Origin of the sequence: Pseudoxanthomonas koreensis (assembly GCF_041890415.1) — a bacterium.
Taxonomy (GTDB): Bacteria; Pseudomonadota; Gammaproteobacteria; order Xanthomonadales; family Xanthomonadaceae; genus Pseudoxanthomonas; species Pseudoxanthomonas koreensis_A.
In genome coordinates, this window is the sequence record NZ_CP169056.1 from 2,814,265 (window position 1) to 2,929,607 (window position 115,343).

Annotated in this window: 92 protein-coding genes and 1 tRNA gene (2 of these 93 only partly in view); 52 read left to right on the top strand and 41 right to left on the bottom strand. The window is 70.8% G+C overall.

Annotation, left to right across the window (positions count from 1 at the left end):
• From ACEJ41_RS12725 to ACEJ41_RS12735, 3 genes are all read left to right on the top strand, one after another.
• Positions 1-2,577 carry the 3' portion of a translocation/assembly module TamB domain-containing protein gene (locus tag ACEJ41_RS12725; RefSeq protein WP_374012623.1) on the top strand. 1,239 nt of this gene lie to the left of the window's left edge, so only the last 2,577 of its 3,816 coding nucleotides appear in the window; the start codon falls outside the window, past its left edge; its stop codon occupies positions 2,575-2,577.
• A 139-nt stretch (positions 2,578-2,716) separates the two neighbouring features.
• The gene (locus tag ACEJ41_RS12730; protein ID WP_374012624.1) at positions 2,717-4,873 is read left to right on the top strand and encodes a S46 family peptidase; all 2,157 of its coding nucleotides are present in this window, start codon (positions 2,717-2,719) and stop codon (positions 4,871-4,873) included.
• Between the two features lie 182 nt (positions 4,874-5,055).
• Positions 5,056-7,428 carry a Tex family protein gene (locus ACEJ41_RS12735; RefSeq protein ID WP_374012625.1) on the top strand — a complete coding sequence of 791 codons (2,373 nt, stop codon included), beginning with the start codon at positions 5,056-5,058 and terminating at the stop codon, positions 7,426-7,428.
• Positions 7,429-7,442: 14 nt separating this feature from the next.
• Here the strand turns inward: ACEJ41_RS12735 and mnmG are convergent, their stop codons facing one another.
• The gene (gene mnmG / locus ACEJ41_RS12740; protein WP_374012626.1) at positions 7,443-9,347 is read right to left on the bottom strand and encodes a tRNA uridine-5-carboxymethylaminomethyl(34) synthesis enzyme MnmG; all 1,905 of its coding nucleotides are present in this window, start codon (positions 9,345-9,347) and stop codon (positions 7,443-7,445) included.
• A gap of 1,636 nt (positions 9,348-10,983) precedes the next feature.
• On the opposite strand from mnmG, the gene ACEJ41_RS12745 reads away from it, so the two are divergent.
• Positions 10,984-11,535, top strand: coding sequence for a YdcF family protein (locus tag ACEJ41_RS12745; protein WP_374014151.1), 552 nt, complete (start codon positions 10,984-10,986; stop codon positions 11,533-11,535).
• Between the two features lie 46 nt (positions 11,536-11,581).
• On the opposite strand, the gene bioC is transcribed toward ACEJ41_RS12745, so the two are convergent.
• From bioC to bioB, 4 genes are all read right to left on the bottom strand, one after another.
• Complete coding sequence (bioC, locus tag ACEJ41_RS12750) at positions 11,582-12,466, bottom strand: malonyl-ACP O-methyltransferase BioC (protein WP_374014152.1); 885 nt, start codon at positions 12,464-12,466, stop codon at positions 11,582-11,584.
• 8 nt (positions 12,467-12,474) lie between these two features.
• Positions 12,475-13,239, bottom strand: coding sequence for a pimeloyl-ACP methyl ester esterase BioH (gene bioH, locus ACEJ41_RS12755; protein ID WP_374012627.1), 765 nt, complete (start codon positions 13,237-13,239; stop codon positions 12,475-12,477).
• 101 nt (positions 13,240-13,340) lie between these two features.
• Positions 13,341-14,531: an 8-amino-7-oxononanoate synthase gene (gene bioF / locus ACEJ41_RS12760; protein WP_374012628.1), complete on the bottom strand. Its 1,191-nt coding sequence runs from the start codon at positions 14,529-14,531 to the stop codon at positions 13,341-13,343.
• Between the two features lie 53 nt (positions 14,532-14,584).
• Positions 14,585-15,616 carry a biotin synthase BioB gene (bioB, locus tag ACEJ41_RS12765; protein ID WP_374012629.1) on the bottom strand — a complete coding sequence of 344 codons (1,032 nt, stop codon included), beginning with the start codon at positions 15,614-15,616 and terminating at the stop codon, positions 14,585-14,587.
• Between the two features lie 86 nt (positions 15,617-15,702).
• Here bioB and ACEJ41_RS12770 point away from each other — a divergent pair, with 86 nt between their 5' ends.
• On the top strand, positions 15,703-16,425 hold the full coding sequence (locus ACEJ41_RS12770) for a ComF family protein (RefSeq protein ID WP_374012630.1): 723 nt from the start codon (positions 15,703-15,705) through the stop codon (positions 16,423-16,425).
• Positions 16,426-16,520: 95 nt separating this feature from the next.
• Here the strand turns inward: ACEJ41_RS12770 and ubiA are convergent, their stop codons facing one another.
• Positions 16,521-17,426, bottom strand: a complete 906-nt coding sequence (gene ubiA, locus ACEJ41_RS12775; protein ID WP_374012631.1) for a 4-hydroxybenzoate octaprenyltransferase — start codon at positions 17,424-17,426, stop codon at positions 16,521-16,523.
• A 98-nt stretch (positions 17,427-17,524) separates the two neighbouring features.
• Here ubiA and ACEJ41_RS12780 point away from each other — a divergent pair, with 98 nt between their 5' ends.
• The 4 genes from ACEJ41_RS12780 (at position 17,525) to ACEJ41_RS12795 (ending at position 21,082) form a co-directional block, all read left to right on the top strand.
• Positions 17,525-18,556 carry an NAD(P)-dependent alcohol dehydrogenase gene (locus tag ACEJ41_RS12780; protein WP_374012632.1) on the top strand — a complete coding sequence of 344 codons (1,032 nt, stop codon included), beginning with the start codon at positions 17,525-17,527 and terminating at the stop codon, positions 18,554-18,556.
• Positions 18,557-18,614: 58 nt separating this feature from the next.
• A tRNA-Arg gene (locus tag ACEJ41_RS12785) sits at positions 18,615-18,691 on the top strand.
• 24 nt (positions 18,692-18,715) lie between these two features.
• On the top strand, positions 18,716-19,759 hold the full coding sequence (locus ACEJ41_RS12790) for a LacI family DNA-binding transcriptional regulator (protein WP_374012633.1): 1,044 nt from the start codon (positions 18,716-18,718) through the stop codon (positions 19,757-19,759).
• A 123-nt stretch (positions 19,760-19,882) separates the two neighbouring features.
• Positions 19,883-21,082, top strand: coding sequence for an AGE family epimerase/isomerase (locus ACEJ41_RS12795; protein WP_374012634.1), 1,200 nt, complete (start codon positions 19,883-19,885; stop codon positions 21,080-21,082).
• An 89-nt stretch (positions 21,083-21,171) separates the two neighbouring features.
• On the opposite strand, the gene ACEJ41_RS12800 is transcribed toward ACEJ41_RS12795, so the two are convergent.
• Together ACEJ41_RS12800 and ACEJ41_RS12805 are read right to left on the bottom strand one after the other, a co-directional pair.
• Complete coding sequence (locus tag ACEJ41_RS12800; RefSeq protein ID WP_374012635.1) at positions 21,172-22,086, bottom strand: carbohydrate kinase; 915 nt, start codon at positions 22,084-22,086, stop codon at positions 21,172-21,174.
• Between the two features lie 16 nt (positions 22,087-22,102).
• Positions 22,103-23,401 (bottom strand): sugar MFS transporter, encoded by a 1,299-nt coding sequence (locus ACEJ41_RS12805; RefSeq protein WP_374012636.1) that lies wholly within the window; start codon positions 23,399-23,401, stop codon positions 22,103-22,105.
• 161 nt (positions 23,402-23,562) lie between these two features.
• On the opposite strand from ACEJ41_RS12805, the gene ACEJ41_RS12810 reads away from it, so the two are divergent.
• The 9 genes from ACEJ41_RS12810 (at position 23,563) to ACEJ41_RS12850 (ending at position 34,246) form a co-directional block, all read left to right on the top strand.
• Positions 23,563-23,904 carry a hypothetical protein gene (locus tag ACEJ41_RS12810; protein WP_374012637.1) on the top strand — a complete coding sequence of 114 codons (342 nt, stop codon included), beginning with the start codon at positions 23,563-23,565 and terminating at the stop codon, positions 23,902-23,904.
• Between the two features lie 94 nt (positions 23,905-23,998).
• Complete coding sequence (locus ACEJ41_RS12815; protein ID WP_374012638.1) at positions 23,999-24,382, top strand: I78 family peptidase inhibitor; 384 nt, start codon at positions 23,999-24,001, stop codon at positions 24,380-24,382.
• A gap of 256 nt (positions 24,383-24,638) precedes the next feature.
• Positions 24,639-29,117, top strand: coding sequence for a glutamate synthase large subunit (gene gltB, locus ACEJ41_RS12820; protein WP_374012639.1), 4,479 nt, complete (start codon positions 24,639-24,641; stop codon positions 29,115-29,117).
• Complete coding sequence (locus ACEJ41_RS12825) at positions 29,114-29,248, top strand: hypothetical protein (RefSeq protein ID WP_374012640.1); 135 nt, start codon at positions 29,114-29,116, stop codon at positions 29,246-29,248. Before gltB ends, ACEJ41_RS12825 begins: the two co-directional genes overlap by 4 nt.
• Positions 29,249-29,437: 189 nt before the next feature.
• Positions 29,438-30,919 (top strand): FAD-dependent oxidoreductase, encoded by a 1,482-nt coding sequence (locus ACEJ41_RS12830; protein ID WP_374012641.1) that lies wholly within the window; start codon positions 29,438-29,440, stop codon positions 30,917-30,919.
• Between the two features lie 127 nt (positions 30,920-31,046).
• A complete protein-coding gene (locus ACEJ41_RS12835; protein WP_374012642.1) occupies positions 31,047-31,967 on the top strand; it encodes a polysaccharide deacetylase family protein in 921 nt (306 codons plus the stop codon).
• A gap of 67 nt (positions 31,968-32,034) precedes the next feature.
• Positions 32,035-32,916: a methylglyoxal synthase gene (locus tag ACEJ41_RS12840; RefSeq protein ID WP_374012643.1), complete on the top strand. Its 882-nt coding sequence runs from the start codon at positions 32,035-32,037 to the stop codon at positions 32,914-32,916.
• A 10-nt stretch (positions 32,917-32,926) separates the two neighbouring features.
• Positions 32,927-33,694 carry an NRDE family protein gene (locus ACEJ41_RS12845; RefSeq protein WP_374012644.1) on the top strand — a complete coding sequence of 256 codons (768 nt, stop codon included), beginning with the start codon at positions 32,927-32,929 and terminating at the stop codon, positions 33,692-33,694.
• 114 nt (positions 33,695-33,808) lie between these two features.
• Positions 33,809-34,246 carry a PepSY domain-containing protein gene (locus tag ACEJ41_RS12850; protein ID WP_374012645.1) on the top strand — a complete coding sequence of 146 codons (438 nt, stop codon included), beginning with the start codon at positions 33,809-33,811 and terminating at the stop codon, positions 34,244-34,246.
• 126 nt (positions 34,247-34,372) lie between these two features.
• Here the strand turns inward: ACEJ41_RS12850 and egtD are convergent, their stop codons facing one another.
• The 4 genes from egtD to folE form a co-directional block, all read right to left on the bottom strand.
• A complete protein-coding gene (gene egtD / locus ACEJ41_RS12855; RefSeq protein ID WP_374012646.1) occupies positions 34,373-35,341 on the bottom strand; it encodes an L-histidine N(alpha)-methyltransferase in 969 nt (322 codons plus the stop codon).
• Positions 35,338-36,627, bottom strand: coding sequence for an ergothioneine biosynthesis protein EgtB (gene egtB / locus ACEJ41_RS12860; protein WP_374012647.1), 1,290 nt, complete (start codon positions 36,625-36,627; stop codon positions 35,338-35,340). The genes egtD and egtB overlap by 4 nt, the downstream gene beginning before the upstream one ends.
• A 106-nt stretch (positions 36,628-36,733) precedes the next feature.
• Positions 36,734-37,123 (bottom strand): YchJ family protein, encoded by a 390-nt coding sequence (locus ACEJ41_RS12865; protein ID WP_374012648.1) that lies wholly within the window; start codon positions 37,121-37,123, stop codon positions 36,734-36,736.
• The gene (folE, locus tag ACEJ41_RS12870; RefSeq protein WP_374012649.1) at positions 37,120-37,719 is read right to left on the bottom strand and encodes a GTP cyclohydrolase I FolE; all 600 of its coding nucleotides are present in this window, start codon (positions 37,717-37,719) and stop codon (positions 37,120-37,122) included. Before folE ends, ACEJ41_RS12865 begins: the two co-directional genes overlap by 4 nt.
• A 153-nt stretch (positions 37,720-37,872) precedes the next feature.
• Here folE and ACEJ41_RS12875 point away from each other — a divergent pair, with 153 nt between their 5' ends.
• Together ACEJ41_RS12875 and htpG are read left to right on the top strand one after the other, a co-directional pair.
• On the top strand, positions 37,873-39,726 hold the full coding sequence (locus tag ACEJ41_RS12875; RefSeq protein WP_374012650.1) for a DUF885 family protein: 1,854 nt from the start codon (positions 37,873-37,875) through the stop codon (positions 39,724-39,726).
• A 288-nt stretch (positions 39,727-40,014) separates the two neighbouring features.
• Positions 40,015-41,916 (top strand): molecular chaperone HtpG, encoded by a 1,902-nt coding sequence (htpG, locus tag ACEJ41_RS12880; RefSeq protein WP_374012651.1) that lies wholly within the window; start codon positions 40,015-40,017, stop codon positions 41,914-41,916.
• 15 nt (positions 41,917-41,931) lie between these two features.
• Here htpG and ACEJ41_RS12885 read toward each other — a convergent pair whose 3' ends face one another.
• From ACEJ41_RS12885 to ACEJ41_RS12905, 5 genes are all read right to left on the bottom strand, one after another.
• Positions 41,932-42,672, bottom strand: coding sequence for an OmpH family outer membrane protein (locus ACEJ41_RS12885; RefSeq protein ID WP_374012652.1), 741 nt, complete (start codon positions 42,670-42,672; stop codon positions 41,932-41,934).
• Between the two features lie 182 nt (positions 42,673-42,854).
• Positions 42,855-44,975: a M13 family metallopeptidase gene (locus ACEJ41_RS12890; protein WP_374014153.1), complete on the bottom strand. Its 2,121-nt coding sequence runs from the start codon at positions 44,973-44,975 to the stop codon at positions 42,855-42,857.
• Between the two features lie 153 nt (positions 44,976-45,128).
• Positions 45,129-47,216, bottom strand: a complete 2,088-nt coding sequence (locus ACEJ41_RS12895) for an alpha-L-arabinofuranosidase (protein WP_374012653.1) — start codon at positions 47,214-47,216, stop codon at positions 45,129-45,131.
• A 163-nt stretch (positions 47,217-47,379) separates the two neighbouring features.
• Complete coding sequence (locus ACEJ41_RS12900) at positions 47,380-47,934, bottom strand: YdeI/OmpD-associated family protein (protein WP_374012654.1); 555 nt, start codon at positions 47,932-47,934, stop codon at positions 47,380-47,382.
• A 54-nt stretch (positions 47,935-47,988) separates the two neighbouring features.
• Positions 47,989-48,144 (bottom strand): hypothetical protein, encoded by a 156-nt coding sequence (locus ACEJ41_RS12905; protein WP_374012655.1) that lies wholly within the window; start codon positions 48,142-48,144, stop codon positions 47,989-47,991.
• A gap of 218 nt (positions 48,145-48,362) precedes the next feature.
• Here ACEJ41_RS12905 and ACEJ41_RS12910 point away from each other — a divergent pair, with 218 nt between their 5' ends.
• The gene (locus ACEJ41_RS12910) at positions 48,363-49,310 is read left to right on the top strand and encodes a glutathione S-transferase family protein (RefSeq protein WP_374012656.1); all 948 of its coding nucleotides are present in this window, start codon (positions 48,363-48,365) and stop codon (positions 49,308-49,310) included.
• A gap of 24 nt (positions 49,311-49,334) precedes the next feature.
• Positions 49,335-49,757 carry a GFA family protein gene (locus ACEJ41_RS12915; RefSeq protein WP_374012657.1) on the top strand — a complete coding sequence of 141 codons (423 nt, stop codon included), beginning with the start codon at positions 49,335-49,337 and terminating at the stop codon, positions 49,755-49,757.
• Positions 49,758-49,812: 55 nt separating this feature from the next.
• Here ACEJ41_RS12915 and recD read toward each other — a convergent pair whose 3' ends face one another.
• Genes recD through recC form a run of 3 tightly spaced genes read right to left on the bottom strand, consistent with a single transcriptional unit; the run spans position 49,813 to position 58,768 of the window.
• Complete coding sequence (recD, locus tag ACEJ41_RS12920) at positions 49,813-51,732, bottom strand: exodeoxyribonuclease V subunit alpha (RefSeq protein WP_374012658.1); 1,920 nt, start codon at positions 51,730-51,732, stop codon at positions 49,813-49,815.
• On the bottom strand, positions 51,729-55,385 hold the full coding sequence (locus ACEJ41_RS12925; RefSeq protein WP_374012659.1) for a UvrD-helicase domain-containing protein: 3,657 nt from the start codon (positions 55,383-55,385) through the stop codon (positions 51,729-51,731). The genes recD and ACEJ41_RS12925 overlap by 4 nt, the downstream gene beginning before the upstream one ends.
• The gene (gene recC, locus ACEJ41_RS12930; RefSeq protein WP_374012660.1) at positions 55,382-58,768 is read right to left on the bottom strand and encodes an exodeoxyribonuclease V subunit gamma; all 3,387 of its coding nucleotides are present in this window, start codon (positions 58,766-58,768) and stop codon (positions 55,382-55,384) included. The genes ACEJ41_RS12925 and recC overlap by 4 nt, the downstream gene beginning before the upstream one ends.
• A 159-nt stretch (positions 58,769-58,927) precedes the next feature.
• Here recC and ACEJ41_RS12935 point away from each other — a divergent pair, with 159 nt between their 5' ends.
• The 12 genes from ACEJ41_RS12935 to ACEJ41_RS12990 all read left to right on the top strand — a co-directional run bounded on the left by ACEJ41_RS12935 (position 58,928) and on the right by ACEJ41_RS12990 (position 69,350).
• On the top strand, positions 58,928-60,766 hold the full coding sequence (locus tag ACEJ41_RS12935; RefSeq protein ID WP_374012661.1) for a Na/Pi cotransporter family protein: 1,839 nt from the start codon (positions 58,928-58,930) through the stop codon (positions 60,764-60,766).
• A gap of 197 nt (positions 60,767-60,963) precedes the next feature.
• A complete protein-coding gene (locus tag ACEJ41_RS12940) occupies positions 60,964-61,770 on the top strand; it encodes an ABC transporter ATP-binding protein (protein WP_374012662.1) in 807 nt (268 codons plus the stop codon).
• Positions 61,770-62,519, top strand: coding sequence for an MlaE family lipid ABC transporter permease subunit (locus ACEJ41_RS12945; protein WP_374012663.1), 750 nt, complete (start codon positions 61,770-61,772; stop codon positions 62,517-62,519). The genes ACEJ41_RS12940 and ACEJ41_RS12945 overlap by 1 nt, the downstream gene beginning before the upstream one ends.
• A 10-nt stretch (positions 62,520-62,529) precedes the next feature.
• The gene (gene mlaD, locus ACEJ41_RS12950; protein ID WP_374012664.1) at positions 62,530-63,045 is read left to right on the top strand and encodes an outer membrane lipid asymmetry maintenance protein MlaD; all 516 of its coding nucleotides are present in this window, start codon (positions 62,530-62,532) and stop codon (positions 63,043-63,045) included.
• Positions 63,042-63,686 carry a phospholipid-binding protein MlaC gene (locus ACEJ41_RS12955; protein WP_374012665.1) on the top strand — a complete coding sequence of 215 codons (645 nt, stop codon included), beginning with the start codon at positions 63,042-63,044 and terminating at the stop codon, positions 63,684-63,686. Before mlaD ends, ACEJ41_RS12955 begins: the two co-directional genes overlap by 4 nt.
• A complete protein-coding gene (locus ACEJ41_RS12960; RefSeq protein WP_374012666.1) occupies positions 63,673-63,987 on the top strand; it encodes a lipid asymmetry maintenance protein MlaB in 315 nt (104 codons plus the stop codon). Before ACEJ41_RS12955 ends, ACEJ41_RS12960 begins: the two co-directional genes overlap by 14 nt.
• On the top strand, positions 63,984-65,009 hold the full coding sequence (locus ACEJ41_RS12965; RefSeq protein ID WP_374012667.1) for a VacJ family lipoprotein: 1,026 nt from the start codon (positions 63,984-63,986) through the stop codon (positions 65,007-65,009). The genes ACEJ41_RS12960 and ACEJ41_RS12965 overlap by 4 nt, the downstream gene beginning before the upstream one ends.
• Positions 65,010-65,048: 39 nt before the next feature.
• A complete protein-coding gene (locus tag ACEJ41_RS12970; protein WP_374012668.1) occupies positions 65,049-65,678 on the top strand; it encodes a hypothetical protein in 630 nt (209 codons plus the stop codon).
• A gap of 110 nt (positions 65,679-65,788) precedes the next feature.
• Positions 65,789-66,415, top strand: a complete 627-nt coding sequence (locus ACEJ41_RS12975) for a hypothetical protein (RefSeq protein WP_374012669.1) — start codon at positions 65,789-65,791, stop codon at positions 66,413-66,415.
• Positions 66,416-66,524: 109 nt separating this feature from the next.
• A complete protein-coding gene (locus tag ACEJ41_RS12980; RefSeq protein ID WP_374012670.1) occupies positions 66,525-67,154 on the top strand; it encodes a hypothetical protein in 630 nt (209 codons plus the stop codon).
• A 24-nt stretch (positions 67,155-67,178) separates the two neighbouring features.
• A complete protein-coding gene (locus ACEJ41_RS12985) occupies positions 67,179-68,828 on the top strand; it encodes a hypothetical protein (protein WP_374012671.1) in 1,650 nt (549 codons plus the stop codon).
• 12 nt (positions 68,829-68,840) lie between these two features.
• Positions 68,841-69,350, top strand: a complete 510-nt coding sequence (locus ACEJ41_RS12990) for a hypothetical protein (protein WP_374012672.1) — start codon at positions 68,841-68,843, stop codon at positions 69,348-69,350.
• A 25-nt stretch (positions 69,351-69,375) separates the two neighbouring features.
• Here the strand turns inward: ACEJ41_RS12990 and rmuC are convergent, their stop codons facing one another.
• Positions 69,376-70,860 carry a DNA recombination protein RmuC gene (gene rmuC, locus ACEJ41_RS12995; RefSeq protein ID WP_374012673.1) on the bottom strand — a complete coding sequence of 495 codons (1,485 nt, stop codon included), beginning with the start codon at positions 70,858-70,860 and terminating at the stop codon, positions 69,376-69,378.
• 134 nt (positions 70,861-70,994) lie between these two features.
• On the opposite strand from rmuC, the gene ACEJ41_RS13000 reads away from it, so the two are divergent.
• Positions 70,995-71,366, top strand: coding sequence for a DUF488 domain-containing protein (locus ACEJ41_RS13000; protein ID WP_374012674.1), 372 nt, complete (start codon positions 70,995-70,997; stop codon positions 71,364-71,366).
• Between the two features lie 48 nt (positions 71,367-71,414).
• Here ACEJ41_RS13000 and ACEJ41_RS13005 read toward each other — a convergent pair whose 3' ends face one another.
• Positions 71,415-72,596, bottom strand: coding sequence for a class I SAM-dependent rRNA methyltransferase (locus tag ACEJ41_RS13005; RefSeq protein WP_374012675.1), 1,182 nt, complete (start codon positions 72,594-72,596; stop codon positions 71,415-71,417).
• A gap of 154 nt (positions 72,597-72,750) precedes the next feature.
• Here ACEJ41_RS13005 and ACEJ41_RS13010 point away from each other — a divergent pair, with 154 nt between their 5' ends.
• The 5 genes from ACEJ41_RS13010 (at position 72,751) to ACEJ41_RS13030 (ending at position 77,455) form a co-directional block, all read left to right on the top strand.
• A complete protein-coding gene (locus tag ACEJ41_RS13010) occupies positions 72,751-74,976 on the top strand; it encodes an NADP-dependent isocitrate dehydrogenase (RefSeq protein WP_374012676.1) in 2,226 nt (741 codons plus the stop codon).
• 83 nt (positions 74,977-75,059) lie between these two features.
• Positions 75,060-75,410: a gamma-glutamylcyclotransferase family protein gene (locus ACEJ41_RS13015; protein WP_374012677.1), complete on the top strand. Its 351-nt coding sequence runs from the start codon at positions 75,060-75,062 to the stop codon at positions 75,408-75,410.
• 145 nt (positions 75,411-75,555) lie between these two features.
• On the top strand, positions 75,556-76,422 hold the full coding sequence (locus ACEJ41_RS13020; protein WP_374012678.1) for a class I SAM-dependent methyltransferase: 867 nt from the start codon (positions 75,556-75,558) through the stop codon (positions 76,420-76,422).
• 79 nt (positions 76,423-76,501) lie between these two features.
• Positions 76,502-76,801 carry a putative quinol monooxygenase gene (locus tag ACEJ41_RS13025; protein ID WP_374012679.1) on the top strand — a complete coding sequence of 100 codons (300 nt, stop codon included), beginning with the start codon at positions 76,502-76,504 and terminating at the stop codon, positions 76,799-76,801.
• A gap of 81 nt (positions 76,802-76,882) precedes the next feature.
• Complete coding sequence (locus ACEJ41_RS13030; protein WP_374014154.1) at positions 76,883-77,455, top strand: pseudouridine synthase; 573 nt, start codon at positions 76,883-76,885, stop codon at positions 77,453-77,455.
• 55 nt (positions 77,456-77,510) lie between these two features.
• Here ACEJ41_RS13030 and ACEJ41_RS13035 read toward each other — a convergent pair whose 3' ends face one another.
• The 6 genes from ACEJ41_RS13035 to ACEJ41_RS13060 form a co-directional block, all read right to left on the bottom strand.
• Positions 77,511-77,879 (bottom strand): hypothetical protein, encoded by a 369-nt coding sequence (locus tag ACEJ41_RS13035; RefSeq protein ID WP_374012680.1) that lies wholly within the window; start codon positions 77,877-77,879, stop codon positions 77,511-77,513.
• A 152-nt stretch (positions 77,880-78,031) separates the two neighbouring features.
• The gene (gene hrpB / locus ACEJ41_RS13040; protein WP_374012681.1) at positions 78,032-80,584 is read right to left on the bottom strand and encodes an ATP-dependent helicase HrpB; all 2,553 of its coding nucleotides are present in this window, start codon (positions 80,582-80,584) and stop codon (positions 78,032-78,034) included.
• 107 nt (positions 80,585-80,691) lie between these two features.
• Entirely contained in the window at positions 80,692-81,918 is a 1,227-nt protein-coding gene (locus ACEJ41_RS13045) for a hypothetical protein (RefSeq protein ID WP_374012682.1), read from the bottom strand.
• A 95-nt stretch (positions 81,919-82,013) separates the two neighbouring features.
• A complete protein-coding gene (locus tag ACEJ41_RS13050; protein WP_374012683.1) occupies positions 82,014-84,194 on the bottom strand; it encodes a YadA-like family protein in 2,181 nt (726 codons plus the stop codon).
• Between the two features lie 128 nt (positions 84,195-84,322).
• Positions 84,323-86,980, bottom strand: a complete 2,658-nt coding sequence (locus tag ACEJ41_RS13055) for a protein kinase (protein ID WP_374012684.1) — start codon at positions 86,978-86,980, stop codon at positions 84,323-84,325.
• A 5-nt stretch (positions 86,981-86,985) separates the two neighbouring features.
• Complete coding sequence (locus ACEJ41_RS13060; protein ID WP_374012685.1) at positions 86,986-87,552, bottom strand: ECF-type sigma factor; 567 nt, start codon at positions 87,550-87,552, stop codon at positions 86,986-86,988.
• Positions 87,553-87,658: 106 nt separating this feature from the next.
• Here ACEJ41_RS13060 and ACEJ41_RS13065 point away from each other — a divergent pair, with 106 nt between their 5' ends.
• Positions 87,659-88,471, top strand: a complete 813-nt coding sequence (locus ACEJ41_RS13065) for a TatD family hydrolase (protein WP_374012686.1) — start codon at positions 87,659-87,661, stop codon at positions 88,469-88,471.
• Positions 88,472-88,547: 76 nt separating this feature from the next.
• Here ACEJ41_RS13065 and ACEJ41_RS13070 read toward each other — a convergent pair whose 3' ends face one another.
• From ACEJ41_RS13070 to ACEJ41_RS13085, 4 genes are all read right to left on the bottom strand, one after another.
• On the bottom strand, positions 88,548-89,333 hold the full coding sequence (locus ACEJ41_RS13070) for a hypothetical protein (RefSeq protein ID WP_374012687.1): 786 nt from the start codon (positions 89,331-89,333) through the stop codon (positions 88,548-88,550).
• A 165-nt stretch (positions 89,334-89,498) separates the two neighbouring features.
• Positions 89,499-90,011, bottom strand: coding sequence for a hypothetical protein (locus ACEJ41_RS13075; protein WP_374012688.1), 513 nt, complete (start codon positions 90,009-90,011; stop codon positions 89,499-89,501).
• Between the two features lie 118 nt (positions 90,012-90,129).
• A complete protein-coding gene (locus ACEJ41_RS13080) occupies positions 90,130-92,931 on the bottom strand; it encodes a tetratricopeptide repeat protein (protein WP_374012689.1) in 2,802 nt (933 codons plus the stop codon).
• Between the two features lie 5 nt (positions 92,932-92,936).
• The gene (locus ACEJ41_RS13085; RefSeq protein WP_374012690.1) at positions 92,937-93,476 is read right to left on the bottom strand and encodes an ECF-type sigma factor; all 540 of its coding nucleotides are present in this window, start codon (positions 93,474-93,476) and stop codon (positions 92,937-92,939) included.
• A 237-nt stretch (positions 93,477-93,713) separates the two neighbouring features.
• On the opposite strand from ACEJ41_RS13085, the gene ACEJ41_RS13090 reads away from it, so the two are divergent.
• Positions 93,714-94,712, top strand: a complete 999-nt coding sequence (locus ACEJ41_RS13090) for a hypothetical protein (protein ID WP_374012691.1) — start codon at positions 93,714-93,716, stop codon at positions 94,710-94,712.
• Positions 94,713-94,815: 103 nt separating this feature from the next.
• Here the strand turns inward: ACEJ41_RS13090 and panE are convergent, their stop codons facing one another.
• From panE to ACEJ41_RS13110, 4 genes are all read right to left on the bottom strand, one after another.
• Positions 94,816-95,769: a 2-dehydropantoate 2-reductase gene (gene panE, locus ACEJ41_RS13095; RefSeq protein ID WP_374012693.1), complete on the bottom strand. Its 954-nt coding sequence runs from the start codon at positions 95,767-95,769 to the stop codon at positions 94,816-94,818.
• Positions 95,766-96,584, bottom strand: coding sequence for an ABC transporter permease (locus ACEJ41_RS13100; protein WP_374012694.1), 819 nt, complete (start codon positions 96,582-96,584; stop codon positions 95,766-95,768). Before ACEJ41_RS13100 ends, panE begins: the two co-directional genes overlap by 4 nt.
• A complete protein-coding gene (locus ACEJ41_RS13105) occupies positions 96,581-97,537 on the bottom strand; it encodes an ABC transporter ATP-binding protein (protein ID WP_374012695.1) in 957 nt (318 codons plus the stop codon). The genes ACEJ41_RS13100 and ACEJ41_RS13105 overlap by 4 nt, the downstream gene beginning before the upstream one ends.
• 164 nt (positions 97,538-97,701) lie before the next feature.
• Positions 97,702-98,379, bottom strand: a complete 678-nt coding sequence (locus ACEJ41_RS13110) for a hypothetical protein (RefSeq protein ID WP_374012696.1) — start codon at positions 98,377-98,379, stop codon at positions 97,702-97,704.
• Positions 98,380-98,445: 66 nt separating this feature from the next.
• On the opposite strand from ACEJ41_RS13110, the gene ACEJ41_RS13115 reads away from it, so the two are divergent.
• The 6 genes from ACEJ41_RS13115 to ACEJ41_RS13140 all read left to right on the top strand — a co-directional run bounded on the left by ACEJ41_RS13115 (position 98,446) and on the right by ACEJ41_RS13140 (position 103,827).
• Positions 98,446-99,270 (top strand): FAD-binding oxidoreductase, encoded by an 825-nt coding sequence (locus tag ACEJ41_RS13115; RefSeq protein ID WP_374014156.1) that lies wholly within the window; start codon positions 98,446-98,448, stop codon positions 99,268-99,270.
• Positions 99,271-99,526: 256 nt separating this feature from the next.
• Complete coding sequence (locus tag ACEJ41_RS13120) at positions 99,527-100,108, top strand: hypothetical protein (protein WP_374012697.1); 582 nt, start codon at positions 99,527-99,529, stop codon at positions 100,106-100,108.
• A gap of 9 nt (positions 100,109-100,117) precedes the next feature.
• Positions 100,118-100,315, top strand: a complete 198-nt coding sequence (locus tag ACEJ41_RS13125) for a helix-turn-helix transcriptional regulator (RefSeq protein WP_374012698.1) — start codon at positions 100,118-100,120, stop codon at positions 100,313-100,315.
• A 23-nt stretch (positions 100,316-100,338) separates the two neighbouring features.
• Positions 100,339-101,868 (top strand): alpha/beta hydrolase, encoded by a 1,530-nt coding sequence (locus ACEJ41_RS13130; protein WP_374012699.1) that lies wholly within the window; start codon positions 100,339-100,341, stop codon positions 101,866-101,868.
• A gap of 34 nt (positions 101,869-101,902) precedes the next feature.
• Positions 101,903-102,649, top strand: coding sequence for an ATP-binding cassette domain-containing protein (locus ACEJ41_RS13135; RefSeq protein ID WP_374012700.1), 747 nt, complete (start codon positions 101,903-101,905; stop codon positions 102,647-102,649).
• On the top strand, positions 102,646-103,827 hold the full coding sequence (locus ACEJ41_RS13140; RefSeq protein WP_374012701.1) for an ABC transporter permease: 1,182 nt from the start codon (positions 102,646-102,648) through the stop codon (positions 103,825-103,827). Before ACEJ41_RS13135 ends, ACEJ41_RS13140 begins: the two co-directional genes overlap by 4 nt.
• 229 nt (positions 103,828-104,056) lie before the next feature.
• Here ACEJ41_RS13140 and ACEJ41_RS13145 read toward each other — a convergent pair whose 3' ends face one another.
• The 5 genes from ACEJ41_RS13145 to rpmH all read right to left on the bottom strand — a co-directional run bounded on the left by ACEJ41_RS13145 (position 104,057) and on the right by rpmH (position 109,091).
• The gene (locus tag ACEJ41_RS13145; RefSeq protein ID WP_374012702.1) at positions 104,057-105,058 is read right to left on the bottom strand and encodes an energy transducer TonB; all 1,002 of its coding nucleotides are present in this window, start codon (positions 105,056-105,058) and stop codon (positions 104,057-104,059) included.
• Between the two features lie 131 nt (positions 105,059-105,189).
• Positions 105,190-106,527 (bottom strand): tRNA uridine-5-carboxymethylaminomethyl(34) synthesis GTPase MnmE, encoded by a 1,338-nt coding sequence (gene mnmE, locus ACEJ41_RS13150; protein WP_374012703.1) that lies wholly within the window; start codon positions 106,525-106,527, stop codon positions 105,190-105,192.
• Positions 106,528-106,717: 190 nt separating this feature from the next.
• Complete coding sequence (gene yidC, locus ACEJ41_RS13155; RefSeq protein ID WP_374012704.1) at positions 106,718-108,436, bottom strand: membrane protein insertase YidC; 1,719 nt, start codon at positions 108,434-108,436, stop codon at positions 106,718-106,720.
• On the bottom strand, positions 108,433-108,888 hold the full coding sequence (rnpA, locus tag ACEJ41_RS13160; protein ID WP_374012705.1) for a ribonuclease P protein component: 456 nt from the start codon (positions 108,886-108,888) through the stop codon (positions 108,433-108,435). The genes yidC and rnpA overlap by 4 nt, the downstream gene beginning before the upstream one ends.
• A gap of 62 nt (positions 108,889-108,950) precedes the next feature.
• Positions 108,951-109,091, bottom strand: a complete 141-nt coding sequence (gene rpmH / locus ACEJ41_RS13165) for a 50S ribosomal protein L34 (RefSeq protein ID WP_374012706.1) — start codon at positions 109,089-109,091, stop codon at positions 108,951-108,953.
• Positions 109,092-109,336: 245 nt separating this feature from the next.
• Here rpmH and dnaA point away from each other — a divergent pair, with 245 nt between their 5' ends.
• The 4 genes from dnaA to gyrB form a co-directional block, all read left to right on the top strand.
• Entirely contained in the window at positions 109,337-110,668 is a 1,332-nt protein-coding gene (dnaA, locus tag ACEJ41_RS13170) for a chromosomal replication initiator protein DnaA (RefSeq protein WP_374012707.1), read from the top strand.
• 304 nt (positions 110,669-110,972) lie between these two features.
• On the top strand, positions 110,973-112,073 hold the full coding sequence (gene dnaN, locus ACEJ41_RS13175) for a DNA polymerase III subunit beta (protein ID WP_374012708.1): 1,101 nt from the start codon (positions 110,973-110,975) through the stop codon (positions 112,071-112,073).
• 86 nt (positions 112,074-112,159) lie between these two features.
• Positions 112,160-113,251, top strand: coding sequence for a DNA replication/repair protein RecF (gene recF / locus ACEJ41_RS13180; RefSeq protein WP_374012709.1), 1,092 nt, complete (start codon positions 112,160-112,162; stop codon positions 113,249-113,251).
• Between the two features lie 109 nt (positions 113,252-113,360).
• Positions 113,361-115,343: the 5' portion of a DNA topoisomerase (ATP-hydrolyzing) subunit B gene (gene gyrB / locus ACEJ41_RS13185; protein ID WP_374012710.1), read on the top strand. Its footprint extends 477 nt past the window's final position; 1,983 of the gene's 2,460 nt are visible here — the first part of the coding sequence; it begins with the start codon at positions 113,361-113,363; the stop codon falls past the right edge of the window.

Below are 115,343 nucleotides of genomic sequence, written 5' to 3' on the forward strand. Positions count from 1 at the left end.
GGCGAGGCCACGCTGCGCCGCGGCGATGACGCAGCCACCGTGCACCTGGACGTGCGCGGCGACCGGACCCACGCGCGCATCCACTCACTGCACGCACGCATGCCTGGCGGCGCGCTGGAAGCCAGCGGCCAGGCCGGGTGGTCGCCGCGCCTTGAATGGGACGTGGCGGTGGCCCTGGACGGGTTCGACCCGGGCTATTTCCTTCCTGGCTGGAATGGCCGGGTGAACGGCCGCCTGGCCAGCACCGGCCAGGCGCGCGACGCGGGCGGCTTCGACCTGGACGTGGACCTGCAGGACCTGGGCGGCCAGCTGCGCGGACGCGCGCTGGATGGCCGCGGCCACTTCGCCCTGCGCGGAAGCGACGGCCGCGGCGAGCTGGTCCTGGCGCTGGGGGCCAGCCGGCTGCGCGCACAGGGGCGCATCGCCGGCCAGCGCATCGACGTGGAAGCGCAGGCGGCGCCGGTGCGGCTGGACGATCTGTGGCCCGATGCCGGCGGCGAACTGCAGGGCAGCGTGCAACTGGCCGGCCCGCGCAACGCACCGGACCTGCGCGCCGACCTGCAGGGCCGCGGCCTGCGCTGGGGCGAGTGGACCGCCGCGCAGTTCTCGCTGCACGGCGCACTGCCCTGGCGTGGGCGTGGCGGCGACCTGCAACTGGAAGCGCGCGCGCTGGACGCCGGGGTCGCGGTGCAGCGGCTGGCGGTGCGCGCCCGCGGCGCCGTGGAGGACCTGCAACTTGCACTGGAAGCGGACAGCGAGCAGGCCGCGCGGCTGGCACTGTCGGGCCTGCTGCAACGGCGTGGTGCCGGTTGGCAGGGCACCCTGGAACGGCTGCGGGTCGAACCACTGCGCGGCCAGCCGTGGGTGCTGCAGGCGCCAGCCACGTTTGCCATCGCCGGCGCGCGCGTGCGCCTGGAGCCGGCCTGCCTGGCGGTCACCGGCAAGGACGGCGACGCTTCGCTGTGCGCGCAGGCGGACTGGCCGCGCCAGGGCCTGTCCGTCACCAGCGAGCGCCTGCCGCTGAGCCTGCTGCACCCCTGGCTGCCGCGCAACGAAGGACGCGCCCTGGTGCTGCGCGGCGACCTCAGCCTGGAGGCCGACCTGCGCCCGCAGGCCAACCGCTGGAGCGGCAAGCTGCGCCTGGCGTCGCCGGAAGGCGGCTTGCGCCTGGGCGACCGCTCGCGCCGCGAGATCATCCGCTACGACCAGTTCAGCGTCGACCTGGAATTCGACCCGCGCCGGATCAAGGCGCGCCTCGGCAGCGGCTTCCGCGGCGACGGCTACATCGACGCCACGGTCGAGACCGGCTGGGAGCCGCACTCGCCGCTGGAAGGCAACATCTACACCTACATGTCGCGGCTGTTCTGGCTGGAGCTGCTGTCGCCGGAACTGGTGCGCCCGCGCGGCGTGGTCCGTGGCCACGTCAGCCTGCGCGGCACCCGCGGCCAGCCGGCGCTGGGCGGGCAGCTGCTGCTGGAGGACTTCGAGGGCGAGCTGCCGGTGCTGGGCCTGGCCCTGAGCGAAGGCCGCGGCAGCCTGGACGCACAGCCCGATGGCTCGGCCCGCATCTCCGCCTCGGTGCGTTCCGGCGAAGGCACGCTGGGCATGGACGGCGCGCTGTCCTGGTACGGGCAGGAGACGCCGCTGCAGTTGCACATGCACGGCCGCGACGTGCTCATCTCCGACACCGCGATGTTGCGCGCGGTGGCCGCACCGGACCTGCGCTTCGGCATGCGCGGCCGCACCATGACCCTCACCGGCGAGGTGGTGGTGCCCAGCGCGGAGCTGGACCTGGAATTCCTCGAACAGGGCGTCTCGGCTTCCGAAGACGTGGTGGTGGTCGACCCGGTCGACCCGCAGGAAGGGCCCAGCGCGCCGCTGGAAATGGACCTGGTGCTGGTGCTGGGCGAGCAGGTGCAGCTGAGCGGATACGGCCTGGATGGCCGCTTGCAGGGCCGGCTGGAAGTGCGCGCCAGGCCTGGCCGCGAGATGACCGCGACCGGTGCACTGGACGTATCCGGCCGCTACGAAGCTTACGGCCAGAAGCTGGAGGTCACCCGCGGCCAGATGACCTGGAGCAACAACCTGGTGAGCGACCCGCGGGTGAACCTGCGCGCCGAGCGCCGCGTCAACGATGTCATCGCCGGCATCAGCGTCACCGGCAACGCGCTCGAGCCGCGGGTGGAGGTGTGGTCAAACCCGTCGATGCCGCAGTCCGAGGCGCTGTCCTATCTCATGCTCGGCCGCAGCCTGGAGGGCGCCACCCGCACCCAGGCCAACCAGGTCACCGCGGCGTCGGCGGCGATGTCGGCCGGCACCAGCCTGCTCACCGCCCGCCTGGGCGCGCGCATGGGCTTCGACGATGCCGGCGTCACCCAGTCACGCGCGCTTGGCGGCTCGGTGGTGGGCGTGGGCAAGTACATCTCGCCCAGCCTGTATGTGGGCTACGGCGTGTCGATGGTCGGCAGTGGCCAGGTGCTGATCCTGAAGTACCTGCTGCGCAAGGGATTCGACGTGGAGATCGAGTCCAGCACGGTGGAGACGCGCGGCTCGGTGAACTGGCGGCGCGAGAAGTAGCGTCCCGGCGCCGTCACGGCCGCATGCGCAGGAGCGCTGCACCATCATGTGCACCTGCATCGGCGGACGGGGCACGGCCGGCGGTTGTCCGCACCGGCGCACGTGGCTACCGTCCAGGCCAGCACTTGAGGGAACCACCATGTCCAAGCCACGCCATTGCCTGCTCCATGCCCTGCTGCTTGCCGCCGCGTGCACCACCGCCCACGCCGACGAAGGCATGTGGATGCCCTCGCAGATGCCGCAGTTGGCGCAGGCGCTGCAGAAGGCCGGCTATACCGGCGATCCGTCCACCCTGGCCGACCTGACCGCAGCCCCGCTCAATGCGGTGGTCCGCGCAGGCGGCGGCACCGGCGCATTCGTGTCCGCCGACGGCCTGGTGCTGACCAACCACCACGTCGCCTTCGGCGTGATCCAGTACAACTCCACGCCCGCGCGCAACCTCATCGAACAGGGCTACGTCGCCGCCGGACGCGATGCCGAACTGCCGGCCAACCCCGACTTCCGGGTGCGGGTCACGGTGGGCTTCGACAATGTCACCGAACAGGTGCTGGCCGGCGCCCGCGGTCGCAAGGGACGCGCCTACCAGGACGCGGTGGATGCGGCCGGCAAGCGCATCGTCGCCGAATGCGAGCGCGAGCCGGGCATCCGCTGCAGCATCGCGGCCATGTACAGCGGCAGCGATTTCTACCGCATCCGCCAGCTGGAACTGCGCGACCTGCGCCTGGTCTATGCGCCGCCGCGCGGCATCGGCAACTACGGCGACGAGATCGACAACTTCATGTGGCCGCGCCACGCCGGCGACTTCACCCTGCTGCGCGCCTACGTCGACCGCCAAGGCCGCCCCGCCGCATACGCGCCGGACAACGTGCCCTACCAACCGCCCTCGCACCTGCAGGTGGCCCGCACCGGCCCGGAGGCGGGCGACTTCGCCATGCTGGCCGGTTATCCCGGCACCACGTTCCGGCACCGCACCGCGGCCGAGTTCGCACGCCAGGTGGAATGGACCCTGCCCGCCCGCGTGGACGTGTTCGACGCGCTGATCGGCGTGGTCGAGCAGGCCGGCCGCCACGACCCGGCCACGCGCACCCTGTACGCGGCGCAGTTGCAATCGCTGAAGAACAACCGTAAGCGCGCGGCCGGTGAACTGGAAGGCCTGCGCCGCAGCGACGCGGTGCGCCGGCGCGCGATCGACGAGCGCGCGATGCTGGCTGCCGCCCCGCGCAGCGAAGCACGCGACATCGCCGCGCTGGCCGGCGTGCTGGAGCAGGCCGCGGCGGTGCGCGAACGCACCCTGCTGCTGGGCCTGGTCACCTCGCAATCGCAGTTGCTGCGTTCGGCCCTGCACCTGCAGCGGCTGCGGCACGAGGCCGGCAAGCCGGACCCGGAGCGCGAATCGGGCTACCAGGCGCGCGACCTGGCGCTGATCGAGGGCATGCTGCGCCAGGTCCAACGCCGCTACGACCCGCGCGTGGAAAAGGCCCTGCTGTCCGAGCTGCTTGGCCGCTACCAGCAACTGCCGGACGCGCAACGCCTGCCGGAATTGGACGCTGCCTTCGGGCGCGATGCCGGCGCCCTGGCCGCCACCCTGGACCGCGTGTACGGATCCACCGCGCTGGGCCAGGAGCAGGTCCGGCTGGACGCCTTCGCCGCAGCGCGCGAGGGCAAGCCCCTGCCGGCCGACCCGCTGCTGGAGCTGGCCGCGCAATTGCTGCCGGCGCAGTTGCAGATGGAGAACGCGGCCAAGGCCAGCGAGGGCGAGCAGTTGCGGCTGCGGCCGGCCTACATGCGTGCGCTGGCGGCGTGGCGCAATGCCCAGGGGCAGGCGCTGTACCCCGATGCCAACGGCACCCTGCGCATCAGCTACGGCAGGCTGGAACCGCTGCAGCCGCGCGATGCCGTGCACTACGCCCCGCTCACCAGCGTGGCTGGAATCACCGAGAAGCACACCGGCCAGGTGCCGTTCGATGCGCCGCAACCGCTGCTCGACGCGATCGCCGCCGGTGATTTCGGCCACACCGCCGACCCGGCGCTGGGCACCCAGACGGTCAACTTCTTGACCAACCTGGACACCACCGGCGGCAACTCCGGCTCGCCGGTGCTCAATGCGGCCGGCGAACTGATCGGCCTGAACTTCGACAGCAACTGGGAAGCGGTGAGCGCCAGCTGGTGGTTCGACCCGCGCTACAAGCGCGCCATCCACGTGGACATGCGCTACATGCGCTGGCTGATGGAGAAGGTCTATCCTGCCCCGCACCTGCTCCAGGAAATGGGACTGGACGGGAGCTCGCCCCTGTAGGAGCCGGTCTTGCCGGCGATTGCCATCGCTGGCAGTCCCGGGTCGATGGCTCCGGCATGGCCGTCGCTGCAATGCCGGCCCCTGCCGACGTGCGGGTCGCGATGCGGCTTGTCAACGGGTTACATCGACGCGCAGCGGTTGCCACAATCGGCGTCCGCTTTCCGCAGCCGATCCCCCACTCCATGACCGAAATTTCCGCCGCGCTCGCGCGCAAGATCGCCCAGACCATCGCCACGGAGATCGGCGCGCAACCGGCGCAGGTGGTGGCCGCGGTCGGCCTGCTGGACGAGGGCGCGACCGTGCCGTTCATCGCGCGCTACCGCAAGGAAGTCACCGGCGGCCTGGACGACACCCAGTTGCGCAACCTGGAAGTGCGCCTGGGCTACCTGCGCGAGATGGAAGACCGCCGCGCCGCGATCCTGTCCAGCATCGCCGAGCAGGGCAAGCTGACCGACGAGCTGCGCGGCGACATCGAGGCGGCCGACAGCAAGTCGCGCCTGGAAGACCTGTACCTGCCCTACAAGCAGAAGCGCCGCACCCGCGCCCAGATCGCGCGCGAGGCCGGGCTGGAGCCGCTGGCCGATGGCCTGCTCGAAGACCCGACGCGGGTGCCGGAAGAATTCGCCGCCACGTTCGTCGATGCCGACAAGGGCGTGGCCGATGCGAAGGCCGCGCTGGAAGGCGCGCGCGCGATCCTGATCGAACGCTGGGGCGAGGACGCCGCGCTGGTCGGCGAGCTGCGCACCTGGTTGCAGGAGGTCGGTGTGATCCGCGCAAAGGTCGCCGAGGGCAAGGAGACGGCCGGCGAGAAGTTCCGCGACTACTTCGACCACGCCGAGCCGCTGGCGAAGATCCCCTCGCACCGCATGCTGGCGCTGCTGCGCGGACGCCGCGAGGAGTTCCTCGGCCTGGACCTCGACCCGGGCAGCGATGCCGACGCCGGCCATCTGTACGCCGAAGGCCGCGTCGCCCTGCACGCGGGCATCGCCGACCAGGGACGCGCCGCCGATGCCTGGCTGCGCAATGCCTGCCGCCTGGCGTGGAAGGCCAAGCTGCACCTGCACCTGCTGATCGACCTGTTCGCGCAGGCGCGCGAACGGGCCGAGGCCGACGCGATCGCGGTGTTCGGCGACAACCTCAAGGACCTGCTGCTGGCGGCGCCGGCCGGGCCGAAGGCGGTGCTGGGCCTCGATCCCGGCCTGCGCACGGGCGTCAAGGTCGCGGTGGTCGATGCCACCGGCAAGCTGGTGGCTACCGACACCATCTATCCGCACGAGCCGCGCCGGCAGTGGGACCAGTCGCTGGTGTCCCTGCGCAAGCTGTGCCAGGCGCACGGCGTGCAGCTGGTGGCGATCGGCAACGGCACCGCCAGCCGCGAGACCGACAGGCTCGCCGGCGACCTGCTCAAGCTGGCGCCCGAACTGAAGATGCAGAAGATCGTGGTCAGCGAGGCCGGCGCCTCGGTGTATTCGGCCTCGGAGCTGGCAGCGAAGGAGTTCCCGGGCCTGGACGTGTCGCTGCGCGGCGCGGTGTCGATCGCGCGGCGCCTGCAGGATCCGCTGGCCGAGCTGGTCAAGATCGAACCCAAGGCCATTGGTGTGGGCCAGTACCAGCACGACGTCGACCAGTACAAGCTGGCGCGCGCGCTGGATGCACGCGTGGAGGATTGCGTGAACGCGGTCGGCGTGGACCTCAACACCGCCTCGGCACCGCTGCTGGCGCGCGTGTCCGGGCTGTCGTCGACGGTGGCGGGAAATATCGTGACGCACCGCGACGCCAACGGACCGTTCAAGCGCAGGAAGGACCTGCTCAAGGTGCCGCGCCTGGGCGAGAAGACCTTCGAGCAGTGCGCCGGCTTCCTGCGCATCGCCGACGGCGACGAGCCGCTGGACGCCTCGGCCGTGCATCCGGAAGCCTATCCTGTGGTCGAACGCATCGTCGCCGCCACCGGCAAGCCGATCCGCGCGCTGGTCGGCGATGCCGGCTTCGTGCGCACGCTGAAAGCACGCGAGTTCACCGACGAGCGCTTCGGCGAACCGACCGTGCGCGACATCCTGGCCGAGCTCGAGAAGCCCGGCCGCGACCCGCGCCCGGAGTTCAGGGCAGCGGTGTTCGCCGACGGCATCGAGGACATCAAGGACCTGCGCGAGGGCATGATCCTGGAAGGCGTGGTCAGCAACGTTGCCGCGTTCGGCGCCTTCGTCGACATCGGCGTGCACCAGGACGGGCTGGTCCACATCTCCGCGCTGTCGGACAAGTACGTCAAGGATCCGCGCGAGGTGGTCAAGGCCGGCGACATCGTCAAGGTGAAGGTGCTGGAGGTCGATGTCGCGCGCAAGCGGATTGCGCTGACGCGGCGCCTGGACGACGCGCCCGGCCAGGCGACCTCGCGCCCGGGCGAACGCGATGCGCGCCGCGACGGCGGGCGCCCGGCCGGCGGCGCGCGCGAGGGACGCGGCGAGCGTGCGCGTGGAGGCCCGGCGCGGCCACAGCAGCAGGCCGCACCGTTCAACAGCGCTATGGCCGACGCGCTCAAGGGCCTGCGCCGTTCCTGAAGGGCCGGGGCGGCTCAGGCCACGCGGCTGCGGCGTTGGCGCTCCAGGTGGACCAGCAGCAGCGAGATCGCCGCCGGCGTCATCCCGGGAATACGCTGCGCCTGGCCGAGGGTGTGCGGGCGCACCCGCTCCAGCTGCTGCCGCGCCTCGACCGAGAGCCCACGCACGGCCGCGTAGTCGAACCCTTCGGGGATCGTGGCTTCCTCGTGGCGGCGCTGGCGCGCGATTTCCTCGCGCTGGCGGTCCAGGTAGCCGGCGTACTTGGTCTCGACCTCCACCTGCTGGGCCACGTCGGCTGCCACCGCGGCGTCCGGCGCGAATGCCGGCAGTGATACCAGCCCGGCGTAATCCAGTTCCGGCCGCCGCAACAACTCCAGCGCGCTGTTCTCGCGGCTCAGTTCGATGCCCAGCAGCTGGGTCGCCTCGCGACCGGCAGCGTTGTGTGGCGAGGCCCACAGCGCGCCCAGGCGCCGGGTTTCGCGCGCGATCGCCTCGCGTTTGGCTTCGAACCGCGACCAGCGCGCATCGTCCACCAGCCCCAGCTCGCGCCCGACCGGGGTCAGGCGCAGGTCGGCATTGTCCTCGCGCAGCTGCAGCCGGTACTCGGCGCGCGAGGTGAACATGCGGTACGGCTCCGTGGTGCCGTGGGTGATCAGGTCGTCCACCAGCACGCCGATGTAGGCCTGGTCGCGGCCCGGCGACCAGGGCGCGAGTGCGCACACGAAGCGCGCGGCATTCACGCCGGCCAGCAAACCCTGCGCGGCCGCCTCCTCGTAGCCGGTGGTGCCGTTGATCTGGCCGGCGAAGAACAGCCCCGCCACCGCCTTGGTCTCGAGCGAGGTCCTGAGGCCGCGCGGATCGAAGAAGTCGTACTCGATCGCGTAGCCGGGCCGGGTGATGTGTGCGTTCTCGAACCCGACCACGCTGCGCACCAGCTCCAGCTGCACGTCGAACGGCAGCGAGGTGGAGATGCCATTGGGGTAGATCTCGGTGACATCCAGGCCTTCGGGCTCGACGAAGATCTGGTGGCTGGCCTTGTCGGCAAAGCGCACCACCTTGTCCTCGATGCTCGGGCAGTAGCGCGGGCCGATGCCCTCGATCTGGCCCGAGTACAGCGGCGAGCGGTGCAGCGCGCCGCGGATGATGTCGTGGGTGCGCTGCGTGGTCTGGGTGATCCAGCACGGCACCTGGCGCGGGTGGTCGGCATGCGAGCCGAGGAACGAAAACACCGGGCGCGGATCATCGCCCGGCTGCACGGCCATCTTCGTGTAATCGAGCGTGCGCCCGTCGATGCGCGGGGGCGTGCCGGTCTTGAGCCGATCCACGCCGAGGGACCGTTCGCGCAGGCGCGCGGCCAGGGTCATCGCGGGCGGATCGCCCATGCGCCCGGCCGCGTACTGGGTTTCACCGATATGCACCTTGCCGGCCAGGAAGGTGCCCGCGGTCAGCACCACCGCCGGCGCATCGAAGCGCAGGCCGGTGTTGGTGATCGCGCCGCGCACCGCCTCGCCGCCGCTTGCGTCCGATTCGATCACCAGGTCGTCCACCGCCGCCTGGAAGACGGTCAGGCCCGGCTGGTGCTCGACCGCGCGGCGCACGAAGGCGCGGTACAGGCCACGATCGGCCTGGGCGCGGGTGGCGCGCACGGCCGGGCCCTTGGAGGCGTTGAGCCGGCGCCACTGGATGCCGGCGGCGTCGGCGGCCTTGGCCATCACCCCGCCCAGCGCGTCGATCTCGCGCACCAGGTGGCCCTTGCCGATGCCACCGATGGCCGGGTTGCAGCTCATCGCGCCCACGGTCTCGATGTTGTGGGTCAGCAACAGGGTGCGCGCACCGGCCCGGGCCGCGGCCAGCGCAGCCTCGGTGCCGGCGTGGCCGCCGCCGATCACGATCACGTCATAGCGGTGGAAGGCGGTCATGGGCAGGCGGCGGAAGGGGCCGGCGGGGCCGGGCGATGGGCGGGAGACGCGATTCTACTGCCACGGCGGAGGGCACCCGGGAAATCTGGCACGGTTCCTGCTGCAACCTCCCTGCACCCGCAGCGGCAGCGTCAATGGCGCGGCTGGATTGGAACAGGGGCCGGCCACGCGCGCGGCGGGGGAGCACAGGGGTCGGTAGTCGGGGGACTACCGACCCCTTTTTTGTTCGTCATCGACGCTACAGCCGCGCGGGCGCGGGCTGCGGCCCGGCGCGTCCAGCGCCAGGCCCGGCCGTCCGCGACGCCCTGCCGCACAAAAAAGCAGCCCGGCACTGCGGCCGGGCTGGAAGAGGCGTCGACGTCCGGCAGGGCCGGAACAGGGGGGATCCAGATTTTCCTGCCGGACATCGACATGGTCGTGCCATGCGGGTCAGAAGGTGACGCCCATGGTCATGCGCGGGCTAGCTTGGCGTGTGGCGCACGACAACGCAAGAGCGGACTCAGGGTCGTACTGTGCTCCGCTTCACATTCCGGGCCGCAGCCGGGCGCGCGCCACGGGCCGGGGGCCGCGCAGCGGGCGACGGCGTCGCGTCGGTACGCGGCCGCACGGTCCGCGCCGGCAGCTGGCTGGCACGCTCCGCCCGCACCCGCTGGCCGCCAGTGGCCGGTTGCGGAGGCGGCGCAGGGCGCAGGGTCGCAGCACCCTGCCCACCGGGCCTCGGGCCCTGCACTCCGGAACGTGGCTGGCTGGACCGTGGCGGGCCCTGCATCCCGGAACGTGGCTGGCCGGATCGTGGCGGGCCCTGCATCCCGGAACGTGGCTGGCCGGACCGCGGCGGGCCCTGCCGCGCCGGCGGCCGATTGCCGTCACCGGGCCGGGCACGGTCGATGTTGCGCCACGGCGCGCCATCCAGGCGCGGACGTTCGGGACGATGGTTGTCGGCAGGCGGACGCGGACGCGGCGGCGGACGGTCATTGCCGGGGCGTGGACGCGGTGGGCCTTCGTGGCCCGGACGCGGGCGCGGCGGCTGCACATGCGGCGGACGGTAGACCGGCGGGCGCTGCGCCGGCGGGCGCACGTAGTACCCGTGCCGGTACGGGCCTGCATACGGGGACCGATACGGCGAGTAGTAGCGCAGCCCGTAGGACATGCCCGGGCTGTAGTCGTAGTAGGGATAGACGCCGGATCCATAGATGACCGTTGCCGAGCCACGGGTCACCGTCTCGCCGGTGTAGTAGCCGCCGCCCTGGTCCACGTAGCCGTAGGTGCTGCATCCGCCCAGGGCCATTGCCAGCGCGAGGCCGGCCAGTGATCGCATTTTCATGGACATTTCCCCCGTCCGGTGACGATCCCAGCTTGGCATGGCGCATTGAATCGGTGCTTAACCCCGCGTTCCCGGCGCCTGCGCGCTCAGGCGCTGGACAGGATGCGCCACGCCGCAGGACGGCGGATGCATGCGCTACCCTTGGTCCATGAGCCAGGGTCCTGCCAACGCCGCCGCCCGTGCGCGCCATGCCGCGCATGCACGCCGATGGCGAGCGGGCGTCGCGCCCGCCAGCGCAGCGGGCCATGCGGGGCGGAAGCCTTGGCGCGGCTGAAGCGCCGGCCCGCGCGCCGCTGGCTGTGGCGCGTGCCGCTGCTGCTGGTGCTGTGGCTGGCGGGGGTCGCCACATGGATCGTGTGGGTCGGCCAGCGCGACCAGGCTGGGGCGGCCGACGCGATCATCGTGCTGGGCGCGGCCGCTTATGACGCGCGCCCTTCGCCGGTGTTCGAGGAGCGCATCCGCCACGGGCTGGAACTGTACCGGCGCGGGCACGCACCCACGCTCCTGTTCACCGGCGGCTATGGCAACGGCGCACGCTTTGCCGAATCGCAGGTGGCGCGGCGCTACGCGATGCGCCATGGCATTCCGGAATCGGCCATCCTGATCGAGACGGCCTCGCACACCACCCATGAAAACCTGCTGCAGGCGCGCACCCTGATGCAACGCCACGGGCTGCACCGGGCCATCGTGGTCAGCGACCCGCTGCACATGGCGCGTGCGCTGCGCCTGTGCCGGCGCCTGGGCATCGAGGCCACCGGCTCGCCCACTCCCAGCACCCGTTTCCGCAGCTTCCAGACCCAGTGGAAGTTCCTGCTGCAGGAGGTCTATTTCTTCCATCGCGACCTGGTACAGCACGCAGCGTGAGCGGTGCGCGCGGACGCAGGCGGCGACCCTGCAGCGGCATGCACGCTCAGCGCGGGCGGCGGCGGATCGGAATCGCCGACAGCGGCACCGCCGCGATCTCCTGGCCGCCCTCGCGGATGGGCGCGCCCGGCGCAGGCGCCCAGGCCTGCGCATAGATCACCTCCCAGGTACTGGGCAGGCGCCCGTCGCCATCACGCAATGGCTCGTAAGCGGCGGCCGCCGCCGCGAAGCGCGCGCGCCCGGTCAGGCTGCGGCGGCGTGATGCCAGCGCATTGGTGGCACCGATGGCACGCAGTTCGCGCATCAGTGCCGGCAGGTCCGGATAGGTGAGGGTGAACAGGTCGCGGTCCACCACCGGGTCGCGGAAGCCGGCACCCATCAGCGCGTCGCCGAACCCGGCGATGCTGGCAAACGGGCTGACGTGCGCGGCCGGGTCGGCACCGGCGAAGGCCTGGCGCAACTCGGACAGGGTTTCCGGGCCGAAACTCGAACACAGCAGCAGCCCACCCGGGCGCAGCACCCGGCGAAAGCCGGCGAACACGGCCGGCAGATCCTCCACCCATTGCAGGCACAGGTTGCTGAAGATCACATCCACGCTGGCCTCGGCCAACGGCAGCGCGCGCGCATCGGCGCACACCCGGGCCAGCGGCCGGCGCCATCCCGACTGCCGGCGCGCCTGGCGCAGCATCGGCAGGGCCAGGTCGATGGCCAGCACCTGCGCGCCAGGCCAGCGCTTTTTCATTGCCGCGGCCGCGTGGCCGGTGCCGCTGCCCACGTCCAGCACCACGGCCGGCACGGTGTCGTCCAGGTAGGCCAGCGACTCGAGCAGGCGCGTGCGCACCTCGGCCTGCAGCGCGGCGGCGGCGTCATAGCCGTCGGCCGCGCGCGAGAAGGCGCGGCGGATGTGGCGCGCATCGAACAGGCGCTCCATCGGCCGGTTCATGGCGCCAGGCCGTCGGCAAACGCGGCCAGCTCGGCCGCCACCGCATCGGCATGGCCGAGGAACGGCGCGTGGCCGGCCCCGGCCAGCTCGACGAAGCGCGCATCCGGCGCCAGCGCGGCGGCGGCGGCCATGCCGGCCGGGTTCACCAGGCGGTCGCGGCGCCCGGCCAGCCACAGGCTGGGCACGCGCAGTGCGGACAGGGCGCGGCGCTGGTCGCTTCCATCCAGCAGGGCCAGTCCGGCGCGCAGCGCCTCTGGATCGGGCTGGCCGCGTTCGTGCAGCAGGGTGCGCAGCGTCTTGAGTTCGGCACGGCCATGTTCGGAACCGAGCGTATCCAGGGCGATGAAGCGGTCCAGGGTGCCGCTGAAGTCACGTCCCAGTTCGTCGCCGAAGCGTTCGAACACCGAACGCTCCACCGCGTGCGGCCAGTCCGGCCCGCGCACGAAGCGCGGCGTGGCCGCGACCATCGCCAACCCGCGCACTCCCGGCAGGCTGGCTGCCGCACGCAGGGCGAATACGCCGCCCAGCGACCAGCCCAGCCAGATTGCCGGGGGGGTACGCGCGGCAATGGCGCTGACCACCGCGGCCGGGTCCAGGGTCTGGTCCGGATCGCGGCTGAAGCCATGCCCGGGCAGGTCGACCAGGTGCAGGCGGAAATGCGGCGCCAGGCGCCGGGCCAGCGGCGCGAACACGCCGCCGTGCAGCGCCCAGCCATGGATCAGCACCAGGTCCGGGCCGCTGCCGAGGGTTTCGATGTGCATGGTGCGCAATTGTCGCCGATACGGCCGCACGCGCGCGATGCCATGGTGGCGCCGGGTGTGGCCACCGTGGCGCGGCGGCGCGTGCACGCCCAGCCCGGCGGCTAGGCTCCCCGGGCGACCTGTTCGCGCGCGTCGGCGATGGCAACCACCAGCGCCTGCACCTGCTGCGGCGTGTGCAGCGTCGAGAAGGTCACGCGCAACCGCGATTGCCCCTCCGGCACGGTCGGCGGGCGGATCGCGCCGACCAGGAAGCCGGCCTGCTCCAGCGCCGCGGACATGGCGCTGGCCACCGCCTCGCTGCCGCACAGTACCGGCTGGATCGGCGTATTGGACGGCATCAGCTCCAGGCCCAGGCGGCCGGCGCTGGTACGGAACAGGGCCACCAGCTCATACAGGCGCTCGCGCCGCCAGTCGTCGCGCCGGGCCAGCTTCACCGCCGCCAGTGCGGCTGCGGCCTGCGCGGGCGGCAGCGCGGTGGTGTAGATGTAGGGCCGGGCATTGCCGGCCAGGTGTTCGACCAGTTCGGCATCGCCGGCGACCAGCGCGCCGTAGCCCCCCAGGGCCTTGCCCAAGGTGACCAGTTGCAGCGGCACGTCTTCCACGCCCAACCCTGCTTCGGCCACGCTGCCGCGCCCCTGCGCGCCAACCACGCCGATGCCGTGCGCATCGTCCACGTACAGCAGGGCCTGCTCGCTGCGCGCCACCTGCGCCAGCGCGCGCAGCGGGGCGATGTCGCCATCCATCGAGAACACGCCGTCGGTGGCCAGCATCGCCGCGCCGCCCGTGGCACTGCGCAACTGGCGCAGGGCGCCTTCGGCATCCACGTGCGGGTAGCGGCGCAGGCGGCACCCGGCCAGGCGGGTGGCGTCGATCAGGCTGGCATGGTTGAGCCGGTCCTGGACGCAGACGTCCTCCTCTTCGGTCAGCAACGCCTGCTGCACCGCCAGGTTGGCGGCAAACCCGCTGCCGAACAGCAGCGCGCGCGGCACTTCCAGCCATTCGGCCACTTCGCGTTCGAGCTGCTCGTGCAGGGTGTGGTGGCCGCACACCAGGTGCGAGGCGGTGGAGCCGGCGCCCTCGCGCGCCGCCGCGTCCTGGAGCGCGGCGGCAACCTCGAACTGCAAGGCCAGCCCGAGGTAGTCGTTGCTGCAGAAGCCGGCCAGCCAGCGACCATCGACCTCCAGCTGGACGCCGTCACGGCGGGTGACGATGCGGCGCCGGCGCTGGCGCCCCTGGGCGGCGCGTTCTTCGGCGTGCGCCTGGACGCGCTCGTGGATATCGGTGCGGCTCATCGGCATTCCCCCCTGGAATCGGCCGACGGACAACCCGTCGACCCGCGCCCGGATTATGCAGCGCAGCCGCAGGCCGGGGCGGTTATGTCGGCATGCACTGTGGCGGGGCCGTCGTGGCCGTCCGCATCGACCTGCACCGGCATCGGCTCCAGGCCCAGGCGCGTGAACAGGGCCTGGTCGCGCTCCACGTCCGGATTGCCGGTGGTCAGCAGCTTCTCGCCGTAGAAGATGGAGTTGGCCCCGGCCATGAAGCACAGCGCCTGCAGCTCGTCGCTCATCGCCTCGCGGCCGGCCGACAGCCGCACCATCGAGTGCGGCATGGTGATCCGGGCCACGGCGATGGTGCGCACGAACTCGAACGGGTCCAGCTCGCTGGTGCCGGCCAGCGGCGTGCCGGGCACCTGCACCAGGCGGTTGATCGGCACCGAGTCCGGGTGTGCCGGCAGGTTGGCCAGCGCCTGCAGCAGGCCGGCACGCTGGGCCCGGCTCTCGCCCATGCCGACGATGCCGCCGCAGCAGGTCTTCAGCCCGGCGTCGCGCACGTGGCCCAGGGTGTCCAGGCGGTCCTGGTACTGGCGGGTCTGGACGATGTCGCCGTAGAACTCCGGCGCGGTATCCAGGTTGTGGTTGTAGTAATCCAGGCCGGCCTCGCGCAACGCCTGCGCCTGGCCGGGCGAAAGCATGCCCAGGGTGGCGCAGGTCTCCAGGCCCAGCGCCTTCACCCCGGCGATCATCGCCGCCACCTTCGGGATGTCGCGGTCCTTGGGGCTGCGCCAGGCGGCGCCCATGCAGAAGCGCGAGGCGCCGGCGGCCCTGGCCTGGCGGGCCTTTTCCAGTACCTGGTCGGTTTCCATCAGCTTGGTCGGGTCCACGCCGGTGTGGTAGCGCTGCGCCTGCGGGCAATAGGCGCAATCCTCCGGGCAGCCACCGGTCTTGACCGACAGCAGGGTCGAAACCTGGACCTGGGCCGGGTTGAAATGCGCCCGATGGACCGTGGCGGCGCGGAACAGCAGTTCCGGCAGCGGCAGGTCGAACAGCGCGAGCAATTCCTCGCGACGCCAGTCGTGGCGGATTTCCGAAGCCATGGAGCGGGGTTCCCTGACGGCCGCGGCGGCCGGACCCGGGCAGTCTGGAAAGCGTCCCCGCCACTGTCAACCTGGAGACCCCCGCAATGGTTTACGGCCTCCGCCGGCACCTGGCCGTCGCCGCAACCCGGGTCGCCGGCCTGGGCGCTGCCCTGCTGCCGCCGCGCTGCCTGCTGTGCGGCGAGCCGGGCACCGCCAGCCTGGACCTGTGCGCGGCCTGCCACCAGGCACTGCCGCGCAACCAGCCGGCCTGCGTGCGCTGCGCCCTGCCGCTGGCCGCAGCGGGCACCTGCGGCGCATGCCTGCATCGGCCGCCGCTGCTGGCCACGGTGCGCGCGGCCTTCGTCTACACGGCGCCGCTGGACCGGCTGTTGCCACGCTACAAGTTCCGTGGCGACCTGGCCGCCGGCCGGCTGCTCGCCCGGCTGATGCTCGCCGAAGTGGCCGGTTGCGACCCGCCGCAGGCCCTGGTGCCGGTGCCGCTGCACCGGGCGCGCCTGCGCCGCCGCGGCTACGACCAGGCGCTGGAACTGGCCCGGCCGCTGGCCGCGGCGCTGGGCCTGCCTGTGCACGACAGCCTGCTGCGCCGGGTGCGGGCCACCGCGGCCCAATCGGAACTGGACGCCACCGCCCGCCGCCGCAACCTGCATGGTGCCTTCCAGGCCCGCAGCCGCGGCCCGGTCCCCGCGCATGTGGTGCTGGTCGATGACGTCATGACCACCGGCGCGACCCTGCACGCGGCCGCCACCGCACTGCGCCGGGCCGGGGTGGCGCGGGTGGATGCGTGGGTCTGTGCGAGGGCCCCATGACAGGGCTGCACTCCGGAGGCGGCGCACCGCCAGCCGATCCCCGCCGGGCCATGCCGGGGCGACGCGGCCGCCTCGCGGCACCGGGGCGGCGGCGCCTACGCGAGCAGGTAATGCCCGGCGATTCCCGCGAATACCGCAGCGCCGACCCAGTTGTTGTGCAGGAATGCGCGGAAGCACGCGCCCCGTTCGCGACGCCGTGCCATCCAGAACTCCCAGGCCACCAGCAGCACGGCCACGCCCAGCCCGCACCAGTACGCCAGGCCGAGCCCGGCCTGCCGCCCCACCAGCGCCAGTGCCAGCAGCATCAGCACGTACAGCACGCCTTGCGCCACCAGGTCCAGGTCGCCGAACAGGATGGCGGTGGACTTGGCACCTGCGCGGATGTCGTCGTCGCGGTCGACCATCGCGTACCAGGTGTCGTAGGCGGTGGCCCACAGGATGTTGCCGCAGTACAGCAACCAGGCCAGCGCCGGCACCTCGCCGGTGACCGCGGCGAACGCCATCGGGATGCCCCAGCCGAAGGCCATGCCCAGGTACACCTGCGGCAGGTAGGTATGGCGCTTGAGGTAGGGATAGGTCGCGGCCAGGAACAGGCCCACCAGGCTCAGCCAGATGGTCAGCCGGTTGAGCCAGAGCACCAGCACGAATGCCACCAGCATCAGCCCGGCAAACACCGCCAGCGCCTCGCGCGTGGACACCGCGCCGGTGGCCAGCGGGCGATGCCGGGTGCGCGCGACCCGGCCATCCAGCCAGCGGTCGGCGTAGTCGTTGATCACGCAGCCGGCCGAGCGGGTCAGCCAGACCCCGGCGGTGAACACGAACAGGATCCACAGCGGCGGGCGTCCATCAGCAGCCAGCCACAGCGCCCACCAGGTCGGCCACAGCAGCAGCAGCACGCCGATCGGCCGATCGCCCCGGATCAAGGTCCAGTAGAGGCCCAGGCGTGCGCGCCAGGGGGGTGGCGGCGCGGGGATCGGGGCTTCGTAACGTTCGTAGGTCATGGGCGGGAGTCTAGCGTCCGCGAAGGCGGCCCCGGATTCACCGGCCGCTCATCTGTGCCCGCCCACGCTGCAGTTTCGGACCTGCCAGGGAGACAGGCATGAAAGCCGTGCGTTTCGTCCGGACCGGCCAGCCGGCCGAGATCGTGGACATTCCCAAGCCGATGCCGGGGCCGGGCGAGGTGCTGCTGAAGATCGCCGGAGCCGGCGTGTGCCACTCGGACCTGCACATCCTGGACGAGGACCTCGGCCTGAAGGGGCCGTTCGTGCTGGGCCACGAGAACGCAGGCTGGGTCGCGGCCCTGGGCCTGGGCGTGAAGGACTGGAAGGAAGGTGATGCGGTCGCGGTCTACGGCCCCTGGGGATGCGGCCATTGCCACAGCTGCCAGCGCTCGTCCGAGAACTACTGCCACAACCACGCAAGCCTGGGGACCATGGGCGGCGGCCTGGGTTCGGATGGCGGCATGGCCGAGTACATGCTGGTGCCCTCGGCGCGGCAGCTGGTGGCGCTGGACGACCTGGACCCGGTGCTGGCCGCACCGCTGTCCGATGCCGCGCTCACGCCCTACCACGCCATCAAGCAGGCGCTGCCGCTGCTCACGCCCGACGCCACCGTGGTGGTGATCGGCATCGGCGGCCTGGGGCACATGGCGGTGCAACTGCTGCAGGCGCTGACCCCGGCCACCCTGGTGGCGGGCGACATCGACCCGGCCAAGCTCGAGCACGCCCGTGCGCTGGGAGTGAGCCACACCCTGGACACGCGCGATGCCGACGCAGCCGCCGAGGCGATCGCCGCGATCGCAGGTCCGCGCGGCGCAGCCGTGGTGCTGGACTTCGTGGGCGCCCAGGCCACGGTGGACCTGGGCGTCCGGGTGGTGGGCCGCGACAGCCGCCTGAGCGTGGTCGGCCTGGGCGGCGGCGTGGTGCAGTACGCGGCCAACCAGCCACCTTATGGATGCCAGGTCAGCGTGCCCTACTGGGGCTCGCGCACCGAGCTATTGGAAGTGATCGCACTGGCCCGGGCCGGGCGCATCCGCTCCGAAGTAGAGACCTTTCCCCTGGAGCAGGCGCAGGACGTCTACCAGCGCCTGCGCGAGGGCCGGATCCGCGGGCGCGCGGTCCTGGTGCCCTGAGTGCGGGCGGGTCCGGCGGCGTTTCGGGGAAATGTTTTCCGCTACACTAGCCGGCCACGCGCCCGTAGCTCAGCCGGATAGAGTAGTGGCTTCCGAAGCCATTGGTCGGGGGTTCGAATCCCTCCGGGCGCGCCATCCGACCCGTGCTCCGAGAGAGCGATGTCCAAGCGCGAACGCCAGAATCCCGGCGCGGTGACGATCCTGGACGTGGCCCGGCACGCCGGCGTCTCGCCGATGACCGCCTCGCGTGTCATCAACGGCAATCCCCGGGTGGGCCAGGACCTGCGCGACCGGGTGCAGGCGTCGGTCAAGCTGCTCGGCTACCGGCCCAACCTGGCCGGGCGCTCGCTGCGCACCACCAGTTCGGCGCGCATCGGCGTGCTCTACAGCAACCCCTCGGCGGCCTACCTCAACGAGCTGATGCTCGGCGTCCTCGAGCAGAGCAGCCTGAGCGGGGCCCAGGTACTGGTGGAAAAGTGCGGCGGCATCGCCAGCCAGCGCGCGGCCACCCGGCGGCTGCTGGAAGCGGGGGTGGACGGCATCATCCTGCCGCCGCCGCTGTGCGACGCGCCCCAGACCCTGCAGGAGCTGGACGAGCGCGGCATCCCGGTGGTCGCGGTGGCCGGCGCCCAGGTGGCCGGCGTGTCCTCGGTGCGGATCGACGACTACCAGGGCGCGCGCGCCATGACCCGCTACCTGCTGGAGCTGGGCCATACCCGGATCGGCTTCATCCAGGGCGACCCGGACCACACCGCCGCGCAACTGCGGCGCCAGGCCTTCCTCGACACCCTGGCCGAGTCGGGGATCCAGTTGCCCGACGACCACATGGTGGTGGGCATGTTCACCTACCGCTCGGGGCTGGCCGCTGCCCGCCAGTTGCTCGAACTGGACCCGCGCCCGACCGCCATCTTCTGCAGCAACGACGACATGGCCGCCGCGGCCATGGCGGTGGCCCACGGCACCGGCGTGCGCATCCCCGATGAACTCACCGTGGTCGGTTTCGACGACACCCCGGTGGCCACCACGCTGTGGCCGGAGCTGACCACCATCCGCCAGCCGGTGACGGCCATGGGCAAGAGCGCGGTGGCGCTGATGCTGGAGGAAATCCGCGCACGTCGTGCCGGCCGCCACCGCGACGCCACCCACCAGGTGATGAAGCACGCCTTGGTCAAGCGCCAATCCTCCGCAGCCCTGGCCTCGTGACCGGGGGCCCGGCCGGCGCGCACGCATTCACCATGCACCATCGGTGGTAACCTTACCTCGCCCGCTGCCGCGGGTGTTTCCGGGCACACGCCGGGAGCTTCCCCCGTCGCAGGAACCGTGCGCATGAGCCAGGCCCCGGCCACCCCGTCACTCCTCCCCGATTTCCGTTCGCGCCAGTTCCTGCTGGACCATGTGCGCGACACGATGGCCTTCTACCATCCGCGCTGCATCGACCCGGCCGGCGGCTTCTTCCAGTTCTTCCGCGACGACGGCTCGGTCTACGACGCGCACACCCGGCACCTGGTCAGCAGTACCCGCTTCGTCTTCAACTACTCGATGGCCTGGCAGCAGTTCGGCGAGCCGGCATACCAGGCCGCCGTGCAGCACGGCATCGCCTTCCTGCGCCAGCGCCACCGCAACCCGCACACCGGCGGCTATGCATGGGTGCTGCATGATGGCCGCGTCGAGGACGCGACCAACCACTGCTACGGCCTGGCCTTCGTGGTGCTGGCCTACGCCAAGGCGCTGGAAGCCGGGATCGGGCAGGCGCGCGAGTGGATCGCCGAGACCTGGGAGTTGATGGAGCTCCACTTCTGGGAGCCCGAGCACGGCCTGTACGCCGACGAGGCCAGCGCCGACTGGCAGGTCTCGCCCTACCGCGGCCAGAACGCCAACATGCACGCCTGCGAGGCCTGGCTGGCCGCGTTCGAAGCCAGCGGCGAGCAGCGCTACCTGCAGCGCGCCGCCCTGCTGGCCGACACCATGACCCGGCGCCAGGCCGCGCTGGCCGACGGCCTGGTGTGGGAGCACTACCGGCGCGACTGGACCCCGGACTGGAACTACAACCGTGGCGACCGCAGCAACATCTTCCGGCCCTGGGGCTACCAGCCCGGGCACCAGGTGGAGTGGGCCAAGCTGCTGCTGATCCTGGACCGGCACGCCCCTGCCGCATGGCGCCTGCCGCGCGCGCGCGAACTGTTCGACCGCGCCATGGCCATGGCCTGGGATCCGGTCCACGACGGCCTTGTCTACGGCAACGACCGCGAGGGCGGCTTCTACGACGAGGACAAGTACTTCTGGGTGCAGGCCGAAGCGCTGGCCACCGCCGCGCTGCTGGCCGACCGCACCGGCCAGGCCGGGTACTGGGACTGGTACGACCGCCTGTGGGCCTATTGCTGGACCCACTTCGTCGATCACGCCCATGGCGCGTGGTACCGCATCCTCAGCCGCGACAACCGCAAGTACAGCGACGAGAAAAGCCCGGCAGGCAAGACCGACTACCACACCATGGGCGCCTGCTACGAGGTGCTGAAGGTGGCGTGACAACGCACGTGGGTCGCGGGGAATGCGATGCAGCGCCAGCGGAACAAGCGTGACGTGACGGCGCGCGCGGTCGCCGGCAAGGCCGGCTCCTACGGTGCCAGTATCTTTTCGACTTCGTCGTGCGTGGGCGCATGCGCGCCGGGGCGGGTGCAGGCCGCCGCCGCGGTGGCCGCAGCGAAGCGCACGTGGTCGGCCAGGTCGGCGTGCGGACGCAGCAGGCGGCTGGCCAGGAACCCGCCGACGCAGGCATCGCCGGCGCCAACAGTGTCGGCCACTTCCACCCGGAAGGCAGGTTGGCCGATGCACCTGTCGCCGGCAAAGGCGGTCATGCCCTCGCTGCCGCGGGTGTACAACAGCACGGCCTGCGGCGCCAGCGCACGCACGCGTGCCAGTGCGCGCTCCGCGTCCAGCGCCGGGTAGATGTGGCGCAGGTCTTCGTCGGAGATTTTCAGCACGCTGGCCAGGCCAGCCATGCGCTCGAACAGCGGCGGGTAGTCCGCGCCCATCAGGATCCGGCAGTTGGGATCGAAGCTGACCGGCACGCCGGCGGCATGCAGCCGCTGCGCCAGCTGCACCAGGCGCGCACCCAGCGGCTGCCGCACCAGGCTGATGCAGCCGAAATGGGCGAACGTACATGCTGCCTCCCAGCCCTGCGGCAGGCGCGCCTCGTCGAACGCCAGGTCGGCGCTGTCGCTGCCGAGGAAGAAATACCGCGGCGGATCGAGCTGATGCACCATCGCCAGCAACGGCGGGCGCGCCACCACCTGCAAGAAGCGCTCGTCCAGCCCGGCCGCGCGCGACTTGTCGATGATTTCCTGGCCGAACAGGTCCTCGCTGACCGCCCCGCCCCAGCCGGTGGGCAGGCCCAGCACCGCCGCCACCCGGGCCACGTTCCAGCAGGCCCCGCCGGCGACGCTGCGCCAGCTGTCCGGCCCGGTGCGGACGAAGTCGGTGAGGGCTTCGCCGAACACGACCAGGCCCGGCAGTGGCGTGGCTGGGCTCATGCCGGCCCCGGCGTGCTCAGCCGGCAGCCGCAGGCTGTGCCCGGCGCGCGCGGCCGATCAGGCCCCAACGCACCAGCAGCCCGTACGCGGCGATCCAGCCGTAGCAGAGCATCGGCACCAGCAGCGCCAGGCCCAGCCCCGCGCGATCGGCCACCATGCCCATCAGCAGCGGCACCACCGCGCCGCCGACGATGGCCAGGCACAGGATGCCGGAGCCACCGGCGGTGTCCTCGCCCAGGCCGTCGATGGACAGGGTGAAGATGGTCGGGAACATCACCGAGTTGAACAGGCCGATCGACAGGATCGCGACCGCGGCCACGGTGCCTTCCAGCACCGTGCCGGCCAGCAGCGCCAGGCTCGCCGCCGCCACCGCACAGCCGGCCAGGACCACGCCAGGCGCCATGTAGCGCAGCACCCACGCGCCGATGAAGCGGCCGACCATCGCCAGCCCCCAGTACACGGCGATCAGGTTGCCGGCGGCGTGCTCGGAAGTGGTGGCGCCAACCATGATCAGGTAGTTGACCAGAGCGCTGCCGATGGCCACCTCGGCGCCCACGTACAGGAAGATCGACAGCGCGCCCAGGCTCAGCTGCGGCACCCGCAGCAGGCGCAGGTAGTCACCGTGGTTGACCGGCCGCACGGCCGGCACCGGCGAACGGCGCATCCGCCAGCACAGCGCCGCCAGGCCGACCAGGGTCGCGGCGATGATCATGTACGGCAAGCGCACGTGCCCGGCCTGCTCGACCCGGAACGCGGCCAGCGCCGCGTCGGTCATGCCCGGCGTCGGCTCGGTCACGCCGGCGGCCAGGATCAGCGAGGAGCCGAAGATCGGGCCGAGCATGGTGCCGAAGGAGTTGAACGCCTGGGCCAGGGTCAGCCGGCTGTGCGCGCGGCTGGGATCACCCAGTCCGGCGACCAGCGGATTGGCCGCCACCTGGACGATGGTGATGCCACCGGCCAGCACGAACAGCGCGGCCAGGAACGCCGGGTACCAGCCCATCGAGGCGGCCGGCGAGAACATCAGGCAGCCCCCGGCCATGATCAGCAGGCCCAGCACGATGCCGCGCAGGTAGCCGATGCGGCTGATCAGCAGGCCGGCGGGGATGGACACCACGAAGTACGCCAGGAAGAAGCAGAACTGGGTCAGCATCGCCTCGGTGTAGCCGAGCGAGAACGTGGCCTTGAGCTTGGGGATCAGCACGTCCACCAGCACGGTGCAGAAGCCCCAGGCGAAGAACAGGGCGATCACCAGCGGCAGCAGCCGCGACGGCCCCGGCATGGCAGCGGCGGCGGAAGGGGGTGGCGAAGCGTGCATCGGCTACTCCTGGTCGGACGGGGGCACGGCAGGCATTGCCGCTGCAACGAAATCAATCAGGTATCGTTATCCAAGTTGCGGTGCCGGTGCAAGCGGCCTTCATCGTGCAACCACGCTGCAGCAGTCACGCTGGGGTCCCTCCTTCGACCACGGGGTGTCAGATGCAACGGATGCCGTTGGCTGTATGTGCCGTCCTGGCCGCTGGCATGCAGGCCGGCTGTGCCACCCCGCAGATCACGCCGGCCGCGCCGGTCGATGGCGTGGTTTCGGGCCAATGCCATACCGACATGGTCCGCGGCGCGGTCGGCCTGGCCGCCTCGGCCGCCACCATCGAGCGTGCCCGCATCGACAGCGACAGCACCCGGGTGCGCGTGCAGCACGGCACGCCGGACCGCCGCGCCAGCGCCACCCTGCCCGAGCCGCAGCCGGCCTCCAGTGGCGGCGAGCGCCTGATCATCGAGACCGGGGACCACAATGCGATCACCGGCATGCGCTGCGGCTGAGCCTGGCGGGCCTGCTCCACGCCGGCCGGCGCGCTTAACACATTGCGAATCCCGCCTCTTGCACTCTGCACGCGATCGACGCCGGGTATCCCAAATGAGCGCACGCAAGTTGTTTCCCCTGCTGCCCATCGCCCTGTCACTCCTGGTCGCGGCCTGCAGCCCGGCCACGTCCCCGGACGAGGACGCCGCCGAGCAGGAACAGGCCATCGCCGAAGCACAGCGCGCCGCCGAACAGGCCGCGCTGTCGCCATCAGGGGTCGAGGCGCCTCCGGCGCCCACCTGCGATGCCAGCCAGGTCCAGGGCATGGAGGGACAGGCCTTCGACGAAGGCATGGCCGAGCAGGCCCGCAGCGATGCCGGCGCCAGCCGGGTCCGGGTGCTGCGGCCCGGCCAGGCGGTGACCCTGGAATTCGACGGCACGCGCCTGAACATCGAGATCGGCGACGACGGCCGGATCGCCGCACTGCGCTGCGGCTGAGCCCCCCCCGGCCGGGGCCGTCGGCAGGCCCGGCGCAGGCGTCCATCGCGGGCAGGGCGGGCGGAAACCCGGGAAAACCGCAGGGGAGACTGTGGCCGCCGCCAGTTGCGGCAGCGCAGCAAGTTGTGTTCTATTCGGATTTCCGGTGGCATCCAGGTCGCGCAGGTTTCGTCAGAAACCGTGTGCGGTGCCACCCTCGCCCGCGTTCCGGGAATCGCTGAAACCCGGGGCGCATGTTCTTCGAGGCACAGCACACATGGCCCCCCGCAACCGCCACGGGCTCCAGGCACCCATCGGGCTCTACGACCCCGACTCCGAACGCGACGCCTGCGGCTTCGGCATGATCGCCCAGCTGGACGACCAGCCCTCGCGGGCGCTGGTCGACACCGCGATCGCCGCCCTGTCGCGCATGACCCACCGCGGCGGCGTTGCCGCCGACGGCCTGACCGGCGACGGTTGCGGCTTGCTGATCCGCCGCCCTGACGCCTTCCTGCGCGCGCTTGCCGCCGAGGCCGGCATCGCCGTGGATGCGCAGCTGCCGTTCGCCTCCGGCCTGGTGTTCCTGCCGGACGAGGCGCTGCTGGCGCAACGCTGCCGCGCGCTGCTCGAGCACGAGCTGCGACGCGCCGGCCTCAGCATCCTGGGCTGGCGAACTCCGCCCACAGACAGGAGCGTCTGTGGGGAACTGGCAAAGGACACACTGCCCACCATCGAACAGATCTACGTCCAGGCTGGTGCGGGCCAGGACGAGGAAAGCTTCAACCTGGCGCTGTTCACCGCGCGCCGGTGCACCGAGCAACAACTGCGCGACGTCGCCGACTTCTATGTCGTCACCCTCTGCGCCCACGCCATCGGCTACAAGGGCATGGTCCTGCCGGACAAGCTGGCGCAGTTCTACAGCGACCTGCAGCGCAGCGACCTGGCCTCCAGCGCCGTGGTCTTCCACCAGCGCTTCTCCACCAACACGCTGCCGCGCTGGCCGCTGGCCCATCCGTTCCGGATGCTGGCCCACAACGGCGAAATCAACACCATCGAGGGCAACCGGCGCTGGGCGCAGGCGCGCAGCAAGGTCTGGAAGACGCCGCGCTTCGACCTGTCCCGGTTCGACCCCATCGTCTCCATGCACGGCTCCGATTCGCAGAGCCTGGACAACATGCTCGAACTGCTGGTGTCCGGCGGCATGGAGCTGATCCAGGCACTGCGCATCCTGGTGCCGCCGGCGACCCAGTCGCTGGAGTTCAAGGATGCCGACCTGGCAGCCTTCTACGAGTTCTACGCGCTCAACAGCGAACCGTGGGACGGCCCGGCCGGCATCGTCACGATGGACGCGCGCTACGCCGCCTGCACCCTGGACCGCAACGGCCTGCGCCCCTCGCGCTGGCTGCTCACCGCCGACCGCCACTTCATCGTCGCCAGCGAGGCCGGGGTGTGGGAAGTGCCCACCGAGCGCGTCGTGCGCAAGGGCAAGCTGGGGCCGGGCGAGATGATCGCCATCGACCTCAAGCGCGGCGACCTGCTCGACTCCGAAGCGGTGGACCGGATCAACCGTGGCCGCGCGCCGTACAAGCAGTGGCTGCACCAGGGCGCCACCTGGCTGCAGACCGAACTGATCGACCCGTCGCTGGCCGAGGAGCCGTTCGACGAGAAGACCCTGCGCAGCTACCACAAGCTGTTCCAGCTCAGCACCGAGGAAGTGGAGCACGTACTGCGGCCGATGGCCGAGACCCAGCAGGAAGCCACCGGCTCGATGGGCGACGACACGCCCATGGCCCTGCTCAGCCGCCGCAACCGGCCGCTGTACGACTACTTCCGCCAGGCGTTTGCGCAGGTCACCAACCCGCCGATCGACCCGCTGCGCGAAGACTGCGTGATGTCGCTGGTCACCCAGCTGGGCAAGGAGACCAACATCTTCCATGCCGGGCCGGAGACGGTGAACCACGTCATCCTCAACTCGCCGGTGCTGTCCCAGCGCAAGCTGCGCGAACTGCTGAAGATGCCGCAGTACGTGGAGAAGAACCGGCTGGTCGACCTGTCGTACTCGCCCGAGGAAGGGCTGAAGGCCGGCATCGAGCGCATCTGCCGCGAGGTCGAGCAGGCCGCGCGCGACGGCGTGGTGATGCTGCTGCTGTCCGACCGCTACCCGGTGCCGGAGCGGCCGATGGTGCACGCGCTGCTGGCCACCGGCGCGGTCCACCACCACCTGTGCAATACCGGCCTGCGCTGCGAGGTCAACCTGATCATCGAGACCGGCACCGCGCGCGACGCCCACCACGTGGCGTGCCTGCTGGGTTGCGGCGCCACCGCGGTGTATCCGTACCTGTCCTACCAGACCCTGCACGACATGGGCCGGCGCGGGATCCTGCAGCTGAAGAAGGGCGGGGAAACCGCGCAGATCGGCCGCAGCTACCGCAAGGGCCTGTACAAGGGCCTGAGCAAGATCATCTCCAAGATGGGCATCGCCACCATCGCCAGCTACCGCGGCGCGCAGCTGTTCGAGATCGTCGGGCTGGAGAAGGACGTGGTCGACCTGTGCTTCGGCGGCACGCCCTCGCGGGTTGGCGGCGCGGGCTTCGAACGCCTGGACGCGGACGCGCGCGAGCTGCAGGCCGCGGCCTGGAACGAGCTGGCCAAGCCCGACATCGGCGGCATCCTCAAGTACGTGCACGGCGGCGAGTACCACATGTACAACCCGGACGTGGTCATGACCCTGCAGCAGGCCACGCGCTCGGGCGATGCGGCCGACTGGAAGGCGTACACCGATGCGGTGCACGCGCGTCCGCCATCGGCGCTGCGCGACCTGCTGCAGCTCAAGCCAGCCGCCGCGCCCACGCCGCTGGAGCAGGTGGCGCCGGCGTCGGACCTGCTGCGCCGCTTCGACAGCGCGGCCATTTCGCTGGGCGCCCTGTCGCCCGAGGCGCACGAGGCCCTGGCCATCGCCATGAACCGCCTCGGCGGGCGTTCCAACTCCGGCGAGGGCGGCGAAGACCCGGTCCGCTACGGCACCGAGAAGCGCAGCAAGATCAAGCAGGTGGCCTCCGGCCGCTTCGGCGTGACCCCCGAATACCTGGTCAATGCCGAGGTGCTGCAGATCAAGGTCGCCCAGGGCGCCAAGCCCGGCGAGGGCGGCCAGCTGCCCGGGCACAAGGTCAACGAGCTGATCGCGCGGCTGCGTTACGCGCGTCCGGGCATCGGCCTGATCAGCCCGCCGCCGCACCATGACATCTACTCGATCGAAGACCTGGCCCAGCTGATCTACGACCTCAAGCAGGTCAATCCGCAGGCGCTGGTGTCGGTCAAGCTGGTGTCGCACGCCGGCGTGGGCACCATTGCAGCGGGCGTGGTCAAGGCCGGCGCCGACCTGATCACCGTGTCCGGCCATGACGGCGGCACCGGTGCCAGCCCGATCAGCTCGATCCGCTACGCGGGCGGCCCGTGGGAACTGGGCGTGGCCGAAACCCACCAGGCGCTGGTGGCCAACGACCTGCGTGACCGCACCATCCTGCAGACCGATGGCGGGATGAAGACCGGGCTGGACGTGGTCAAGGCGGCGCTGCTGGGCGCCGACAGCTTCGGCTTCGGCACCGCGCCGATGATCGTGCTGGGCTGCAAGTACCTGCGCATCTGCCACCTCAACAACTGCGCCACCGGCCTGGCCACCCAGGACGAGCGCCTGCGCGCCAACCACTTCACCGGCCTGCCGGAGCGCGTGGAGAACTTCTTCCACCTGCTGGCCGCCGAAGTGCGGCAGTGGCTGTCGTACCTGGGCGTGCGTTCGCTGGACGAGATCGTCGGCCGCACCGACCTGCTGCAGCAGATCGACGCCGCACCGCGCCCGGGCGTCAACGTGGACCTGTCGCGGCTGCTGGCACCGGCGCCCTTCGACAACGACCGCTGCGCGGCCGCGCGCCTGTACGAGTCGCCCGACAGCCTGGCCACCCAGCTCGACCTGCAGCTGGCCGACGCCATCGCCCGCAAGGCAGGCGGCGAGCACCGCTATCTCATCCACAACACCGACCGCAGCATCGGCACCCGCCTGTCCGGCACCATTGCCCGCGCGCACGGCAACCACGGCATGGATGACGCGCCGCTGACCCTGCACTTCCGCGGCACCTCGGGGCAGAGTTTCGGCGCGTTCAACGCCGGCGGCCTGCACCTGGAGCTGGAAGGCGAGGCCAACGACTACGTCGGCAAGGGCATGGCCGCCGGCCGCCTGGTGGTGCGTCCGCCGCGCGGCGCGCGCTTCGAGGCACGCAACACGCCGATCATCGGCAACACCTGCCTGTACGGCGCCACCGGCGGCGAGCTGTTTGCCGCGGGCCGCGCCGGCGAGCGCTTCGCCGTGCGCAACTCGGGCGCGGTGGCGGTGGTGGAAGGCGCAGGCGACCACTGCTGCGAGTACATGACCGGTGGCTGCGTGCTGGTGCTGGGCAAGGTGGGCCTGAACTTCGGCGCCGGTTTCACCGGTGGCCTGGCCTACGTGCTGGACCAGGACCGCGACTTCGTCGACCGCTACAACCACGAGCTGATCGACATCCACCGCATCTCGCCGGAAGGCTTCGAGAGCTACCGCCAGCACCTGCACCGCCTGATCAGCCGCCACCGCGAACTGACCGGCAGCATCTGGGCCCAGCAGATCCTGGACGAGTTCCGCGACTACGTGGGCAAGTTCTGGCTGGTCAAGCCCAAGGCCGCCAGCATCGAATCGCTGGCCGATACCCTCAGGCGCGCGGCATGAACGCGCGCCCATCCATCATGGCTTCGGCGCGGCGCGCATGCCGCCGCCATGGCCGGCTGGCCGTGGCCCTGCTGCACGGCAACCGCAAGAAACGCGTGCTGTCCGGCGTGCCGCCCGCACGCCAGGGCTGACCGCCCCGCCGCTGCCGCTCCGGGCGCCGCCTGCGCCGGTCTGCATGACCGGTACGGTGCCCGGCCTCCTCCGACCGAACCGATCCACTGCCGCCCCGTGCGCGGCCGGATCCCGTGTCCCCGCTCCGCCGGGAGGCACCGGTCGCCCGTCTCCCGCCGCCGCGTGAGGCACTGCCGGAAACCCTTTCGATGAGTCGCAAGCACATCTTCCAATTCCTCGAGCTGCCGCGCGAAATGCCGCGGCGGATCCCGATCGAACTGCGCACCGCCGGCGACTGGGGCGAGCTGTACGGCCGCTTCGGCCACGCCGAGGCCGACCACCAGGCCGGCCGCTGCCTGGACTGCGGCAACCCCTACTGCAGTTGGAAGTGCCCGGTGCACAACGCCATCCCGCAGTGGCTGCAACTGGTGCAGGAGAACCGCATCCACGAGGCCGCCGAGCTGTGCCACAGCACCAACCCGCTGCCGGAGGTATGCGGACGGGTGTGCCCACAGGACCGCCTGTGCGAGGGCAGCTGCACGCTCAACGACGGCTTCGGCGCGGTGACCATCGGCGCGGTGGAGAAGTACATCACCGACACCGCCTTCGCCGAAGGCTGGCGCCCGGACCTGTCCGACGTGGTCGCCACCGGGCACCGGGTGGCGGTGGTGGGCGCCGGCCCGGCCGGCATCGCCTGCGCCGACCGCCTGGCGCGCGCCGGCATCCAGGCGGTGGTGTACGACCGCTACGAGCAGATCGGCGGCCTGCTCCAGTTCGGCATTCCCACCTTCAAGCTGGACAAGTCGGTCATCACATTGCGCCGGCAGGTGCTGGAAGGCATGGGCATCCAGTTCCGGCTGGGCGTGGAGGTCGGCCGCGACGTGAGCATGGACCAGCTGCTGGCCGAGTACGACGCGGTGTTCCTGGGCACTGGCGCGTACCGCTACACCGATGGCGGGCTGCCGGGCCAGGATGCGCACGGCGTGCTGCCGGCGCTGCCGTTCCTGGTCCAGAACGGACGCGTGGTCACCGGCCAGGAGCCGGGCGGACGGCCCATCGCCGGCTGGGAGGACCGCATCGCCCTGCCCGACCTGCGCGGCCGCCACGTGGTGGTGCTGGGCGGTGGCGACACCGGCATGGACTGCGTGCGCAGCGCCATCCGCCTGGGCGCGGGCAAGGTGACCTGCGCCTACCGCCGCGACGAGGCGTCCATGCCCGGCTCGGCGCGCGAAGTGGGCAACGCGCGCGAGGAAGGCGTGCGCTTCCTGTTCAACCGCCAGCCGCTGGCGATCGAGGCCGACGCGCAGGACCGGGTGAGTGGCGTGCGCATGGTGGAAACCACGCTGGGCGAGCCGGATGCGCGTGGCCGCCGCAACGCGGTGCCGTTGGAAGGCAGCGAATCGCTGATCGAGGCGGACGTGGTGATCATCGCGTTCGGCTTCTCGCCGGACGTGCCGGAGTGGATGACCGCGCTGGGCATCGAGGGCACGCCGAACGGGCGGATCGTCGCCGGCGGTGGCGGGCGCCTTGCGTACCAGACCACCCATCCGCGCGTGTTCGCCGGCGGCGACGCAGTGCGTGGCGCCGACCTGGTGGTGACCGCGGTGGCCGAAGGCCGCGACGCGGCGCAGTCGATCGCCACCTTGCTGGCCAGCCAGGCCATCGCCCAGGTCGAGCCCGCCGCAGCCTGACCGGGGCACGGGCCGTCTATCATCGCGTGGCCAGCGGATGGCCACGCGATCCGGTGCGCGCCCCAACAGGAGCAGGTGAATGCGTCAATGGCTGCAATGCGGTGTCCTGGTTCTTCTCGCCGCCTGCATGGCCCAGGCCGCCGCCACGGACCGGCGCATCGCCATCACCATCGATGACCTGCCCTGGCATCGGGCCGGTGCGATTCCGGATCCGGTGCTGGCCGCGCGCCATGGGCAATTGATGGCGCAGCTCACCGCGGCCGGCGTGCCGGTGGTCGGCTTCGTCAACGAGGACAAGCTGGAGCGCGACGGGCACGTGTTGCCGGAACGGGTGGCGATGCTGCACGCCTGGCTCGATGGCGGGCACGAACTGGGCAACCACACCTACGCCCATCTCGACCTGCACGCCGTGGGGCTGGCGGCCTATACCGACGACATCCTGCGTGGTGAACGGGTGCTGCGCCCGCTTCTGGCCGAGTACGGCACCGCGCCGCGCTGGTTCCGCCACCCCTACCTGCGTGCCGGGCAGTCGCCCGGTGAGCGTGCCGCGCTGTCGGCCTTCCTGGCCTCGCACGGTTATCGCATCGCGCCGGTCACGGTGGACAACGACGAATGGATCTGGGGCGCCGCCTATGCGCGGGTGCTGGACGGCCAACCCGACCCGGCGCAGCGCGAGGCCCAGCTGGAACGGCTGCGGCGCGGCTACATCCCCTACATGCTCAACATGGTCGATCACTACGAACGCCAGTCGCAGGATCTGCTTGGCTATGCGCTGCCGCAGGTGTGGCTGCTGCACGCCAATGCGCTCAATGCGGCGACCTTCTCCAGCCTGGTGGCGGGCGTGCAGCGCCGCGGCTACCGCGTGGTCACCCTGGCGCAGGCACTGCAGGACCCCGCCTATGCGCGCGGCGAGGATGGCTACGACGGCCCGCGCGGGCCAAGCTGGCTGCATCGCTGGGCAGCCGCCGAGAATCGCCCGGCCGCGTTCCATGCCGGCGAACCGCAGGTGCCGGGCTGGGTGCGCGAGCTTGCCGGGATCGCGCAGTAACGACGGCAACCGGCCCGTAACCGGCCGCGCGTAGACTGGAACGGTCGCTTCCACGGAGCCGCCTTCCATGCGCCTGGGTCTTGCCGCCAACCGCCTGCATCACGCCACCGAGGACGCGGCCCTGTTCCGCTGGCTGCGTGCCAGTGGCCAGGGCATCCGCGAGTTGCAACTGCAGCTGCACACCGTCGGCCGCACCCACGAGGCGATCGTGGCGGCCGGCATGCTCGCCGGCCATGCCGGACTGAAGCGCTACCCCTACGGCCGCGAGGGCGGGCTGATGAAGCTGGTGGCCGAGGTGGTCGGGCTGGAAGGCGATGCGCGCACCCTGGACGGAGCCATCTACCTGATCGACCCGGTGGATCCGTCCTCGATCTTCCCCGAGGCCATCGCGCTCAAGCGCCAGTGCGTGATCCACGGCAAGCCCTTCATCTCCACCGTGGCCAGCGCGCGCGACTGGATCGAGACCGAGCGCATCCACGCCGGCCTGGGGCCGGACCCGGGCGCCGACCACTTCCATGCCTTCGAATCGCAGACCCTGGCGCTGATCGCCCACGACGCGATGAAGCCGCAGATGCTGGCCTTCGCCGCCGAGCACTACGACGTGCTGTCGCGCTTTGCCCGGCGCGTGGCCACCGGCACCACCGGCCAGCGCCTCAACGAGATGGCGTGGAGCCGCGGCTGGCCGCAGGACACGCCGTGGGTGCACCGCTTCCTCAGCGGCCCGATGGGCGGCGACGCGCAGATCGCCGACCTGGTGCTGGAGCGGCGCTGCCAGCGCGCGGTGTTCTTCGAGGACCCGCATGTGGCCCGACAGCACGAGGCCGACATCCAGTTGCTGGAGCGCGCGGTGACCACGGTCACCGACGAGGCGGTGTGCATCACCTCGCCAGCGGTGGCCGCACGCTGGGTGGCGGCGGTACGCCGGCGCCAGGCGCTGCGCGCGGCCTGAGCCGCACCTCATGTGCGTGGTCGCATTCGCCTGGAACGCGCACCCGCGCTGGCGGCTGGTGCTGGCCGGCAACCGCGACGAATTCCATGCGCGCCCGACCGCACCGCTGGCGCGCTGGGACGACGCCCCGCAGGTGCTGGCCGGGCGCGACCTGGAAGCCGGTGGCACCTGGCTGGGGGTGGACGACGCCGGCCGCTGCGCGCTGGTCACCAACGTGCGCGACCTGCAGGCACCGGCGGATGGCGCCTCGCGCGGGCACCTGGCCGGCGACTGGCTGCGCGGCGGCACCGGCGCGGCCGCGCATGCACGCACGCTGCTGGCCACCGCGTCGCACTACCGGCCATTCAACCTGGTGCTGTTCGACCGCGAACACGCCGCGTGGATCGGCAACACGCCCGCGCCGCGCGTGCAGGCGATCGATCATGGGGTACACGTGCTGTCCAACGCCGCGCTGGACACCCCCTGGCCCAAGGCCACCGCGCTCGGTGAACGCCTGCAGGCGTGGCTCGCACACACCGATACGGATGACGTCGAGCCGCTGTTCGAAGCACTGGCCGACGCGCGCACCTGGCCGGACACGCAACTGCCCGACACCGGCATCGGCCTGGAGCGCGAACGCCTGCTCTCGCCGGCCTTCATCCGCGGCCACGCATACGGCACCCGCGCCAGCACCGTGGTTGCGCTCGGACGCGACGGTGGCGGGGTGATCGTCGAGCGTCGCTGGGGCCCGATGGGCGTCGCCCTGGGCCAGACCCGGCTGGCGCTGGCACCCGTCTAGGCGCAGCGCGCACGCCGCTTCACGACGGTGAATGGCAGGCGCGGGCATTCACCTCGCGCTGAGGCGCCGGCGGGCACGGTGGCGCTCCATCACCGCAAAACAGGAGTGCCCCCGATGCGCAAGCACACCGCCCTGATCCTCCCCGCCGCGCTGGCTGCCGCGCTGGCCGCTGCGCCAGCGCTGGCCAACCCCGCCACCACCCTGACCGAACCGCAGGTCCGCGCCGTGCTCGAGCAGCAGGGCTTCACCCGCATCAACGACCTCGAGTTCGAGGACGGCATGTGGGAGGCCGATGCCACCAGCGCCGATGGCAACCGCGTGGATCTGCGCGTGGATCCGTCCAGCGGCAAGGTCTTTGCCGAGGACATGGTTTCCACCCTGAGCGCCGACGACATCAAGGCCCGGCTCACCGCGGCCGGCTACTCAAAGGTGAACGACGTGGACTTCGAAGACGGCATCTGGGAAGCGGAAGCCGAACGCCCCGACGGCGCCGACGTGAAGATCCGGCTCGACCCCACCGACGGCCGCATCCTCGGCGTCGAGAACGACTGACCCCGTGATGGCCCGGACCCGGCGCCGTCCGGGCCCGGGCGCGCACCGCGACCACGCAGCATCCCCGCGGGTACGCGCAGGTGGCGCGGTTGCTGACCGGAACGCCAGGCTTGGCCGGCCGCGGCATCAACCGGCCGGCGCCCTGCGTCGCAACAGGCGCAGGCCGAATCCCTCCGCCGCCCCACCCCATGCGCCTGCCACCTCCAGCCCCGCAGCCGCGGCCAGCGCGGTGAAGCGCGCGTCGCGGTACTTGTGGCTGTACTCGACCAGGATGTCCTGGCCAGCGCTGAACTCGAAGCGCTGGCCGGCCACGCGCACCGCCTGTGGCCGCAGGCTGACCAGGCGGGTTTCGATGCGTTCGCGCGCGGCCACGTAACGGGCCTGGTGGGCAAATCCGGCCAGGTCGAAATCGGCGCCCAGCTCGCGGTTGATCCGGGCCAGCAGGTTCAGGGTGAACGCGGCGGTGACCCCGGCCGCATCGTTGTAGGCGGCCTCGATGATGGCCGGGTCCTTGACCAGGTCGATGCCGACCAGGGCCAGGCCATCGGTTCCCAGCGTGGCGGCCATGGCCCGCAGCAGGGCCAGCGCCTCGGCATCGTCGAAGTTGCCCAGGGTCGAGCCGGGGAAGAACACCAGCCTGCGCGCCGCCGACGACAAGCGCCGCAGGGTCAGCGGGCCGGTGAAGTCGGCCTGCAGCGGCAGCATGTCCAGCCGCGGGAAGCGCAGGCGCAGGCGCGCCACGCAGTCGTCCAGCGCCGCGCCGGAAATCTCCACCGGGGTATAGGCCGCGGGTGCTTCAAGCGCATCGAGCAGGCACTCGGTCTTCACTCCGCTGCCGCTGCCGTACTCCACCACGTGCGCGCGCGGGCCGACCGCCGCGCTGATGGCACCGATGTGGCGCGCCAGCAATTCCCGCTCGACCCGGGTGAGGTAGTACTCCGGCTGCACGGTGATGGCTTCGAACAGCGCCGAGCCGCGCGCATCGTAGAAGTACTTGGAGGGCAGCCGCCGCGGCCGGTGCGCCAGGCCGGCCAGCACATCCGCGCGCAGCGCCGCCCGCGGGTCGGCCACAACGGTGCGCTCGACCACGCTCATGCGCGGTCCCGGGCCAGGCGCAGCCCCGCGAACTGCCAGCGCGCGTGCGGCGGGAAGAAATTGCGGTAGCTGGCGCGCACGTGTCCGCGCGGCGTGGCGCAACTGCCGCCGCGCAGCACCCACTGCCCGCACATGAACTTGCCGTTGTACTCGCCGGTATCGTCCTGCCACGGCTTGAAGCCCGGCCAGGGCAGGTAGGCGCTGGAGGTCCATTCCCACACATCGCCGTACAGCTGCTGCAGCCCCTCGCCACGGGCCGCGCGCGGCTGCAGCAGGCCGTCGTCGGCAAAGTTGCCTTGCACCGGCAGCGGCGTGGCGGCGCGTTCCCATTCCAGTTCCGTGGGCAGGCGCGCGCCGGCCCAGCGGGCGAAGGCGTCGGCTTCGTAATAGCTCAGGTGGCACACCGGCGCGTGCGGCGGCAGCGGCCGCAGCCCGCCCAGGGTGCAGGCGGCGTCCAGCCCGGGCTCCCAGTACAGCGGGCGCTCCCAGGCCTCGGCCTGGACCCTGGCCCAGCCATCGCTGAGCCACAGTGCCGGAGTGCGGTAGCCGCCGTCCTCCACGAACCGGCGGTACTCGGCATTGGTTACCGGGCGGCTGGCCACTGCGTGCGCAGGCACCAGCACCCGATGCGGTGGTGACTCGTTGTCGTAGGCGAAGTCCGGGCCCGGCGGCCAGCGCGGCGCGCCGACCTCGACGATGCGTTCGTCCTGGGCCATCCATTGCAGCGGGGCCGCCGCGGCATCCGGCGGCCGCGGCAGGTCGGCGCGGTAGGCCGGGCGCAGCGGGTGGCACCACAGTGCATGCTGGATGTCGGTGAGCAGCAATTCCTGGTGCTGCTGCTCGTGGTGCAGGCCAAGCTCCAGCCGCTCGCGCGCCGGACCGGGCAGGACGTCGCCATCCAGCGCGGCGAGGACGCGCTCATCGACCTGGCGGCGATATTCCAGCACCTCCTGCAGCGACGGCCGCGACAGCAGGCCCCGTCGTGGCCGCGGATGGCGCGGGCCGGCACTGTCGTAGTAGCTGTTGAACAGGTAGTTCCACTGCGGCCGCAGCGGCGCCTGGCCGGCTGCTTCCAGCACGAAGTGCTCGAAGAACCAGGTGGTGTGCGCCAGGTGCCACTTGGCCGGGCTGGCGTCGTCCATGCTCTGCACCATCGCGTCTTCGGGCGACAGCGGCGCGGCCAGGCGGCAGCTGGCGGCGCGCACATGGCCATAGCGCTCCTGCAGGGCAACAGCGGCCACCTCCTGCGAGGCAGCCGGTGACGCGACGGTGACGACGGGCGGCATGGGCCCACGCTAGCGCCGCGTCCATTAGCGTCGCGTCATGGCGGCGCGCGTGTTGTGTGCGCGGAGCTGGCTCGGTGCGACGCCGTGCGGCCATGCGCCGGCCGGATCAGTGCGCCGTGTCGCCGTCCAGGTAGTACCAGCGCCCGCCTTCGCGGACGAAGCGGCTGCGCTCTTCCATCCGCACCGCGCTCGCGCCGCCGGCGCGGTAGCGGGCGACGAAGTGGACCTGGGCCTCGTCACCGGCGCTGCGGTGCGATTTCACCTCCAGCCCCAGCCAGACCACGCGCAGGCCCTCGGGGTCCTCCAGCTCGAGTGCCTGCGGGCGCGTGCCCGGATGCCAGGTCGCGCGCAGGTAGTCCGGCAAGCCCAGCACGTAGGCGCTGTAGCGCGAGCGCATCAGGGCCAGCGCATCCGGCGCGGCCTCGCCCGCATGCCAGCGCCCGCAGCAGGCCTGGTATCCGGCGCCGGTGCCGCAGGGGCAGGGCGTGTCGGTCAACGGCGCCCGGCCGCGATCAGGCGCAGGAACTCGGCGCGGGTACGCGCATCGGTGCGGAAGCTGCCGCGCATGCTGGAGGTGACCATGCTCACCCCGCGCTTGTGGATGCCGCGGGTGGTCATGCACTCGTGCGCGCCTTCCACCACCACGCCCACGCCCAGCGGATGCAACGCGTCCTGGATGCACTGGGCAACCTGCGCGGTCATCTTCTCCTGCACCTGGAAGCGGCGGGCGTAGGCATCCACCACCCGCGCCAGCTTGCTGATCCCCACCACCTTGCCATCCGGCAGGTAGCCCACGTGGACCCGGCCGATGATCGGCGCCATGTGGTGCTCGCAGTGGCTTTCGTACTCGATGTCGCGCAGCACGATCATCTCGTCGTAGCCGGCGACCTCCTCGAAGGTCCGGCTCAGGTATTCCCGCGGGTTCTCGCGGTAGCCGCTGAACCAGTCACCGTAGGCCTCGGCGACCCGGCGCGGGGTATCGAGCAGGCCTTCGCGCGCGGGATCCTCGCCGGCCCAGCGCAACAGCGTGCGCACGGCGTCTTCGGCCTGGGCCTGGGTGACGGGCGGGACTTCGGGCGGTGATCCGGACATGGCCTGCGGGCAAACACGGAGAGGAGGCCATGGTACCGCGTCGCCGCCAGCGGGCCCCGATGGCCGGGCCGGCATGCATGACGTTCCGCATTGGCCAGGCCCGGCGCGCGGCAACACAATGCGCCCATCGTCGACCCTTCCCGGAGTTCCCGCGTGCGCCGCATTCCCGCCCTCAGCCTGCTCGCCCTGGCCCTGGCCGCCTGTTCGCCCGCGCCATCGGACCCGCCCGCACCCGCCACCTCCGCCGTTGCGGGCGCCGAAGATGCCTCGCAGCGCCTCAATGCCTGGTTCGACACCAAGTACGAGCAATACCTGCAGATGTCGCCCATGCAGCTGACCTTCCTCGGCCGCAAGGACCACAACGACCGCCTGGACGACATGTCCGAGGCCGCGCTGCGCCAGCGCGTGGACTGGCTGCAGGCCTCGGTGCGCGAAATGGAGTCGCAGTTCGACCGCGCGCAGCTGGATCCGGCGGCGCAACTGTCCTGGGACCTGTGGAAGCGCCAGTACGAGGAGGCGCGCGACAGCCTGCCCTGGGCCGCCCACGGCTACCCGTTCAACCAGATGGGCGGTGCGCACGCCACCGTGCCCACCTTCCTCATCAATTTCCACAAGGTGGAGGACGAGCGCGACTACCTGGCCTACGTGTCGCGGCTGGCGGCGGTGCCGGTGATGTTCGACCAGTTGCTCGCGCGCGCCACGGCCTCGGCCGCCACCGGCATCCGCCCGCCGAAGTTCGCGCTGCAGGGGGTGATCGACCAGTCGCGCAAGGTCATCGCCGGCGCGCCCTTCGACGCCGGTGCCGACAGCGCGCTGTGGGCTGATGCCCAGGCCAAGGCCGATGCGCTGGTCAAGGACGGCAAGCTCGACCCCGCCCGCGCCGACGCGCTCAAGGTGCAGGCCCGCGCCGCCCTGCTCGAATCGGTGCAGCCGGCCTACGCGCGGGTGATCGCCTTTGCCGAAGGCCAGCTGCCGCAGGCGCTGGACAACCCCGCCGGCGTGGGCACCACCCACCCGGATGGCGCGGCGTTCTACACCCACCAGTTGCGCGACCACACCTCCACCGCGATGACCGCCGAGCAGATCCACGCGCTGGGCCTGGCCGAGGTGGCGCGCCTGCGCGCCGAGCTTGCCCGGGTGCAGCAGCAGTTGGGCATCGAGGGCAGCCTGGACGACTTCTTCCGCCAGGTGCAGGCCGACCCGAAGCGCCTGTACCCCAACACCGACGCCGGCCGCCAGGCCTACATCGACGACGCCACGGCCAGGATCGACAACATCAAGCAGCACCTGCCGGCCTACTTCGGCCTGCTGCCCAAGGCCGACCTGGTGGTGCGCCGGGTGGAGGCGTTCCGCGAACAGGATGGCGCTGCCCAGCACTACTACCCCGGCACGCCGGATGGCTCGCGCCCGGGCATCTACTACGCGCACCTGTCGGACATGGCGTCGATGCCGAAGACCGAGCTGGAGGTGATCGCCTATCACGAGGGCCTGCCCGGCCATCACATGCAGATCTCCATTGCCCAGGAGTTGACCGGCGTGCCGCAGTTCCGCACCCAGTACCGCACCACCGCGTACAGCGAGGGCTGGGGTCTGTACTCGGAGTGGCTGGCCAAGGAGATGCCGGGCACCTATGAAGATCCGTATTCCGAATACGGGCGGCTGATGTCGGAGATGTGGCGCGCGATCCGGCTGGTGGTGGATACCGGCCTGCATGCCAAGGGCTGGACCGAGCAGCAGGCGGTGGACTACTTCCGGGCCAACAGCTCGGTGCCGGATGCGGCGATCCGCTCGGAGATCCAGCGCTATCTGGTGATGCCGGGCCAGGCCACGGCCTACAAGGTCGGGATGATCCGGATCCAGGAATTGCGCCGCAAGGCCGAGGCGCAGCTGGGCGAGCGCTTCGACATCCGCGGCTTCCACGACGCGGTGCTGGGCGGCGGCGCGCTGCCGCTGGACCTGCTGGAGCAGCGGGTGGACGGCTGGATCGAGACACAGCGCGCCGGCTGAGGGGGCATCTTCCGGGGCCAGATTCCGGCCCCTGGGGCAGGGCGGTGGGTTGGCTGCAGGGTGCGGTGCGATGCCTGCTGCCGCTCATGTCCCCCGGCTCCGGCCTGCGGCCGAAGCCTCCTCCTTGACTTCCCGTCAGCAGGCATCGCACCACACCTCTTCGACATGGTGGGCGCTTCTTTTCTGGGAGCGCCCAGGTCGTGAGGGCCTTGCGAACGTGCAGGCCTTGAAATCGGCGGGCGCGCTCGTATATCGGGGGGCGAACCCGGCCATCCACAGGACCTCCCGATGACCACAGACGCCACCGCATCCGCGCCCGAAACCCGCAAGTTCGAAGCCGAAGTGGCCCAGGTGCTGCACCTGGTGACCCACTCGCTGTACTCGCACAAGGAGATCTTCCTGCGCGAGTTGATCTCCAACGCCTCCGATGCCTGCGACAAGCTGCGCTTCGAGGCCATCGCCAATCCGGGGCTGATGGCCGGCGAGGCGGAGTTGCGGATCGAGGTGAGTGCGGACAAGGCCGCGCGCACCATCACCATCCGCGACACCGGCATCGGCATGTCGCGCGATGAGGTGGTGGCCAACATCGGCAGCATCGCCAGCTCCGGCACGCGCCGCTTCCTGGAGGCGCTGGGCAGCGAGCAGAAGGCCGACGCGCGGCTGATCGGCCAGTTCGGCGTGGGCTTCTATTCGGCCTTCGTGGTGGCAGAGCGGGTGACCGTGCTGACCCGTCGCGCCGGCGACCCGGCGCAGGCCGGCGTGCGCTGGGAAAGCGATGGCCGCGGCGAGTACACGCTCGAGCCGGCCACGCTGGACGCACGCGGCACCACCGTGATCCTGCACCTGAAGGAGAGCGAGGACGAGTTCCTCGACGACTGGAAGCTGCGCGGCCTGGTGCGCAAGTACTCCGACCATGTCGCCTTCCCGATCCGCATGCCGAAGGCCGCGGCGGACACCCAGGATGAGGCCGCCGCCGACGCACCAGAGTGGGAGTCGGCCAACGACGCCTCGGCGCTGTGGACCCGGCCCAAGGGCGAGATCAAGGACGAGGAATACCAGGGCTTCTACAGCTCGCTGGGCCACGACTTCAACCCGCCGGCCGCCTGGACCCACAACCGGGTGGAGGGCAGCCAGAGCTTCACCACCCTGCTGTATCTCCCCGCGCAGCCGCCGTTCGACGTGCTGATGGGCGGGCGCGACGAGCGCAAGGGATTGAAGCTGTACATCAAGCGCGTCTTCATCATGGACGCGGCCGAGGAGCTGCTGCCCAACTACCTGCGCTTCGTGCGCGGCGTGGTCGATGCCGACGACCTGCCGCTCAACGTGAGCCGCGAGATCCTGCAGCACAACCGCCAGCTGGAGCGGATCAAGGGCGCCTGCGTCAAGCGCGTGCTGGACCTGATCGAGAAGCTCTCGCGCGACGAGCCGGAGAAGTTCGCAGCGTTCCTCAAGGCCTTCGGCAACACCTTGAAAGAGGGCATCGTCGAGGACGCCGGCAACCGCGAGCGCATTGCCAGGCTGCTGCGCTTCGCGTCCACCAGGGGCGAGGGCGCGGCGCAGACGGTGTCGCTGGACGACTACGTCGGGCGCATGTCCGCCGGCCAGGATGCCATCTGGTACATCACCGCCGACGGCCACGCCGCGGCGGCCGGCAGCCCGCAGCTGGAGGCCTTCCGCGCGCGCGGCATCGAGGTGCTGCTGATGTCCGACCGCATCGACGAGTGGATGGTCGGCCACCTGCACGAATACGCCGGCAAGCCGCTGCGGCACGTGGCCAAGGGCGAGCTGCCGCTGGACGAGGCGGAGAAGAAGCGGCAGGAGGAGGCGGCCAGCGCCGCCGCGCCGTTGCTGGAGCGGCTGAAGACGCTGCTGGAGGGCAAGGTGGAGGACGTGCGCGTGTCGGCGCGCCTGACCGACTCTCCTGCCTGCCTTGCGTTGGCCGAGCACGAGATGGCGCCGCACCTGGCCCACCTGCTGCGCGAAGCCGGCCAGGCCGTGCCCGAAAGCAGGCCGATCCTGGAGGTCAACCCGCAGCACGCCTTGCTGCACAGGCTCGCGGCCACCACCGACGACGCCCAGGCCGCCGACCTGGCCACCCTGCTGCTGGAACAGGCGCGGTTGACCGCCGGTGCGCCGCTGGCCGACCCGGCGGCGTTCGTGCAGCGGATCAACCGGCTGCTTGCAGGGTGATGCCTGCCGCCCGGGTCAGCCCCGCCCGACACATCCGGTCTTGAACGACGCTGCGCCAGGGCTGCCCTGGCGCAGCGACATCAGCGACACGAAACACTCCGCGCCGCCGGCCCCGACGAACGTCACTGACTCACCGCTGGCAAGATGGCGGCCATTCGCCGCGTTGCGCCCCTCCGATGTCAGGTTCACCCGTACGCCGTCGCGGCCCACGGACTGCAACCCCAGCACCGCACCCGGCGCCAGGTCCATGCTGCTGTTGCTGGCCAGGGTAAAGTCGTAACCGGCGCCAACGCCGCCACGCGATGCGGCGACCGTGCCCATGGTCAGGATTTCCTGCTTGGCCAGTTCAAGCTGCTGCACCAGGCCTGCGCTCTGGCGCTCGACGCTGGCGATCGAACGCTGCAGCGCCTGGAACGCTTCGCGCTCCTCCTCCGGCAGGCTGCCGCGGATCCGGGCCAGGCTCTCGCCCATGGTTTCGAACTCGGCCTTCTGCGCGGCGATGATCTTGTCGATGAACTCGTCGTCGCTGTCCTTCCACGGCTTGTAGTGCTCGTACAGGTCGCCACCGACCGCATTGGCCAGGAATCCGAGCACGAACACCGCGGCCGTCACGAAGAAATTCTTGCGGTTGCGCTGGAAGAAGCCGACCGACCCCTTCAACGGCGCCGGTACCGTGGCCAGGTCGATGTCGCCACTGTCCTTCACCGTGGTGTCTGCAGCGTCGGCCCCCGGGCCGCTGGTTTCGCCGTTCCCCATGTCCCCTCCCCCTGGCCGCGCACGATGCCGACCGTCGCCGGAATCTAGACGCGGCCAGCGCGCACTGCAAGGCGCCGGCCTGGGCGGCAAGTGGATCGGCGAAGCAGCTGCGGGAAGCCAATGGATCAACCCGCAGCCGGTCACCCGGCGGCAATCACCAGGCGGCAATCACCCGGCGTCAATCACCATATCCGCACGCGCTCTTCCGGGGCGATGTACAGCGGGTCGCCCTGCTTGACGCCGAACGCGTCGTACCAGGCATCGATGTTGCGCAGCGGGGCGAAGGCGCGGATGTGGCCGGGCGAGTGGGTGCCGTTGACCAGTTGCTGGCGCAGCGCGTCGTCGCGCCACAGGGTGCGCCACACCTGCGCCCAGCCCAGGAACAGGCGCTGCTCGCCGCTGAAGCCGTCGATCACCGGCGCGGGCTTGCCATCCAGCGAGCGCCGGTAGGCCTCCAGCGCGATGGTCAGGCCGCCCAGGTCGCCGATGTTCTCGCCCATGGCGGTGCGCGCGTTGATGTGCATGCCCGGCAGCTGCGGGAACTCGTACGCCTCGTACTGGGCGCCGAGCCTGGCCGCCTGCACTTCAAACTTGGCCGCGTCCTCGGCGCTCCACCAGTCGCGCAGCACGCCGGCGCCATCGGACTTGCGGCCCTGGTCATCGAAGCCGTGGATGATCTCGTGCCCGATCACCCCGCCGATGCTGCCGTAGTTCACCGCCGGATCGGCCTGCGGGTCGAAGAACGGCGGCTGCAGGATCGCGGCCGGGAACACGATCTCGTTCTTGACCGAGTTGTAGTAGGCGTTGACGGTCTGCGGGGTCATGCCCCACTCGGCCTTGTCCACGTCCTTGCCGATGCGCGCGCGGCGGTAATCCCATTCGAACTGGCGCGAGCGCAGCACGTTGCCGACCACGTCGCCGTTGACGATGCGCAGGCCGCTGTAGTCGCGCCACGTCTCCGGGTGGCCGATCTTCAGGCCGAAGCCCTGCAGCTTGGCGTGGGCCTCGGCCTTGGTCGCCGGGCCCATCCACTCCAGTGCATCCAGGCGCGCACCCATGGCGGCCTTCACGTTGGCCACCAGCGCATCCATCTTGGCCTTGGCGTCGGCCGGGAAGTACAGCTTCACGTACTCGCGGCCCACCGCCTCGCCGAGGCTGTCCTCGACCAGGGCCACGGCGCGCTTCCAGCGCTCGCGCTGCTCGGGCTGGCCGGACAGGAACTTGTTGCGGAAATCGAAGTGGGCGTCGACAAAGCGGCCGGACAGCAGCGGCGCGGCATCGTCGATCGCGTGGAACGCCTGCCACGCCTGCAGGGTGGCGATGTCGGTGTCGGCGAAGATCTTCGCCATCTTCGGCACGGCGCTGCCCTGGCGCACCACGGCCACGTCGCCATGGTCCACGCCGGCCGCCTTGAAGTACTCGGCCCACGGGAAGCCCGGGGCATAGGCGTCGAAGCGCTCGAACGGCACCGGGTTGTAGGTGCGGTCGCGGTCGCGGCTTTCGGCGCGGGTCCAGTGGACTTCGGCGATGCGGGTCTCGAAGGCGAGCACCGCCTCGGCGGCGGCCTGCGGGTTGTCCCAGCCGCCCATCGCCAGCAGTTGGGCGATGTAGGCCACGTAGCGCTCGCGCTGCGGGGCGAAGTTGTCGCGCAGGTACATCTCGCGGTCGCCCAGGCCAAGGCCGGCCTGGCCCATGTACAGGGTGTAGTGGTCCGGATCGCGCTGGTCGTCGGACACGCCCATGCCGAACAGGGTCACGCCGAAGGTGTCGGACGCGCCCATCAGCTGGGCCATGGCCAGGTGGCTGCCGGCCTGGCCGATGCGCTGCAGCACCGGCTGCAACGGGGCATCGTCCAGCGCCTCGATGGCAGCCTCGTCGAGGAAACCGCGGTACACGGCCGCGATCCTGGCCGGGTCGCCGCCGGTGGCAGGGTCGGCCAGCGGGTAGGCCTCCACCAGCGCGCGCACGCGCGCCTCGGACAGGTCGCGCAGCACGCGGAAGGCACCGTAGCTGGACTGGTCGGCGGGGATCGGCGTGTTCTTCGCCCAGGTGCCGTTGGCATAGGCGAAGAAGTCCTCGCCCGGGGAAACACTGGTGTCCATGCCGGCGGTGTCGATGCCCCAAGTGCCGTAACGGATGGCGGTGGCCGCATCATCGCCGCCGGCGTCGCCGGGGTCGTACAGCTGCTGCATGGTGCAAGCAGCGTCCATGCAGGCATGGGCATCGTGGGCGCCGGCGGGGGCGGCCAGGGCAAGGGCGACCAGGGTCGCGGCGGCAAGCAGGGTGGTCTTCAAGGCGGGCACCGTCATCGGAGCGGCCGAACGGCCGGATGCCCCCACGATAGTTGCGCCTGACACTGGCCGCAGGTGCCGAAGGTTGGGGGGCGCCACCCCGTGCGGGTACTGGCGCCCCAGGCGGGGCGTGCCCGGGCAGGCGCCCGGGCACGCCCACCGCGGTCAGGCACGTTCGAAGTGGTAGATCTCCACGCTGGCCGGGGCGATGGCCAGGAAGCCGGCCGATGCGTCGAACGCCGACTCCGTGGCACCGACCCGCGCCGGCTCGCCCAGCGGATTGGTCGCGTCCGGGCCGGGGCCGGTGAACTTCCAGCAGCGCCCCGCCCCCTTGGGCCTGAAGCCCTGCAGCGCAAGCGAGAAGCTGTGCGGCGCCTCGGTGGCGTTGACCACGGCCACGGCCAGGGTCCTGCCGTCGGGCGTCAGCGCCGCGGACACGTCCAGCGGATACGTGGGACCACCGGTATTGACGCTGGGCTGGTCGCCACCGATCGGGTACTTGGGTGCGGGCGTGGGCGAATTGCCGTTGACCGCCACCGGCACGCTGCCGAAATGCTCCTGGTAGAACTGGAACATGCGCCCCTTGAGGCTGATCTGCGAGCGCGTGCGGTCGAAGTTCAACCACCCGGTGGCCATGGTGAAGCCGGCCATCTCGATGAAGTCGGTGTGGCGGAAGAACTCGTGGAACGCGGCGGCGATCGCCAGGGCGCCCTTGAGGTCGTCCTGGAAATGGAAGGCCCATTCGTCGAAGAACACCTTGACGCTGCCCTTCTCCAGTTCCGGGAAGTGCTTCTTGTACTCCTCCCAGGCGTCCACCATGGTGCGGATGCGGTTGGGCATCTGGTGCGCCCACTCGTTCAGGGTCTGGGTCACGTCCACCAGCTTGCCGGTGGCCAGGTCGAAACGCTTGTCCGCCGGCGGATAGGCGTGGGTGCCAAGTGCATCGAACCTGCCCCAGCTGTCCTTGAGCATGCCGTAGGCCCAGTCGCGCTCGGAACCGACGTGCACCTGCGGCTGGCCGGCGATGAAGATGCCCTGCCCGGTGGTCATCTCGTCGACGAAGCCGCCGGGGGCCACGATGTAGATGTCCGGGTCCACCTTGCGCATCGCATCGACGAACATGTTGTGCTTGACGGTGTACTGGTCGCGCGCCATGTGCCCGTACTGCCAGTGGCCGTACATCTCGTTGCCCACCGCCCAGTACTTGACGCCATAGGGCTTGCTGCGGCCGTTGGCCGCGCGCTTCGCGCCCCACTCGGTCTCGGCGCTTCCGTTGACGTATTCGAGCAGCTGGGCACCGGAGCGCGGATCGCCGAAGCCGGTGTTCACGCACCAGAACGGCGCGCATTCGATCAGTTCGCACAACTGCAGCAGCTCGTCCACGCCCACGTCGTTGGGCTGCACCGCGTTCCACACCGGGTCCAGGACGGGCGGGCGCTTGTCGGGGTCGCCGATGCTGTCTTCCCAGTCGTGGGCGGAAATGAAGTTGCCGCCCGGCATCCGCAGGATGTGGCAGTTCATCTGCTTCATCAGCGCCACGGTGTCGGCGCGGAACCCGCGCACGTTGTCCGCCGGCATCAGCGATACCGCGCCCAAGCCGAAGCGGCCGCGGCCCTGGCCGACGATTTCCAGGCGGGCGTCGGTGGTGTCGATGTCCGGATTGAAACGGAACCGTTGCGTGCCCCACTTCGACGACGCGCGCACCCGCGTGGAGAGCACCTCGCCGCCATTGCCGGCGACCAGCCTGACGGTGACCGTCACGCCGGGGTCGGCCCACACCACGATGCGGCCGTCGTAAGGCGTACCGGATTTCAATGCCAGGCCGTGCTGCAGCATCCCCCGTTCCTGCGAACCGTCCAGGGTGACGACCGGGCTGTGCTCGCCCACCCAGGCGCGTTCGGTATCCAGCGCGATGGCCGAGGCCGGCCCGATGGCCACCCACTTCTCGACGAAGGCCCGCGCGGCGCGCCCTTCGGTCGGCTTCTGCTCCCGCTGGGCCACGACGCCGTAATGGAACTTGCGGTCATCGAGCGTCTCGCTCCACAGGCTGTGGTTGATCAGGTTGCCGATGTGCTCGATGAAGCCGCCATAGATCATCGGCGAGATCGGCGGACGCGCCGCACCGGTATTGATGGTGGCGGTGATGCCACCGGACGCCGCGAAGACCGGCGGAATCCACGTTGCCACGCCCAGCGCCGCCGAACCCAGCATCAGGTTGCGCCGCATCAGGTCCACCTTGTGCTTTTGCTCCATCAGTCATCGTCTCCAGCATGGTTCGGGTTGCTGCGCGCACGACGCACGCCGGTGCCGTGCGCGCGACCGGGGGCACCGCCCTCCGCGCGGGCACAGCATAGCGGCAGCGGGCCGCCGCGCCGGTTGCCCATGACGCCACACGCAAATACCGAGAGCCGGGCGCTCAACCCTGGTCGGCCGCCGGCCGCGGCGCGGAAAACTCCTTGCTGTACATGCCGGAACGGTCGAAACAGCAGGCCCGGCGCTGGCCAGACGCCAACTTGTCGCAGGCCACGGCGAGACGCTTGATGCGGGTTTCGGCCTTCTTGCCGGACGTCACCCACTGCACCCAGTCGCGGCGCGCGCGCGGCGTGATGTCGTCCCAGGTGGCGCGCGCCTGCGGATGGTCGGCCAGTGCCCGGGCCAGGTCGTCGGGCACCTCCGGCTCGGGCTCTTCGGCCAGCGGCGCCATCTGCAGCGCGACCGTCGCCCCCGGCCCCACTCCCGCCGCGGCCAACAGCGGCGCGGCCACCTTCATCCAGTGGCCACCCGCACCATCCGGCTCCAGCGTGGCCTGGAACGGCGCATCGGCCAGGGTGCCGGCCACGCTGACCTGGCTGCGGCTGGGCAGCCGCTTGCTGGCCGCAGGCGGCAGCACGAAGAAGCACCAGTCGGCACCGGCCGGCTGCGCCGGACGCAGCACGCGCGCCTTGAAGCGGATGTCGGATGCGGCGGCCATGGCGCGACGCTAGCACGGCGGATATCGCGCGGTGCACCGATGCAGCAGGAAACGCTAGCCCCGCCGCGCCGCGAAATCTCCGCGCACATGCTGGTTGATGTAGGTGTTGAGCCCATCACCGGCCTCGGCCAGGCGCTGCATCTCCATCACGTGCACCGCGCCCGGGTGGCGATCGTCGTAGCGGTAGATGCCACCGTGGCGGAAGCACACATCGATCCAGCCCGGTCCGCAGTCGTACCCGACGATGCCTGAATCAGCGTCGCTGCCCTGGTAGCGTTTTATGGGCGCCTCCGTGTGTTCCTGCAGCGCACGCTTATGCCAGCATGCAGGGCGTGGAGAGCGGGTCAGGAGGCGAAGCTGTCCGCGGGCCGCCACCCGCAGCGGCCATCACACAGCCCCACCACCGCACAACGCACAGGAGACTTCCCATGGGCCAGCTGGTTGACGGCAAGTGGCACGACACGTGGTACGACACCAGCGGCGACGGCCGCTTCAAGCGCGAAGAGGCCAGCTTCCGTGACTGGCTGAGCGCCGATGGCGGCAGCGGCCCCGATGGCCAGCGCGGGCATCGGGCCGAGCCGGGCCGCTACCGGCTGTACGTCAGCTATGCCTGCCCGTGGGCGCACCGCGCCCTGATCGTGCGTGCGCTCAAGGGGCTTGATGAGCTGCTGCCTGTGTCGGTCGTGCACTGGCGCATGCGCGAGCACGGCTGGACGTTCGAACCCGGCCCCGGTGTGGAACCCGAACCGGTGATGGGCGCGCAGTACCTGCACCAGCTCTACACCCGTGCCCGCCCCGGCATGACCGGCCGCGTCACCGTGCCGCTGCTGTGGGACCAGCAGACCGACAGCATCGTCAACAACGAGTCGTCCGAGATCATCCGCATGCTCAACACCGCCTACGACGGGCTGGGCGCCAGGGCGGGCGACTTCTATCCGCAGGCGCTGCGTGCGCAGATCGATGCGGTCAACGAGCGCGTCTACAACACGCTCAACAACGGGGTGTACCGCGCCGGCTTCGCCACCACCCAGCAGGCCTACGAGGAAGCGGTGCTGCCGCTGTTCGAAACCCTGGACTGGCTGGAACGGCAGCTGTCGGGCGGCGAGTGGCTGGTTGGCGGCCGGATGACCGAGGCCGACATCCGCCTGTTCACCACCCTGGTCCGCTTCGACGCGGTGTACCACGGCCACTTCAAGTGCAACCTGCGGCGGATTGCCGACTACCCGGCACTGCACGCGTTCACCGCGCGGATGATGGAGGTGCCCGGCATCGCCGCGACCGTGCACCTGGACCACATCAAGCGCCACTACTACGAGAGCCACGCCACCATCAATCCGACTGGCGTGGTGCCCGTGGGGCCGGAAAAGCCGTTCTGAGCCCTGTGAGGAGTACGCGCCGTCATGATCACCGGCCGCTGCCTGTGTGGTGCTGTCGAGTACCGATCCCCGGGGCCGGCGTTGTTCTCGGTCGTCTGTCATTGCCGGGATTGCCAGCGTGCATCCGGCAGTAGCGGCGTGCCGGTGCTCGGGGTGCCGCGATCCTCGTTCACCTGCCTGGGACCTGCCCGGCAGTCGCGCACGGCCGGCGGCAGCGGGCAGATGGCAGTGCGCAACTTCTGCGGCCAGTGCGGCAGCATGCTGTTCGGAACGCCGGAGGCTGCCCCGGAAATGGTCACGATCTACGCGGGCAGCCTCGACGATCCGGAGGCGTTCAAGCCGACCGATGCATTGTTCGTCGCCCACCGCCCGGCGTGGGCCAGGCTGAGCGTGCCGCTGGTCGAGCACGAGGGGCTGCCAGCAGGGCCGCGTGTAGTTCAAAGTTGAGATTGCGGATGGTTGGTCCGGGTTTCGGACGCAGGGGCGCCCTGATCTTGGGTGGTCATGTGGATTCCCTGGCACCGAGCCGCCAGCCCAGCCCCGACCATCTACCCGCGTGCCGGGACAAGGCGTCGACGATGGTGTCCGCGCTCCCCGCCACGTGCAGGGTCTTTCGCGCCCGCGTCATCCCCGTGTACACCAGCTCCCGCGACAGCACCCGGTTGTCGCGCTCCGGCAGCACCAGCCAGACCTCGTCGAATTCGCTGCCCTGGGCCTTGTGCACGGTCATGGCAAAGGCGCTGTCGTGGGCGGGCAGTGCGGCCGGGTGGAAGGGGCGCGGGTTGTTGGGGTCGTCGCCGGGGAACCAGGCCATCACGGTGCCGTTGTCGTCGTGCCCTGCGAGGCTCGCTTCACTTCGCCCCAGAACGGGACTTGCTTCGCGGCGCAGGCAGATGCCGATGTCACCGTTGAACAGGCGGTGGCGGTAGCTGTTCTCGGTGATGAGCAGCAGGCGGCCGTGGAAGTAGCGGTTGGCGGTGGAGGCGGGGCCGGTGCCGCGGCGGGTGCCGGCGAGCAGGTCTTCGATGCGGGCGTTGAGGCTGCGGGCGCCCTGGGGGCCTTCGCGCACGGCGGTGAGGATGCGCAGGCGGGCGGCGTTGGCGAGGGCTTGCGCGGGGTCGGTGGCGTTGGCGAGCGCGGCCCAGTGAGCGAGCAGGTGGTCGCGGTGGGTGTGCAGCGGATCGGTGTCACCTTCGTGGAAGTGGACGCCGGAAAGCCGGGCGCTGCGCAGCAGGGACAGGGCGGTGGCGCTGTCGCCTTCGCGCACGGCGGTGGCGAGGGGGGCGAGGTCGAGGGCGGCGCTCTGGCGGTAACCGCGGGCGAGGTGCACGTGGCGGGCGGGGAAAGCGGTGCTGGTGGTTTGCGCAGGCTGGGCTGCCACAGGGATCGCTCCCGCATGGGCTGTTGTCGTGGGAGCGGGGGCGGCGGATGTGGCGGCAGCGAGGATGCCGGCAAGCACATCGCCCGCTTCCACCGAGGGCAGCTGGTCGGGGTCGCCGAGCAGGACCAGGCGGGCGCCGTCGGACACGGCTTCGACCAGTTTGGCCATCAGCGGCAGGTCGATCATGGAGGCCTCGTCCACCACCACCATGTCGAAGGGCAGCGGGTTGTCGGCGTGGTGGCGGAAATCGGGGCTGTCGGGAATGGTGCCGAGCAGGCGGTGCAGGGTGGTGCCGGTGGTGGGAAGGTGGTCTGCGAGTTCCGAGTCGATGCCGAGCGCGGACAGGGTGTGCACGGCGTTGCGCACGCTCTCGGCCATGCGTTCGGCGGCGCGGCCGGTGGGCGCGGCCAGGGCGATGCGCGGCGGCGCGGCGCCGGCCTGCAGCGCCTGCGCGGTCAGCAGCACCAGCATGCGGGTGATGGTGGTGGTCTTGCCGGTGCCGGGGCCGCCGGTGACCAGCAGCAGGTGGTGGTGGAGCGCGGCGATGGCGGCTTCGGCCTGGCGGTCATCGCCCGAGGCGTCGGGGAACAGCTTGGCGAAGAGGTCGGACAGGGACGCAGGCACCGCCGCGTCATCGCTTGCGGCCTGCGGCGCCGCGCGGCCGATGCGGCGCAGGCCTTCGGCGAGGCGGCGTTCGTACTCGCGGTAGCGGCGCAGGTAGAGCAGGCCGTGCTCGTACACGAGCGGGACGTCGGCAGCCGATTCGGTATTGCCGGTGTCGGGATGGGCAACCCAGCGCGAGGATTGCAGCGCGGCATGCCAGGCGCCGGGCGTGGGCCAGTCGATGGGCGCTTCAATCAGGCGCTGCGGCTGCGCGGGATCGAACCCGGCATGGCCGGCGGCAACCGCGAGCGAGGCCAGCGCGGCGGCGGCGAGGACGAGGTCGGGCGTGTCCGGATCAAGCCGGCGCAGGCTCTGGGCCAATGCATGGTCGAGCGTGCGCAGCTGGCCGCCGCGGTACAGGGCGTTGAGCAGGCTCATGCGTGGGCTGCCTCCGCGGAATCTGGTTGCGCGTCGCCGGCGAACAGGGCATCGAGCGCGTGCACCAGCTCCGGTTCGAAACGCCAGGCCTGGATGCCCTGGCCATCGTCGCGGCTGGCGTCGATGCCGCGACAGAACAGGTAGCGGGCGCCGCCGAAGTCGCGCGCGTAGTCATAGGCGTTGCCAAGGCGAAAGCGCAGCCAGCGGTGCAGGGCCAGGGTGTAGAGCAGCGCCTGCAGGTGGTATTCGCTGTGGGCCATGGCGTCGTGCAGCTGCGCGGGTGCGTAGCCGGGCAGGCGGTTGGACTTGTAGTCGAGCACGTACCAGCGGCCGTCGTGCACGTAGGTCAGATCGATCAGGCCGGTCATCAGGCCTTCGAGCCGGCGGCGCAGGCCGAAGCCGTGGCGCGTGGCGAGCAGACCGTGGCGGTGCAACAGGGCCAGCAGCGCGTCGACGCGGGTGGGCGCGAGGGCGAACTGGAACTCGATCTCCGGGCGACGTTGCGCGTCGGGCACGGCCGCGAGCCTGGTGCCTTCCGGCAACGCAACGGTGAGGGTGTGGCCGATCATCGGCACGATCACGGCCACGCCATCGTCCATGTCGTCGACGGCATAGCCGCCCTTGCCCAGGGCGTCGGTGATTTTCTTACGCTCGCCTGCGGGCGCGTCGTCGCCGGGGCGCCAGGCCTGCCAGGCGGCGAAGTCGGCGTGCTCGAACACTTCGTGCAGGACCACGCCGAAGCGCGCGCCGCCGAAGCGCGGATCGATGGCGGCAGCGTCGAGGGGCGCGGCATCCGGATCCAGGTCGGGTTCGTCGCGGCCGCCGGCGGCGGGCTGGGTGGCGGCGGCGGCAACCTCGTGGCCGGCGTCGGCATTGGCCAGCTGGGTGAAGCTGTAGACCCACCAGTCGCTGGCCAGCGCGCGCTGCGCGGTGCGCGCGGCGGGCACTTCTTCCACGGTGTCGGCGCCGAGCCAGGGAAGTTGCGCGGGCGGCGGCGCGGTGTCGGTGGCGATGGCCTCGGGTGCGCGCGCAACCAGTGCGTCGGCGGCGGCGACCATCGTCCACAGTGGCGACTGCGCGTGGTTGTAGAACCTGCCCGTCGCCAGCCACAGCGCATCGCGGGTGCGGGTGAGGCCGACGTAGAGCAGGCGCGCGTCCTCGGCGCGTTCGCCGCGCTGCCAGGCTTCGCAGGCCGCGTCCCAGCCGCTGGTGTCTTCCTGCAGTTTCCAGTGCAGCACGCGGCCGCCGTCGCCATGCACGGTGACGCGCCGGCCGGGGTTGCGCGCCTTGCCGCCGATGCCGACGTAGGGCAGGAACACCAGCGGATACTCCAGGCCCTTGCTCTTGTGCAGGGTGACAATCTGCACGCGGCGGGCGTCGGACTCCAGCCGCAGCTGCTGGGTCTCGTCATTGTCATTCGCGTCGGCGATGGCGCGCGCCAGCCAGTCGAGCAGGCCGTGCAGGCCCAGGGCGCTGCGCTGCGCTTCCTGCAGGTGTTCGGCCAGCTGCAGGTAGTTGGTGAGGCGGCGCTCGCCGTCCATCAGGCCGAGCAGGCGCGGGGCATGCTGCGCGCACAGTTCACCGACCAGGGCCAGCGGGCCGCCGCGCTGCAGGCGCTCGCGCCAGGCCAGGGCCTGCAGCTGCCAGTGCTGCAGGGTGGCGCCCTCGGCATCGAGCGCGGCGATGGCGTGCGCGTCCTCGCCCACCAGCACGGTGGCCAGGGCGGCGCGCAGGCGGCGGTCGTCGGCGCCGTGCACCAGCGCCTGCAGGAGGGTGTGCAGTTCGCGCGCTTCGGGCGTGGCGAACAGGCTCTGCTTGCCCGCGGCCACCGCCGGGATGCCGACTGCGGCGAGCGCATCGCGGATCAGGATCGCGTCGCGGTGCTTGCGCACCAGTACCGCGATGTCGCCGGGCCGCACCGGCTCGCCATTGATGCTGGCGCGGCCGGCGCGGGCGTCGGTGAGCACGCCGTGGATCGCGGCCACGCACGCACGGGTGGCCAGCTCGCGCGACTGCGGCGAGGTGTAGGGCTTGAGGTTGCCCTTGGCATCGCGCTCGGTGGGTTCGGGTGCCTGCCACAGGGTGAGCGCCGGCGCCGGCGTGCCGTGGCGCTGGTATTCGGCATCGTCGCGGGCGCCACCCGGCTGCACGGGGTGGAAGCGGATGCGCGCGTCCACGAACGGCGGGGCGATGGTGTCCGCATCGGCCTCGTGTGCGGCGTGCGCCTGCTGGTAGAGCGCTTCGATGCTGCGCAGCACCGTCGGGCGCGAACGGAAGTTGTGCGACAGCGGCGGCGCCATCTGCGCGGTGGCGCGCGCGGCCAGATAGGTCTCCACGTCGCCGCCGCGGAAACCGTAGATCGCCTGCTTGGGATCGCCGATCAAGAACAGCGCAGGCTCCGGGCTGCCGGTACCGAACACGCGGTCGAAGATCGCCCACTGGCGTGGGTCGGTGTCCTGGAACTCGTCGACCAGGGCGATGCGGTACTGGGCGCGCAGGCGCTGCGCCAGGGCGTCGCCGTGCGGCCCGGCGAGGGCGTCGGCCACGCGCTCGATCTGGTCGTCGTAGGTGTACACGCGGGCCTGGCGCTTGTGTCGTTCGAGGCGGCGACGGGCGTCGTCGCGCAGGCGGTGCAGCAGGGCAACCTGACGCGCGTCGCGCAGGCGGTCGACCTCGGCCAGCGCGGCGGCGTAATCGGCCACGGCATCGCACAGCGGCGAGTCTGGCGTGCGGCCGGCGCCGGCTTTGCTGGTGCGCAGCAGCAGGGGGTCGCGGTGCAACTGGCCGAGTTTGTCGTGGTGGAAGCGCGCGCCCTGCTCGCCACGGCCGCCGCGTTCGCACCAGCGCGCGAGCTGGGCGAACAGGTCTTCGATCCATTCGGCCTTGTAACTGCCGCCGTGCAGCACCTTGCCTTCGGCCGCGCGCAGCAGATCGTCGCGGAAGCGGTCGCCATGGGTGCGTGCGGCTTCGGCGAAGGCCTGGGCTGCGGCCTGCAGCATCGGCGCCGGATCGGGCAACGCGCCGGGCGGTTCGGGCAGCAGCACGGTCTCGCGCACCAGTGGCGCCAGGTCCTTGGCCAATGCGGCCGGGCCCTGCGGCCACAGCGCGCACAGGTGATCGGCGGTATCGGCGTCCACCGCGTGCGCGCGCCACAGGTCGGCGGCGATGGCGGCGTAGAGGTCGGCGTCGCTGGGCAGCAGTTCGGGCGGGTCGAAGCCCTGGCCGCTTTCCAGTGCGTGCTCGCGCAGCACGCGGGCGCAGAAGCCGTGGATGGTGAAGATCGCGGCCAGGTCGATGTCGTCGGCCGCCTGGCGCAGCCTGCGGCGCAACGCAGCGCGGGACTCCTCGCCATGCGCCAGCTGCCGATCGATCAGCAGCTGCATCAGCGCCGCCTCGGGCGAAGCCTGCGTGGCCTCGCCCGCCGCCACGTCGGCCGCCAGGACCAGGCGCTTGCGCACCCGCGCGCGCAGTTCCTGGGTGGCGGCCTCGGTGAAGGTGACCGCGAGGATCTGGCCTACGTCCATCCCGCGCTCGAGCACCAGCCGCGCCAGCAGGGTGGCCAGGGTGAAGGTCTTGCCGGTGCCGGCCGAGGCCTCGATGGCGTGCACGCCTTGCAGTGGCTGGGTCAGGTAGGGGTCCTGCGGCGCGCTCATTCCCCGTCCTCCTGTTCGTAGCGCCGGGCCAGGCCAGCCAGCGACTCCGGATCGATGCCGCCGTACACCGTGCCATCGCGTACCGCCAGGAACACCAGCATGGCCGCATCGGCGAAACGCAGCAGCGTGGCATCGTCGGCGAACGGATCGCAGCCGCGCAGCACCTGGCGCAGGGCGTCGCCCTGGCTTTCGGCAAAGCCGCCGCCGCTGCCGTGCCACTGCTTGATCGCCGCCTGCACGCCGCGCTCGGGGTTGGCTGCACTGCAGTACGCCCAGGCGCTGTAGGGCGCGTAGTACAGCGGCTCGCGCAGGCCCATGGCGCGCAGGGCGAGCAGTTCGCGCAGGGCGTCGCGGGCCTGCTCCGGCGGGATGTCCGCGCGCGTGTGGGGGCCGGGGCCTTCGCGGCCGGCGTCGAAGAATTCCACGAACGGCAGGTCGATGTTTGCAGCGCGCGCCAGCAGCCAGTCCAGGCCGTTGCGGATCACGCTGGGGCCGTTGGGCTTGCCGAAACGCAGGCGCGCGATGCCGTGCGGATAGACGTCCTGGATGCGGCCGTGCACGCGCACGCCGTCGATCTGCACTTCCGCCGGCAGCGAAACCGGCTCGGCATCGCCGCGCCACGTGGCGAAGGCGTCCAGCCATGGCGCCAGCAGTTCGCGCTGGTCGGCCAGCACGCGGCGCCCCGGCGCACCGGACGGCAGCAGGCCGCGTGCCCGCAGCGCGGCGTGGATGGCGGATTCGTCGCGTCCTCGCAGAAGTTCGTCGAACACTGCCCGCTGCAGATTGTTGCGTTCGAGCCCGGCACCCGGCGCAGCCAGCGGTTCCACATCCTCGCCCTGCTGTTCGATATCGACCAGGCGCATGCCCATGCGCGCGAGCAGCTCTTCGGCCGGGTGCAGCAGGAAGCGGCGCAGCGCGCTGATCGCAAGCTGCGGTTCGGCCTCGCCCGGCGTGAAGGGTTCACCGGCAAACCACGGCGGCAGCGGTACTCGCCTGTCGGCGGCGCCGGCTGCGGCCTGCTGCCACTGGGCGTGGTAGGAAAAACGACGCGGCTCGGCGACCGGGCCGAACGCGTCCGCCGAGAACGGCTGCAGCGGGTGGCGCACCACCAGCGCTTCGGCCACGTCGCCTGCCGCATCCGGGGCGTGCTGGTCCACGGCGGCGTCGATCAGTTCGGTCACCAGCACCGAGGGCTCGCGGCGGCTGCCGTCGCGCGGGTCGGCGCCCTGCCAGCTCACGTAGAACACGTCCTGGGCGGCGGTGAACAGCTGCAGGAACAGGAAGCGGTCGTCATCGCGGGTGGAGCGGTCGCCGGGGCGGCGGCGTTCGGTGCCCAGTTCGGCGGTGAGGCGATTGAGGCCGGGCGCCGAATCGCGGCGCGGGAACTGCGCATCGTTCATGCCCAGCACGCAGATCACCCGGAACGGCAGCAGCCGCATCGGCACCATGCGCGCGATGCTGACACCGCCGGTGAGCAGCGGTGCGCGCACGTCGGCCTGCGCCAGTACCTCGCCGAAGTGCGCGCGCACCGCCTCGGCCGGTACCGGCGCCTCGAAGCCGGCGCGGCGGGCGGTGGCGGCGAAGGCGTCGATAAGGCTGCGCAGCCGGTCCAGCGCGCGCGTGCCGGCCGGGGTGGATGGTGGCCGCGGCAGGAGCGCGTCGAGCAGTTCCAGCAGCCGCTCGCGCCATTGCGCCGGCGGCATCGCTTCGCCCAGCACCCTGGCGTTGCGGGCCAGCACCCGCAGCAGCCGCACCAGGGTATCGAGCGCGTCCAGTGCGCTGCCTTCCAGCGCAGGCAGCGGAGCGACGATGCGGCCGTCACTGGCCTGGATCAGCGCCTCGCTGCCGCTGGCGTGGCCCAGCAGCAGGCGGTCCAGGGCGAAGGCCCAGGTGTAGGCGTCGTCTTCGGGCGCATCGAAGCGGGTGCGATGCGCCGCGTCGATGCCCCAGCGCGTGCCGGCCGCCGTCAGCCAGGCCTGCAGGCGTTCAAGCGCGGGCGCATCCAGCCCATTGGCCTCGGCCAGCACCGGGCTGGCCAGCAGGTCCAGGGTTTCGTGCAGGCCGAAGCGCGACACCGGCAGCGCCAGCAGGCGCAGGAACACGTCGGCCAGCGGCTCGTTGGCCAGCGGGCTGGCGTCGGCCAGGGCGTAGGGAATGGCCTGGCCCGGCGCGGCGTCGCGCCCGCGGCCGCCGAACACCGCATCCAGGTACGGCAGGTAGGGATCGATGTCCGGCGCCAGCACCGCGACCTCGCGCGGCTGCAGCGGCGGATCGAAGCGGTCGTCGTCGAACAGCGCGCGCAGCTGGTCGCGCAGCACCTGCAGTTCGCGCAGGCGGGTGTGGCAGGCGTGCAGTTGCAGGCTGGGGTCGGTGCGGTCCACGGCCTCGCGCCGCGGCCAGCCCGGCGTGCCACGGCGGTGGAACAGGTCCGATTGCAGGCGTCGCAGCAGGCTGCCATGCAAGGCACCGCCGCCGCTGCCCGGATCGACATAGGCGTCCAGGTCGGCCGCGGCCTGGACCACCTCGTGGTCGCCGACCAGGCGCATGAAATCGACGCCGGCCGCGCCCCAACCCTGCAGCAGCCTGTTCTCCGCTTCGACCCCGCCGGCCGCAGCGCCGGCCGCGCCACGCAGGCGTTGCAGGTCGCCCCAGTAGTCCTTGGCCGGCGACGGCACGAAGCAGTGCAGGGTGCCGACGCGGGCCTGGGTGGCGATCACGCGCAGCACGTCGGGCGAGACGTTGAGCGTGGCGAAGGCGCACAGCCGCGCCGGCAGGCCCGAGGGCAGCGGTGCGGTGGCGGCACCGTAGCGGTCCAGGTAGTGCTGGATGCGGCGCGCGCGATGTGGCCGTCCCTGGGCGACGCGGCGCCACAGGATGGCCTGCGGGTCGTCCGGATCGGCCCCGGCTTCCCAGCGCAGCAGCCAATCGCGGCGCCAGGCCTGGTACTTCTCGAACACCGCGCCCAGTTCGCGGGCCAGCGACCAGGCGCGCAGCGGATCGTCGCCGCCCACGTGCGCGGCGATGGCCGCCAGCGCGGGCCGGGCAAGCAGGTCGGCGTCGGTCAGCGCGGCGTACAGGTGCCATTGCAGGGCGGTGGCGTCGAGTTCGGCGCCTTCGGCCGCATCGGCCGGCAGGTTGGCCGCCAGCGCCTTGCCGACGAATTCGCCCGGGGTGAGGAACGCGATGTTGGCGACCACGCCGTGCTCGGCCGCCAGCGTGGCCTGCAGCCAGCGGCGCATCGCCACCTGCGGGATCAGCACCACGTCCGGCGCCAGCAGCGGCTGTCCCGGCGCGGGATCGCGCAGGATCCGGGCCAGGATGCCGGCCAGCACCTCCAGCGAGTTGGCGTGGTACAGGCGGAAGTCGGGCGACGCGGCGGACATCACCCCATCTTGCCGCAGCCGCGCTCACCGCGTGCGACGGAAAGGCAACATGCCTGCACGCAACCGCGCCGCACACCTCGGCACGACCGGCCGCGCCGCAGGCCGGTGGGACTGCCGCGCCCGGGCAGGGATAATCCCCGATCCACCCTGGATGCCGCGATGCCCACGCCTGCCCGCAACCTGCGTCTGTTCCTGGCCCTGGCCGCTGCCGCGGGACTGGGTTGGCTGTTCTGGAACAACGCCGGGTGGATGCACCTGTGCGCGGGCCTGGCACTGTTCCTGTTCGGCATGCAGTGCCTGGAGGAAGGGTTGCGGCAACTGGCCGGCGGCCGCCTGGAACGGTTGCTGGCACGCAGCACCGGCACGCCCGTGCGCGGGTTGTTGTTCGGCATCGCCGGCACCACCGTGCTGCAGTCAAGCACCCTGGTGTCGCTGTTGACCATTGCCTTCATCGGCTCCGGGCTGATCCAGCTGGCGGGCGGCATCGCGGTGATCTTCGGCGCCAACCTGGGCGCGACCACCGGCATCTGGCTGCTGGCGCTGGCCGGGCAGGACCTGAGCCTGTCGCCGCTGGCGCTGCCGCTGCTGGTGTTCGGGGTGCTGGGCGGGCTGGCCGGTGCGCCCGGCAAGGCCGCCGGCCGGGTGGTGCTGGGCGTGGCCTTCATCTTCCTGGGCATCGACCAGCTCAAGGACGGGTTCGGCCAGGTCGGTGGCGGCCTGGACCTGGCCACGGTGCAGGACGCAGGCGCGGCCGGCACCCTGCTGTGGGTGCTGGCCGGGCTGGCGATCACGGTGGTCCTGCAATCCAGCCATGCCACCTTGATGCTGACCCTGGCCGCGCTGGCCGGCGGCCAGCTGCAGCTGGAACAGAGCCTGGCCCTGGCGATCGGCTCGAACGTGGGCAGCAGCGTGAGCACCGCCGCGGTCGGCATGCTGGGCGGCAATCGCAGCGGACAGCGGCTGGCGCTGGCGCACGCGCTGTTCAACGTGACCACCGCGCTGGTGGCGCTGCTGTTGCTGGTGCCGTTGACCTGGATGGTGCACGCGCTGACCGGGCTGGCCGGCTTCGGCGACAACGCGCTGCTGCAGCTGGCGCTGTTCCACACCCTGTTCAACGCCAGCGGCGTGGCCCTGTTCTGGCCCTGGCAGCGGCAACTTGAAGCGCTGCTGCTGCGCGTGCTGCCGGAACGCCGCGACCCGGCGATGCCGACCGCCGCCACGCATGGCGACGCATCGGAGGTGGCACGGATCCACGCACGCCATCTCAGCGGCCCGGCGCTGGAATCGGCCGACGCCGCCGCCGCCGCGGTGGCGCTGGAGCTGCGCCACCTGGGCCAGCTGAGCCTGGAGGTGATCTGCCAGGCGCTGTGCCTGCCAGCCGCACAGCTGACCGCGGCCGTGCCCGACCAGGCCCTGCTGCGCAGCGCGCCGGCCGAAGGCGCGTGCTTCGACGCCGAGCTGCTCTACCAGCAGCGGGTCAAGGGCGTGTACGGCGACCTGTTGGCCTTCATGAGCCGGCTGGAGCTGCCGCTGGACGAGGAACACCAGCGCTTCTGGGCCGGCAGCCAGATGGCCGCGCTGCAGATGGTCAACGCGGTCAAGAGCACCAAGCACCTGCAGAAGAACCTGCGCCTGCGCCTGCACGGGCCGGACACCGCGGCGCGCGCGGCCTACATGGACCTGCGTGCGCACCTGTTCGGCCAGATCCGCGCCATGCACCAGCTGGGCCGCGACGTGGGCGCCGACACCGCCACCGAAGCGGTACGCCTGGAAGCACTGGACCGGGAGGCCGAGGCCTTCCATGCGCGCTTCCGCCACGCGCTGTTCCAGCAGGTGCGGCAGGGCGTGTTCGACGGCCTGGACGCCGGCTCGCTGCTCAACGACCTGGGCTACGCCGAGCAGATCCATCGCAGCCTGCGCCAGGTGTTCGCCTTTGCCGAAGAGCCGGGTTCGCTGCAACGGCTGCGCCAGCTGGCCGGGGACGCTGCGCCCCGGTAGCACCGATCGACCCGGCAGGCGGCGGCAAACCCTGCGTGACGACGCAGGTACCGGCAATGGTCCTGCGGGGCGATGAGCCGCGCGCGACAGGGACATTCCTGTACTGGCCGGTTCAATCGATAGGTTAAGATTCAGTCTTGCGTGCGCATGATGCGCCGCTTGCGACCTTTACATCGCCAAGGACAGCACGCCGCCCCATGCCCGCCTCCAACGCCAATGCCGTCGTGCTCGATGGAGTCCGCCTGGACCGCGGCGGGCGCGTCATCCTGCGCGACGTCGACCTGCGCGTGGCGCGTGGCAGCATCACCGCCGTTCTCGGCCCGTCGGGCACCGGCAAGTCCACCCTGCTGGCCGCGCTGACCGGCGAGCTGGCCCCGGTGGCCGGCCAGGTGCAGGTGTTCGGCCAGCCGGTGCCGCGCAGTGCGCGTGCGCTGCTGGAGATGCGCAAGGGCATCGGCGTGCTGCTGCAGGGCAATGGCCTGCTGACCGACCTGACCGCAGCCGAGAACGTGGCCCTGCCGTTGCGCACGCACGCGCGCCTGCCCGAGCCGGTGCTGCAACGGCTGGTGGCGATGAAGCTCAACGCCGTGGGCCTGCGCGATGTCGCCGGCCTGTATCCGCGCGAACTGTCCGGCGGCATGGCCCGGCGCGTGGCCCTGGCCCGCGCGCTGGCGCTGGATCCGCCGCTGATGCTCTACGACGAGCCGTTGACCGGCCTGGACCCCATTGCATCGGGCGTGATCACCAGCCTGATCCGGCGCCTGTCGCGCAGCCTGGGGCTGACCAGCATCATCGTCTCCCACCACGTGCGCGAAACCCTGCCCATCGCCGACCAGGCGGTGGTGGTGGCCAACGGCGGCATCGTGTTCGACGGCACCCCGGCGCAACTGGAAGCCAGCGAGGACCCGCTGCTGCGCCAGTTCCTGCGCGGCGAGCCGGATGGGCCGATTCCGTTCGAGGGCAACCCGCGCGCCGGCGCTTCGACACCCGTGGAGGCCGCCTGATGGCCATGGTCGCCAGCCTGCAGTCGCTGGGCCGCGCCGGCCTGTTCTCGTTGTCGGTGCTGCGCGCCTCGCTGCCCACCGGCGGGTTCTTTGCCGAACTGGTGCGCGAGATCTACAAGGTCGGTGGGCGCTCGCTGCCGATCATTGCGGTGGGCGGCGCGTTCGTCGGGCTGGTGCTGACCCTGCAGGGCTACCGCACCCTGACCACCTTCGGCGCGGCCGACGCGCTGTCCACCCTGCTGGGGCTTTCGCTGTACCGCGAGCTGGGGCCGGTGCTGACCGCGCTGCTGTTCATCGGGCGCGCAGGCAGTTCCATCGCCGCCGAGTTGGGCCTGATGCGCGCCACCGACCAGATCAAGGCGCTGGAACTGATGGCCATCGATCCGGTGGCCAAGGCGGTGGCGCCACGGTTCTGGGCGGCGGTGCTGTGCGTGCCGCTGCTGACCGGTTTCTTCTGCTCGATGGCGATCAGCGCCAGCTGGTTCGAGGCGGTCAAGGTGCTGGGCCTGGACAACGGCACGTTCTGGGCCGCGCTGCAGGGCAGCGTGGATTTCTGGGACGATTTCGGCGTGGCCCTGCTCAAGTCGGCCGTGTTCGGCGGCGTGGCCGCGCTGGTGGCCTCGTATGTCGGCTTCCATGCCGAGCCCACCATCGAGGGCACCTCGGTGGCCACCACCCGCGCGGTGGTCAACGCCTCGCTGCTGGTGCTGATGCTCAACTTCGTGATGTCGGCTCTGCTGTTCCAATAAGGAATTCCCCATGGCAATCCGTGGTCCCAGGCTTGAATTCGCGGTCGGCGCCTTCCTCGTGCTGGCGCTGGCATCGCTGCTGGTGCTGGCCTTCGCCTCGACCAACCGCCAGTTCGGCATCGGCGGCGGCAGCTACCCGCTGGTGGCCCGCTTCTCCAACCTGGGCCAGCTGCGGCTGCAGGCGCCGGTGAAGATCGGTGGCGTGGTCGTGGGCCGGGTGCAGGATGTGGAACTGGATCCGGTGCGCTTCGACTCGATCGTCACCCTGGCCATCGACGAGCGCTATGCCGAGCTGCCGGCCGACACCTCCGCCGGCATCTTCACCAGCGGCCTGCTGGGCGAGAGCTACATCGGCCTGCAACCCGGCGGCGACCCCGAGGTGCTGCAGCCGGGCGACGAGATCGCGTTCACCCAGCCGGCAATCGACCTGATCCAGCTGGTCGGCAAGTACATGTTCGGTGGCGGCCCCGGTGCCGCCGCGTCGTCCCCTCCCCCCCCGCAGCCCGTGGAAGAACCACTGCCATGAAATCCCTGATCCTGTCCCTCGCCCTGGCCATGCCGCTGCTGGCAACCGTGCCCGGCCACGCCCAGGCCCAGCAGGCCGCCGCAACCGCAGCGCCGGGCAAGCTGGTGGTCGACAACGGCACCCGCATCCTGGCCACGCTGCAACAGCGTCGCGCCGAATTCCAGAAGGACCAGGCCGCACTCAAGGCGTTCATCGACGGCGAGCTGCGCACCAGCTTCGACCGCGAGTACGCCGCGCGCCTGGTGCTGGGCGTGCATGGCCGCGGCGCCAGCGACGCCGACGTGAAGCTGTTCGCCGACGCGATGGCCGACAACCTGATGCAGCGCTACGGCACCGCGCTGCTCAGCTTCGAAGGCAAGCCGCGCATCCGCCTGAAGTCGGAAACTCCGCTGCCCGGAAACCGGGGCGTGAAGGTCGCCACCGAACTGTTGCGCGATGGCGCCGACCCGATCCCGGTGGACTACTACGTGCGCAACAACGGCGGCTGGAAGATCTTCGATGTGATGGTGGAAGGCGTGTCCTACGTGCAGACCTTCCGCAGCCAGTTCGACGGCCCGCTGCGGCAGAAGTCCATCGCCCAGGTGGCAGCCGAGCTGCGCAACGGCAGCCTGCAATCCGCGCCGGCCGATGGCGCCCGCTGACCCGGCCGCCGGCCTGCGCCGCGACGGCGCAGTGCTGCACGTGCACGGTCGCCTGGACCGCGCTGCGGCGCGCGCGCTGTGGCCGGTCGCGTCGCTTCTGCCGGCCGGCGTGGAAACGCTGGACCTGGCCGGCATCAACGCGCTGGACAGCGCGGGCCTGGCCCTGCTGGCGGAGCTGGTCGCGCGCATCGCCGCCACCGGTGCCCGCCCGCAGGTGGTCGGCGACCCGCCCGGCCTGGCTGAACTGCGCGCCGCTTACCGGATGGACCCCACTCTCGATTTCGCAGGAGCGTCCCGATGATCCGTTTCCTGACCGGTGCCGTGTTGCCGGCCATGCTGCTGGCCGCGTGTGCCAGCGCGCCGCGCCAGGCTGCCGAACCCGGTGGTGCAGCGGCGCCCGCGTCGGTGGCGGTGACACACGCCGGGCCGGCTGCGACCGCTGAACTGCAGCCGCCCGAAGCAGCACCCGCCGCGGCACCCGCGCATTCCGATCAGGCCCTTCCCACGGACGCAACCGCGGATGCAACTGCCGCACCCGGCGATGCCACGGACGCCGAGGCCGACTTCGCCGCGCTCTACGGCGCACCGGCCGACATCACCGTTGATGGCAATGGCGGCAACGCGCGCCCGGCATACGATCCGTGGGAACCGATGAACCGCCGGGTCCATGCGTTCAACAACGCGGTGGATCGCGCGATCGCCAGGCCACTGGCCACCGCTTACGTGGCCGTGGTGCCACAGCCGCTGCGCCTGGGCGTGAGCAATTTCTTCGACAACCTCGGCTCGCCGGTGACCTTCGTCAACCAGCTGCTGCAGGGCCGTCCGCGCGATGCGGCACAGACCCTGGGCCGGTTCCTGGTCAACTCCACGCTCGGTATCGGCGGCCTGTTCGACCCGGCCAGCGACCTGAAGATGAAGCGCCGGCGCGAGGACTTCGGCCAGACCCTGGGTACCTGGGGCTGGCGCCAGTCGCGCTACGTGGAAGTGCCGTTCTTCGGCCCTCGCACGGTGCGCGACGTACTGGGCCTGGGTGCCGACGCACCGCTGTCACCGGTGCGGCAGATCGACGAGGACGCGGTGCGCATCGGCCTGCAGGGCCTGCAACTGGTGGACACCCGCGTGCGCCTGCTGTCGCTGGACGCACTGCGCGACGCCGCCCCGGACGAGTACGCGATGACCCGCGACGCATGGCTGCAACGGCGTAACTACATGATCGACTCCGATCGCCGCCATCACGACGACGAAGACCTGCCCGACTACCTCATCGATCCCGCGCACGATCCCACCGTGCCGGCGGGGGCCATGCCGATCCCGGGCGGCTGAACTCCCGCGCCTTTCGTCGTACCAGGGAATGCCTCAACGATGACAGACCCACGCCGTCCCCGCTTCCACTGCGCCGCCACTGTGGTGCTGCTGTCCGCGGCGATGTTGGTGGCCGCCGGTTGTGCACACACGGGTCGCCAGGAACATGGCGCTGATGCCATCACGGAAGCGTCCGACGCCGAACGCCTGGCTGCACCCACCACCGCAGCCGAAATGGGGCGGCGCTTCCTCAAGCTGATCGGGAGCATCAAGTCGCGCGACGAACTGACCCCCGAACTCATCAGGCAGGTGACCGGCATCGCCTTGGACGAGGTCAAGCCTGGTGAATTGATAACCGGGGTCGGCAGTGGTGACTTGGGAGGTGGCTGGCGTTATATGTTCAGCTTCGTGCCGGAGTCGGTCTCCCGACGTCCCGGCGTCAGCGTGCACTTCCAGCACCAGGAAGACAGATGGGCGGACATGTCGGCGATCTGCGAGTTGGATTTCGACGATTACCACGACGCCCTCAAGGCCATGGGCTTCGACGACACTCCCATCCATGGGGAGATCGGCGAGTTGCGCGAGTGGCGATACTACAAGTCGGACTTCGTGATTTCGGTCGTTCCACAGAACGTGGTGGCCGGACAGGCCGGACGGGTGTGCGTGCAGGCCATCGGCACCTTGAACTGACGTTGAGGTGCATGGCAGCGGCAGCGGGCCGCAAGCTCATCCTGGGGTGTTTTCATCCGTACCCTGGCTGGGTATCGTGTCCGCGCCCCCCGCGATGGAATGCCTCAACGATGACAGACCCGCACCGCCTCCGCTTCCCCCGCGCAGCCACTGCGGTGCTGCTGTCCTCGGCCATGGCCGTGACAGGCTGCGCGCACTCCAACGCTCCCCGCAACAACGGAACTGATGGCATGACGGACGCATCCACTCCCCAGGCTTTGGCACCACCGACGACTGCCGCCGAAATGGGGCGGCGCTTCCTCAAGCTGATCGGGAGCATCGAGTCGCGCGACGAGGTCACTCTTGAACGCATACGAGCACTCACAGGCATTTCGATGGCAGTAAAGCCAGGCGATCTGGGTGCAGGTTTCACCAGCGAGCCCTTGGGTGGCGGCTGGTTCTTTGGCTTGACCTATTACCCGGGTTCGCTATCCTCACCCACCGGGATATCACTGCACTTCCAGCACGAAGCGGAGAGATTTGCGGACATGTCCCCAGTCTGCGAACTGGACTTCGACTATTACAACGACGCCCTCAAGGCCATGGGCTTCGATGACACACCGATCCACGGCGAGATCGGTGAGCTGCGTGAGTGGCGATACTACAAGTCGGACTTCGTGATCTCGGTCATTCCTCAGAACGTGGTGGCCGGACAAGCCGGACGGGTGTGCGTGCAGGCCATCGGCACCTTGAACTGACGTTGAGGTGTATGGCAGCGGCAGCAGGCCGCAAGCTCATCCCGGGGTGTTTTCATCCGTACCCTGGCTGGGTATCGTGTCCGCGCCCCCGCGACGGAATGCCTCAACGATGACAGACCCGCACCGCCTCCGCTTCCCCCGCGCAGCCACTGCGGTGCTGCTGTCCTCGGCCATGGCTGTGACAGGCTGCGCCCATTCCAACGCTCCCCGCAACAACGGAACTGATGGCATGACGGACGCATCCACTCCCCAGGCTTTGGCCCCACCGTCGACCGCAGCCGAGATGGGCCGGCGCTTCCTCAAGCTGATCGGGAGCATCGAGTCGCGCGACGAACTGACGCCCGAACTCATCAGGCGGGTGACCGGTATCGTCTTGGACGAGGTCAAGCCAGATGAACTGGCCACCGGCTATGCCAGTGGGGACCTGGGAGGAGGTTGGAGATACATTCTGAACTTCGTCCCTGCATCGGCCTCGTTGCGCACCGGCGTCGCGCTGCGTTTCCAGCAACTGCATGACGGCGTGACCACCATGTCCGCGATCTGCGAACTGGACTTCCATCATTACCATGAGGCTATACAGTCCATGGGATTCGAGGCCCGGCCTGTCTACGGAGAAATCGGTGAGGTCCGCTCGTGGAGATATCACAAGTCGGACTTCGTGGTCGGAATCACAGCCCTGGATCCGCTGGCTGGGGAGTCAGGGCCGATATGTGTCAAGACAATTGCCACGATAAACTGACCCGAATCGAGCAGAAAGCGCACTGTGACAACTCCAACCCCCCGCCTCGAAGCAGCACTGGCCCGGTTCGGGGCACAGCCGGGCGTCACCCCCGACCAGGAAGCGCAGTTGCGCGATGCCGTCACCGGGGACGTGGACCGGCTTGCCGAGTTCAACCGGCAGGCCGACGCGGGCCAGCTCACCGGATTTGCCCTTGAGGCACCGGGGGGTGCCCCCAACCGGACCGGCACCTATGACAAGGCCGCCGGGGTGGTCACCCTGCCACGGGCCAGTTTCCACCCGACCGGGCCGGTCCCCACCACGGACCTGGATGCGGTGCTCGGCGTGCAAACAATGTCGGTCGACTTTGCCTACAAGACCTGGCAGGACGCAGCGGGCAACACGCAGCCCGTGGACCAGGACATGGTGGACAACCTGCAGTCCACCCTGAACCGGTCGCCGGTGCTGGCCGAGCAGATCAAGGAGGCGTGGACCCAAGGCCACGTGCGGCATTTCAGCCTGCTGCCACATGGTGCAGCCGCAGGCGGCACCTACGACGGAAACGAGGCTGCGGTGGACGGTACGCCCAAGGGCATCAACCTGCCCCCGCTAGGCCTGCAGACCGGGTCAAGCAGCAATCTGCAGGGCGCCTACAACGCCCGGGACATGACCTTCGTCCTCGGGCATGAGATCCAGCATGGCTTCAATGACGCGACCAGCGACAGCCGCCGTGCGATTTTCCTGCAGGATATCAACCGCCAAGGCCTGGCGCTGGGTTCGGTGCACGATTACTCTGACGAATTGCGTGCATACATTCGAGGCGTCCGCGAGGACGAGGCTATTGCGAATATTGCTGGCTGGAACGCCCTGCTAAGCAGGGAGCGGGAAATCAGCCCCAATGCAATCGGCCTGGACTTGATGCATCAAATCTCCAATGGTCGAATTGAGGACTTCGTGGAAGCGGACCCTCAGAACTGGAACAAGGCCATCCCTAAGCCAGGCTACTCCTTCAACTCCGACGGCAGTCTCGCCCCCACGCCCGGCAATATCGAAGCCGCGGCGCAGTATTACTTCGATCGTCCATCGTCACTTTATGCCAGCTTGGGCCAGCGCGGCGTGGGCCTTGGCCTGAGCCATTCGGACGATTACACCAACTACTACGGCAACTGGGCATTGGAGCAGGTCTTCAAGGCCGAGAATCGCGCCAACGTGCTGCACAACGGGGCACGCCCTGTGATCTCCATCGACATGGCGGGCCTGGGACTCAAGGAAGACCTGCTGGAGCGTGGCGGGTTGGACCTGGGCTCCAACAAGACCCCGCGCGCCTACCTCGACACCAGCACGACGCCGGCCACACCCGGGTTCTTCCACCACACCCAGGACAGCAGCATGGGCCACGCACTGCAACACGTGCCGATCACGGCCGGGCCGGTGGCACCGAGCGGTGACCCGATGGTCGATCGCTGGATCACGGCCCTGCAGGCCGGCGACCACGCCGGCGCGCGCGCTGCGCAACAGGCGTTCGCCCGATCCGGGCAGGGGCAGGCGCTGTGGGACGCCGCGCTCGACGACGCCAGGTCACACGACTCGCCAAACCAGGGCCATGCCGCCGAGTCCGGCCATCGGCAGCGCGACCCCGAGCCAGCGCGTCCCGTGCAGCACCATGCGCAGGACGGGCACGCGATGATGCGCTAGGCCGGGCCCTGCATGAGCGATACCGACGCACTGCGCCGCATGATGCTGGCCGTTGAACGGCTGGAATCCAGTGCGGATGCGCAGGCCCGGCAGGCCCATGACGCGCTGCGTGCCCTGCAGCAGGCCCACGCCGCGCAGGCGGGGCTGGCCGCGGAACGCGAGGCGGAGGAAGCCAGGCTGAAGCAGGCCATGGCGCAGATGTTCCAGGAGCAGCAGCGCCAGGCCGCCAACGCACTGCGACCGGTGGTCGGGCGGGCGTGGCTGGGGCTGGGCGCGCTGGCCGCCGGCTTCGTGCTGGTCTATGTGGGCCTGCTGGTGATGCTGCGGCACGAGCATGCGCAGTTGCAGGAAGCGCGGGCGCGCGCCGATGCGGCGGCGGTATCGGCCGAGGTGTTGCAGGCCTCGCGCCACGTGGAGATCAGCTCCTGCGGCGGCCGCCCCTGCATCCGCATCGACCGGGACACGCCGACCTGGAAAAGCCAGGGCGGCGAGTTCGTGCTGGTGGACGGGCAAGGTCCCTGAGCCTTCGACCCGGCGGCACCGGCACTCAGTCCACCGCGTCCCCGTCCGGGTCATCCAGGTCGCCAGCCTCGTCCGCGCCCAGTTCCAGCAATGCCTGGGCCTGGTCCTGGGCCAGCGATTCGACCCCGCGCAGCTTGCGCTCGATGGTGCGGGTCTTGCGGCTGGCGTCGCCCAGGCTCTTGCCGACGGTGTTGATCTGCTTCTCGGCGCGCTCGAGGATGCCGGCGAACTTGCCGAACTCGCTCTTGACCGCACCCAGCAGGCTCCACACCTCGCTGGAGCGCTGCTCGATGGCCAAGGTGCGAAAGCCCATCTGCAGGCTGTTGAGCAGGGCGGTGATGGTGGTCGGCCCGGCCACCACGATGCGATGCTCGCGCTGCAGCGCGTCGGTCAGCCCGGGGCGACGGATCACTTCGGCATACAGGCCCTCGGTGGGCAGGAACATCACCGCGAAGTCGGTGGTGTGCGGCGGCACCACGTATTTTTCGCAGATGGACCTGGCCTGGATGCGGATGGCCTTTTCCAGTTGCGCGCCGGCCACGCGCACCGCCTCCACATCGGCCTGGTCCTGCGCATCGAGCAGGCGCTCGTAGTCTTCGCGCGGGAACTTGCAATCGATCGGCAGCCACAGCGGCACATCATCGCCGCCGCGGCCAGGCAGGCGCACGGCGAAATCCACCATCTCCGCGCTGTCCGGGCGCACGCGCACGCTGCGTGCGTACTGGTCGCCGGTGAGGGTCTGTTCCAGGATGTTGTCCAGCTGCACTTCGCCCCAACCGCCGCGGGTCTTGACGTTGCTCAGCACGCGCTTGAGGTCGCCCACGCCGGTGGCCAGCTGCTGCATCTCGCCCAGCCCGCGCTGGACCTGCTCCAGGCGCTCGGACACCAGCTTGAACGAGGAATCCAGGCGCGTGGTGAGCGTGCTCTGCAGCTTCTCGTCCACCGTCTCGCGCATCTTCTCCAGCTTGGCCGCGTTGTCTTCCTGCAGGTTGCGCAGCTGCAAATCCAGGGTGGCGCGCATCTCGCCGATGCGCTGTTCGCTGCGCGTTGTCAGCTCCTGCAGGCGCAGGTCGAGGCGCTCGGCGAACGCCTGCTGCACCTGCTGCGCTTCCTGGCGTGCGTTGCGCGCATCTTCGCTGAGGCTGGCGCGCAGCGCGGCCAACTGTTCGCCCAGTGCCTTCTGCGCCTCGCCGGTCTCGGCCCGGCCCTTGCGTGCATCTTCGTTGAGGCTGTCACGCAACTGGTCCAGGCGCGTGTCAACGCGCGTCCCGAGATCGGCCAGGTGCAGGGCAAAGCCATCGATGCGCTGGCCCTGGCTGGCGGCCAGCCCATCGAGCTGCTGGCGCAGTTCCAGCCGGCCATCGCGCTGTTCGCCACGCAGGGCGTCTTCCAGGTGCGCGCGCATGCGCTCGAGCGCAGCGTCGGGCCTGCGCAGCACCAGCGTCGCCAGCAGCGCCAGGGCCAGCAGCAACAGCACGGCCAGCAGGTAGAGCAGGGTGGTATCGGTCATATGGGCGAGTGTAGCGGTGCCGGTCCCGGTGGATGCGACGCAATGGCAAGACCGGCTCGCACGGTGTGCACGCACACCTGCATCGTCCGGGCGTATCGTTTCCCTGGCACCTCCCAGCCACCGAGCGCCCACCCATGGCCAGCCGCGTCCGCCACCCGATCCACCTCAAGCGCGCATACGAGGACCCCGCACCGGGCGATGGCCAGCGCGTGCTGGTCGACGGCCTGTGGCCGCGCGGGATCACCAAGGTGGACATGCAGATCGAAACCTGGCTCAGGGCGATCGCACCCAGTGCGGAGTTGCGCCGCTGGTTCGGCCACGACCCTGCCCGCTGGGATGCGTTCCGCGAACGCTATTTCGCTGAACTGGCCGCCAATCCCGAGGCCCTGGCCCAGTTGCGTGCCTACCGGGGCCGGGGCCCGGTGACCCTGCTCTACGCCGCCCGCGACGAGGAACACAACAACGCGGTGGCGCTGCGCGACTACCTCATGCACGGCCCCGGCTGAGCGCCGCAGCGGAGCGGGCGTGCGCCTGCCGCACGCCAGTCCCGCCGATCAGTCCAGCACCCGGCAGAACACCGCCTTGAGGTAGCGCGATTCCGGCACGCTGGCCAGGAACGGATGGTCGGCGCCGGCGCCGGCCACCTTCAGCACCTGCACCGTGCGCCCGGCAAAGAACGCGGCGCGACGCAGCATGTCCAGGAACTGGTCCTCCGCCACCAGGCCGGTGCACGAGAACGTTGCCAGCAGGCCGCCCGGCTTGACCACGCCCAGGGCCAGCTTGTTCATGTCCAGGTACTTTTTCAGCGCGGTGATGACCTGGTCGCGGTCGCGGGTGAGCTTGGCCGGGTCCAGCACCACCGCGTCGTACTGCTCGCCGCGTGCGGCCGCATCGCGCAGCCACGGGAAGATGTCGGCCTGCACGAACTTCGGGCGCACCCCATTGAGCCGGGCATTGCCCTTGGCCAGTTCGATCACCGCCTCGTCGATGTCGATGCCGGTCACTTCAGCCGCTCCCCGCGCTGCGGCGTACACCGCGAAGCCACCGGTGTTGCAGCACAGGTCCAGCACCCGCTTGCCGGCCACCTGCTGCGAAAACCACTGCCGGTTCTCGCGCTGGTCGGCGAAGAAGCCGGTCTTGTGCGCGCCGGCCGGATCGGCGCGGAAGCGGATGCCGTGCTCGGTGATGACCGCCGGTGGCGGGGTGCCACCCTCGCTGTACACCGGCCGATAGTCGAAGCTCTCCTGCTTCTGCACATGCTCGTCGGCAAAACTGTAGATGCGCGCACCGTCGAAATGCTGGCGCAACGCCTCGTAGATCCACTCGCGGTGGCGGTACATGCCGGCGCTGAAGAACTCGACCACCAGCAGGTCGGCATAGCGGTCCACCACCAGCCCGGACAGGCCATCGCCCTCGGCGTGGACCACCCGCCAGGCATCGGACACATCGTCCAGCTTGAGCACCTCGCGGCGCAGCGCCACCGCCTCGCCGATGCGCCGCGCGAACCAGGCCGCATCCACCGGTACGGCCGGGTCGGTCTCCAGGATGCGCAGCGCAATGCGCGAGTGGCCGTTGTAGAACCCGCGCCCGATGAACCGGCCCTCGACGTCGAATGCATCGACGATCTCGCCGGGTTTGGGCTTCTGCGGCGGGCGTTCGACCAGCTTCTGGAAGATCCAGGGATGGCTGGAACGCCAGGCGTTCTTCAGGCGGACGGCGGGGTAGGGGGTATCCATCGGGCAATTGTACGGGCAGGGGCGCCCGGTGGCCGGCGCGCGCGCATCGCCGGCCAAAACACGCGACAATACGGAGGTTTCGCCGCCGGGCGCGGCCGCACCGCGGTCCGCTGCCTGCGCCATCTCCGCCGTTACGAAGAGAGCCCCCACAGACATGTCGAACACGCCGAAGATCATCTACACCCTCACCGACGAAGCGCCATTCCTGGCCACCCAGTCGCTGCTGCCCATCGTCCAGGCATTCGCCGCCACCGCCGGGGTGCAGGTGGAGACCCGCGACATCTCGCTGGCGGGACGCATCCTGGCGCAGTTCCCCGACTACCTGGGCGACGGCCAGAAGATCGGCGACCACCTGGCCGAGCTGGGCGAGCTGGCGACCCGGCCGGAAGCCAACATCATCAAGCTGCCCAACATCTCCGCCTCGGTGCCGCAGCTGAAGGCCGCGATCAAGGAGCTGCAGGCGCAGGGCTACCCGCTGCCGGACTACCCGGACGCGCCGAAGGACGAGAAGGAAAAGGACATCCAGGCGCGTTACGACCGCACCAAGGGCAGCGCGGTGAACCCGGTGCTGCGCGAGGGCAATTCCGACCGCCGCGCGCCGGCCTCGGTCAAGGGCTATGCGCGCAAGCATCCGCACCGCATGGGTGCGTGGCGCAGCGATTCGAAGTCGCACGTGGCGCACATGGATGGCGGAGACTTCTACGGCAGCGAGCAGTCGGCCACGGTCGCCAATGCGGGCAGCCTGAAGATCGAGCTGGCCCAGGCCGACGGCAAGACCGTGGTGCTCAAGGACAAGGTCGCGGTGCAGGCCGGCGAGATCGTCGATGCGGCAACCATGAGCCGCACCGCGCTGGCCGCGTTCATTGCCGCGCAGATCGCCGACGCCAAGGCCGGCGGGGTGCTGTTCTCGCTGCACCTGAAGGCGACCATGATGAAGGTCTCCGACCCGATCATGTTCGGCGTGGCGGTGTCGGAGTTCTACAAGGCTGCGCTGGCCAAGCATGCCGACGCGCTGGCGTCGGTGGGCTTCTCGCCGGACAACGGCATCGGCGACCTGTACGGACGCATCGCTTCGCTGCCCGAAGCGCAGCAGGCGGCGATCAAGGCCGACGTCGAGGCGGCCTATGCCAGCGGCCCGGCCGTGGCCATGGTCAATTCGGACAAGGGCATCACCAACCTGCACGTGCCCTCGGACGTGATCGTCGATGCCTCGATGCCGGCGATGATCCGCGACTCCGGTTGCATGTGGAACGCCGAAGGCAAGTTGCAGGACGCCAAGGCGGTGATCCCGGACCGCTGCTACGCCGGCGTGTACCAGGCGGTGATCGACGACTGCAAGGCAAACGGCGCGTTCGACCCGACCACCATGGGCTCGGTGCCCAACGTGGGCCTGATGGCGCAGAAGGCCGAGGAGTACGGCAGCCACGACAAGACCTTCCGCATTCCGGCCGCCGGCACCGTGCGGGTCACCGACCAGGACGGCCAGGTGGTGTTCGAGCACGCGGTGGAAGCCGGCGACATCTGGCGCATGTGCCAGGCCAAGGACGCGCCGATCCAGGACTGGGTCAAGCTGGCGGTGAGCCGCGCGCGCCTGAGCGGCACGCCGGCGGTGTTCTGGCTGGACAGCGCGCGCGCGCATGACCGCCAGGTGATTGCCAAGGTCGAGACCTACCTCAAGGACCATGACACCTCCGGCCTGGACATCCGCATCCTGGCGCCGGTGGAGGCGACGAAGTTCTCGCTGCAGCGCATCCGCCAGGGCAAGGACACCATCTCGGTGACCGGCAACGTGCTGCGCGACTACCTCACCGACCTGTTCCCGATCCTGGAGCTGGGCACCAGCGCCAAGATGCTGTCGGTGGTGCCGCTGATGGCCGGCGGCGGGCTGTTCGAGACCGGTGCCGGCGGCAGCGCGCCCAAGCACGTGCAGCAGTTCGTGCAGGAGAACTACCTGCGCTGGGATTCGCTGGGCGAATTCCTTGCACTGGCCGCGTCGCTGGAGCACATGGCCGGGCAGACCGGCAACACGGCCACCGCGGTGCTGGCCGCCGCCCTGGACCAGGCCAACGGCCAGATCCTGGACAACAACCGCTCGCCCGCGCGCAAGGTGGGAGAACTGGACAACCGCGGCACCCACTTCTACCTGGCCCTGTACTGGGCGCAGGCGCTGGCCGCGCAGGACCAGGACTCGGGCCTGAAGGCCCGGTTCGCACCGCTGGCCAAGGCGCTGGGCGAGAACGAGGCGAAGATCCTGGCCGAGCTGGGTGCGGTGCAGGGCCAGCCGGTGGACATCGGCGGCTACTACCAGCCGGACCTGGCCAAGGCCGGTCCGGCGATGCGTCCGTCGGCCACCTTCAACGCTGCGCTGGCCGCGCTGTAAGGCCACTGCAAGGCGTCCCGTTGCATCCGAAGCCCGGCCCAGTGCCGGGCTTCGTCCTTCCAGCCCCCCCACCACCCGCCGCCATGACCGACCACACACCCGACATCCTGTTGTTCTCCTACGGCACGCTGCAGCTGGAGAGCGTGCAACTGGCCTCGTTCGGCCGCCGCCTGGACGGTTCGCCCGATGCGATCCGCGGCTATGTGCAAACCATGCTCGAGATCACCGACCCCGAGGTGCTGGCCACCAGTGGCGAGCGCTTCCATCCCATCGTCAGCCCCAGCGACAACCTGGACGATGCGGTGCAGGGCACCGTGTTCCGGATCAGCGCCGCCGAACTGGAGGCCGCCGATCGCTACGAGGTATCCGACTACCGCCGCGAGCGAGCGCCGCTGGCGTCCGGCGGCCAGGCCTGGGTGTACGTGCGACGCTGAGTGGCTGGAGTTTCCGGCCGTCAGCGCGCACTCGACCTGCCAGGGCACAGTGCAGCGCTGGCCACGCACCAGCCATGCCCTGCCGCTGCCAGCCAGTCGCAAAGCCCGTGCTAGGCTCGCCCTCCCGACTGATGTGGAGACGGCCATGACCCGCAACGCGCTTCCCCGAACCTGCATGCTCGCCGTGGCCCTGGCGCTGGTGGCACCGGCCGTGCAGGCGCTCACGCCGGCAGCCGAGCCCCCCCGGCAGCGGGCCGCCGACGCTGCGCTGCAGGCCGCCATCGATGGTTCCTGGCGCGCCGGCAACAGCGCCCGCGACAGCTTCCGCAACCCCGGCGCCACCCTGGCGTTCTTCGGCATCGCGCCGCAGCACACCGTCATCGAGATCACTCCCGGCGGCGGCTGGTATGCGGAAATCCTGGCGCCATACCTGAAGGAGCAGGGCCGCTACGTGGCGGCCGTGGTCGATCCGGCGACGGTCCCCGCCGATCGCGGTCGCGATTACCAGCAACGCGCCCGGGACGGGCTGGAGGCCAAGTTCGCCGCCGCACCCGAACAGTTCGGCAGCGCCACGGTGGTGGCCTTCGATCCGACCGCGCCGGTGTTCGGGCCGGCGGGCTCGGCCGACCTGGTGGTGACCTTCCGCAACGTGCACAACTGGCGCGGCGGCGAAAGCCGGGCACCGGGCATGTTCAAGGCGTTCTACGAGGTGCTCAGGCCCGGTGGCGTGTTGGGCGTGGTGGAACACCGCGCCGCCGCCGATGTGGACGAGGACGACCGCAGTGGTTATGTCGGCCAGGCGCAGGTGATCGCGCTGGCCCAGGCCGCCGGATTCCAGCTGGATGCCAGCAGCGAGATCAACGCCAACCCGCGCGACACCAAGGACCACCCCAATGGCGTGTGGACCCTGCCGCCGGGCAACCGCCACGATGCGGCCGACCGGGCCAGGTACCAGGCCATCGGCGAGAGCGACCGGATGACCCTGCGCTTCATCAAGCCGGGCGGCGCCTGACGTGGACCGGCGCGGCTTCATTGCCGCACTGGTCGCCGCTGCGGCATTGCCGTGCCATGGTTCTGGAGGAACACCGCCCATGCATGGGTTGATCGGAAAACTGAGGGCCCAGCCGGGCCAGCGCGCGGCCCTGGCCGCGATCCTGCTGGAAGGCACGGCGGCCATGCCGGGCTGCCAGTCCTACGTGGTGGCCGAGGACGCGACCGATGCGGACGTGCTGTGGATCACCGAGGTCTGGAACAGCGCCGCCGACCACGAGGCCTCGCTTGCGCTGCCGGCCGTGCGCGCGGCGATCACCCGCGGCCGGCCGCTGATCGCCGGGTTCGAATCGCAGGTGCGCACCCGCCCGCTCGGCGGGCCGGGCCTGGCCGCGGATTGATCCGCCCGACGGCGCGCGCGTGGGCCGGTCCTGTCGGTTCCGGCGCCAGCGTGGATGCGTGCCCGACACCTGACGTATCCGATGCTGATCCTGTTCAACAAGCCATTCGGCGTGCTGACCCAGTTCACCGACCGCGGTGGAACCGGCCACCGGACGCTGGCCGAATTCGGATTCCCGCCCGGCGTGTACGCGGCCGGCCGCCTGGACCACGACAGCGAAGGCCTGCTGCTGCTGACCGATGACGGTGCGCTTGCACACCGCCTCACCGACCCGCGGCACAAGCAGGCCAAGACCTACTGGGTGCAGGTGGAAGGCGATCCGCAGCCGGACCAGTTGCAGGCCCTGCGCCAGGGCGTGCTGCTCAAGGACGGGCCGACGCGGCCGGCACGGGTGCGGCCGCTCGATCCGGCCCCGGCGCTGTGGCCGCGCGACCCGCCGGTGCGCTACCGGAAAACCGTGCCCGATGCCTGGCTGGAACTGGCCATCACCGAGGGTCGCAACCGCCAGGTCCGGCGCATGACCGCCGCGGTGGGATTGCCGACGCTGCGGCTGGTGCGGATCGCGGTGGGCAACCATCGGCTGGACGCCGCACAACCGGGCGGCGACTGGCTGGCGCCGGGCCAGTGGCGGCGGCTGGATCCTGCCGCGACCTGAGTCGCGGCGGACCCAAGTTCAGCCGGCGGCGACCGGAGCGCGGCGGCCGGAAGAGTCAGTCGGCGGCGGCGCGGCTGCGACGCGGGCGCGGACGGGCGCCGTCGCGTTCCTTTTCGATCCGCTGTGCCTGCCCGTCCAGCGGTGCGGCGTGCTGCTGCTCGCGACGCTTGCGGTACAGCACGTAGGCGAGCACGCCGGCACCGACTACCGCTGCGGCCGCAGCGACGGCCACGGGGTTGCGGCGTACGACCTTGCCCGCGGCCCTGGCGCCGGCACGGGCGGTGCCCAGCGCGGCACCGGTGCGGATCCAGTGTTCGGCGTTGTGGCCGGCGTGGCGCACGCTGGAACCGGCATGACGCAGCCCGGCGCCGGCTTGTCCCGCCAGTTCCATGGCGCGGTCGGTGATGATGGTCAGCTTGCTCATGGTCATCCCTGTGGAGGAAGTGGGGAACGGCGCCAGTGTCGACGCCACGCTGTCGACGATACGTTAGTGCAGGCGCGGCGGGCACTGGCGCGCCGGTTGCCGATGGCCGGCATTCATGCGGCCGCGCATCGCGTGCCCCGGTCAATGCCCGGTCACGTGCCCCTGGGTTTGGCCCGATGGGTGGCGGTCGCGCTCCACGGGTCGTCCGGCCATGGGTGCCGCGGATACCGCCCCTTCATTTCCTTCCTGACCTCCGGGTAGGTGCGGTCCCAGAAGCCGCGCAGGTCCTGGGTGACCTGCAGCGGGCGGCCACCGGGCGAGAGCAGGTGCAAGGTCAGCGGCACCCGGCCATCGGCGACGCGCGGGGTGTCGGCCAGGCCGAACAGTTCCTGCAACTTGACCGCCAGCACCGGCGGCTGCGGCGCGCCGGCGTGGTCCAGCGCATAGTCGATGCGACGCTCCTGGCCGGACGGTACCGCAATGCGTACCGGCACCAGGCGATCCAGTTCGCGGCGCAGGCTCCAGTCCAGGCATGCGTGCAGCGCCTGGCCCAGGGCGTCCTCGTCCAGCGCGTCCAGCCGGGTCTTGCCGGCAAAGGCCGGGCGCAACCAGTCGTCCAGGCCAGCGAGCAGCGCGGCATCGGACAGGTCGGGCAGGCCCCGCTGCGGCAGCCAGTGGCCCAGGGCCACCACCCGCGCCTGCCACTGGCGCAGGCCGGTGCTCCACGGCAGCACGTCCAGGCCCAGCTCGCGCACCGCATCGGTGAGCGCCTGCGCGGCCTGTTCCGGGTCCACCCGGCCGGCAGGACAACTGTCCAGCACGATGCGGTCGAAACGCGACTCGCGCCGTGCCACCAGCGCACGGCGCTGCGCATCCCACACCGCACCTTCGCGTTCGACGAAACGATCCGGGAAGTCGGCGCGCAGGCGCGCCTCGTCCACCGGCGCGGCGCGCAGCAGCAGCGCATCGCCGCGCGGCTCCCAGCGCAGCTCGCTGGCCACCAGCCAGGGTTCGCCGCGCAGGGCGCTGTCCTCGAACAGGCGCGCCATGCGGCCGTTGGCCAGCTGGTAGCGCAGCGCATCGGTGGCATGCCGCGCGGCGATGCGGTCGGGAAACGCGTGGGCCAGCAGGTCGCCCAGTTCATGCGCCTCGATGGTGGCCGGCGGCGCGACGGTGCAGCCCAGGCGCCGTCGCCACTGGCGCGCAGCCGCATCGATCGTGGCCAGCGCCGCGCGGCTGGCATCGGCGGGCATGCGCCCGCTGCGGAAGGCGGCCAGCGCGCGCCAGCGGTCGGCCAGGGCATCGCCGCGGCTGCGCAGCGGGTCACGCGCCTCCACCAGCGCGGCAAGGTCGGCCGCCAGCGCCTGCGCGCGCGCATCCGGGGCCGCCAACAACATCGCCGCCAGCCGCGGGTGCGTGCCCAGGGCCAGCATGCGGCGGCCGCTTGCGCTCACGCCGCCGACGTCGGACAGCGCGCCCAGCCGCTGCAGCAGTTCGCGCGCGGCCGCCAACGCACCGGGCGGCGGCGGATCGACGAAGCGCAGGGCGTCGCTGCCCCATGCGGCCAGCTCCAAGGCCAGCCCGGCCAGCTCGACCTGGGCGATCTCCGGGCGACGCTGCGCTTCCAGCCGCTGCGATTGCGGCCACAGCCGCCAGGCCCAGCCCTCGGCCACGCGCCCGGCACGCCCGGCGCGCTGGTCGGCCGACGCCTGCGAGATGGCCACCGCATCCAGCCGCGCGAAACCGCTGCCGGGATCGAACCGCGGCTCGCGCGCCAGCCCGCTGTCGATCACCACCCGCACCCCGGGCAGGGTCACCGACGACTCGGCCACATTGGTCGCCAGCACCACCCGGCGCCCGCCCGCGGGCGCGGGCTGCAATACCCGCGACTGCTGCTCAACCGGCAACTCGCCATGCAGCGCCAGGACCTCGACGTCGCCGGCATGGGCGGAGCAGGACGCTTCCGGCGCGGAACGGGCAGGCTCGAGGCTGGATTGCAGCGCCGCCTGGACCCGCGCGATCTCACGCTGGCCGGGCAGGAACACCAGCACATCGCCCGGATGCTGCTGCAGCGCCTGCTCCACCGCCCGTCGCGCCTGTGCCTCCAGGGGTTCGTCGCGGCGCGCCGGAAAGTGGGCCACCTGCACCGGGAATGCGCGGCCCGCGCTGGACAGCCGCGGCGCATCCAGCAACCGCGCCAGGCGCTCGCCATCCAGCGTGGCCGACATCACCACCAGGCGCAGGTCCTCGCGCAACTGCGCCTGCACGTCCAGCGCCAGCGCCAGGCCCAGGTCGGCGGCCAGGTGGCGCTCGTGGAACTCGTCGAACAGCAGCGCGCCCACGCCATCGAGCAGCGGGTCGTCCTGGAGCATGCGGGTGAGGATGCCCTCGGTGACCACTTCGATCCGCGTGCGCGCCGATATCCGGCTCTCGAAGCGGATGCGGTAACCGACGCTGTCGCCGACATCCTCGCCCAGCTGCCGGGCCATGAACGCCGCGGCGCTGCGTGCCGCCACCCGGCGCGGCTCCAGCATCACGATGCGGCGACCTTGCAGCCACGGCGCATCGAGCAGGGCCAGCGGCACGGCCGTGGTCTTGCCGGCGCCGGGCGGCGCCTCCAGCACCAGGCGCGGATGCGCCTGCAGCGACCGGCGGATGTCCGGCAGCAGGGGCGCGATGGGGAGTGTGGGTGTGGGTGGCGGCACGCGGACAGGATACGTGCGCGCCGCGCGCAGGCCGTCGGACTCCTCCTCCTGTGGTCCCTCTCCTGTGGGAGGGGGCGCCGGTTGGCGCCCCCCTTTCGCCCAACGCCTCAGCGCGGCGAGAGCGCGATGCGGTGGTTGTGCAGCTGGCCGGTGAAGCGCACCAGCGGCGAGCCGCTGACGTTGGCCAGCTCGCGCTCGCCTTCGCCGGTGACGGCGACCACACGCACCGCGTCGACGTTCCAGTTGTCGCCGCCGATGCCGCCGCCGAAGCGGGTGACCAGGCTGAGCTCGGTAAGGTCCTCCAGCGGCACCGCGCGCGGCAGGGCGATGCGCACGGTCTGGTCGTAGTTGCCGAGCCAGCGCCGGCCGCCGTTGATGTTGCGCTGCTGCACCGGCGGCAGGCCGCGCACGCGGATCATCACGTCGGCGTTGTCGCTGCCGCCGCGCAGGTCGTCGTTGCCGGTGTGGATGGTGAGCAGCAGTTCGCGCGTGGTCAGGCCGGTGGCGGCGGGCGTCTTGGCCGGCAACTGCGTGCCGGGCTTGGTGGCGCGCACGGCGGGACGCGCCGAGGCGGACGCCGAGGGGCGCACCGGGACCGCGCCCTGCACCACCTCCGGCGCCGGCGGGCGGCTGGCGCGGTACTTGCCGTCGACGAAGTAGGTCAGCCACAGCTTGTCCTCGTCCTGGTAGCGATAGCCGCCGCGCCGCAGGTCGGGCACCAGCACCTTGGTCTCGTTCGGATAGTTGGGGTCGTAGATGAAGATCTTCAGATCCTCGCGATAGCGGCCCAGGTCGCCGGTGTAGCGCCCGGTGTCGTAGCCGATCGCCAGCACCTGGTGATCGCCGCCGGAGTGGCCGTCGTAGTGCCACAGCCCGAGCGGCACCGGCTGGCCGCGGTCTATCTTCGCCCGCAGCTCCTGCAGGCGGCCGCCGTTGAAGCCCTGTAGGCCCCAGTTGAAGAACTCGCCGTTGCGCGCGCCGAAGGGGTTGAAGCCGAGCTCGGCCCATTTGTCGGCGTTGTCGGCGATCGAGTTCACCTGGCGGTCGTAGATGAAGTCGTGCAGTTTGGTGTTGACCGCGGGGCGGTGGGTCTGGCGCGGGATGGGCGCGCGCGCGTTGTAGTAGTCCAGCGCGGCGTAGGTCATGCCGCCGCACAGGCCCTTGGTGCGGATGTCGAGTTCACGGACGACGTCGTTGTCGAAGCTGTTGACGAAGGCGAAGCCGTGCCGGGCCGGGTCGAAGCCGGTCATGCGCGGCGCGGCGAAAGCGGGCAGCAGCGCAAGGCCGGCCAGCAGGGCCAGCGACCAGCGCAGGATGAAGCGGGGGGTGTTCATCGTCGGGACTCCCATGGCCCCGCGGGGGCGGGGCGTTGATGAGGGGGTTGATGAGGGGATGGGACGCGCGCCGGTGCCGGGCGCGCGCGGTGGCACTACAGGTCGACGCCGAAGCCGATGCCGGCGGAGCGTTCGCTGCCGCTGAAGGCGCCGCCGAGCGAGAACGAGGCGCGGTTGCCGATGCGCTTGCCGTAGCCGACCGACAGCGCGCGCTCGCCGCCCTGGAAGCCGGCGCCGACCGCGATGCGGCCGCGCGGGCTCTGGCTGCCGGCGGCGTTGATCGCCATGTTCAGCATCGCCGCGCCCATCGCGCCCTGACGGTCGATGCGCTGGTCCTGGCGGTACATGCGCCGGTCGAGGTCTTCGAAGCGGTCGTCGAACGCGTCCAGGCGGCCGCTGATCGAAGCCGGGTCGAATCCGGCCAGGGCAGCGATCTGGGTGTCGGTATAGGTGTTGGCAGCGGCCAGGGTGGTGGTATCGCCGGCCTCCATGTCGGCGCGCACGGCCGCGTCGCCGGCCTCCATGTCGGTACGCAGGGCGGCGTCGCCGGTGTCGGCGTAGGTACGTGCCGAGGTCAGGGTGGTCGCGTCGCCCGCCTCCACGATCCCCGGGGTGACCCCGCCGATGCTGATGATGGCCGCGTCGGTGTAGGCGTTGGCCGCGCTCAGGGTGCTGGCGTCGCCGGTGTCGGCATAGCCCTGCGCCGAGGCCAGGGTGGTCGCGTCGCCGGCGTCGGCGATCGCCCGCACCTGGGGCCCGGTCAGGCCGCCGCCGCCGCCGGGCGCGATGCCGGCGATCTGGGCGTCGGTATAGGCATTGGCGCTGGTGAGCGTGTCCTGCAGCTGGCCCAGGTTGACCGCGTCGGTGGTCGCGGTGCCGGCGGCCACGTTCACGATCTGGCGCTCGCTGCCGACCGCGCCCACGGACACGGTGTTGTCGCGGAGGGCCACCGCGCCCGCGCCCAGGGCCACGCTTCCCGCGGCCATCGCACCTGAGTTGTGGCCGATGGCCACCGACTGCTGCGCCAGGCCGCGCGCGGAGTAGCCCAGCGCGATCGAGGTCTCGCCCGCGCCGACCGAGTTGTAGCCGATCGCCACGCTGCCGATCCCGCTGGCGCGCGCGAGGCTGCCGGTGGCGACGGTGAAGTCGGCCGAGGCCCAGCTGGCCGCGCCGATCGCGGTGGCCTGCTGGCCGCCGGCGAAGGTCTGCTCGTCGCTGGCGTCGAGCGCGTCGATCACGCCGTCGCCGTTGGTGTCGAGGGTGGCGGGCGAGGGCATGCCGTCGCCGTCGAAGTCCATCATGCTGCCGATGGCGATCGAGCCGGTGCTGGTCAGGGCGGGGTTGCCGTCGGCGCGGCTGAAGGTGCCGATGGCGATGGACGAGTCGATCGCGGCGGTGGCGAAGCTGCCCATCGCGACCGAGGCGTCGCCCAGGGCGCTGCTGACGTAGCCGATGCCGACGCTGTAGTCGCCGGTGGCGAAGTTGTTGGTGCCCACGGCGGTCGCATAGTTGCCGCCGACCTGGTTGACCGCGCCGAAGGCGCTGCTGCGCTCGCCGCCGGCGGTATTGCGGTAGCCGACCGCGGTGCTCTGCAGGCCGGCGGCGGCGTTGTCCGTGCCCAGGGCGCTGGCGAAGTCCGCCGTCGCCCGGTTGAGGTTGCCGAACACGTTCGCCTGCACGCCGGTGGCGAGCACGGCGTTGCCGACCACCACCGAGTTCGTGCCGGCGGCGATGGCGATCTCCGAGGACGCATCCATCACGCCGTCGCCGTCCAGGTCGAGGTCGAACGCGATGTCGCCGCTGCCGTTCAGGTCGATCCAGCCGCCCGCGGCGTAGGCGTCGGTGCCCCTGGCCTCGGCGTAGAAGCCGTAGGCGCTGCTGCGCGCGCCCAGGGCCCGGGTGGAGTGGCCCATGGACGTGGCCAGGGACCCATACGCGCGGGCGAAGTAGCCGAATGCCACGGTGTTGGTGGCGGTGGCCTCGCTCTGGAACCCGAACGCGCTGGAGTGCTGTCCCAGCGCCTCGTTCGAGAACCCGACCGCGGTCGCGACGACGTTGGCGGCGATGTTGTCGCGGCCGATCGCGGTGCTGGCGTCGTGTGAGGCGACGTTGCCTTCGCCGCAGGCGAACGCTTCCACGCCCGCGGCAGTGCTGGGCGCGGTGGTTGCGGGGGTGGTATCGCAGATGCTGCCAGCCTGCGCGGCGCCGGCGGCCGCGAGGATCGGCAGGGAGAGGATCAGCGCCGCATACAGCGGCCGACGCGCGAACATCGTCATGGACATGCTCCAGCAAGGTCGTCCGGGGGACCGGAGGGGCCACCCGGCGCCGCGCCTATCGCGGCGTTCACTGGAGCATTCGGAAACCGGGCCGGATTCGTCTCACCCGGGGGCGGCGACCACCGCTGTCAGGGTGCGGGGGACGGCTCCGGCGGCGGCAGCGCCGCGGCCAGCCAGGGCGGGAACGGCGACCCGTTGCCCTGCAGCGAGGCGAACTGCGCCCCGGCGCTGGCCGCCGCGGACGCATCGTTGCCGCAGCGCGCCTGCAGCGCCCACCATGCCGCCCACCAGCGCCGTTCGACCGGTTCGAGCACGGCCGCGTCGGGTGGCGGTTCGGCGCCGGGCACCGTGCAGGCGGCGCCCGCTGCGGCGGCCGCGCGCCAGGCCCGCGCGATGCAGGTCCAGCGCGCCAGCGAGCGCTGCCGGTCGAGGGCGTCGCAGGGCAGCTCGCCCTGCAGCAGCAGGCCATCCGGGTCCGGCTGGCCGCGCTCGAACCTCAGCAGGCCGGCCAGCATCGGCACCCAGGCCACGCCGGGGCTCTCCGCGGACGCCAGCCCCCGGTCCATGCGCCAGGCCGACTCGGCCGCCTCGCCCGCGGCGTCGGTGTCGCCGGCGCGGTAGTGCGCCAGCGCCTGCCAACCCAGGTTCTGCACGGTGTCCGGATGCGGGCGGTCGCCGAAGCGCTCGCGGTAGAGGCGGTCGAGTCGGGCGAACTCGTCGGCCGCAGCCTGCGCCCGCCCCTGCTGCAGGTGGATGGTGGCGACGTTGCCGGCGGTGGCCATGGTGGTCGGATGCGCGGCGCCGTAGATGCGCTCCTGCAGGGCGAAAGCCTTGGCGAAGGTGCGCTCGGCGTCGTCGATGCGGCCGGCGTCGTGGTAGGCAATGCCCAGGTCGTTCTCGACCGCGGCCAGGGCCACCTCGTCGCGCTCGCTGGCCACGGCCTGTTCGAGCCAGTCGATGGCTTCGTCCGGCCGGCCCGCGGCGTTGGTGGCCGCGCCCAGCATGCGCAGGGCATAGCCCAGGTGCGCCTGATCCGCCGACCCGTCCCGGCGCATCCGTTCGACCACCGCGCCGGCGATCGCGATCGCCTCCTCGCTGCGCCCGTTCACCACCAGCATGTCGGCCAGCTGCACGCGGATGCGCTCGGACCGCGCCGGATCGGCGCCGGGGCTGGCGTCGAGCAAGGCCACGGCGCGCTCCAGCAGCTGCACAGAAGCCTCGTGCCGACCCTGTTCGTAGGCGACCATCGCGCGCTGGGAGAGGATGTCGGCCTGCAGCGGCGGGTCGGCCAGGGCACCGGTGTCGAACAGGGCCAGCGCCTGGTCGAGGGTGCGCGCGGCGTCGGCCAGCATCGCCCGCGACAGCTGGCTGCGACCGATCACCAGCAGCAGTTCGGCGCGCAGCGCCGGCCGGTCGGCCAGCTCGGTGGAGATCCGCGCCGCGCCCTCGCGCAGCAGCTCGGAGGCCGGCGGATCGCGGCCGCCGGTGTGCGCCGGGTCGCCCGACTCGAGGATCCCGACCAGGAACTCCTTGACCGCGACCGCACGCTCGGCCTCGCGGCGCGCGCGTTCTGCCTGCCACAGCGTGGCCGCGACACCGCCGGCCACCGCCAGCACCAGCACCGCGCTGGCGGCGGTGGCGAAGCGGTTGCGGGCCACGAACCGGCCGGCGCGATACCACGCGCCCGGCGCGCGCGCGCGGATCGGCCGCCGCTGCTGCCAGCGCCGCAGATCGTCCATCAGGCCGACCACGTCGGGGTAGCGCTGGCGCGGATCGACCGCCAGCGCCTTCATCACGATGGTGTCGAGGTCGCCGCGCAGGTGCCGGCTCCAGCGCCGCTCCGGGGCCCCGGCCACGGCGTCCTCGCCGAGCCGCGACAGCGCCTTCGACGGCGCCAGCGTCGGCTCGCCCGCACCCGCGCCGCTGCGGCGCGGCGGCACGCCGGTCAGCAGCCGGTACAGCAGCGCGCCCAGGCCGTAGACGTCCATGGCGGTGGTGGCGCGTTCGCCAGCGAACTGCTCGGGCGCGGCATATTCGGGGGTGAGCGCGCGCAGCGCGGTGCTGGTGCGTGGCTCCGCCCCGTCCTCGACGTCGGCCAGGCGGGCGATGCCGAAATCCAGCAGCCGCGGATAGCCGTCGCCGTCGACCAGGACGTTCGAGGGCTTGATGTCGCGGTGGATCACCAGGCTGCGATGGGCGCCGGCGACCGCGTCGCAGACCTGCAGCACCAGGGCCACGCGACCGTGCACGTCGAGCCGGCGCGCGCTGCACCAGGCGTCGATGCGCTCGCCGCGCACCCGCGCCATCGCCAGCCACGGGGTGCCGTCCTCGGCGATGCCGGCGTCGTACAGGTCGACGATGCAGGGATGGCGCAGGCGCAGCAGCGCCTGCTGTTCGCGCAGGAAACGCTCGCGCCCGCCCTCGGCCAGCGCGCCCAGGGTGAGCACCTTGACCGCCGCGTCCTGCCCTTCCGGGCCTTCGACCGCGTGCGCGCGGTAGACCACCGACATGCCGCCGCGGCCGATCTCGTCCTCCAGCCGCCAGCGCCCGAGCCGCCGCCCGGCCAGTGCGTTGGGCGCCGCGGCCGGCAGCGGCAGCGCCTCGGGGTGGTCGAGCGGGCCTTCGCCTTCGTCGTAGGCGGCAAGCAGGCGCCGCACGCGCGCGCGCAGGCCGGGTTCGATGGCCAGCGCCGCCAGCGCCGCCTCGCGCCGGTCGGGCGCCAGCTCCAGCAGCTGGCCGAAGATCGCATCGGCCTGCTGCCACAACGCCTGTCGCGCTTCGTCCACCGGGTTCAGTCGTCCGCGTCGGCCAGCACGCTGTGCAGGAATGCACGCGCCTGCGCCCATTCGCGCTTGGCGGTGCTTTCCCCGCAGCCCAGCAGTTCGGCCACTTCGGTGAACTCAAGGCCGATGAAGTAGCGCATCTCGACGATCTCGCGGCGGCGCGGGCTGATCCGGTCGAGCAGGTCGAGGCCGTCGTGCAGGGCCAGCAGTTCGCCGTCGTCGGCTTCGGCGGCCAGGCACGCGCTGAGCGTGACCTGGACCTGGTCGCCGCCGCGCTTGCCGGCGCCACGCCGGCGCGCCTGGTCGACCACGATCCAGCGCATGGCCTTGGCCGCGGTGGCGAAGAAATGCTTGCGGCTGGTCAGCGACAGCGGCGCGCCCGCGGTCAGCCGCAGATAGGCCTCGTGCACCAGCACGGTGGGCGAACAGGTGTGGTCGCCGGCATGGGCACGCGCCATCGCGATGCGCCGCAGCTCCGGATACAGCGCCTCGAACACGGCCGACAGCGATCCGGCATCGCCGCCTTCGGCCTGCCGCAGCAGCCGCGTGATCTCCGGTTCCGCTTCCACGCCCATGCCGACCGTTCCGGATCGTCCCCGTTCGTATACTACTCCGCGCCGCACCGGCCGGCATGGCCGGCACGCCCGGCCCTCCTCCGTCCGCAGCCCCGGCAAGTATTCCGTGCACCTGATCGATATCGGCGCCAACCTCACCCATGACAGCTTCGACCACGACCGTGACGCCGTGCTGGCACGCGCTGCGGCCGCAGGCGTGGCGCAGATGGTGGTCACCGGCGCCAGCCGCGAACATTCGCCGCAGGCGTTGGCCCTGGCGCAGGCGCATCCGGGCGTGCTGTTTGCCACCGCCGGCGTGCATCCGCACCACGCAGTGGAGTACACCGACGAATGCGACGCGCAGATGCGCGCGCTGCATGTGCATCCGGAAGTGGTGGCGGTGGGCGAATGCGGCCTGGACTACTTCCGCGATTTCAGCCCGCGGCCGGCCCAGCGCCGGGCCTTCGAGCGGCAGTTGCAGATTGCCGCCGACCTGGCTGCCGCCGGCACGCCCAAACCACTGTTCCTGCACCAGCGCGACGCGCATGCGGACTTCATGGCGGTGATGCGCAACTTCGACGGCCGCCACGGGCCGGCGGTGGTGCATTGCTTCACCGGCACGCGCGCGGAAATGTTCGACTGCCTGGACCGCGACTGGCACATCGGCATCACCGGCTGGCTGTGCGACGAGCGCCGCGGCGCGCACCTGCGTGAGATCGTGAAGAACATTCCCGCGAACCGGCTGATGGTCGAGACCGACGCGCCCTACCTGCTGCCGCGCACGCTGCGGCCGATGCCCAAGGACCGGCGCAACGAGCCGGCGTTCCTGCCGCATATCGTCGAGGAGCTGGCGCGCGACCGCGGCGAGGATCCAGCCACCACCGCGGCCAACGCCACCGCGGCCACGCGCGCATTCTTCGGCCTGCCTGCACCGCGCTGAGCAACGCCCGCGGCATCGGAAGGCGGCGGCCACGCCGCGGACGCGGACGTGGCCGGATGCGGCGCGGCCTGCCGGCTTACTGCGCCGCCGGCGCCGGGCCTTCGGCCACCAGCACCGCACCGCTGCCGTTGCCCACCTGCAGCACGATCCAGATCGCGCTGTCGGCGCGGCGGATGACGAAGGTATCCACGTCGCGGCCGTACCAGTAGGCGTCACGCACGTGGGTGAACTCGCGGCGGAACTGGTCCAGCTCCTTCTGGCTGGCTTCGTAGGTGGCCTTGTCCACGCTGCGGTCGGCAAGCTGCACGGCACCCAGGGCCTGCAGCTGGTCGCGCACCAGCTTGGATACTTCGTAGCGCGACCAGGTCTTGCCGTCGGCGGTGCGGATGCTGTCCTCGAAGACCTTGCCTTCCACCCACAGCAGCTCGCTGCCGGTCCACACCGGGACCCGCGCCAGGTCACGCGTGCGCCGGTCGAGGTTGGTCCCCGCCGAGTAGCGGTAGCCCTCCGGCAGCACCGCATAGGGCCACGCGGGCAGGTCCACCGCGCTGGTCGCGATGGCGCCGATGTCGAAGCCCGCGGCGGGCGCGGCAGCGCCGTCGGTGTCCGCGGCGCCGGGCGCTGCTGCAGGGTCTGCGGATGCGGCATCGGTCGTCGCCGCTGCCGTTTCGACCGGTGCCGATTCCGGTGCGGATTCCAGCGTGGCCGCGGGAGCCTGCGAAGCGGCGTCCGGCAAGGCCGGGTCGGGATCGGCAACCGTGGCGGCCTGCGGTTCCGGCGCGGGCGCGTCGGACTGCTTGCCGCACGCGGCCAGCACGGTGACCGACAGGCCGAGCATCAAGGCGAGTTTCTTGGCTTGCATCCTGCATCCTCCAGTGTTTCAGGAACGGGCGAGTTTAACGGAGCGCCCGGGGTGGGCGCGCTGCGGACGTGCTGCGGCCAGGCCACGCACGCCGGAATCCGGACGCTCGCCTCGCGCGGCGGCGCAGGCTGCACGTGTGGCCCGGCTGCGCGGTGGTGGAGATGTTCACTGGCGACGATAGCGCTGGATGATCGGGTCAGTGACGCCAGGAATCTGCATGCGCGTCTCCAGCTCGCTGCCGCGGCAGCGGTACTGCTGGGTCGTCGGGCGCGTGTCACCCCGCGGGGTCTTGAGCGACACCCGGCCACCCTTGCCGGACAGCTCGGTAGTGGCGTCGGTATCGGAACTGGACGGGGTCAGGGTGAGGCTGCCGTCGGCGCTGCGCCAGCCACCCTGCGCCGCGAAGCGGCCATCACTGCGGGCGCGGATGCCATCGCGTTCACCGGCGGCCTGCACCTGGGCATGCAGGCGGTAGCGCCCATCGGCCCCAAGGTGCAGGGATGCGGCCTGGCGGCTGACCGCCATCTTCATGCCCGGCGCCTGGCGCTGGACCCACTCGGCCGCGCCATTGCCTTCCGGCTCCCAGGTGCCGACCAGGCACGGGTCCATGGCCGATGCCGGTGCCGGGAATAGCGCGGCCAGCGCGGCGACGGTGATGAGGGCGCGGATGTGCTGCATGGCTTGCTCCTGGACTGGCTACGGCATCGGGTGACGCCGCTCTCCCCGTTACATCCGCAGCAACGGTGCGCCGACTGCCAGCATCGCGTGCGGGGCGCGACAGCCTGTCAGGGTGCAGTCAGGGGCCGGCCAGCGCCGGTGCAGCCGTTGCCTCCAGGCTGGCGGCGATCTGTTGCCGGACGTCGGCTGACGTCGTCGGCCGCGCCATGCCGGCCAGCGCCTCGTCACGCAACGCAGCACAGGCCGGCTGGGCAGGCACCGCGCAGGCCAGGCGCACCAGCGGTATCAATGCCAGGACCCGGTGCCCGTGGCCCGCGGGCACGACCGCCTCCAGTTGCGAGCGGGCGTGCATGGCTTCCACCCAGGCCTGGGCCGGCGAGCGTTCCGCACTGCGCACCAGTGCTTCCAGCTCCTGCAGGCGGATCAACCACGCAGCCGGGTTGTCCTGCGCCTGGTAGAGCTGGCGGGCGCGGGCGAACAGCGGCAACGCCTCCGCCTCCCGGTCCAGCGCCACCAGGATCCGGGCCAGGTTGCTGTAGCGCGCCGCCAGCAGGGGCGAGTCGTCGCCCATGGCCTCGCGCAGGCCTTCCAGCGCGGCGCGGCTGAGTGGCTCGGCCTGTGCCGCGCGCCCCATCAGGCGCAGCACGTCGGCCCGGTTGCCGTTGCAGATGTGCACGCCGGCGTGGTCGGGGCCACCCAGGGCCGCAGACGCGGCCGCGCATTCGGCCAGGCGTGCGACGGCACCTTCGAAGTCGCCGGCCTTGAACAGGAACACGCCGAAGTTGCCCAGGTAGGTGGCGACTTCCGGATGGTTGCCGCCGCGCGCATCCACCAGCCCGGCCAGCTGCGCCTCGTACAGTTCGCGGGCACGGGCGAATTCGCCGAGCACGGTCAACGCATCGGCCAGCGCACCGCGGCTGGCATCCAGTTCCGGCGTGTCGCGGTCGTAGATGCTTTCCTGCGCGGCCAGCACCGGTTCCAGCAACTGCGCCGCGCGTGCAGCGTCGCCCAGCCGCAGCACTGCGCGGGCATGGCGGGTACGCACGTTCAGGGTGTGGGCGTGGTCCACGCCGTAGTGCGCGCCACGCAAGGCGACCAGCTGCGCGTACAGGGGCTCGCTCTGGCGCACCTGGCCGAGGCGGTCCTGGAACGAGGCCGCAGTGAACAGCACCTGGTTGCACAGTTCGAACGGCTGCTGGTTGCGTGCCCGGCACCAGCCCAGGGTGTACTCGATGCTGGCGCTGGCGTGGTCGACGCGGTCCAGGGTGCCATCGATGGCTTGCTGCAACAGCAATGCACGGACATGGCCTTCCGAGTCCGGCGCGTGGCGCTGGTAGATGTCCAGCGCACGGCCGGCCAGCAGCTGCGCGTCCGTGCCAGCCTGGTGGAACCACAGCGCGCGGCCGCGTGCCACCAGGGTGTCGGCGTACTCCGGGCTGTCTTCGCCATGCAGCGCACCGCGCAGGGTGCCGGCCTCGGCCGCCAGGCTTGCCGACTGGTCATGGACGCCGGCCGCCTGGGCGATGTCGGAAAGGGTCAGCAATACGGTGGCAAGCACGCCGGGGCGGCTGGCAAGGTCGCTGCGCGCGTGCGCGGCGGCAGACTGGATCAGGCGTCCACGATCCATCGCTCGCGCCTCGGCGGTGGATGGAGCCAGCTCGCGCAGCAGGGATTCCAGGTAGCGCAGTTGCAGGCGCGCTTCCTGCGCTGCCTGGTTGGCGCGCTGTGCCTGCCACAGTACGCCTAGCCCACCGGCCAGCAGCGATGCAGCCAGCACCGTGGCGGCGGCCAGCGGCAGCCGGTTGCGCTGCACGAAGCGGCGTAACCGGTAGCCGGCGCTCGGCGCCCGTGCCTGCACCGGACGCCGGCTGCGATGACGGCGCAGGTCGGCGACGAACGCCTCGACACCCGGATAGCGGTCGGCCGGATCGCGCGCCAGCGCACGTTGCAGGATCGCGTCCAGGTCCCCGCGCAGGCGGGTGGCGAAGCCGCGTTCCGGGGTTCCAGCCGGCGCCCGTGCCGCACGCACCGAAGGCGCCTCCAGGTCATGGCCGCCGGCGCCGGCGTGGCTGTGCGGGGCGCTGCCGGCCAGCAGCCGATAGGTGAGCGCGGCCAGGCCATACACATCGGCGGCGGTGCCGGAGTCGCGACCGTCGATCTGTTCCGGGGCGGCATATTCGGGCGTCAGCGCATGCAGCCCGGTGCGGGTGGGCGCGGCCGCCGACAGTTCGCGGCCGATGCCGAAGTCCAGCAGGCGCACCAGGCCATCCTCGTCCACCATCACGTTGGATGGCTTGATGTCGCGATGCACGACCAGGTTGCGGTGCGCGTGGGCCAGGGCATCGGCCACCTGTTCGATCAGGTCCAGGCGTGCGTGCAGGCCCAGCGCGCGCGCGTTGCACCAGTGGTCGATGCGCTGCCCGTCCACCAGCGCCATCGCCAGCCACGGGGTGCCGTCCTCGGCCACGCCGGCCTCGTACAGGGGCGCGATATAGGGATGGCGCAGGCCCGCCAGCACCGACTGTTCGCGCAGGAAGCGCTCGCGACCGCCGCGTGCCATCGCACCCAGGCTGAGGATCTTGACCGCCGCCTGCTGGCCCAGCGGAGGCACGGTGGAGGTGGCACGCCAGACCACGGCCATGCCGCCTTCGCCGATCCAGTCCTGCAACTGCCAGCGCCCGAGCTGGCGGCCTTGCAGCGCGCCATGGTCGTATTCGCTGGCCGCCAGCTGCGGGGCCAGCGGATGGTCCAGCGGGCCGCTGCGGGCGCTGCCCGCCAGCAACCGGCGCACCCGCGCACTGACCTCCGGGTCACTGCACAGCGCCTGCAGCCGTGGCTCGTGCTGGTCCTGCGGCAGGTCCAGCAGCTCATCGAGGATGGCATCGGCGGCCTGCCAGATCTCGCGTTCGCGGGGATCCATTCCGTTCACTCCAGCTGCGCGTGGAGAAATGCACGTGCGCGCTGCCACTGGCGGTAGACGGTGCGCTCGGAAATCTCCAGCAGGGTCGCCACTTCGGCAAACTCCAGCCCGCCGAAGTAGTGCAGCTCGACGATATCGCGTTGCTGCGGGGCGACCCCCGCCAGTGCCTCCAGGCCTTCATGCAGGTCCAGCATCTGTGCGGCGGGCACCTGCGCCAGGGATTCGGTCAGGGTCACCTCGACCAGGTCGCCACCACGCTTGCACGCGGCCTTGCGCCGCGCATGGTCGACCACGATCCAGCGCATCGCCTTGGCGGCGGTGGTGAAGAAGTGGCGGCGGTCGCTGCCGCTGAGCGGCTCGCCGTTGGTCGCGCGCAGGTACAGCTCGTGGACCAGCACGGTCGGGGTGAGGGTGCGCTCGCCGGCGCGCAGGCGCGCGGCGGCGATCTGCCGAAGCTGCGGGTAAAGGCGCTGGAATACCTCAGACAGGCACGCAGGTTCACCCGCGCGCACCCGTGCCAGCAGTTGCGTGATCTCGTTCTCCATGAGCGACCACACCTTGCCCGGACACAGGCCGGGGCCACAGGGTAGCCGGATTCCCGCGCCTGCGCAGGCGCTGGCCGGGAGCGGGCGAAGTGCCGACATCGCTTGCATGACTGGCCACCACGACGGGGACTGCGCACAGGTATCCGCAGATCACGGCAGCCGGCTGCCGCCGTGCGGGTGGCAGTTGCAGGCCGCGGTTTGCGGATGCCTGGATGACCACTCCGCGGAAATCCTGCCATGCACATGTCGTTGCGCGTCCTCCTGCCCGTCGCTGTCCTGCTTGGCCTGGCCGCCATCCCGGCCAGCGCCTCCCGGCTGCACACTCCGCCGCTCAAGATCCAGCCGCTGCTTTCACCGGTGCCGCTGGAGGCGCTGCAGCTGCACCAGGCCCGGATCGACGGCCTGCGCGACAACGGCCCGGCCGCCCTGGACCGGCCGTTGTCCGGTGGCTGGGCCCTGGCCGGCTTCAACCTGCGCTTCGGCAACGGCGACCACAAGCTGCGCCGGATCGGGGTGCTGGGGGAGGAGCGCTTCGTGCGCTTTGCCCTGGCCGACAGCAATGGCGACGACCCGTTCAATGCCAGCGCCCGCCTAACCTCGTTGCCGGGCATCAAGGTGCAACAGGTCAGCGCCGATGGCGGCGGCAAGTTCGAGATTCCATTGCCCGGGCGCGCGCAAGCCAACTCGACCCTGGTGCTGTCCGGGTTCGAGTTCCGCCGCAGCGACGGCACCGACGCCAACCTGCGCAACATCGGCGTGTGGCTGGACCCGGAACGCAATGTCGCCCGGGTATCCCTGATCGACGACCAGGGCCTGGACTTCCGGGGCCTGGAAGCCAGCCTCGGCGCGATGGCGGCCAGCACACTGGTGCCGCTGCCGGGCCTGCTGGAAGTTGGCACCGTGAGCGCCGGCACCCGGGCAACCAGCCGCGGCATCGCCCGGATGTCCGGCAAGTACCGCGGCTACCGGGTAACCGTGCAGTACGCCTGGATCCCCAATGCGATGGTGTCGGCCAAGGGCGCACTGGCCGGAACCCGCGCGCGCCGCGGCAGCGCGCCGGCGGACCGGGTGGACGCGTTGCAGGGCTTCGAATTCACCTTCAACAACAGCGACCACCACCTGCTGGGCCTGGGCCTGAACACCGGCGGCAACGCTGAGGTGTTCTTCCAGGACAACAACACCGACGACCCGATCCAGTGGAGCACCACCTACGTGACCCTGCGCGGAACCCGCTGAGCACCGCGCCTGCGGATGTGCAGGCTGCACATCCGCAGGCGCGCCCGGGGACGGTTGTTCCTGGCATTGCCATCGGCGGGCGCCGGGACGGCGCCGGCCCGGTTCAGGCGGTGGCGCGCGCTGCCGCGTAGGCCTGCAGGTGCGCCCAGGCCGCGTCCAGCCGCGGCACGTCCAGCCCGGCGCGGTGCGCGCGGTGAACCATGTCGCCCACGATCTGCAACGCCTCCACCGGTTGCCCGGCGCGCAGGTCGCGCAGCATCGACGCGGTGACCGGCGAGCCGGCGCGGGTGAGTCCTTCGCGTGCGCGCGCCGCCTCGGCGTCGGGCACCGGATGGCCCTCGGCGGCGGCGACCGCAAGGCACTCCTGGTGCAGGGCGGCCATGAACTGCGCACCGCCTTCGGTGGCGACGATCGCGCCGATGCTGGCACGCATCAGGCAGGTGCCGGCCGCCAGCGCGGCCAGGAAGCTGAATTTGATCCACTGCGCGGCGGTGATGTCCGGCGCATGCAGGTGATCGACCCCGGCCTGCGCATACGCAGCCGCCAGCCGTGCCAGCACGCCGCCGTCGACATTGCCGTCGCGCAGGCCGAAGGTGATCGACGCCGGCCGCCCCAGGTGCAGGATCTCGCCATCCGCGCCGAGCGCGGCACCGATGAAGCACAGCCCGCCCAGCACCCGTTCGCGGCCGAAGCGTGCGTCGAGCGCGTCGTAATGCAGCAGGCCGTTGAGGATCGGCAGCACCGTGGTGTCGGCGCCCACCGCCGGAGTGATCGCCGTGACCGCGCTGTCCAGGTCGTAGGCCTTGCAGGTCAGCATCACCAGCTCGAACGGCCGCGCCGCAGCCAGCGCCGGCAGTGCATCGGCGGTGACCGTGGCCACCTGCAGCTGGGCATCGCCCAGCGGGCTGCTGATGCGCAGGCCGTGGCTGGCCAGCAGCGCTGCCCGTGCCGGGCGTACCAGGAAGGTGACATCGGCACCGGCCTGGACCAGGCGCCCGCCGAAGTAGCCGCCGGTGCCGCCGGCGCCCAGCACCAGGATGCGCGGCGCCGCGTTCAACTGCGCAGGCCGACGCCGCGACGCAGCAGCCACAGCGACAGCGTGGACAGCACCGCGACGAAGCACAGCATCAGCGCATAGGCCACCCACAGCGGCACGTCGGTGGTGCCCAGCAGGCCGTAGCGGAACGCGTTGACCATGTAGAAGATCGGGTTGGCGTGGGTGGCCGCCTCGGCCCAGCCCGGCAGCAGCTTCACCGAATAGAACACGCCGCCCAGGTAGGTCAGCGGGGTCAGGATGAAGGTCGGCACGATCGCCACGTCGTCGAACTTCCTGGCGAACACCGCGTTGATGAAGCCGGCCAGCGAGAAGATCACCGCACCCAGCAATACCGTGCTCAGGGTCACCAGCGGATGCGGGATGCGCACCGTGGTGAAGCACATGGCGATGCCCAGCACGATCACCCCGACCATCACCCCGCGCAGCACCGCGCCGGCCACGTAGCCCCACAGGATCACCCAGTTGGGCATCGGGCTGACCAGCAACTCCTCCACGTGGCGTCCGAACTTGGCACCGAAGAACGAGGACGAGATGTTGCCGTAGCTGTTCTGGATCACGCTCATCATCACCAGCCCGGGGACGATGAACTCCATGTAGCTGTAACCGCCCATGTCGCCGATCCGCGAACCGATCAGGCCGCCGAAGATCAGGAAGTACAGGGTCATGGTGATGGCCGGCGGCACCAGCGTCTGCGACCAGATGCGCAGGATCCGGAACACCTCGCGGCGCATGATGGTGACCAGCGCGATCCAGTGGCGCGCCGCGGTGGTGGAGTCGGCCGGGGCTGCGGCGGAAGACTGCACGTCGTGCTTCATGCGGCTTCCCCCGGTTGCCCGGTCAGGCGCACGAACAGTTCTTCCAGGCGGTTGCTCTTGGTGCGCATCGAGCGCACCCGGATGCCGGCGGCATCCAGCACGTCGAACACGCCGTTGAGGTTCATCGCCCGTGGCATGTCCAGTTCCAGGGTGTGGTCGTCGCGCGCGGCCAGGGTGGCGTTGGCGATGGCCGGCAAGGTGGCCGGCAGGGTGCCGTCGATGTCGAACAGGAAACCTTCCACGTCCAGCTTGGCCAGCAGCGCGCGCATCGGCCCCTGCTCGACGATGGTGCCGTGGTCGATGATGGCCAGGTTGCGGCACAGCGACTCGGCTTCCTCCAGATAGTGCGTGGTGAGGATGATGGTGGTGCCGGCGGCGTTGATCTCGCGCAGCACCCGCCACATGTCGCGGCGGATCTCGATGTCCACGCCGGCGGTGGGCTCGTCCAGGATCAGCAGGCGCGGCGCGGTCATCATCGCCCGCGCGATCATCAGCCTGCGCTTCATCCCGCCGGACAGGGTGCGGCTCATCATCCGCGCCTTGTCCCACAGGTGCGCGCGGCGCAGCTCGGCCTCGGCGCGTTGCTCGGCCTGCGCGCGGGGGATGCCGTAGAAGCCGGCGTAGTTGACCAGGATGTCGAGCGGCTGCTCGAACATGTTGAAGTTGATCTCCTGCGGCACCAGGCCGATCTGGCGCATGGCGTCACCGCGCCGCGCGGCCAGGTCGATGCCGAACACCTCCACGCCGCCGCCGCTGAGGTTGACCAGCGAGCTGACGATGCCGATCAGGGTCGACTTGCCGGCGCCGTTGGGGCCGAGCAGGGCGAAGAAATCGCCCGGCGCGACGTCCAGCGAAACGCCCTTGAGCGCCTGCACGCCGTTGCCGTAGGTCTTGTGGAGGTCGCGGATCCGCAGCGCGGGAGCGCGGGGGACCGCATCGGGATGGGTGGTCATCGGGATCGTCTTGGTGCCTGGCCGCGTGCCTCGCGGCAAGCAACCAGTATAGGCGGCCCACTGGCCCACGCCCGGGCTTCACCGTTCCGGATCCGTGCCGCTTCCCGGCCCGGCACGCGGGCGCCTGCGACGTCGGGGACATCCGCCGCAGGCGGGTGGCGTTCTCAGCCGGCTCCGCCCTTGAGCCAGGCCTGCCGCTGCGGGCTCTCGTAGAACATGGCGGCGACATCGTCATGCCATGCTTCGGGCAGCCCGGCGAAGTTCTCCAGCACCGTGTCGCCGAAGTCCTCCCACTCGTTGTCCTCGCAGCCGACCACCACCTTGCAGTCGTCGCTGACCTGGATGCCTGCGCGCCGGAGTTCGTCGGCCAGCCACTGCAGTCCGAGCAGCTGCTCGTGGATCAGGGCGCACGCCGGCAGCTCGAAGCGGTCACTCCACTCGAAGTTCTCGATCTGCTCGTATTTCTCGACCTTTTCCTCGTCCTCGTCCCGGGAATCGTCGTCCCCGCCCTCTTCGGACTCCGTCTCGATCCGCTCGCCATGCACGCGCAGGAACCGGAGCATGACCTTGTCCTCCTCCGGCCATTCGCAGTTGGCGGGGATGCTGGTCTCGACGCCGAAGTCGTCCGGCCACTCCTGCCCATTGATCGCCAGGTACATCAGCTCGTTGTACCCCTGGTGGCCGGTCCAGTGCAGCTTGCGGACGGGTTGCGGGATTTCATCGCGCCTGGCCAGCAGCTCCTCCAGCATCTGCCGGGTCATCGCGGCCACGTAGGTGTCGAAGCGGTAGCCGTGTGCGCCGCCACCGAACAGTGGCGTGTTTGCGTCGTTGCCTGTACTCATCGTGTCTCCAGTCCTCCCTGCATCGATGGGGGTGCCCGGCGCGGCGTCCATGCCCGGCCGCGTGCCCTGCAGCGAGGGGCTAGTATAGGTACCCCACCGGTCCGCTCTTCCGCCTTGGCCATCGTTCCGTTTCCGCTTCGCCTCGTTGACCGCCGCATGCTGGCGCCCTCGGTCGGTCACTACGTGCTTGAACGTGACGATGGCCAGCCGCTGGATTTCGTTCCCGGCCAGTTCATCCAGATCCACTTCGACTATGCCGATGGCACCCCGGCGCGGCGCAGCTATTCGCTGGCCACGCTGCACGACCGCGCGCTGGGTCCGGGCGAAGCGGTGGAGATCGCCGTCGGACACGTGCCCGGCGGCGCGGCAACCGCGCTGTTCGAGGGCATGGGCATCGGCGACCGGGTCGAGGCCAGCGGCCCCTACGGCCGCTTCTGCCTGATGCCCGGCGACCGCAACCGCCGCTATCTGCTGATCGGCACCGGCACCGGGGTGGCGCCGTACCGCGCAATGCTGCCGGTACTGGCCCAGCAGATGGACGAGCGCGGGATCGAGGTGGTGCTGCTGGCCGGCGCGCGTTCGCCCGGCGAGCTGCTGTACGGCGAGGAGTTCCGCGCCTTCGCCAACGCGCACCCGCGCTTCCGCTACATCCCCAGCCTGTCGCGCGAGCTGCCGGCAGCCGGCGCGCCGCATGCACATCCCGACGTGCGCCGTGGCTACGTGCAGCAGCAACTGGCCGAGCTCGCACCGGACCCGGTCACCGACATCGCCTACCTGTGCGGCAACCCGGTAATGGTGGATGCCACCGTCGAGGCGCTGAAGGGCCATCGCCTCGGCCTGGCCCAGATCCGTCGCGAGAAGTACGTCACCCAGCCCATTGCCGGGCATTGAGCCGGGCCGGCGCAGGCCGGCACCAGGGTCGCCCGCGGAAGACCACCAGCCTGGCCAGGGTGTAAAGGGAGCTTGACACGCCCGGACCGGGTGCTGCACAGTGGGTGTCAAGCTTGCTTGACAGACCCGTGCCGATGACCACATCTCGCCGCACCCCGCTTCCTGCGTTGCCGGGCCGGGCCCATCCCGGTCCGCAAGCCGCCTCCGGCGCGACCGCCCCTTTGGCCGGGCAACCGGTCACGGCCGGAGTGGCGGCATGAGCAGGCGCCGCATCTATCTGCTGCTGACCACCGCCATGGCGCTGTGCCTGGCGGCGGCCATCGGCCTGCCCGAGCTGTTCCCGGGCCTGCTGTCCCGCACCCAGGAGGTGGTCCTGGTCATCGGCGGCCTGGCCCTGGGCGTGGTCGCGCTGTTGTGCTGGGAGCCGCCCGCCGGCGAATCCTCGCCGCCGGCCATCCGCCGCCGCTATGTGCGTGAACTGGCCGCGACCATGACCGCCTATGCGGTGCTGCTGGTACTTTCGTTCACCCTGCTCAAGCAGGTCGAGGGTACGGCGCTGCGCGCGGTGCTGGCGCTGTTGCCGGTGGCGCCCATCGCCCTGGCGGTGGCCGCCATGGTCCGCTATTTCCGCGGCGTGGACGAACTGCAGCAACGGATCGAACTGGAGGCGGTGAGCCTGGGCAGCGCGCTGCTGGCCCTGCTGTACCTGTCCGGTGGCCTGCTGCAGGCTGCCGACGTCATCGAGCTGCCCGCGGACGCGGTGATGATCTGGGTGTTTCCGCTGATGTGCCTGAGCTATGGGCTGGCCAAGTTCCGCATCGCCCTGCGATACCGGTGACACGCGGCCATGAACAATCGCCTGCGCCAATTGCGCGATGGTCGCGGCTGGTCACAGGGCGAGCTGGCCGAGCAGCTCGACGTGTCCCGGCAGACGGTGAACGCGCTGGAGACCGGCAAGTACGATCCCAGCCTGCCGCTGGCGTTCCGCATCGCCCGCCTGTTCGAGCTGCGGATCGAGGACATCTTCATCCCGGACGGCCCCTGACCGCCGGCACCGCACCAACCGCCATGACCCTTGCGAAGGACCATCTCCCGATGAATCCCGGCACGCTCCGCCTTTCCCTGGCCGCCCTGCTGGCCGCCCTGCTCCCGGCCTGCGGGGGTGGCGACGCCCCGCCCGCCGCCACGTCATCCACCGCCTCGGCACTGCGCCATTACGGCAGCCTGGCGTTCGAACCCTGCACCCTGACCGGCGTGGCCGGCAACGTGGCCGCGCAGTGCTCGCACCTGGAGGTGCCGGAGGACCGCAACGCGCCGGACGGCCGCCAGTTGCGGCTGAGCCTGGCCTGGCTGCCGGCCGAGGACGACATGGCCGCCGAGGCGCCGGTGTTCTTCCTGGCCGGCGGCCCCGGCCAGTCGGCCCTGGAGGTCTGGCCGCAGGTGGACCCGGCGTTCGCCCAGGTACGCCGGCAACGCCACGTGGTACTGGTGGACCAGCGCGGCACCGGCGGCTCCAACCCGCTGGACTGCAGCCTGCCCGACGACGCCGTGCAGCACGACGAGGCGGCGATCGCGGCGCTGGTGCGCGGCTGCGTGACGGCACTGGCCGATCGCGCCGACACGCGCTTCTACACCACCACCGACGCGGTGGCCGACCTGGACGCGGTGCGCCAGGCGATCGGTGCCGAACGGCTGGACCTGGTCGGCGTGTCCTACGGCACCCGGGTCGCCCAGCAGTACGCGCGGCGCCATCCGGCGCACGTGCGCAGCCTGGTGCTGGATGGAGTTGCACCGAACGACCTGGTGGTCGGGGGCGAGTTCGCGCACACCTTCGAGGACGCGCTGAAGCTGCAGTCGGCCCGGTGCCGGGACCTGCCAACCTGCGCCGAGCGCTTCCCGCAGGATGCGCGTGCGCAACTGGCCACACTGGTCGCACGCCTGGAGGCGGCCCCGGTGCAGGTGGAGTACCGCGACCCGGCCAGTGCTCAGGTGCTCCAGGGCACGGTCGATGCGGACACCGTCATCGGCCTGGCATTCCTGTTCTCTTACATGCCGGAGACCGCCGCGCTGCTGCCGCTGGTGCTGGACGAGGCCGCCGCGGGCCGCTACGCGCCGCTGATGTCGCTGTACGAGCTGATGAAGCGCGGGACCGTGGGCGGCATCACCCGCGGCATGCAGTGGTCGGTGATCTGCGCCGAGGACGCGGACCGCCACCGCGAGCGCGATAGCGACCGCGACACCCTGCTCGGCCCGGAGGTGGCACGGATGTTCTTCGCCGCCTGTGCGCACTGGCCGCACGGCGAGCGCCCCGCCGACTTCACCGCGCCGCTGGAGTCGGACGTGCCGGCGCTGCTGCTGTCCGGCGAGCTGGACCCGGTGACCCCGCCGCGCTACGCCGAACAGGTGCTGCAGGGCCTGCCCAATGGCCGCCACCTGGTGCTGCGCGGCCAGGGCCACGGCGCGCTGGCCCGCGGCTGCATGCCGCGCCTGCTTGGCCAGTTCCTGGAATCCACCGACGCGGCCGCGCTCGATGCCGGCTGCCTGGACAGCTTCAGCTACGTGCCGCCCTTTACCTCGTTCAACGGATGGGAACCCTGATGCGCCCTCACCCGATCATGCAAGGAGCCGGACGATGATCCGCGCACACGACCTGCACAAGCGCTTCAAGACCCGCACCGGCATCGTCGATGCGGTGGCCGGGGTCGGCTTCGAGGCGGCCGATGGCCAGATCACCGGCCTGCTCGGCCCCAATGGCGCCGGCAAGACCACCACCCTGCGCATGCTCTACACCCTGATGCAGCCCGACGCCGGGCACATCGAGGTCGACGGCATCGATCCGGCCCGCGACCCGGTGGCGGTGCGCCGCGCGCTGGGCGTGCTGCCCGACGCGCGCGGTGTGTACAAGCGCCTGACCGCGCGCGAGAACATCGCCTACTTCGCGCGCCTGCACGGGCTGTCGGCGGCACGCACGGCCGAGCGCATCGCCGCGCTGTCCTCGGCGCTGGACATGGACGGGATCCTGGATCGCCAGACCGAAGGCTTTTCCCAGGGCCAGCGCACCAAGACCGCGATCGCGCGCGCACTGGTGCACGACCCGCGCAACGTGATCCTGGACGAGCCGACCAACGGCCTGGACGTGATGACCACCCGCGCCATGCGCCAGTTCCTGCTCGGGCTGCGCGCCGAAGGCCGTTGCGTGATCTTCTCCAGCCACATCATGCAGGAGGTGGCTGCGCTGTGTGACCGCATCGTCATCATCGCCAAGGGGCGGGTGGTGGCGGCCGGCACGGCCGATGAACTGCGGGTCCAGACCGGGCGCGATTCCCTGGAGGACGCCTTCGTCCACGCAATCGGCTCGGAGGAGGGCCTGCACGCATGAATCCCCTGGCGACGATGTGGATCGTGATGGGCAAGGAGCTGCGCGACATCGGCCGCGACCGGCGCACCCTGGCCCTGGTCATGCTGCTGGGCCCGCTGCTGTTCCCGGCGATCATCCTGGGCATGGGCGTGCTGATGGAAAAACGCACCCGGATCCAGACCGAACAGGTCCTGGAAGTCCCCACCGTGGGCCTGGAGCGCGCACCCAACCTGGTCTCCTACCTGGCCACCCGCGGCATCCACGCCGTGCCCGCGCCCGCCGACCTGGACGTGGCCCTGCGCGAGCAGCGGGTGGACGTGGGCCTGCACATCAGCGAGGACTTCGCCGCCGACTGGCATGCCGGGCGCCCGGCCCTGGTGGAAGTGGTGCTGGACACCAGCCAGCGCGATGCGGAAATCCCGCGCCAGCGCCTGGCCAACGCACTGGCGGCCTACAGCGGCCAGGTCTCCGCGCTGCGGCTGCTGGCCCGCGGCATCGATCCGGCGGTGGCCCAGCCGGTGGGCACCGGCGTGCGCGACGTGGCCACGCCCGAGGCCAAGCGCGGGCTGGTGCTGTCGATCATGCTGCCCTACTTCCTGATCCTCACCGCGTTCCTGGGCGGCGCCCCGGTGGTGCTGGACGCCACCGCCGGCGAGCGCGAGCGGCAATCGCTGGAGCCGCTGCTGGCCACCCCGGCCGCGCGTGGCGCAATCGTCAGCGGCAAGATCGCCGCGGCCTGCGTGCTGGGCCTGGTGTCGATGCTGCTGGCGCTGCTGGCGCTCAAGCTCAGTGCGCAGCTGTCCACCGGCATCGCCAGGCACCTGGACGTGTCGCTGCTGGCGACCGGCAAGATGCTGTTCGTGCTGCTGCCGATGCTGTTGCTGGGCACCACCCTGCTGACCTTCCTGGCCGCGGCGGCCAAGAGCCTGAAGGAAGCGCAGAGCCACATGTCCTGGCTGATGCTGATGCCGATGGTCCCGACCATCATCCTGATGGTCAACCCGGTGAAGACCCAGCTGTGGCAGTACGCGGTGCCGTTCCTGGCCCAGAACCAGCTGCTGCTGCGGGTGATCCGCAGCGAGGCCGTGGGCGTGCAGGCGTGGGCCCTGTACCTGGGCTGCAGCCTGGGCCTGGCCGCAGCCCTGTGGCTGGCGGCGGTGCTGCGCTACCGGCAGGAACGGCTGGCCATCTCGACCTGACCGGGATCGACCCGGCAGTCGCCTGTAGGAGCCGGTCTTGCCGGCGACCAGCCTGCATGTCCCGGGTCGCGGTCGCCGGCAAGGCCGGCTCCTACGGGAGGCGTCCAGCCGCCAGCCAGGCTTGGTGCGATTTGGCGTGTGGTGTGCTGGCGGGAGGCCCCCGCTCCTGGGAGAAGAACCAGAAAAAAAGCCCGGCATCGCCGGGCTTTTTCCTTGCTGCGGCCCCGGCTCACTCGCTCGGGGTGAAAGCCAGGGTACGTCGGGTGGTGATCGCGGTGTCGCCCGGCTCGAACCGCCAGCGGCGCACCGCAGTGAGCGCCTCGCGGTCGAAGGTGCGCGGCGGACTGGAACGCAGCACCCGCACGTCGCTTACGCTGCCGTCCCGCTCCACCGTGAACTCCACCAGCACTTCGCCGGCCACGCCAGCGCGCAACGCTTCGGCCGGATAGCGCGGCTGCGGCATGCTGACCGCACGCAGGGTGCGCTGCGGCGGCGGCGGTGCGGCAGGACGCGGAGCCTGCTGCTCGGCCGGGGCCTGGGCGGCACGGCGGGCGGCTTCCTGGCGTTCGGCCTCCTCGCGTTCGGCCTCCAGCCGCGCGGCTTCCTGCTGCTCGGCCAGGCGCCGCGCAGCCTCGGCTTCGGCCGCCTGCTGCTCGACCTGCCGCTGCTGCTCGGCCTGGGTGCGCGTCTCGGCCTCGGTGCGCGCACGCGCGGCCTCGGCTTCACTGCGCTGGGCCACCGCCTGCTGCGAGGTGCCGATGCTCTGCTTGATCCGTGGCAACGCCGGTGCGGTGGGATCGGCCTTCTCGATCAGCGCGACCAGGCGCTGGGCCTCGGCGAACTGCTCGCGGCCCACGGCCTGCTCGGTGGCGATGACCGTGTACGGCATCAGGTCGGTCAGTGCGCTGTTGACCGACGGGTCGTCAGGCAGCTTGTCGCGCAGGGCCAGGTAGAACTCCATGGCGTTGTCGCCGGCCGGAGCGTACATGCGGTTCTCGCGCAGCGCCGCGGTGGCGGCCTCGCGCAACTGGTCGGCACTCATTGCCTGCACGTTGGCGGCCACGGCCGGCGCGGCGGGCGCGTCCTGTGCGGCGGCCGGCGTGCCCTGTGCCGGTGCGGGGGTGGCTGCGGCCGGTGTGGCCTCCTCCTTCTTGGAGCAGGCGCCCAGCATCAGCGCCAGCAGCAGGCACGCGGCCAACCGCGACTTCGACGAATCCGTCATCCAGAGCATTGTGTTTCCCCCGTGACAAAACCTGTGGTGCCGCGACCTGTCCTTAGCTCGCGCCATTGGACCCGGATTGTCAACCGGCAGGCGCGAGCCGACAACCCATCCGTTCCCCGGCGCCACGCCGGGCCGCCGCGCTATTTGCCGATGCAGAAGCTGGAGAAGATGTGGCCAAGCATCTGGTCGGCACTGACCCTGCCGATGATGTCGCCAAGGGCATCATGGGCCAGGCGCAACTCCTCGGCGGCCAGCTCCAGGCGGGCGTTGCCCAGCTCGGCCGCAGCCGCATCGGCATGCCCCAGGGTCTGGCGCAGGCCCTCGACCTGGCGGGCCCGGGCGCTGAATTCACCCTCCGCCGCGTCTGGCGCGCCGGATGCAGCCATGCGCCGCAGCGCGACATGCAGGGCCTCCAGCCCGGCACCGGTCAACGCCGAGACATGCAAGGTGTCGTCCACCGGTGGTGGCGGTTCGGCCAGCAGGTCGGCCTTGTTGTGGATCCACAGCCGCAATGGGACCGCGGCCGCTGCGTCGGCAAGGGCGGCGCGACCGGCCCGGGGATCGCGTGCATCGACCACCAGCAGGGCCAGGTCGGCACGCTCCAGTTCGGCGCGCGCGCGACGCATGCCCTCGCGCTCGATCGCATCGCCGCCCTCGCGCAGGCCGGCGGTATCGGCCAGGACCAGCTCCAGGCCGTCGATGCGCACGGTCTCGCGCAGCACGTCGCGGGTGGTCCCGGCCACGTCGGCCACGATCGCGCGGGCGTCGCCGGCCAGTGCGTTGAGCAGCGAACTCTTGCCGGCATTGGGCGGGCCCAGCAGCACTGCATGCAGGCCGTCGCGCAGGCGCCGGCCGCGCTCGGCCTGTTGCAGCAGGGTCAGCAGGCGTGCGCGAAGTCCGCCCAGTTCGGCAGCCACCTGCGGCAGGCCCAGGGTGTCGATGGGCTCGTCGACGAAGTCGATCGCCGCTTCCACGTGGACGCGCAGGCGCAGGAGGACCTCGGCGATGGCGGCGATGCGTTGCGAGAACACGCCCTCCAGTGAACGCCGGGCGGCGCGCGCGGCGCGCAGGTCCGCCGCCGCGATCAGGTCGGCGATGGCCTCGGCCTGGACCAGGTCGAGCTTGCCGTTGAGGAAGGCGCGCTGGCTGAACTCGCCCGGGCGTGCAGGCCGCGCACCCAGTTCGCAGCAGCGCTCCACCAGCCGGCGCAGCGCGACCGGGCTGCCATGCGCCTGCAGTTCTGCCACGTCCTCGCCGGTGAAACTGTGCGGCGCGGGGAAGGCCAGGACGATGCCGTCATCGATCGGCTCGCCATCGGCGGCGGCGAAGCCGGCGCGCAACGCGCGGCGTGGTTGCAGGTCGCGGCCGCTGATGGCGCGTGCGATATCCAGTGCCCGCGGCCCCGACAGGCGCACGATGCCCACGCCGCCGGCACCGGGTGCGGTGGCGATGGCGGCGATGGTATCGGTGTGGGCCATGGGCAACGGAGTTGGGCGCTGGGGCGGTGACCAAGCGTAGCCGTTCACGTGCAGGCTGCGGCACTGCTTCGGCGCCGGGTGCCGACCCGGCGGTCGGAATCCTGCTCATGCCCGGCGATGGTTCTTGCGGCGCCGGATGCACGAAGCCCGCCATGTGGCGGGCTTCGTGTCCGGTCCAGCGCGATGCGGCCTACTTGGCCGGCGTGGCCTTCGGTGCCGGTTCGCCGTGGCGCTTCATCATCCACCACTGCTGCAGCAGGCCCAGGGCGCCGTTGGTCACCCAGTACAGCACCAGGCCGGCGGGGAAGAAGGCCATCATCACGCCGAATGCGACCGGCATGAACTGCATCATCTTCTGCTGCATCGGGTCCATGCCCGGCGCCGGCTGCAGCTTCTGGGTGAACCACATCACCACCACGTTGATCACCGGCAGGATGAAGTACGGGTCGCGCGCGGTCAGGTCCTGGATCCAGCCCACCCACGGCGCATGCCGCAACTCCACCGACTCCACCAGCACCCAGTACAGGGCCAGGAACACCGGCATCTGCACCAGGATCGGCAGGCAGCCACCCATCGGGTTGATCTTTTCCTTCTTGTACAGCTCCATCATGGCGACCTGGAACTTCTGCTTGTCGTCGCCGTAACGCTCCTTGAGCTGCTGGATGCGCGGCTGGAACTTGCGCATCTTGGCAAAGCTCTTGTACTGGGCCGCCGACAGCGGATACATCAGCGCCTTGATGATCAGCACCAGGCCGATGATCGCCCAGCCCCAGTTGCCGACCAGGCCGTAGACCATGTTGAGCACCCAGAACAGGCCCTCGCCCAGGATCGCCAGGATCGAGAACTGGCTGTAGTCCACCGCCCGTTCCAGGCCGGGGACGTCCTGCGCGCGGATCTGCGAAACCAGCTTCGGGCCCACGTACAGGCGCGCGCTGCTGACGGCGGTGGCGCCCGGGGCCACCTGCACCGGCGCGCCCATCTCGCGCACCAGGGCGCCGGTGGCGTGCTGGTCCAGCGAGATGGTCGACGGCTTGCCGCCCTCCGGGATCCAGGCGGTGAAGAAATGGTGCTGCAGCATCGCCACCCAGCCGCTGCTGACCTGCTGGTTGACCTTGCCGTCCTCCAGGTAGTCCTCGTCGAACTTGCGCCGCTGGTAGCTGCCGTCATACCAGGCCGCGCCGTTGAAGCTGAACGATTCGGGCCGGGTATAGCCACGCTCGATCTGCGGCGGGGTGCGGATCAGCTGGCGGTAGACCTGGCCCTGCCATGGGCTGCTGCCCTGGTTGACGATCTCGTCGCGCACTTCCACCGCATAGGCGCCTCGACGCACGGTATAGGTGCGCAGGATGCGCACGCCGTCGGCGCCCTGCCACACGAATGGCACCGCCACCGCATCCTGGCCCTCGGCCAGGGCGTACTGGCGTTCGCTCCCGACCGGGGTGAACCCGTTCACGTGCCTGGGCGCGGCCGCCGTGCTGCTGACCCAGCCGCTCTGTGCTGCGTAGAAGTCGTCCGCGGCGGTACTGAACAGGCGCACCGGCTCGCTGCCGGACTGGCGGCTCTGGGGGAACTGCAACAGGTCGGCCTGGAGCACGCTGCCACCATCCAGGACCAGGCGCAGTACGTCGCTGGTCACTGTCACCGTGGCGGCATCGGCCGCAGCGGGCGCCGATTCGACAGCGGCGGCAGCGGCAGTGGCGACGGGGACCGGCACGGCGGCATCGGCAGGCACGGGCGCGGCAGCGGCCGGAACGGCGTCGGGCACCGCGCCGGCGCCGAGTTGCGCGGCGGCCGCCGTGGCGGGCGCGGGAGCGGGCGGCGGGGCGGCCTTCTCCTTGTTCCACTCCATCCACAGCAGCATCGCCACCATCAGCCAGGCGAAGATCAGGAATACGCGGGTCTGGTTCATTCGGGCACGCAAGCTCGGCCGGTGGAGGCATCCGGCATGGGATCGGAAGGGGAAGTCGGCACAGGGGCCGCGGGCATTGTGCCGTCGGCGCCCGGTGCGGGCAATGCGCCGGCCTTGCGCAGCAGGCGCATCAGCGCATCGACAATCTGTGCGTGGCTGGCGCGGGCGGCGGCGGGACGAGCCACCACCACGTAGTCGCCACCAGCCATTTGCGGGCGCAGCCGGCGCACGGTTTCGCGCAGGATCCGCTTGATCCGGTTGCGGCCGACGGCGCGCTGGTCAACCTTGCGCGAGACCGCCTGGCCCAGGCGGGCGGCGCCTGGGCCGGGCAGCCAGTGCAGGCCGAGCAGCGGATCGCCGGAGCGGCGGCCACCCTCGAACACGCGGGTGTAATCGACACGCGAACGGACCCGGGCGCTGCGAGGGAATCGCGCGCGCGGGTCCGTGGTCATTGCTGCAGGCATCGCGGCGGCCATGTGCCCGCGCCAGGGCGCGGGGACGGGCCTGCGCGCGATCAGGCGCTGAGGCGCTTGCGGCCCTTGGCGCGGCGACGCGCCAGGATCTTGCGGCCGCCGACGGTCTTCATCCGTGCACGGAAGCCGTGGTCGCGCTTGCGCTTGAGGTTGCTGGGCTGGTACGTGCGCTTGGTGGCCATGGCGACACTCTGAAAGGTTCGGGATCGAAAGAACCGGCAATTCTACGGAGCCGGCAAAGCCCAGGTCAACCACCGCCCGCCCGGGGAACCGCCGTGCGGGCGCCGGGGTTGTGGATGGCCTGTGGATGAATCTTGGGAAACACCAGGTCCGGTGGTAGGCTGGCCCGTCAGATCCTGCCCTTTCCGCGGTCCTTCCGGCGACGTTTCGGCCGTGCTGGGATTCGCACGACGAGTGTGCCTTTCCGATGGATGCCTGGCCCCGCTGCCTGGAACGTCTCGAAGCCGAATTGCCGGCCGAGGACGTCCACACCTGGCTCAAACCCCTGCAAGCCGAGGAGCGCGCCGATGGCGTGGTCCTGTACGCCCCCAATGCCTTCATCGTCGAGCAGGTGCGCGACCGTTTCCTGCCGCGGATCCGCGAGCTGGCCCAGCATTTTTCCGGCCACCTGAACGTGGCCCTGGAAATCGGCTCGCGGCCGCGCCTGGCCGAACCGGCGGCAGCGGCCCCGGCCACCGCGCCGCGGAGCTCGCGGCCGCTGCCGGCCGAGCCGTTCAACGGCAACCTCGACAGCCATTACGTGTTCGAGAACTTCGTGGAGGGCCGCAGCAACCAGCTCGGCCGCGCCGCCGCCTGGCAGGCCGCGCAGAAGCCCGGCGACCGGGCCCACAACCCGCTGCTGCTGTACGGGGGCACCGGCCTGGGCAAGACCCACCTGATGTTCGCGGCCGGCAACGAGATGCGCCGGCTCAACCCCGGTGCGCGGGTGCTGTACCTGCGCTCGGAGCAGTTCTACAACACCTTCTTCCGCGCCCTGCAGGAGAAGACCGCCGACCAGTTCAAGCGCCAGTTCCAGCAGATCGACGCGCTGCTGATCGACGATATCCAGTTCTTCGCGGGCAAGGACCGCACCCAGGAAGAGTTCTTCCACACCTTCAACGCGCTGTTCGACAGCCGCCAGCAGATCATCATGACCTGCGACCGCTACCCGCGCGAGGTCGATGGCCTGGAACCGCGGCTGAAGTCGCGCCTGGCCTGGGGCCTGTCGGTGGCGATCGATCCGCCGGACTTCGAGACCCGCGCAGCGATCGTGCTGGCCAAGGCGTGCGAGCGCGGTGCGCAGATTCCCGACGAAGTGGCGTTCCTGCTGGCCAAGAAGATGCGCAGCAACGTGCGCGACCTGGAAGGGGCGCTCAACACCCTGGCCGCACGCGCCAACTTCACCGGCCGGGCCATTACCGTCGAATTCGCCCAGGAGACGCTGCGCGACCTGCTGCGCGCCCAGCAGCAGGCCATCGGCATCCCCAACATCCAGAAAACCGTGGCCGACTACTACGGGCTGCAGGTCAAGGACCTGCTGTCCAAACGCCGCACCCGCTCGCTGGCCCGGCCGCGGCAGGTGGCCATGGCCCTGACCAAGGAACTGACCGAACACAGCCTGCCGGAGATCGGTGATGCGTTCGCAGGACGCGACCACACCACCGTGCTGCATGGCTGCCGCCAGATCCGCAACCTGATGGAAACCGATGGCAAGTTGCGCGAGGACTGGGACAAACTGATCCGCAAGCTCAGTGAGTGACCCCGGGTCGATGATGGCCCGGGGCAGCGTTTCCCGTGGAATGGGCTGCACGGGAAAGGTGCGGTAGATTCTCTGGGTACAAGGCGGGGACGGGCTGGGGATAAGCCGGGGACAGAAATGTTCACCAGAAACTATCCACAGCTTGTCCCGGGTCTCCCGGAGATCTTCCAGCAGGTTTTGCCTTCCCAGAAAACCTATTGTTTTCAATGGCTTTGGTGAGTTAACCACAGGCCAGGAAGCCCTCCACAACCACCTCTTTTTGATTTATTCCACATCTTCTCTAAAGCGTAGAGGCACGGAATCCATGCGTTTCACTCTCCAGCGCGAAGCCCTGCTCAAGCCTCTGGCCCAGGTCGTCAATGTCATCGAACGACGCCAGACGCTTCCCGTCCTGGCCAACTTCCTGGTCCAGGTCCAGGACGGCCAGCTCTCCCTGACCGGCACCGACCTGGAGGTGGAGATGATCGCCCGTGCCCCGGTCGAGGACGGCCAGGACGGCGAAACGACCATTCCGGCGCGGAAGCTGTTCGAGATCGTGCGCGCCCTGCCCGATGGCAGCCGGGTCACGGTGTCCCAGTCGGGCGACAAGGTCTCGGTGCAGGCCGGGCGCAGCCGCTTCACCCTGGCGACGCTGCCGGCCACCGATTTCCCCTCGGTGGACGAGGTCGAAGCCACCGAGCGTATCGGCGTACCGGAAGCAGCACTGAAGGAGCTGATCGAGCGCACCGCGTTCGCCATGGCCCAGCAGGACGTGCGCTACTACCTCAACGGCCTGCTGTTCGACCTGCGCGAGCAGACCCTGCGCTGCGTGGCTACCGATGGCCACCGGCTGGCGTTGTGCGAAACAGGGCTGGAGCAGGCGGTGGCGGCCAAGCGCCAGATCATCGTACCGCGCAAGGGCGTGACCGAGCTGCAGCGGCTGCTGGAAGGCGGTGACCGTGCGCTGGAACTGGAGATCGGGCGCAGCCATATCCGGGTCAAGCGCGACGATGTCAGTTTCACGTCCAAGCTGATCGACGGCCGTTTTCCCGACTACGAGGCGGTGATCCCGATTGGCGCGGACAAGGAGGTCCGGGTGGACCGCGAGGTGATCCGCACGGCACTGCAACGCGCGGCGATCCTGTCCAACGAGAAGTACCGCGGAGTGCGGGTGGAAATCTCCCCCGGGCAGTTGAAGATCAACGCCCACAATCCCGAGCAGGAAGAGGCGCAGGAGGAGATCGAGGCCGACACCAAGGTGGATGGGATTGCCATTGGCTTCAACGTCAATTACCTGCTCGATGCGCTTGGCGCCCTGCGCGACGAGTTTGTGGTCCTCGCGCTGCGTGACGCCAACTCGTCGGCGCTGGTGCGCGAGGCGGGCAGCGACAAGTGCCGGCACGTGGTGATGCCGCTGCGCCTGTAACGGGACCCGGCAACTGTCATGTTCCACGTGGAACTCCAACGACGCCCGGTTCTGACCGGGCGTTTTCCTTCCCGGAACTGCCCTCCATGCAGGTGAGCCGGCTGGTCCTGCGCGACCTGCGCCGGTTCGAGCATGCCGAGCTGACGCCCGCACCCGGCCTGAACCTGCTTACCGGCGGCAACGGCGCCGGCAAGTCCAGCGTTCTGGAAGCATTGCACCTGATGGCATACGGGCGCAGTTTCCGTGGCCGGGTCCGGGACGGGCTGGTGCGCGAGGGTGCCGAGGCGCTGGAAGTGTTTGTCGAGTGGGCGGAGCAGGGACCGTCTGGCCGGCGCACGCGCCAGGCGGGGTTGCGCCATGGCGGGCAGGCCTGGACCGGGCGCCTGGATGGTGAGGATGTCGCCCATCTTGGCCAGCTGTGCGCCGCGCTGGCAGTGGTCACCTTCGAGCCCGGCAGCCATGCGTTGATCGCCGGGGGCGCGGAGAACCGCCGGCGGTATCTGGACTGGGGCCTGTTCCACGTGGAACAGGGCTTCCTCCCGCTGTGGCGGCGCTATTCGCGGGCACTACGGCAGCGCAACGCCCTGCTCAAGGCGGGTGGCGGAAGCTCGCAGCTCGATGCCTGGGATCGGGAGTTGGCCGACAGCGGCGAAGCCCTGACCACCCATCGAGAGCGCTACCTTGCCGAACTGGCACCGCGGGCGGTCCAGACCGCAGCGGCGCTGAGCGACACGGTGGAAGTGGGCGGAATCGATTTCCAGCCTGGCTGGAAGCGTCAGGAGCTGGCCCTGGCCGATGCGCTGCTGCTGGGCCGGGAGCGCGACAGGATCAGTGGCCATACCGGGGTTGGGCCGCATCGGGCCGACTGGAGCATCCAACTGCCCGGCCTGCCGGGGCGGGAAGCGTTGTCGCGCGGGCAGACCAAGCTGGTGGCGCTGGCCATGCTGCTGGCCCAGGCGGGTGATTTCGCCAGCCGCCGCGGGCAGTGGCCCGTGATCGCGCTGGACGACCTGCCCTCGGAGCTGGACCGCACCCACCAGCAGCGGGTGTTTGCCCACCTTCGGGACCAGCCGGGATTGCAACTGTTCGTCACCGCCACCGAGGCACCGCAGGTGCTGCTGGACGCCGGCCAGGCCTATCGGCTGTTCCACGTGGAACACGGACGCCTGTCGGCCTGATCCTGCCAGGGCCGGCGGCCCGGTCGGGGCTGGTATAATCGATTGTCTCCCTACGGCTTGGAGCTGCGCCTTGCGAAAGGTGCGGCCCGGCCCCGATCGCGGCGAAGGCATGAGCGAACTGACTCCCGGCTCCACCCCCGGCAACGATTCCTACGATTCCAGCAAGATCACCGTGCTGCGCGGCCTCGAGGCCGTGCGCAAGCGGCCCGGCATGTACATCGGCGACGTGCACGACGGGACCGGGCTGCACCACATGGTGTTCGAGGTGGTCGACAACTCGATCGACGAGGCCCTGGCCGGCCACGCCGACGAGGTGATCGTGACCATCCACGCGGACGGTTCGGTCTCGGTCTCGGACAACGGCCGCGGCATTCCGGTGGATATCCACAAGGAAGAGGGGCGCTCGGCGGTCGAGGTCATCATGACCGTGCTGCACGCCGGCGGAAAATTCGATGACAACAGCTACAAGGTGTCCGGTGGCCTGCATGGCGTGGGCGTCTCGGTGGTCAACGCGCTGTCGTCCAGGCTGACCCTGGATATCTGGCGCAACGGCTACCACCATCAGCAGGAATACGCCCTCGGCGAGCCGGTGTATCCGCTCAAGCGGGTCGGGCCGTCGACCCGGCGCGGCACCCTGACCCGGTTCTGGCCGGCCGCCGAGATCTTCACCGACACCGAGTTCCACTACGACATCCTCATGCGCCGCCTGCGCGAGCTGTCGTTCCTCAATTCGGGGGTCAAGATCACCCTGATCGACGAGCGTGAGATCACGCCCGAGGGGAAGGTACGCCAGGACACCTTCCAGTACGAAGGTGGCATCCGCAGCTTCGTGGAGTACCTGGCCCAGCTCAAGACACCCCTGCACCCGCATGTGATTTCGGTGACCGGCGAGCAGAACGGAATCGTGGTGGATGTGGCCCTGCAATGGACTGACGCCTACCAGGAGACGATGTACTGCTTCACCAACAACATCCCGCAGAAGGATGGTGGCACCCACCTGGCCGGCTTCCGCGCCGCGCTGACCCGCACGATCAACAACTACATCGAACAGAACGGCCTGGCCAAGCAGGCCAAGATCAGCCTGTCCGGCGATGACATGCGCGAAGGCATGATCGCGGTGCTGTCGGTCAAGGTGCCGGACCCGAGCTTCTCCAGCCAGACCAAGGAGAAGCTGGTCAGCTCCGAGGTGAAGCCGGCCGTTGAGAACGCGTTCGGCACGCGTTTGGAGGAGTTCCTGCAGGAACACCCGCAGGAGGCACGCGCGATCGCGGAAAAGGTGATCGACGCCGCCCGCGCCCGCGAGGCCGCGCGCAAGGCGCGTGAGCTGACCCGGCGCAAGGGCGCGCTGGATATCGCCGGCCTGCCGGGCAAGCTGGCGGACTGCCAGGAGAAGGACCCGGCGCTTTCTGAATTGTTCATTGTCGAGGGCGACTCGGCCGGCGGTTCCGCCAAGCAGGGCCGCAACCGCAAGAACCAGGCGGTGCTGCCGCTGCGCGGCAAGATCCTCAACGTCGAGCGCGCGCGCTTCGACCGCATGCTCTCCAGCGCCGAGGTCGGCACCCTGATCACCGCGCTGGGCACCGGCATCGGCAAGGACGAGTACAACCCGGACAAGCTGCGCTACCACCGCATCATCATCATGACCGACGCGGACGTGGACGGCTCGCATATCCGCACCCTGCTGCTGACCTTCTTCTACCGGCAGATGCCCGAGCTGATCGAGCGCGGCCACATCTACATCGGCCTGCCGCCGCTGTACAAGATCAAGCAGGGCAAGACCGAGCTGTACCTCAAGGACGACGCGGCGCTGGACGCCTACCTGGCCAGCAGCGCGGTGGACAACGCCGCGCTGGTACCGGCCCAGGGCGAGCCGCCGATCAGCGGCGAAGCGCTGGAAAAGCTGCTGCTGGCCTATGCCGGCGCGCGCGAGGCGATCGCCCGCAACGGCCACCGCTTCGACCCGCTGCTGCTGGAAGCGCTGATCGACTTCACCCCGCTTGATGCGGCGCACCTGGCGCTCAATACCGACGAGCGCCACGAACTGGACGCGCTGGAGGCACGCCTCAACCGCGGCAAGCTGGGCAGCCCCAGG

Coding starts and splice junctions, on each gene's coding strand:
- ACEJ41_RS12840 (WP_374012643.1), top strand. CDS start 32,035: ATGCGCCTGGGTCTTGCCGCCAACCGCCTGCATCACGCCACCGAGGAC.
- ACEJ41_RS12845 (WP_374012644.1), top strand. CDS start 32,927: ATGTGCGTGGTCGCATTCGCCTGGAACGCGCACCCGCGCTGGCGGCTG.
- ACEJ41_RS13070 (WP_374012687.1), bottom strand. CDS start 89,333: ATGCAAGCCAAGAAACTCGCCTTGATGCTCGGCCTGTCGGTCACCGTG.
- recC (WP_374012660.1), bottom strand. CDS start 58,768: ATGTCCGCCGCGTCGCCCGACTTCCGCCTGTACCACGCCAACTCGCTG.
- dnaA (WP_374012707.1), top strand. CDS start 109,337: ATGGATGCCTGGCCCCGCTGCCTGGAACGTCTCGAAGCCGAATTGCCG.
- ACEJ41_RS13110 (WP_374012696.1), bottom strand. CDS start 98,379: ATGAGTACAGGCAACGACGCAAACACGCCACTGTTCGGTGGCGGCGCA.
- ACEJ41_RS12795 (WP_374012634.1), top strand. CDS start 19,883: ATGAGCCAGGCCCCGGCCACCCCGTCACTCCTCCCCGATTTCCGTTCG.
- ACEJ41_RS12830 (WP_374012641.1), top strand. CDS start 29,438: ATGAGTCGCAAGCACATCTTCCAATTCCTCGAGCTGCCGCGCGAAATG.
- ACEJ41_RS12835 (WP_374012642.1), top strand. CDS start 31,047: ATGGCCCAGGCCGCCGCCACGGACCGGCGCATCGCCATCACCATCGAT.
- ACEJ41_RS13090 (WP_374012691.1), top strand. CDS start 93,714: ATGCACATGTCGTTGCGCGTCCTCCTGCCCGTCGCTGTCCTGCTTGGC.
- ACEJ41_RS13020 (WP_374012678.1), top strand. CDS start 75,556: ATGACCCGCAACGCGCTTCCCCGAACCTGCATGCTCGCCGTGGCCCTG.
- ACEJ41_RS13100 (WP_374012694.1), bottom strand. CDS start 96,584: ATGAAGCACGACGTGCAGTCTTCCGCCGCAGCCCCGGCCGACTCCACC.
- ACEJ41_RS13130 (WP_374012699.1), top strand. CDS start 100,339: ATGACCCTTGCGAAGGACCATCTCCCGATGAATCCCGGCACGCTCCGC.
- ACEJ41_RS12810 (WP_374012637.1), top strand. CDS start 23,563: ATGCAACGGATGCCGTTGGCTGTATGTGCCGTCCTGGCCGCTGGCATG.
- ACEJ41_RS13125 (WP_374012698.1), top strand. CDS start 100,118: ATGAACAATCGCCTGCGCCAATTGCGCGATGGTCGCGGCTGGTCACAG.
- ACEJ41_RS12900 (WP_374012654.1), bottom strand. CDS start 47,934: ATGGCCGCCGCATCCGACATCCGCTTCAAGGCGCGCGTGCTGCGTCCG.
- ACEJ41_RS12730 (WP_374012624.1), top strand. CDS start 2,717: ATGTCCAAGCCACGCCATTGCCTGCTCCATGCCCTGCTGCTTGCCGCC.
- yidC (WP_374012704.1), bottom strand. CDS start 108,436: ATGAACCAGACCCGCGTATTCCTGATCTTCGCCTGGCTGATGGTGGCG.
- dnaN (WP_374012708.1), top strand. CDS start 110,973: ATGCGTTTCACTCTCCAGCGCGAAGCCCTGCTCAAGCCTCTGGCCCAG.
- egtB (WP_374012647.1), bottom strand. CDS start 36,627: ATGCCGCCCGTCGTCACCGTCGCGTCACCGGCTGCCTCGCAGGAGGTG.
- bioC (WP_374014152.1), bottom strand. CDS start 12,466: ATGGAGCGCCTGTTCGATGCGCGCCACATCCGCCGCGCCTTCTCGCGC.
- recD (WP_374012658.1), bottom strand. CDS start 51,732: ATGAGCCTGCTCAACGCCCTGTACCGCGGCGGCCAGCTGCGCACGCTC.
- folE (WP_374012649.1), bottom strand. CDS start 37,719: ATGTCCGGATCACCGCCCGAAGTCCCGCCCGTCACCCAGGCCCAGGCC.
- rmuC (WP_374012673.1), bottom strand. CDS start 70,860: ATGACCGATACCACCCTGCTCTACCTGCTGGCCGTGCTGTTGCTGCTG.
- ACEJ41_RS12940 (WP_374012662.1), top strand. CDS start 60,964: ATGCCCGCCTCCAACGCCAATGCCGTCGTGCTCGATGGAGTCCGCCTG.
- ACEJ41_RS12735 (WP_374012625.1), top strand. CDS start 5,056: ATGACCGAAATTTCCGCCGCGCTCGCGCGCAAGATCGCCCAGACCATC.
- ACEJ41_RS13135 (WP_374012700.1), top strand. CDS start 101,903: ATGATCCGCGCACACGACCTGCACAAGCGCTTCAAGACCCGCACCGGC.
- ACEJ41_RS12955 (WP_374012665.1), top strand. CDS start 63,042: ATGAAATCCCTGATCCTGTCCCTCGCCCTGGCCATGCCGCTGCTGGCA.
- ACEJ41_RS12800 (WP_374012635.1), bottom strand. CDS start 22,086: ATGAGCCCAGCCACGCCACTGCCGGGCCTGGTCGTGTTCGGCGAAGCC.
- ACEJ41_RS13080 (WP_374012689.1), bottom strand. CDS start 92,931: ATGGATCCCCGCGAACGCGAGATCTGGCAGGCCGCCGATGCCATCCTC.
- bioB (WP_374012629.1), bottom strand. CDS start 15,616: ATGGCTTCGGAAATCCGCCACGACTGGCGTCGCGAGGAATTGCTCGCG.
- ACEJ41_RS13085 (WP_374012690.1), bottom strand. CDS start 93,476: ATGGAGAACGAGATCACGCAACTGCTGGCACGGGTGCGCGCGGGTGAA.
- ACEJ41_RS12885 (WP_374012652.1), bottom strand. CDS start 42,672: ATGGGGAACGGCGAAACCAGCGGCCCGGGGGCCGACGCTGCAGACACC.
- ACEJ41_RS13000 (WP_374012674.1), top strand. CDS start 70,995: ATGGCCAGCCGCGTCCGCCACCCGATCCACCTCAAGCGCGCATACGAG.
- ACEJ41_RS13145 (WP_374012702.1), bottom strand. CDS start 105,058: ATGCTCTGGATGACGGATTCGTCGAAGTCGCGGTTGGCCGCGTGCCTG.
- ACEJ41_RS12975 (WP_374012669.1), top strand. CDS start 65,789: ATGACAGACCCGCACCGCCTCCGCTTCCCCCGCGCAGCCACTGCGGTG.
- ACEJ41_RS13050 (WP_374012683.1), bottom strand. CDS start 84,194: ATGACGATGTTCGCGCGTCGGCCGCTGTATGCGGCGCTGATCCTCTCC.
- ACEJ41_RS12825 (WP_374012640.1), top strand. CDS start 29,114: ATGAACGCGCGCCCATCCATCATGGCTTCGGCGCGGCGCGCATGCCGC.
- bioH (WP_374012627.1), bottom strand. CDS start 13,239: ATGCACATCGAAACCCTCGGCAGCGGCCCGGACCTGGTGCTGATCCAT.
- ACEJ41_RS13140 (WP_374012701.1), top strand. CDS start 102,646: ATGAATCCCCTGGCGACGATGTGGATCGTGATGGGCAAGGAGCTGCGC.
- ACEJ41_RS12970 (WP_374012668.1), top strand. CDS start 65,049: ATGACAGACCCACGCCGTCCCCGCTTCCACTGCGCCGCCACTGTGGTG.
- ACEJ41_RS12990 (WP_374012672.1), top strand. CDS start 68,841: ATGAGCGATACCGACGCACTGCGCCGCATGATGCTGGCCGTTGAACGG.
- ACEJ41_RS12980 (WP_374012670.1), top strand. CDS start 66,525: ATGACAGACCCGCACCGCCTCCGCTTCCCCCGCGCAGCCACTGCGGTG.
- ACEJ41_RS12895 (WP_374012653.1), bottom strand. CDS start 47,216: ATGGAGCAAAAGCACAAGGTGGACCTGATGCGGCGCAACCTGATGCTG.
- ACEJ41_RS13035 (WP_374012680.1), bottom strand. CDS start 77,879: ATGAGCAAGCTGACCATCATCACCGACCGCGCCATGGAACTGGCGGGA.
- mnmE (WP_374012703.1), bottom strand. CDS start 106,527: ATGGCCCACACCGATACCATCGCCGCCATCGCCACCGCACCCGGTGCC.
- ACEJ41_RS13025 (WP_374012679.1), top strand. CDS start 76,502: ATGCATGGGTTGATCGGAAAACTGAGGGCCCAGCCGGGCCAGCGCGCG.
- mnmG (WP_374012626.1), bottom strand. CDS start 9,347: ATGACCGCCTTCCACCGCTATGACGTGATCGTGATCGGCGGCGGCCAC.
- ACEJ41_RS12945 (WP_374012663.1), top strand. CDS start 61,770: ATGGCCATGGTCGCCAGCCTGCAGTCGCTGGGCCGCGCCGGCCTGTTC.
- ACEJ41_RS12850 (WP_374012645.1), top strand. CDS start 33,809: ATGCGCAAGCACACCGCCCTGATCCTCCCCGCCGCGCTGGCTGCCGCG.
- ACEJ41_RS13075 (WP_374012688.1), bottom strand. CDS start 90,011: ATGCAGCACATCCGCGCCCTCATCACCGTCGCCGCGCTGGCCGCGCTA.
- ACEJ41_RS13045 (WP_374012682.1), bottom strand. CDS start 81,918: ATGAACACCCCCCGCTTCATCCTGCGCTGGTCGCTGGCCCTGCTGGCC.
- ubiA (WP_374012631.1), bottom strand. CDS start 17,426: ATGACCTACGAACGTTACGAAGCCCCGATCCCCGCGCCGCCACCCCCC.
- ACEJ41_RS13120 (WP_374012697.1), top strand. CDS start 99,527: ATGAGCAGGCGCCGCATCTATCTGCTGCTGACCACCGCCATGGCGCTG.
- egtD (WP_374012646.1), bottom strand. CDS start 35,341: ATGAGCGTGGTCGAGCGCACCGTTGTGGCCGACCCGCGGGCGGCGCTG.
- ACEJ41_RS12960 (WP_374012666.1), top strand. CDS start 63,673: ATGGCGCCCGCTGACCCGGCCGCCGGCCTGCGCCGCGACGGCGCAGTG.
- rpmH (WP_374012706.1), bottom strand. CDS start 109,091: ATGGCCACCAAGCGCACGTACCAGCCCAGCAACCTCAAGCGCAAGCGC.
- bioF (WP_374012628.1), bottom strand. CDS start 14,531: ATGAGCCGCACCGATATCCACGAGCGCGTCCAGGCGCACGCCGAAGAA.
- rnpA (WP_374012705.1), bottom strand. CDS start 108,888: ATGACCACGGACCCGCGCGCGCGATTCCCTCGCAGCGCCCGGGTCCGT.
- ACEJ41_RS12925 (WP_374012659.1), bottom strand. CDS start 55,385: ATGAGCGCGCCGCAGGACCCCTACCTGACCCAGCCACTGCAAGGCGTG.
- ACEJ41_RS13010 (WP_374012676.1), top strand. CDS start 72,751: ATGTCGAACACGCCGAAGATCATCTACACCCTCACCGACGAAGCGCCA.
- gltB (WP_374012639.1), top strand. CDS start 24,639: ATGGCCCCCCGCAACCGCCACGGGCTCCAGGCACCCATCGGGCTCTAC.
- ACEJ41_RS12935 (WP_374012661.1), top strand. CDS start 58,928: ATGCCCACGCCTGCCCGCAACCTGCGTCTGTTCCTGGCCCTGGCCGCT.
- htpG (WP_374012651.1), top strand. CDS start 40,015: ATGACCACAGACGCCACCGCATCCGCGCCCGAAACCCGCAAGTTCGAA.
- ACEJ41_RS13060 (WP_374012685.1), bottom strand. CDS start 87,552: ATGGGCGTGGAAGCGGAACCGGAGATCACGCGGCTGCTGCGGCAGGCC.
- ACEJ41_RS12815 (WP_374012638.1), top strand. CDS start 23,999: ATGAGCGCACGCAAGTTGTTTCCCCTGCTGCCCATCGCCCTGTCACTC.
- recF (WP_374012709.1), top strand. CDS start 112,160: ATGCAGGTGAGCCGGCTGGTCCTGCGCGACCTGCGCCGGTTCGAGCAT.
- ACEJ41_RS12915 (WP_374012657.1), top strand. CDS start 49,335: ATGATCACCGGCCGCTGCCTGTGTGGTGCTGTCGAGTACCGATCCCCG.
- ACEJ41_RS12770 (WP_374012630.1), top strand. CDS start 15,703: ATGGTTTACGGCCTCCGCCGGCACCTGGCCGTCGCCGCAACCCGGGTC.
- ACEJ41_RS12910 (WP_374012656.1), top strand. CDS start 48,363: ATGGGCCAGCTGGTTGACGGCAAGTGGCACGACACGTGGTACGACACC.
- ACEJ41_RS12780 (WP_374012632.1), top strand. CDS start 17,525: ATGAAAGCCGTGCGTTTCGTCCGGACCGGCCAGCCGGCCGAGATCGTG.
- ACEJ41_RS12805 (WP_374012636.1), bottom strand. CDS start 23,401: ATGCACGCTTCGCCACCCCCTTCCGCCGCCGCTGCCATGCCGGGGCCG.
- mlaD (WP_374012664.1), top strand. CDS start 62,530: ATGGCAATCCGTGGTCCCAGGCTTGAATTCGCGGTCGGCGCCTTCCTC.
- ACEJ41_RS13030 (WP_374014154.1), top strand. CDS start 76,883: ATGCTGATCCTGTTCAACAAGCCATTCGGCGTGCTGACCCAGTTCACC.
- ACEJ41_RS13105 (WP_374012695.1), bottom strand. CDS start 97,537: ATGACCACCCATCCCGATGCGGTCCCCCGCGCTCCCGCGCTGCGGATC.
- ACEJ41_RS12790 (WP_374012633.1), top strand. CDS start 18,716: ATGTCCAAGCGCGAACGCCAGAATCCCGGCGCGGTGACGATCCTGGAC.
- ACEJ41_RS13015 (WP_374012677.1), top strand. CDS start 75,060: ATGACCGACCACACACCCGACATCCTGTTGTTCTCCTACGGCACGCTG.
- ACEJ41_RS12965 (WP_374012667.1), top strand. CDS start 63,984: ATGATCCGTTTCCTGACCGGTGCCGTGTTGCCGGCCATGCTGCTGGCC.
- ACEJ41_RS13005 (WP_374012675.1), bottom strand. CDS start 72,596: ATGGATACCCCCTACCCCGCCGTCCGCCTGAAGAACGCCTGGCGTTCC.